This is a genomic window from Paenibacillus sp. BR1-192, from assembly GCF_029542445.1.
GTDB classification, from domain to species: Bacteria; Bacillota; Bacilli; order Paenibacillales; family Paenibacillaceae; genus Paenibacillus_AQ; species Paenibacillus_AQ lautus_A.
On sequence record NZ_CP120718.1, the window covers coordinates 5420289 to 5535631 of the forward strand.

Here is a 115343-nt window from a genome sequence, read left to right on the forward strand (position 1 = left end):
GGTCATGTAATCGAATCCATCCATTTTCGTGAAAGGAGGCTTGGGATGAAAATTCATCATGCGATACCCTGGAGCGACAATCTGTATTTGTTCGATTATCGAAGGGTGCATACCGAACCCGTCGAGTATTTTCATTACCATGAAGGGCTGGAAATCCTGTACATTCACGATGGCGCCGGCCGATATATCGTCGATAATCAAACGTACTCCCTGAAGCCCTGGACCTTGGTATTGATTAAACCATTTCAAATTCACCATATCAAAGTCGTCGTCCCGCCGAATTATGTTCGCAGCCTGCTGAAAATCAAAGCCTCGGTTATCGATCACTTCCTTACCGCGCTCCCGCAGCTGACAGCGCTTGTTTCTCAATTGATGGAACATCCATGGTCCCGTCAGGTATTTCATTTGTCCTCCAAGGATGCTTTAACCTTAGAACATCAATTTCTGCAATTGCACGACATGCTGGCCAGCGTTCCGCCCAAGGTTCAGAAGGAAGTGGTCGCCTTGTTTTTATTTCATTTCTTCACCTATTTCAACAGCCGCATTTATTCGCCGGCTCATAACGGAATCTTGGATCCTCATCCCGGCGCTGGTTCCATCGAGCCTGTCGGCGCCATGGTGAAATGGATTGGCAGGCATTTCAGCCTCCCCTTCACGATTAATGAAATGGCGGAGGAACTTCATTTCTCCCCAAGCTATTTGTCCAAGCTGTTCAAAGACCAGATCGGCATGACGATCATCGAATATACGAACAACAAGCGTTTGGAGGAAGCAAGAACCCTTCTCGGCCTGCCGTCCCTGACAATAGAGGAAATCAGCAAAAAGACCGGATTCAACTACCCCTCGTATTTTATCGCTTTGTTCAAAAGAAAGTACGGCATGACGCCTCTTCAATATCGATTGCAAATGAAATCGTGATATTTTCGAGCAGCAATGTGGTATTTGGATTGAACTATAATTAAAGCGCTTTAACAAGAGTCCGATCCAATAGCGAGGTGATGGGTGTTGCGCGGGAACAACGTAAGGCAGCGTTTGCGGATGCATGGCCCGAGTGTCGAAATTAGCGAGGAGGTTTTGTTATGATGATCAAGCTATTCTTCAAGTTTGGCGTGGTAACCCTGATGTGTTTCATGCTTGTATTCGCCTTATACCCTGGTCATACGGTAAAAGCGGCTACCAAAACGGTACCGGCCGGCGACGTCGCCGCGCTGAGGAGTTATTTGGCCGGCGCGAATCCCGGCGACATTATCGAAGTATCCGGGACCTACTCGGTGTCGGACGGAACCATAGCGACCTCCAGGAATGGATCGTCAGGCAATTACATCACGATTCGCGGCACGGGCGGCGGAGCTACGTTTCAATTCACGGCCTCGGCGGGAAATGCCGCCGTCCATATCAAGAACAGCTATTACAAGCTGGAGAACGTGACGATTAACTCCAATGCCAAATCGAACAAAGGCCTTCTCATTGAAGCCTCGCATGGCTACGTTACGAATGTGACGGTCAAAAACACGACGGCTGAAGCGTTCAAGATTCGAAAAAACAGCCAGTACTGGCTCATCTCGAACAGCTCCGCCCAAAGCGCGGGGCAAGGCGGGAAATTCGGCGAGGGCTTCTATGTGGGGGATGCCGATCAGAACTGGACCACGCTGCCGAATCCGGATCGAAGCGGTTATATCACGTTCCTGAACTGCAGTGCGATCCAGACCAAAAACGACGGCTTTGATTTTAAGGAAGGAACCCACCATATCAAAGTGATCGGCAGCACGATTGACTTTCAGAATACGGTGCCGGAATCGACCGTGGGCAACAACGGAATATTCATGCGGGCCAATAACGTGCAGATCATCAATACCACGGTCAAAAACAATGCAGCCACGGGCCAGGCGTTCCGAACAAGCAAGACCACGGCCTCGGACGGAGTGCCCTATGGCAGCAATCTGGAGCTTAAGAACGTAACCGTTTCGAATATCGCCGGAGCGATGATCTATACGAACTATGCATCGAACAAATTATATACCGACTATACGATGACCGGCGTTGCTGGAGGACTTTACGCTTCCGGCTCCCAAACGGCGACATCAACCAATCCGTCCTCCTTTGTGGAGATGACGTGGAGCGGCGAAGGCGGAGATACTTACGATTTCTGATAAAAGGCTGGCTGGCCACCCAAAGGTTCTTCCTTAGGCGGCCTGCTGCATAAATGAATTTCCTAAGTTTAGACGCATAACCTCTCTCAGCTCTCATCGTCGGAGTTGCAATATGGACAAATCAACAGCGCTTCTTGGATCGTCTCGGCTACGATATCTGCTGCGGATTGGCCCGAAGTGAGCCCTCTTGTGCCTTGCCCTGCCCATAAGGACATATATTCCGGATTGCTTTGGCGATTGGCGGCATTTCGTATGTCGCGGGTTACCGTATTCTGCGTAGGAAAAGGCAGCGGCTCTACGCCGCTTGCATCCCATTGCTTAATGAAGGCATTGCGGATGCCTCTCGCCGGCCGCCCCGAGAACGCTTTGGTAATGACCGTGCTCTCTTCCGTGCTGCGAAGCAGCGCTTGCTGGTAAACCTCATGCGCACCCGATTCGGCCGCCGTCAGAAAGCGCGTCCCCATCTGAACGGCTTGGGCGCCAAGAACAAGCGAGGCCACCAGTCCGCGTCCATCCATGACGCCCCCGGCGGCAATGACGGGAATCTTGACCCGGTCCACGATCTGCGGCACCAAAGCAAACGTTCCGATTTGGGCCCCCATCGGGTGCTCCGAAATATCAAACGTGCCCCGATGCCCCCCTGCTTCGCTGCCTTGGGCAACGACGGCGTCGCAGCCTGCTTGCTCGGCCAGGATAGCTTCGCGCACCGTGGTTGCCATCGCAACCACAAGCAGTTTAGCTTCTTTCGCTTGCCGCATAAAGGGCTCATCCGGAATACCGAATGCCGTGCTGATAACGGGCACCTTCTCTTCGAGCAAAACCGCGAATTGCTGCTCAAACCAATCGGGCGTTGTTACGTGTTCCGACCCCGCATGGGAAATGCCAAGGTCGCCGCGCATCCGGTTTAACTCCTGTTGAACATCTTCGATTCGCTCCTGGCGATCCGAGGCCCGGGACGCAAAAAGGTTGACGGCAAAAGGTTGATCCGTCCGCTTGCGGATTTCCTGGATGCTATGGCGAATGGCGGCCGGCTCCATGTAAGCCGCACCCAGCGTACCGAGCCCGCCTGCGTTGGATACGGCGGCGACCAGCTCAACGGTTGTCGGCCCCCCGGCCATTCCAGCCAATATAAGCGGATAGCGGATGCCAAACCGTTCGCACAGCTCGGTCTGCAGTTGAATGTTCATGATATCATCTACCTCCTTTAACGCTACAGATATTATCCTATTAAAGGAGAGAAACTTTCAAATAAAAGAAAAACGACGATCGACGTACCCTCTCGAAGACAGACCGGACCGCATATAGTAAATGTTTTTTTATAAAGGCCAACCAGAAGATTCTGGCTAACCTGAATCATAAGAAAGCCGCTAAGCACATGAAAAGTGTTTAGCGGCTTTTGCGGGTGCGTTCGTCCGGGGAGACCTATTTCCCTGATGGTTACCCTTCTAGGAAATTTTCACCAAACTGTAGTTTTTCTTGCCCTTGCGAATGATGATAAACCGGCCGCCAATCGCCTGGTCGGCTGTCACCTCGTGGCCCAAATCGCTGACGCGTTCGCCGTTCATCGAGATCGCGCCTTTGGTGATATCCTCGCGCGCTTGCCGCTTGGAAGGCTCGATGCCCAGATCCACGAGCCAGTCCACGATATTCTTCGTTTCCGGCGTTGCTTCGAACGTCGGCATCTCCTTGAAGCCCTGCTCGATCTCATCGGCCGTGAGCGATTTAATATCGCCGCTGAACAGAGCCGCCGTGATGCGCTTGGCCTGCTCCAGCATCTCCTCGCCGTGCACGAATCTCGTCATTTCCTCGGCCAGCGTTTTTTGCGCTTCGCGTTTATGCGGCTCGCTCTGCACCTTTTCGGCCAGCTCGTCAATTTGCTCCTTGGTCAGGAAGGTGAAGTATTTCAAGTATTTGACGACGTCGCGGTCGTCGGTGTTCGCCCAGAACTGGTAGAACTCGAACGGCGTCGTTTTGTTCGGGTCAAGCCAGATCGCGCCGCCGGCCGTTTTGCCGAACTTCGTGCCGTCGGCCTTCAGCATGAGCGGTATGGTCAGGCCGAAGGCTTTGGCTTCGGGTCCTTCCTTCTTCCGGATCAAATCCAGTCCGCTTGTAATGTTGCCCCATTGGTCCGATCCGCCGATTTGCAGCTGCACGTCCTCATGCTGGTACAGATGCAGGTAATCGACCGACTGTAGGATTTGGTATGAGAATTCCGTAAACGAAATCCCGCTGTCAAGCCGGCTCGCAACCACGTCCTTCGCCAGCATCGAGTTAATGCTGAAGTTCTTCCCGTAATCGCGCAGGAATTCGATAATGTTGATCTTATGCGTCCAGTCGTAGTTGTTGACCATGCGGATTTGATTGTCGCCCTCCGTCACGAAGAGCTTTTTCATTTGTCCGGTGAGCGCGTCCACGTTAGCTTGAACCTGCTCCAGCGTCTGGAGGGAGCGCTCGGTTTGACGTCCGCTTGGATCCCCGATGGTGCCGGTCGCGCCCCCGATCAGAATGACCGGACGATGGCCGGCAAGCTGGAAGCGTTTGAGCATGATGAAGGGAATCAGGTGACCGATATGCATGCTGTCGCCCGTAGGATCCACGCCGCAGTACAGCGAAATCGACTTTTCATTCGTAAGCTCCCGGAGGCCTTCGGCATCCGTCTGTTGGTTGATCGCATCGCGCCATTCCAGTTCGTCGATAATATTCACAGCGTTAACACTCCTTCAATACATGATTTTTCCTTATAACGAAGCGCCCATCCGTTGAAAAACAAAAAATCGCCCCTTGTCTGTTACAGACATAGGGACGATTATTAACCGTGTTACCACCCAGATTGCACGAATGGTCTGCAGCGCTTGCCGCGCGCCATTCATGCCGCTCATTAGACGAGGTATCGTTCGCCGTTTCCGCTCGGCATTACCCGAGATACTCCAGAGTGTAATTCGCTGCGTTGGTATGTACCGGGTTCCATCGCCCCCCGGCTTTCTAGAACAGGGACCAAGCTGCTACTGGGCTCTTTCAACGTATGTCGCTTATAAGATTACAGACAGTATAGTGAATTAATAAATCGATGTCAACTCCGTTTTGGACGGACGTCCCGCTTACCCCGGCAGCATGGGTGAATACCGCCGGAGGTGTCCCCAGAATATTAGGTGCGGCGCATATATGCACGAACCGTGATCGGAGCAAAGATCGCCACGATGATCGCGGCGCCGACCAAGGATATCGTCAGATCCCAGCCCACGGTTCCGGAGTTCGTCAGATCCCGGACAGCCGTCACCAGATGCGATATCGGGTTGATGTTCACGAACCACTGCAGCCAGCCCGGCATCGTATCTACCGGCACGAAGGCGTTGGAGAGAAACGTGAGCGGAAACAGCACGATCATCGATATCCCCTGCACGCCGGAGGCGGATCTTGCAATCACGCCGAAGAACGCGAATATCCAGCTGATGGCCCATGAGCATACAATGACGATCAGCGCGGCAAGAGCAACGTAACCCAGGCCCCCGCCCGGGCGGTAACCCATGACGTATCCCATCGAAAAGGTAAGCACCGTTGCAATGGTATAACGAACGGTATCTGCCAGCAGGGCGCCTGCAAGCGGAGCAATTCGCGCAATCGGCAGCGACTTGAATCGGTCGAATACGCCTTTATCCATATCCTCGCGCAGCTGAACGCCCGTGACGACGGAGGTCGTAATCACGGTTTGAACGAGGATGTCGGGAATGATGACAGGCAAATAACTGGCCACGTCGCCGGAGATGGCGCCGCCAAAAATATAGGTGAACATCAGCGTGAAAATAATGGGCTGGAACGTAACGTCAAACAGCTGCTCGGGCGTGCGCCGGAGCTTCAGCAGACCCCGGTAGGCCATCGTGAACGAGTTGCGTACCGTCTGACCGAAACTCGTGCGGTTTTTAAGCCGGCGTTCCGTCCCCGATTTCATGATCGTGCTGCTCATACTCTTGTCACCTCTCTATCGTTGGATTCATTAGACGATGGGGCATCGTCTTCCTTCACGCCGTGGCCGGTGATCGTCAGGAACACCTCATCCAGGGTCGGCTTCTGCACGCTCATCTCGGACAAGCCGATGCCTGCCGTGCGCAGCTCGATCAACAGGTCTGTAACAAGACCCGCATTAGCCATCGGCGCCGTTATCTTTCCGGCTTCCGGCGATATGTTGGCATGAACGCCTAGCACCTGTTCCACGGTGTGGCGGGCGCGGCCCATATCCACTGCATCCTGGACGGTCAAGTGCAGCGAGGAAGTCCCTACCGACATCTTCAGTTCATCCGCCGTCCCCTCGGCCACGACCCGCCCGTAATCAATAACGGCGATCCGGTCTGCCAGTTGGTCCGCCTCCTCCAGATACTGCGTGGTCAGCAGCACCGTTGAGCCGGTCTTTACCAATCGGCGGATCGTATCCCACATCTGGGAACGCGTCCTTGGATCCAGCCCCGTCGTCGGTTCATCCAGGAAGATGAGCGGCGGCTGGGCAATGAGGCTTGCCGCCAGATCCAACCTTCTCCGCATGCCGCCGGAGAAATGTTTGAGCGGCCGTTTGGCGGCTTCCGACAACCCGAATTCCTCAAGCAGCTCACCCGCCTTTTGCCGTGCCTCCGTGCGTCCCAGCCCCAACAAGCGGGAGAAAATGATCAGATTCTCCGTAGCGCTGAGCGATTCATCCACCGAGGCGTACTGGCCGGTGACCCCGATCAACTGACGGACAATCTGCGATTCCGTCAGCACATCGTGCCCGAAGATTCGGGCCGAACCCGCATCCGGCTTTAGCAAGGTGGCCAGCATTCGGATGGTCGTCGTCTTGCCTGCGCCGTTCGGTCCCAACACGCCATAAATCGTACCGGCGCGCACGTTCAAATCCACGCCGTCCACGGCGCGGTTATCGCCAAACGTTTTGACCAGCCCGTAAGCCTCGACAGCCAAGTCGCCAGGGCTGTATTCCATGTTCCTTCTGTTTGCATGCTCCATTATGACTCCTCCTATTCGCTTAACAGATGATGTTTGGATCGTAACACCCCTACTTAAACGGAATGTAAACCGGGAGAAGAATAGGCTCGAAAAATAAACCTCCTACCATCAGAGTCGGGGATCGGCAGTACACAACGCCCCTGCCGTCCCTAAACAAAAAAAGTGACAGCGCAGAAAAAATCACTGCACTGCCACCACGGTATGTCTTATCAGAAAGCGAAAATCCCCGTTAAAGCTCTTCCTCATCCTGATCCATCGTATATTTCACCTGCATGATGATATTCTGTTCGTGATCGCCAAACTGGCGGCCGAACAGATTCAGCCCTCCCTGATTCACGGCATCGGGCTTGATGCCGATGCGCAGCCGCAGTTTGGGGCTTGCAGCAATATTCAGCTGATCCAAAGTAACGCTCGATATCTTCTCCATATCCAGCGTCGTTTTCTCATCATCCACGCGCCATATTTTCAGAAACCCGTATTGCGTTGCCCAATCGTACCACCAGTTCGGGTTCAGCTTGCCGCGGCGATCCCCGAAATCGCCGGGGCTTGTCCACATGCCGATCTCCACGCCATTGACCCACACCGAAATATTCGAAGGCCAGTTATGATCATAATTGGGGGCCTCTGAGCACATCTCCATGGACAGTTCCAGCGATTCGATTCGTGCTCCTGCCGGAATATCCATCGGCATCAAGTATTCCAGGTATCCCTTGCGAAGCCAGATGATCTGGGCATTCACGTGCTTGGGATGGTAAAAGCTCGCCGGCTCGTCTTCCTTGATGATGTACCCGTCCGCATTGGCCATTCCGCAGGTAGGCGCCACTTCGCAATCGCTGTAATGGCCGATCGGCATATCGACTTCATAGACATGCGTGACTCCTTTAGGAACCGAATTCTTCAAATTCAACGCAATATGGATATCATCATAATTCCGGCTGCACACCTTCATGGCCCCGCGCGAAGCCGGAAGCAATTCCGTATTGATTAACTCGGCCGCTTCCAGCACTTTGATGTTGCTCGCCACCGTCGAAACGGGAAGTTTGAGTTTCTCGGCGATTTCGATGATATTCAGGTTCTTGGAATTCAAGAGCCTCAGAATATCCACCCGAGAACGCGTTGACAAGGCATGAGCTACCGTGACCAGTCTTTCCGGGTCGTTAAAACCAAGTTCCAGCACAAATCCGCTCTCCTTTAAACATATTCATTACCTTTCATCTTATCTCTTAATGAAATGAAAAACAATCATGCTTGCAAGGGCTTACATCCGCGATTCCCCTGCATCTTGCCATCGTTTATAAGCCTGGATGCGGCGAAGAACACCAGTCCCTTCCTAGCCAGAAATGGCTTCCGGGAGAACCGGAAGCCATCCATGATCGAGCTTGCAGCACTTCATTTTTCGGTTGACTAAGCCATCCGCTGCGTCCTAATTCGCCGGCTTGATGTCGAAGAAGTCGATTTCTCCGTATCCTTCGCCTTTTGAAAAACGTATCGTGTTTACGCCGGCCTTTAACTGAACCCGCGCCGTGGACAAGCCCCATTTCTCCCACCCTTTATTCGTAATATGGAATTTGTCGGCCGTTCCGGCATTCACGCTGAGCATAAGATGGGACCAATTCCCTCCGGCCGTTCCGTTTGCCGTGCGGGCCAGCAAAATGTAGTCGCCTGCGGACGGGGCATGCACCGAAAATTCCACGTAACTCTCCGGCGTATCGATATGCCCTGCTTTCATACCTCCCGAGCCGTTAGGGCTTTGGGATGCATAGGCGACGCCGCCGAACGTTCCCTCCTCGCCTTCATATCGGGTGTGCGCCGCTTCGCCGGAAGGCAGCGCTATCGGAGCATTCGGATTCGCCGGCACGCCGAGGTTCGGAGTATGGTCGGCGTGCCATGTGAATTTCTGCGCTCGGACCTCACGGTTCCATCCCGCGTTGTTATATTTGGCGACATGGTAAAGCATCCAGTCTTCCGTTCCGTCGGGTGACTTGGTAAACGAATGGTGGCCCGGGCCGTACAGCCCGTTGCCGGACTTGAAGATAGGCTGGCTGCGTTTGGTCCATGAAGCCGGATCCAGCAAATCGCTGGTTGTGCTTGCCGTGATCAGGCCGAGGCAATAATCATTGGTCCAGCTTCCGCTTGCCGAGTACACCAGGCTGATGACGCCGCCGCGTACAATCACCTGGGGTCCTTCGTTTACATGCGGGGAATGATTCGTTTCCCAGCTGTGCGTAGGCCTCGCAATTTCGACGCGGCTTGAATCAATCGTCCAAGGGTTGCTCATATGGGCGATGTACAGATTCTGCCGCACATTGGTGTCCCCTTCCCAGCCGGACCAGATAAAATACAGCTGACCGTTAACCTGCAGCACCGTGCCGTCAATCGCCCATTTGTTTGTCGGGTCCGTTATCTGGCCTTTGTACTGCCAGGTTCCCTGCGTCGGGTCCGCCGACGTGTTCTCCATGACATACATACGGTGGTTGACGTTATCCCCGTCATCCTTGGCATAGTAGATGTACCAGGCGCCATTGATGTAATGCAATTCGGGAGCCCAGATCCCGCAGCAGCCCGTTTCCACGACCCTCGTCGGAGCCGCGTCCACCGTGGTAAGTTGGGCGGACTTCCATATCGTCACGTTGCCTCCGGTCGTTTTCGTGAAGTAGTAAAAGCCGTCCGTGTGTTTATACACCCAAGGATCCGCTCCATCCTGCATGACCACGTTGTAAAAGTTGTTCTGAAGCGTGGCCGCATGCGTCGCCTGACCCATCGGAAGAATAAGAAATGCGCATATCGTGAGCAATAATTTATTCCGGTAATTCACCTTCATCCTTTCGTCACGTTCCTTTCGGATAATGTGCAATCATACACCAAACATGGTACAAGCCTACTTCAAGATACCGGTCATAATGGCCCTTAATCCTCTATTGCGGCTTTGCGGGCGTTAATGCGGCGGATCACTTCAGGATCGAATTTCGATCGTCTGTCATAGGTGTACAATCCGTTCACTTCCTGCTCCACGTCGTACAATTGGGTATAACAGAACCCGAACATCATGGGATGGTCCAGCAGCACGTTCGTTAAGCCCGCATAACGCTCCAGAAACGCTTCCTCGGATGTCGGTCTGTCGCCGTACCCCCAAGACTTCTCGTCTTTCTGATCCGGATTCCACCAAATGCCGCCGTATTCGCTGATAAAATAAGGCTGGCCGCCATACTGCTGCCGATTCGGGAAGCTGTTGTATACCTCTCCACCGTTCTTCATCGGCTCATATCGCTGCTTGAACGTTTCGGGATTTTGGTCATAATCGTGGATATCGAAAATATCGGTCACCACATGGAAGTTGCCGCTCGTATCAATCACGGGGCGCGTCGGGTCCATTTTCTTCGTGACCTCGTATACAATGCGCAGCACATCGTTATTTTGCTTGGCGCCGTCCCGGTCCCACGTCTCGTTGAACGGGCACCAGCCGATGAGGGCCGGATGATTGAAATCGCGTTCCATGCCTTCGAGCCATTCCGGCAGGAAATGGGACAATCCCTCGGAAGTGGTAATGTCCAGCCCCCAATTCGCATGTTCCCCCCATACCAGATACCCTAACCGGTCCGCCCAATACAGAAAGCGCGGTTCGAATATCTTCTCGTGAAGCCTGGCGCCGTTAAAGCCCAGTCCCATGGAAATTTCGATGTCTTTGCGGAGATCCTCATCGCTTGGAGCCGTATAGACTCCATCCGGATAGAAGCCTTGGTCCAGCACAAGGCGCTGAAATACGGATTTGCCGTTGATGCGGAAAGCCATGCCGTCCAGCATGACGGTTCGGAGGCCGAAATATGATTGGACAGTATCGCTCGCCTGGCCATCTCCTTGCAGTGATAATTCCAGATCGTACAGCCTGGCCTGACCCGTTTCCCACAAATGGACCTCCGACAGTGGAATGGTGAGTTTGACGGACGGCCCGGATACGACAGCACTTGCATTCCCTACCGCATTCCCCTCATACAAGGCGGATGCGGTCAGTTTATGGCCTGCTGCGTTCCCGTCGATTTTAATCTCGAGGTGGGCACAGCCATTATCCGGGTCACCCACCAGCTTCATGTCGGACATATAAGCCTGCGGCACTTGCTCCAGCCATACCGTTTGCCAAATCCCCGTCGTACGGGTGTAATCGCAGCCATGCGAATAGAAGCGTCCGCTTTGCTTTCCGCGCGGCTGGCGTCCGGAACGGACATCGTCTTCCGCGCAGACGGTAACGATATTCCCGCCCGGCTTCACATGCGATGTGATATCAAAACTGAAAGGCGTATATCCCCCGCGATGCGTTCCTACGGATACTCCGTTTACCCAGACTTCGGTTTCATAATCCACCGCCCCGAAGTGAAGCAGAATTCTGCCATTCCAATCCTTGGGGACCTCGAACTCACGCTTATACCAGACCGCTGCCATGAAATCCTTATACTCAACGCCGGACAGCTTGCTTTCGGGACAGAATGGAACGGTGATCGTTCCGGACAGCTCATGTCCAGGTTCATGGAGTCCGCGCTCCTTCCCGCTCCGGCCATGGTCGATTTCGAATTGCCATGAACCGTTCAGATTGATCCATTGCGGCCTTACCCATTGCGGGCGAGGGTATTCGGGACGCGGTAGTGTTAATTGAGTCATGTCGAACTCCTTTTTATTATGTTTAATTGGGCTTTAGCCCCGGCTTTCCTTGACGTACAGCCGGCTGGTCTCTTCCCAGATTTCGTTCGGCTCGAGACTGAAGCACCCGATTTCTTCGGAAAGCATATCCATATTGGGGGCATTGACCAGGTTGATCTGCGGCTCAGGGCAAAAGAATCCCTCGGTCGCTTGGTTGTTCCAGATCATCCATTGCTTGTAGGAAGTGCCCACGTCATAAACCAGAGTGACCTTCCCGGCCTCATCGGTAAGCTCCATCCGGTTCCTTCCGTTCTGGGGCACGGCGGTATAGTGATTGTCCATGCTTTCGAAGAACGGATAAACGCCTGCGCCTTGCATGGCCCGTTCATTCGCGGACAGTTCCTGATGGGAGCCAGTGGGGAGCATTCGCCCATCCAGCTCCCATCGCTTCCCGACGGTCAGCTTTAAGCGGTAATCCCGGGCGTCGCCCCCCTCGGCAAACGGCGCGTTAACGGATGTATGAAACGCCAGCAAACACGGCATGGCTTCCGTGCCCATATTGGTGATCAATACCCGCTGAGACAATCCCTGATCGCTTAAGCCGTAGCGAAGCTGAATGCGGAACCGGAACGGAAAGTGTTCGAATATCGGATGCTGTTCATCCACGCGGACGGACACGGTCACATAAGCTTCCTGCCCGGTATGCCCGTATTCGTCCACCTCCCATGGAATGTTGTACAGAAATCCATGCAGGTGATGTCCCGTCGCCTCTTCATTGACCGGAAGCTGAAGAATTTTGCCGTTCCACCGGAACCGGCCATCTTGATACCGGTTCGGGGGAAACAACACCGGAATGCCGTGAATCATCGGCCTTGCTTTGAATGCCGGCATTTCCTCCGGCGTCGGCTCATGCAGAAACCGGTAGCCCTTTTCGATGTCCCGAAACGCTATCAAATTACCGCCGATATCCGGGAGCATGACCGCTTCATAAGCTCCTGCCCGCAGAAACACGGCTTTCTCGTTATGGTATACGCCTTCATAGGCATTCGTCCCGCCCATTTTATGTGCCTCCTATTGTCCCGTCATGATTTTGCGAATGGTTTCGAGCGGCGCCTTCGGCTTACGGTCATACGTAAGCAGGCCGTTGATTTCCTGCTCGACGTCCGTCAGCTGCGTGTAGCAGTATCCCTGGATCACCGGGGAAGAGAACATCGGATCCACCACGGCTTTGAGCCGGATCAGATAATCCTCCTCGTTCTCGGCTCCGGAATACCCCCAGCCCTCCCATTCGCTCTTCTTGAAGGCAATGCCGCCAAACTCCGATACGAGAATGGGTTGGCCGTCATAGGAAGCGCCGCCGACGAATATTCTTCGGTTCGCCGGCATGGCTTCCACCGCGGACGCGGCTGTTGCATACCGTTCTTCCAGCACTTCCTGGCGGCTCTCATAATCGTGAATGGTGACCAAGTCCGTGGTCATATGCTCCCATCCGTCGTTATATACAACCGGTCTGCTATCGTCTAACGACTTCGTTAGATGGTACATGGCGAGCCCATGCTGCTGCTGGCGCTTATCCATCTGCACATTGGGAACACCCCAGCTTTCATTCAGCGGGACCCAGGTGATGATGCAAGGATGGTTATAATCCCGCTCGATGATCTCCTGCCATTCCGCCGTGAAACGGCGAACATACGACTCGGAATATTCGTAAGCGTTGGCCGCCTCGCTCCATAACAGCAGGCCGAGCTTGTCGCACCAGTACAGGAATCTGGGGTCCTCCGTTTTCTGATGCTTTCTCACGCCGTTGAATCCCATTTCCTTCGCCAGCTCCACGTCGCGCTTCAAAGCCTCATCCGACGGCGCCGTCAGGATTCCCTCGGGAAAATAACCTTGATCCAGCACCAGCCGCTGGAAATACGGGCGATTATTCAGGCACAGTTTGCCGTTCTCGATCGATACCTTCCGCATCCCGAAATAGCTGGATACCTGGTCAACGACGTCTCCATCCTGAACAAGGCGGAATTCGATGGTATATAAATTCGGATGCTCCGGACTCCACAGGCGTCCCAGGCCATGGTCCGTAAAATCGCTGAGGCCGATGGTCCGCAGCTGCTCCGCGCTGCGAATGGCATATTGATCTTCGGCAACACACTCGCCCTGATAGGATACGGTGATCTGCAGCTTGAGATCCTCCGTCGCCTTGTAGCCTTCAAGGAAGGTCCGGATGCGAATTTCGTTGCGGTCGATATCAGGCGTCATCATCGTTTTGCCCAAGTGTACCGGGGATACCGGCTCCAACCACACGCTTTGCCAGATGCCGGTCGTACGGGTGTAGAAGATGCTTGCCGAGTGCTCAAGCCAGTATTGTTTGCCTCGCGGCAGGGTGACGTCGCGGCTGAAATCTTCCGCCCGCAGCACGAGCGTGTTGCTTCCTTTCACGAGCGAAGCCGTAATGTCGGCCTGGAATGGCGTATGCCCGCCTTCATGCATGGCTACCAAGTGCCCGTTTACCCATACTTTGGCCAAATAATCCACGGCGCCGAAATGAAGCACGATCCTCTTTCCGTTCCAGTCCTGCGGAATTTCGAACGTTCTGCGGTACCACACGATATCATGAAAGGAAGGGTCGTCGATGCCGCTCAGCTTGCTTTGAAACGTAAAGGGAACGTTGATCTTCCTCGTAAAGGAAGCCTGCGCTTCCGAATGATACCACCCTGCATCCTCGCCGATGGCTTCATCGTCAAAACTGAAATCCCATTCTCCATTGAGGGTTAACCACTCTTGGCGCTGAAACTGGGGTCTCGGATATTCGCTGCGAACCGTTTGTGCCTTGCTAACTTCTGTCGTCAAGATGCTGCTCACTCCTAATGATTCAGTCTCTCTATCTGCTTGTTTGAACGCCTAGCCTTTGATCGAACCGACATAAACGCCTTTCACGAAATACTTTTGCAGGAACGGATACACCAACAATATAGGCACCGTCGAAACCACGATCGCGCAATATTTAACCAGCTCCCGGAACGCGGTCGAACTCTGGGCGCTGTTAATGACGACACCGCCCGCGCTGCCGATCGTGGTGGCCGTTGAATCGTTGGCGACCAGGATTTCCTTCATTAACAGCTGTAACGGGAACAATTCCCTATCCTTCAGCAGGACCATCGCGTTAAACCAGGAGTTCCAATTCCCGACCAAATAGTACAGGAAGATTACGGCCAGCGTCGCCTTCGACAGCGGCAGGATCACCGTGATCAGGATGTTGGCCTGGCTTGCGCCGTCGATCAGTGCCGCTTCTTCCAGCTCTCTCGGAATCGATTGGAATCCGGTCCTTAGAATGATGATGTTCCATGTGCTTAAAGCGGTCGGAAGAATCATGGCCCACAAATTGTTGTACAAGCCGATGTCCTTCATTAACAGGAACCAGGGAATCAGCCCTCCGCCAAAGAACATCGTGATCGTAATCATGACCATGATGTAATTCTTGAAATACAAGTCCCGCCTGGACAGCACGTAAGCGCCCAATATCGTCATGACCATATTGACCAAGGTGCCCAGTCCAACGTAAATGATCGTATTCATATATCCCCTGAGCAGGCTGTTGTCCTTAAAGACCAGCTTGTAACCGTCGAGCGTGAATCCCAGCGGTTTGAACAATACCCCTCGATGAGCCACCAAAGCGCCGGGATCGCTGACGGAGGCGAACAAGATATGCAATATGGGATAAAAGCACACCAACGTTAAAGCGGTTAACAGCGTATAGTTCGTAAAGTCGAATACGCGGTCCCCGATGCTTTTATGCTTCCTGCTTCGTTTCACTTTGAGTTGCTTGATTTCCTCCATAACCTTCCCTCTCTCTTACCATAAGCTGGATTCAGATCTGCGCTTCACGATGGTATTCGTCATCCATAACAGCCCGAAATTGACGATGGAGCTTACTAAGCCGACGGCAGTGGAATAACTCAGGCTCGCTTCCCTCAAGCCCCTTCGGTAAACATAGGAAGCGATGACATCCGCCGTATCGTAGATCAAAGGATTGTAGAGCAGGATGATTTTCTCGTAGCCGGAAGCCATCAATCCGCCGATCGCAAAGATAAACAGAATGATGATGACCGGGCTGATCTGAGGCAGCGTAATGTACCACATTTTTTTCACCCTGCCGACCCCGTCGATATCGGCCGCTTCATATAACGAAGGATCGATGGAGCTCATCGCAGCCAGGTAAATGATGCTATCCCAGCCGATGCTCTGCCAGATTCCGGAAAAGGTATAAATCGGCCGGAACAAATTGGAGTATCCGAGAAGGGACGAATAGTCTTTACCCGTTATGAAGGAAAGCAGCTGCGTAACGACTCCCTCATTGGACGTAAAGATGTGAATGATCCCGCACACGACCACCAGTGAAATAAAATGCGGCATGTACGTGATGGTTTGCACGGTCCGCTTGAACTTGGAAGAACGGACTTCATTCAGCAGCAAGGCCAGGATGATCGGTGCCGTAAATCCAAAGACGATTCCCCATACATTCAGCAGGAGCGTATTCTTGACGACCCTCCAAAAATAGGGTCCTGAGAAAAAATCGATGAAATGCTTGAAGCCCACCCAATCGCTGTCCGCGAAGCCCAGCAAAGGCTTGAAATCCTTGAATGCGATCATGACGCCCCACATCGGCCCGTAGCAGAAGATCAAGAACCACGCCACGACGGGAAGGGCCATCAGATAAACGAACCAGTTCTTTTTCAGGTCCTTTTGAATCAAGCGCTTGGTGTTCTTAGGCTCCGAGGGTGTCCGGACATGGTCTATTCCCCTGTTTTTTCGTAAAATCTCCATGAATCAACCACCTGTTCTTATTATGAAAACTATCGTTGGTTATACCGATCCAAGGCTGCCTGATGGAGACTCAAAAATTCGTCCAGCCCCATGCTTTGCGCTTCCTTCAAAAATTTATCGTAAGCATCGACCGGCAATTCGCCCATGATGATCTTCGCGAAATATTCTCCGCGCAGCGTGGACAACTGGTTCCCAAGCTCGGCTTCACGCGAGGCCTCTTCCTTCGTAAACGTGATCGGCGGCATCGCCATGCTGGTGTCCATGTTCTCCGTCCAGTCCTGGCGAATATCTCCGGAATAGCTGCCTTTCGCCGTGATCAACGGATTGGCATTGTGCTCGTCGCGGATATTCGGCCAACTATGCCAGCGGTATTTCCAAAGCGTGACGTCTACCGGCTGACCGTCCGGATCATTGTACATATAACTGTTTTCCGGATAATAAGGCATTCCTTGCTCATCCACCAAGTGCACGGTGCCGTACTCCCCGAAGTTGATCAGCTCCCAGCCTTTCTTGGAATAGTTGAAATCCAGCCATGCCATAGCGGCTTCGACATTTTTGCTCTGGGTAGTGATGGCTGCACTGGTTCCGGTTCTTTTGAAGTTTTTGTAGGTGGTCGCGGATTTGTCCCCTTCATTCAGAACAGGATTCAGCGCCCCCACGAAATCAATGTCGTTCTGCACTTTCCAATAACTCCACATTGTATCCGGGGAATCCATCATCACGGCCGTATCGTCGGAAATCGCGCTGGCCATCCGTTGATTGAAATCGGCGGTAGCCCAGTCCCGATTCAGCAGGCCTTCCTTGTTCCACTTTTGCATCGTTGCGAGATATTCCTTGGCTTTCGGCTGTGCCGGCCCCCAAGCGGCCTTGCCGTTCTCGTCCATGAAGGTCCAATCCCAGACGCCATATGCGCCATTAATAATACCGGTAAAAATTTGGCCGTACGTCGAGCCGTAATTCAGCGGCGCCTTATATCCGACTTCTTTGCTTTTTTTCAGGAACTCATACCATTCGTCTATCGTGTTCGGGACTGGAAGTCCCGTCTTATCCAGCGCCTCCTGCTTGATCAGCATGCCGAACCAGGTCCATTCGGAATACGGCGCGATGCCGTAGAAGCCCAGCAGCCTGCCGTCGTCGGTCACGGTCGTTTTTCTTCTCGTTTCGTCCGAATTCCGCCATGCCGTATAATTCGGAGCGTGCTTTTCCATCAGGTCGGTGAGATCGAGGTAAGCGCCATCGTTGACCCCTGCTTCGAAGCCTCCCGGATAACGGCCCGGGTCAATAATGATGTCCGGCAGCTCGCCGGAGGAGATCATCAAGGTAAATGCATCGGCTTCCTGTCCGACCGGCGGCGTAATGAAGTTTACTTTGATGCCGGTGAGCTTCTCCACCTGCTTCTGAACCAAGTGATTATTCATATCCGGGATGTTGGAGTTGGCAGGCATCCAAACATCCAGCACCACATCGCCCTTGACCGGATATGCGGAATAATCGCTTGGAATGACTTCGTCAAATACATCTCCGAGGTATGTATCATTCAGCGTGCCGTTGACCTCATCGATTTGCTCCTGCGTCGGTGCTTTATTTCCGCGTATATCACCGCTGATATCCTCGAACGTCACCTCATTCTTCTCTACTTCTTCCTCTTGGGTTACGGTGTTGTCAGGCTTGTCATTTGCCTTGCCGCTGCAAGCGGTTACCGTCGAAATAATCAGGATGGATATGAATAACAAAGTGAAAAAACGCTTCATCGTTCCGTTCATGCTTAACCTCCCATGATATGAATAATTGCGAGCACCCCGCCGCTGCGCTCTAGAGGATCCATATGCCGTCGTTATTCAGGGGGCGTCCGGTTTTAAGGCTTTTATCTGTCTTTTTTAATCCTTCGAAGCTAGTGTCTCCTTGTGTCAAGGCATCTTCATGTCTTTGAAAGCCTTTGTCTCTTCTAATTGGCAAAATCCCGTTTCTGCTCCATCAGCTTCGCTTCATGTTCAACGCTTCATGTCTTTTCAGGCTGATGCATGACAAGGGTCATTCGCGGTCTAAGCACCTCCGCCCTGACACGATCCTCTTCATCATGGCCATTGGATATGGCTCCCCTTTCACATGTGAAATTGATGAGATTGACAGCTGTTGCACATCCATTTAATACAATTATTCTGTATCTTTAACCGAAGTATAAGCATACAACCTCATTCTGTCAACGCTTTCATACACAATTTTCGTAACTAAATTTGTGAATTATCCAAAAAAATATTTTGATAATGAGAATAACGGGAATAATGAGATGCACAAAAACTCCTTTTGAATTAAGGGGTTTTCATGAAATTCCGTTATTTTCATATATTTTCGCGGTTCTCGCCATACATGTGCATCTCTTCGTAATAAACCCCCATTCATTACAGATATATTGTAATAAATGGGGGTTTATATAGATCAAATACTATGGTTATTCGCTTACACCAGCCTGGTTACCACTCGCTCTCAACCATGTTTACACTGCGATCCCTTGCATGTTCGGGAGGTTGTGAATCCGCATACATTATTCTCCGGACGGTTTGGCCAAGGCATCCGACTCGCCGGCCGGCACGCCGAAATCCGGAGTTCCATCCGGCTTCCAGCCGAATTTCTGGATGCGGGTCGACCGCAAGGCCGTCTCGACGCCAGGCGCGGGCAGCGCATGGTAAACGATCCAATCCTCCTTGCCATCCGGCGATTGCGTGAAGCTATTGTGACCGGTCGCGTACACTCCGTTTTCCACGCTTTTGCAAAATACGGGCTGCATCGATTTGGTCCAGGATTCCGGATCCATCGGATCCCCGTTTTCTTCCATCGTGAGCATGCCCAGCGAATAATCCTCCGACCAAGTGGTGCTGGCCGAGTACACCATAAAGATGCGGCCGTTCCGCCGAAGAATGACCGGTCCTTCGTTAATCGCCATTCCGCCTTGTTTTTCCCAGGACAGGGTCGGAGCCGTGATCAATACATGGTCCCCCGTCAATGTCCAAGGGTTCGACATGCGCATGATGTAGATCGCGGACCCGTAATCCGGGAAATGGCCATATCCGGCATACAGGAAATAATGCTGGTTGCCTGCGGTCATGACCGTGCCGTCCAAGCCGGGGACGGGGGTCGGCAGCGCGCCTTTCCAAGCCCATTGTCCCTCCATCGGATCAGCCTCGGCGTTCTCCAGCACGCATATTTGGCGGGACTCATCCCCTCCTCCGTCATTCGCCGTGAAATAGATGTACCATTTGTTGTCCAAACGATGAATTTCCGGCGCCCATAGGTTATGGCTGTACCTTCCCCCGGGTTCCGGAGTCCAGATCGTTTTCTTCCGTCCTTCCGCAAGGCCGGTTAAGGTTGCGGATTGCGTCAGTTCCAGATGATCGCGTTTCGTCGACATAAAGTAATAATAGCCGTCCGTATGCTTCCATACCCAAGGATCGGCTGCCTGCTCTACGATCGGATTGTTGAATGTTGGTCCATTCACCATCTTCGAATCCCCCTTATCCCTAGACATTCCTGGTTTTGATCAACACTACGGCAATTCAACCCTTGACTCCCTTGAGCTCCCCACACCTCCCGCAAAAAGTTAAACCCAATCTTACTGATGTCTTTCAGCCTTGTCTATACGCAAATTTACGAGGTTTATCGCGTTAGATTATGTGACATCGGGAAGTGGGAGAAATATGAATGGGGAGCATCTAAGCATCTATAGCCATCTTGGAAACAGCCGCGGTATTTCGATCTGTTTGATGGAAATTCGGGAGGTGCTGCACAATCAAAAAAGCTGACCCTAAAGGATCAGCTTTATCTTTTTCTTGATATCGATCTCGCCAAACGAAACCCGAGATCCTCAATCCGAAACGTCGGGTGGCTGCGGCGGCGGCACGTCGCTCCGCAGCCTCTGGCTTCTTCGGCCCAGCTCCCTCCGCGGAATACTCTGTAGGAGCCGTATACGTTCGGATCGTAAAGATCCCAGCACCACTCCCATACGTTTCCGAGCATATCGTAAAGCCCCCACGCATTCGGCCGCTTTTTGCCCACCTCATGCAGGACGCCTCCGGAATTCCCTTCATACCAAGCGATGTCGTCAAGCTCTCCGTAACGGTAGCCAAGACTCCCGGCTTTGCACGCGTATTGCCATTCCGCTTCCGTGGGAAGGCGGTATCCGTCTGCCTCCTTGTCACAAACGACGGATTCACCGTCATCCGTTACCGAATAACATTCGTTCAGGCCTTCGCGCCGAGATAACATATTACAAAAGAGAATCGCTTCATGCCATGATATATTCACGACTGGGGACTCCAACAAATCATCGCATCCGGATGTCTTTGGCATGATTGAGAAATATAACGCCTTCGTTACAGGAACCGATGCAAGCTGAAATGCAGGCACTTCCACCGTCCACGAGGACTTTATACGGTCGTCCCTTAATTGAACTGCGCCTGCTGGAATGTTCACCATTGAAACCCCTTTTGGATCAAACCCAGATACCGGCAACGATCTTCCTCCCGTATTCGCTACTTAGTTATTCCATTTGCTTAAACGTTCGATCCCCTCTTGTTCACTGGGCAAGAAAAAGAAATCATGGCCCTTATTGCATTCGTAAATAAAATCTTGAAGGCTTTGGCTTGGATAAACCGAAAAGTCTCCAATGATCGCAATTTTCACCTGATAATTGATAAACTTCTGGAGAATGTCGCCTGCAAGCCGAGTCTTCAAATCGAAGAAAGACTCGCTTATCAACGATTGATCCATCACAATGCGGCGGCTGTCCGTTTCATAGTGCACGGTGGCCATGAGATCCAAGGCCGACTGGACATCCTTAATCAATACCTCGCTGCCGCTAACGACAGCAATCGTTCCTCCATCGGTTTCAACTTTCGCGATATTCATCAAACTCCTCCTCTTTTGATAAGTCTTCTTACATAATCCTCACATATGTACCGGTTATCCTCGTCCTTGTCGGGCGGAACCTTCGCTACTCTAAAGAAGCTCAGGCCAATAACCATCGCCATCAGGCCATAGGCGGCACTGTTGGAATCTTCAACCGACATCTGCCCCGTCCGGTTACCGTATTCCATAATCTTGGCGATGCCTTGGAGATCGCGTTCGTAGCTCTTGGATGCAACTTCCTGCAAATGACGGTCCAGCATGGCCTTTGAAAAAAACTGCACAAAGAGCTTGCCTTGATCCTCATAGGGGATAAACATCTTATCGACTCCGTCAAGCTGCGAAACATTCAGCTTCTGATCCGTGTCCTCGCTGTACGGAGGGAGCATATGCTGCAGGACAACCTCCATCATTTCCTCCGCTGACATGGCAGGCTCAATGCCTGATTCGATCTTTAGCCCATAGTAGGCTAGGAACGACTTGAAGGCTTCGGTCGTCAAATGATCCTTATTCTTGAAATAATAAGTGACCACTCCCTTGGAGCAGTTCGCATACTCGGCAACCTTATCCAGCGTCATCCCTTCAATTCCATGCAAGCTGATGCAGGTTAACGTGGCGTTAATGACGTCTGCCCTGCGCTTTTGTTCCATTCCCAATTTGGGCATCGCTTCTCACCTGACATCTTGATTTTATTTATACTGAACAGTCGGAATAAAAAAAGTGTACACAATGTTGATTCACGCTGTCAATGAACATTTATTTGGCTGGCTGCATGGGGCAAAACCTGAGCTTCTCCTACGATCTCTCGCCAGCTGCTGTATCAATCAAAGCAATAACATTCTGGTTGAAGGATATTACGCACGAGGCGGAACGCCCGCATCTTTTTAGAGAGGAGCATCTGTAGAGAGCCTGTATAGCTATTGTAGAGAATTTGTAGAGCATGCTTTGTTATTCTGATATCCGCTTGTCAAAATATGTCCTTCCATGTCAAGAAGGCAGCCTTGGTGCAGGTTCGCTTGAGATGAAGGTACAGGACATCAACAAAATACAAAAAGAAGGAGGATGATCATTTTCATGAAAAAATCCGGAAAATTCGGATCCTTGTTTATGGTGATCTGTATGCTCGTTGCCACGTTTCAGCCTTTGACGGCACCGGCCTCTGCGGCGGCGGCACCCGAGGACAAATGGGTCACCTATAAACTTGATAATTTCAGCAATTCCAAGCAAGTCGATTTATTCTCGCTGAACGGCCAAGCCAAAGTGATGCAAGACAGTAAAGGACGCGATATCCTGCGTCTGACCGAGGCACAAGGAAACCAGTTCGGTACGGCTTTTAACAAAAAACTGATCGCCGCGGGCAACAACTATTCCTTCAGCACTTTTTTCAAGTTCCGCTTGAACGGAGACAATCGTACCAACTCTCCTGCCGACGGCATTACCTTCACCATTCAGGCTCAATCCAACAGTGCGGGCGAAGTCGGTGTGGGCATTGGTTACGGCGGGATCAAACCCAGCTTTGCGGTGAAGTATGATACATACAAGAACCCGAGCCCGGTTAACGATCCATCCGCTAACTACATCGGACTTGCAAAAAACGGTAGTGTGAACAATACCAATCCGGATTGGTATACAACGAACCTCAACGGCATTACGCTGTCTGGAGGAGAGGATCTATACTCCTGGATCGACTACGACGGACAGACCAAGGTTGTTAAGGTTTACCTGAGCAAGGATGCTGTACGTCCGACAACTCCCGTTCTGGAAACAAGCAACATTGATCTGGACGAAATCTTTGCCGGATATCCCGGCGTTTATGCGGGATTCACCTCCGCCACCGGCGGCTCGATGGAAACCCACGATATTCTCGGATGGTATTTCACGAACGAATTCGAGCCGATCGATACGGCAAATACAGGCTATGTCTACAAACAAGCTCCAACCGATGTCAGAATTGAAGTCGTTCCAACCTCTGAGCCTGGAAAGTATGAAGTGATAGGAACCGCGCTTGATGTAAACGGCGATCCCGTGGAGGGAGCCCCGATTACCTTCTATTCCGAGGAAGGAGTATGGACTTCTCCATCCCAATCGACTAATAGCCAGGGACAAGCTACGGCCATTCTGGATTTTGGCGATAATCCTCCATCGGGAGAGATAAAGGTTGTGACGGTAGGTGGAGCTTACGCTACGGTACCGAAGGCTCCGGTCCTTTCATCAGGTAATACACCTGCAACAGCTAATGAGCTGTCGTGGAACACTGTAACAGGAGCTACTTATTATAGTCTTTATAAGGACGGTGTCCTGCTCGACACGAATATTCAGGTTCCCTCGTATACCTTAACGGGGGCAGATCTGGATGAGATCTCACAATACACTGTAACTGCAGTTATATCTGGACCGGCCGGTACGATCGAGACCCTTCCATCTAATCCAGTTACTTTAGGGCTCTACTTTGATCTGCCAGAATACAAACTCAATACGAGTCCTCTTGCACAAAACTACACGCATCCTACGGTGGTTACGTCTGTTTATGAGACCGGTAGTAGAGACGTTACCCTGGAGGTAACGGAGTTTACCGTTAAAAATCCACTCGTAGCTACGATAAGTGAAGACGGTTTACTGACGGCAATAGGTGCGGGCACCACCGTAATCGAGGCCGTATATAACGGTAAGACCACTCAATCCATTGTTAAAGTAAGCATCGATGCTCCGGCGTTAACGACTGGGCAAGTGAATGCGACCAATGCCGAATTATTGTGGAACGCCGTCCCTGGCGCTCAAACGTACAATATCTATGATGCCAACGGACAGCTGATCGCCGACGGAGTGACAGGCACTAGCTATGTGTTGTCCGGCCTGAAGCCGGAAACGAAGCAAAGCTATGTCGTCAAAGCCGTCAGCAACGGCATTGAATCCCCTGCTTCGCCGCCCGTGGAAGTAACCACGCCGGCCTCCGGCCTGCGCGATCTGTTGATCGATCCGGCAAGCGTCACGCTGCAAACCGGTGATCAGCATACGCCTAAGGTAACGGCGGTTTCCTTGGATGAAAGCATTCAGGATGTAACAGGCAAAGCCACATATACATCTTCCGATGATAAGGTGGCCACGGTCGATGCCAATGGCGTCATTACCGCCGTAGCACCAGGCACGGCCATCATCACGGCTACGCATGACGGAAAATCCGTCACGCAAACCGTCCATGTTCATGATCAGGCATTATCTTACAACCTGGATGTAACGGTGACCCCTGAAGGCGTATTGGCTGACGGGAAGTCTCCGGTCACGGTTACCGCTAAGGCAACCGATTCCAAGGGCAACCCGGTTCCTGGAGTACCCGTGGTCATCACATATGATTCCGGTAAAACTAAGACGGTGACCACCAATGAAGAAGGGATTGCCGTATGGACATACGAACCTGCGGTTTTAACGGACACGACGCCGTTATACGACATCGTGGTCGCAGAAATACAAGATCCTGCCACAGGCACAAACGTTCAAGCAAGCAAGGGCGTACATTACTTCCCTGCCGCCATTGACGGCATCGTTGTGGATCAAATCACCGGCAAACCGGTAGCAGGCGCAAAAATTACCGTGGAATCCGATTTCAACAACGACGGAATACCTGATTTCTCGGCTGAGGTTACGACCGGCGAGGACGGCTCATACCAGATTCCGGTTCCGCGCGGAAACTATACCTACGAGCTGAATATCGAAACTCCGGTTCAAATCGGAGGGCGTGACGTCACGCTGACGCAAACCAAAGAGGTTACGATCGGCACTGTACAACCTGGCCAAACGATCAAACCTTCGAACCTGCTGAGAGGTCAATTATTCGTTGCTTCCGCCAGCGGAGCATCCAACCCTGATACCATCGGGGATGTCCTCGGCAGCGGAAAAGCCGTTGCACTGCTTCAAGGCTTGAACGGCAGCAGCTTTAAGCAGCCGCTCAACGTAGCCAATGACGGAACGTTCTCGCTGGATCAAGTCCCGCCGGGGAAATACCAAATATCCTACCAGCTTGAACTGGCGGACGGTACGGTATTGGCAGGTCCCGCTTCCATCTTGGACGTGGATATGACCCAAGACGGACAAACCGCGATCGTATATTCCCTGATAGATCCTTACGGCATCATCACGGATGCATCGACAGGAAAAGTGATTAGCGGCGCAGACGTTCAATTGTATTGGGCTGACACTGAGCTGAACCGTCAGAAAGGACGGGTGCCGAATACACTCGTATCCTTGCCTGCACTGGCTGGGTTTGCGCCTAACCAAAATGCCAATCCGCAAATTTCCGACGCGGCTGGCGAATATGCATGGATGGTATATCCGGAAGGCGATTATTACATCGTCGCGAAACGAAGCGGCTATTACACTTATGACACTCGGGTTTCCAAACCGAATGCCCCGGCCGTTAACGGTTCCGACAGTTATATCAAAGACGGGATCATCCATGTGGGACAGAGCATTATCGCATTTGACTTTGCTATGCAGCCAGTGCCGTCATCAGGTAATGGCGGGGATTCTTCTGGGTCTTCTTCCCCATCACCGCAGCCGCAGGGCGATGTGACATTGAACCTGTCCACGGACAAGAAGCAAGTCCAAGAAGGCACGCAGTCGACCATTACCGTCGATTACGCTAACCGTACCAACGCGGCATTACGTGATGCATCGGTTCAAGTCACCCTTCCTGAAGGCGCCGAAGTCGTGAATGCTCACGGCGGAAAGGTTGATGGCAGAACCGTAACCTGGAATGTGGCTCATCTCCCTGCCGGAAGCACCGGCAGCTTCAAACTGGACATCAAGTGGGGATTGATTGCAGCCAAAGAGATTCAATATGAAATCATCGGACAGCTTACGGCAGGTAGCAGCAAAAAATCCAATAGCGTCCATGTTCAAGTATTCTCTGACCGGTTCGGCGATCTCCAGCATCAGCGTTATATTCTCGGGTTCCCTAACGGTAAATTCCAACCGTCCAATACCTTGACCCGGGCCGAGCTCGCTGCAATCGTTGCTCGTCTTTCGGAGAAAACCACAGGCAACGCGAACTCAAGCTTTAACGATATTCGAAAAGGACATTGGGCGACCGATTACATTCGAATCGCGGTATCCCAAGGATACTTCAACGGTTACGCAGACCATACGTTCCGTCCGGATGCACCAGTCACTCGCGGAGAACTGGCTGCGGTGCTGGCCCGTTTCCTGGACTTGGACACATCGGCTTCCGTAAATCGCCATTTTACGGACATCGAAGGAAGCTGGGCTGCCGAATCCATTGAGGCATTATATCGCAACAATTTGCTGTCCGGTTATCCTGGAAACACGTTCCGGCCTAACAACCGCATAACGCGTGTCGAAGCCGTCACGTTGATCAACAAAGCGTTATACCGTGGACCTTTGACGGGATTGGAGCCGCTCTTCCCTGATGTAGCAGAAACCCACTGGGGCTTCGGCGATGTTCAGGAAGCAACGGTTTCTCACCAGTCCACTCGTAATTCAGACGGCGTTGAGGTTTGGGTTTCCACGCTTAAGGATAACGTGAAGTAATACTCTCCCTCATAGGGAGGATGCTGTCGATCATCGAAGCATCCAACCGCTCACCCCCGGTCTTATTCCAGACCGGGGGTTTTCCTTGTTCCAGATACATGTAGGCATGCATTCAGCCAACTTAAAAATAGCGACAGGGTTATCCAGGGGGATTTTCCTTATCTTCCCTATGCTTAAATCCGACCCGTGCTATAATGGATTCACTATTTAAAGCATATGGAACAGGGGCGACTTTTTCATGCAATCTCCTAAAACGGTACTGATTATTGAAGATGAGCGGGATATCTCGCGCATTGTGAACGATTATTTGCGTGTCCAGGGATTCAGCACGTTCATCACGGAGAATGCGAGGGACGGATTGCAGGGAGTCCGTAACCGGCAGCCGGATTTTATCATTCTTGATTTGACGCTGCCAGACGCTGACGGAATTGAAGTATGCCGTGAGCTTCGTACATTGACTTCTGCGCCCATACTTATTTTAAGCGCTCGCAGCAGCGACACGGACAAAGTGCTTGCCTTGGGTTTCGGCGCCGATGATTATATGACCAAGCCCTTCTCGCTCAGTGAGCTGGTCGCCCGGGTTCAGGCGCATTTGCGCAGAATGGCCGACCCGAAACTCCAGGCAACAACACAGCTGCTGTTGCGATACGGCACGTTATCGATTGATAAAGGCGCCCGCAAGGTCATGGCCGGACAGCGGGAAATTGCTTTATCCGCGAAGGAATTCGACCTGCTCTATTTTCTCGCATCCAACCCGAACCAAGTGTTTACCAAAACGCAGCTGCTGGATCAGGTGTGGGGGTACTCCGCCTATGTCGAGGATAATACGATCACGGTCTACGTTCGGCGGCTCCGCGAGAAGCTGGAACGCAGCGGAATCAAATCCGCTTATATCACGACGGTTTGGGGCGTCGGTTATAAATTCGACCCCGATGAAACGGAGTAGCATTTTTATGCACTGGAAACCATGGTATGCAAGAAGGCTCTGGACGGCTTGCCTGTCTCTTCTTGTAATTTTGCTGTCCGTCATTTGGCTCGCTTGGCCCTCGAACCAGCCTGCTTCGTCCTCTATCGTCAACCACATTCGCTTGCAGACCAATACGATCGTCCATACGTTGGAGAACGCGTTTGCCGAACTGCTCCCTCCCGATGCTCCGATTCGCGAGAAATTAACCGGCTGGAGTCAAGAAACACGGATCGGCCTTAAGGTCGTGCTCCCTGACGGAACGATGATATATGACAGCGATGATTCATCGGTACGCCGTATTCATCCTCGCTTTGAACTGGACTATACGCTGCGTATGTCCGACGGCGACCCGCCCGATTACCACCTGGCATTTCCGCTGCTGGATGCCGGAACCAACGCCTTCGCAGGCTATGCGCAGTTTACGGTCCCTGCATCTGCAGCGACCGCGGCCATCCCTTCTTCCGGCTTGCTTCTCGTTGTGCCATGGACCTTGCTTTCCTTGGCACTCCTGACGCTGCTTTATGTACTCTTCTCCACCGGACGCCGGGTGCAGCGGGATCTGGTTGAGCCTGTTGCCGGGCTCAAGCCCTATGCGGAAGCCATCCTGAAGGGCGATTACGAGCAGCGCGCCGAATGGACAAGCAATAACGAGGTCGGCGAACTCTATGCCGTATTTGATCTCATGCGTGAAGAAATTCGCAATTTACATATGCAGCAAGCCTCGCACAGCCAGTCGCACAAGGAACTCATTTCCAATCTGTCCCATGATTTAAAAACCCCGCTGGCGACCATCAAAGCCTACATCGATGCGATTCGTGAAGGCATCTGCCCCGATCTGCCGAGTGTGATGGCTTACCTGGAGGTGGTGCATGCCAATACAAGCAAGATGGCTGTGCTTGTAGACGATTTGCTGCTGCACGCGCTGCGTGATCTGGACCAAATTGCGGTGCGTCCGCTGGAACAGTACAGTTCTTCGACGATTGAACCTGTGTTGCGAACCATGGCGCACTACATACGTACGATGGGGGTGCGCTGCGTGGAGCCTTCTTCCATTCCGAACGTGCTTGTTATCATCGATGCTGTGCGTTTCGAGCAGGTCATCGCCAATCTCGTCACGAATGCCCTGAAGCATACCCAACCCGGGGATACGATTACGCTCGCCGTTGAGGAGTTGGCCGAATCATCCAGTTTGCGGATCATAATTTCCGATACGGGCAGCGGTATTTCCCCGCAGGACATGCCCTTTATTTTTGAACGGTATTACCAAGGCAGTGTCCCGGACCGCAAGAAACTGGCCGAGCGGCAAGGGGTTGGACTCGGTTTGTCGATTTGCAAATATATTATGGAAGCGCATGGCGGCACGATCACGTTTCACAGCAAGCAGCAGCAGGGAACGACCTTCTGCTTGACTCTGCCGCTAAGCTGACCCCTGTCATACTTTATTAATAATTTGATAAGGAATGCGCAAGAATCGTCCTCTATAATTTGGAAGCACGAGAAGAGAGGAGACCCTGTCATGCCTACAACCAAAACCATCATCCTGCAAGCTTCCAACTTATGCAAAACCTATACCACCGGCAAGGAGCAGTATCATGCCGTGCGCAATGTCGATCTGTCGATATATGCCGGCGACTTTACTGTGATCATGGGAGATTCCGGGTCGGGAAAGTCGACCTTGCTTTACTTGCTTAGCGGACTCGACGCCGTGACTGCCGGTGAAGTCCACCTTCAGGGACAGCGCCTCGATCAGCTTTCGGCTAAGGAGCTTGCGCGTTTTCGAGCAGATCAGATCGGTTTTATCTATCAAAACAGCAACCTCGTGCCGGATTTGACGCTGTTCGATAACGTCGCTCTTCCTGGTTATATCGCCAATCGGGACAAAGAAGCCGTAAAACAAAGGGCCAACGACCTGATGACAAGCCTGCATCTCGAAAAACAAGGCACCCGGCTGCCTTCCCAGGTGTCCGGAGGCCAGCAGCAGCGGGCCGCCATCGCCAGGGCGCTCATCAACAATCCGGATATGATTTTTGCCGATGAACCCACCGGCAGCCTCAACTACGAACAAGGTGTTACGGTGCTCGATATCCTGAGCCGGATGAATGCGGAAGGCCAATCGATTGTCATGGTCACGCACGATATGAAGGCGGCCTGCCGCGGCAATCGCCTGATCTACATTCGCGATGGCAAGATCGGCGGCACGCTGGATATGGGACCCTACGTCCCGGAGTTAGCCTCCGAGCGGGAAGCAATGATCTTTGCTTATGTCACCGGGAGGAGGTAGTCCAAGATGCGTGCCATATTGACGCTGTGCTGGGGGAACATTCGCAAACGAAAATTGCAAAACGCGCTGATCGCATTGCTCATTGCGCTATCTGCTCTATTAGTCGGCACCGCTTTCACGGTCTTGATGAATACGGAAAACGTATTCGAAGAGCGCCATGCGGCTGCTCAAGGTGCCCATGAAATCATAAATATGACCCGCGGGCTGCATGATGAACGCATGGTTGCCGATTGGTGGTCAACCCAGGAGGGGGTGACCGCCTCCAGCCTTATTCCTTACAAGCCTTGGACCGGCTTGGTCTATAACGGGCAAGAACTGCCCAATCTTTATCTGTATATGATCGATACGCCTCCGATGCCGCATGGGGTCAATCATCCGCTCCCCGGCGCCGGACCGGCTCAACTGACCGTTCCGGAAGCCGGAACCGTCTGGGTGCCCACCTCGCTCGCCTACAAATACGACATGGAAGTCGGCGATGAATTGGTGTTCACCGCCGGGGCTGCCCCGGTACAATTCACGATCGGCGCTATCGTTATTGACCTGTCACATGGCGGCCCCTTCACCACCACTGCCCGCATCTGGATGAACGAAGCGGACTACCTTTCGACCATGGGCGGCTTGTCCACGCCGGAGCAGTACCTGGTGTCGCTTCGCTATGCGCATCCCGAACAAAGCGGGGAGTACTGGCAGCGCTTTGAGGAGGCGCTCGGATCGCCGTTTTTGGAAGAACGCGTTTCGTTTGCCGAGCTGTCCGCCTTTTACTTTATCATGAACAAAGTGATCGGCTTCGTCATGAGTTTCCTCGGACTGGTCATGATTGCTGTCGCCTTGCTTACGATCGGCTTTACGATCACGGACACGATCCTGGCCAATTACCGCACGATCGGCATTCTCAAATCCATCGGCATGACCTCCGAACGCATCATCGTCACCTATATGCTGCAGTACGGCTTGATTACCGTTATCGCCTTGATCCCTGCCCTGATCGGCAGTCGACTGCTGTCGGATATCATCATTAAGAATTCCTTATCCTTCCTCAAATCCGAGGCGGCGCCAGTGTCCGTGCAGGCGCTGGGGGTCGCAATCTGGACCGGCATCGGCATGCTGATCATCATCCTCTTGTGCGTTGTCCTCTATGCAGCCAAAACGCGCCATATCGAGCCGATTCAGGCGATCCGCTATGGCATGTCGGAGTCTTCGCATACCCATGCCCATGGACATGGAACCGGCACAAGGCTGCTGGACCGATGGTCCGTACCCGCCGTCATCGGATGGAAGCATGTGACCGGCAACAAAAAAGGGGCGGCGCTGGTCTTTCTATTGATGAGCATTACCGCGGCGGTGCTCGTCTTTGGCACCCTGCTGGTAACGAGCGTCTATCGCATCAGCGAAACCTCGGCCCAGTGGGGCTACGACGATGCGGATATCGCCATCATGGTGATCAACGCTGACGGAATGGATCGTACAGAATTGCAATCTTATATCGAGAAGGATCCCCGGGTCCTCAGCCTGAACTGGTCCGGCTCGGCTATTGGAGTTGTTGCGCAAGCAGATGGCACTCAACCGACGTTCAGCCTCCCGCTGACCGTGGTGGAAGGCAGCATGGACGAGATGGGATTGGCCTCGCTGACAGGCCGGAACCCCGTGCTGCCTAACGAAATCACGATCGGAGTCAACATTGCACGCAAATTGAATAAAGATATTGGCGATGCCGTTACGATCTACATCGAAGGAAAACCGCATCAGCTGCTGATCACCGGCACGTTTCAGTCCATTTCCAACCTGTCGAATATCGCTCGGATCACATCGGACCTTGTCGGGCACATCAATCCGGACGCCGGGTTTGTTCAACTTCGGAACCAAGCGGATAGCGATGAGTTCGTGCGACAGCTGAATCAACGCTATGGTCCGGTGATCCAGGCCCTCAAGCAGGAAGTGCTCCTGGATTCCGTATTCAAGGAGGCCACGGCCGTGCTGCTCATTCCGATGAGTTTGCTGGCCCTTCTGTTCCTCACCGTCACTTGCCTGATCGTCTATAGTACTTGCCGCCTGCATATTCGCAAGGAAACGAAAACTTACGGCATTTACGCTTCGCTCGGCCTGACGGCATCAGACATCCGCCGCGCGTTGACAAGCGGCATTGCCGGAGTGGCTGCCCTCGGTACGCTGGTTGGCATGGTATGCGGAGTCTACGCGCTGCCAGCCGTACTGCGCGGCTTGCTGTCTGCCTACGGCATCGTCAAGGTGCCGCTGGTCATGGAGTGGCCGCTGGCGATTGTCCTGACACTGATCGCTCTTGCCATTGCCGTCAGCGGCTGCTGGTTGGCTTCGCGAGCCCTTGACCGCACCTCCTTGCGAGTGCTGGTGACGGATTCTTGAGGAAAGTCAACGAGAACGGGGCTGCGGCAGACTAATGAGCCATTTACCAAACGAGGCGAAAGCTATCTGTTTCGCTGTTGAACGAGAAAAAGATGGCCTCCGTTTTTCGGAGGTCATCTTTTTTAGCTTCTTGGCTTTGTTCCATATTTTACTTACCGGACAAATAGAGGCCGAGCTCTGACAACAGCGCGCTTCCCACGTACGTGCCCGTGAACACGAACACCGCAACGATCGCCACGCGCCAGGAGGTTTTGCGAAGATCAACCAGCCTGTCGGCTACGGAAATGCCGGCGAACGCCAAAATCGGAGTGGTGATGGACAAAAAGTTGACGTTGGCAATGGCGTCCACAAACACATCCGAAATCAGGCAGCAGATCAGCGAAACGATCGATACCCAGCCGAGAACCGGGAATTCCTGCAGGAATTTCAGCGGAACCTTTTTCATCAGCGTCGAGATCAGAACGCCGATGAAGGAAAAAAGCCAAAGCACGGATAAGCCGGCTATCGTCCCTATCGTAATATGGCCTTCGCCGTTTTTGATGAACTTCATTTGCTCCGTAAATAAAATAAGACCGACGCTAAGCAGCAGGACGAGGGCATATTTTGCGTATTTATTCAAACCGGTGCTCATTTCTTTTCACCTCTGACCATTAATTTGTACATAAACCGCTGCAGCGGAACCGCGAGAAATACCATCGTATACGTTCCGAGAAAGCTGGTAAGCAGCTGGCTCGCAGCAGCGTATCCGTTAATGGTCTCCGTCATCTCAGGAGAATGGGCGATTAACGCGGAAGAAGAGCCTGTCATCATGCTGGCGGAACCGACCCCGGAGGACATCGCCAGCGCTTCGATCGAGAAGCCGGCGGCAACCATGACCGGCGCCAGAATGCTGAAGAACAGCGTGCCGAATAGGGTACCGATAATATAGAGGGACAGTACCCCGCGGCCTTCGTCGGAGTCGAGCGTATACTTCTCGGAGATGTAAGCGAGTTCCCCTTCCCTTCCAAGTCCAAGCGTAGCGCCGATGGCTTCCCTTCTCAGGCCGAGCAGGATGGCGATGGGAAGTCCGAGCAGAATCGTCCCCAGGTTGCCGATTTCCTGTATGATGAATACCCAGCCTACTTTTAAGATTTCTTCTAATCTAGGAGCAACGTCGGCGCCGTATCTCGCCATGAGCGGCAGCATAATAAAGATCAGATACTTGCTGGAGAAACCGACGTTTTCCTTGCTGTAAATTTTCTTCATCAAGCCTTTCCGGAATATCGACAAGCCGAGCACCATCGTGATCAAAATGGCGAATACGAGTGGAAGCAGGCTTATTTTCACGGAGCCGACCCGGATGGACTGAATGCCGATAAATTCGGCAACCGCTATAACAATGAGCACGAATGCAAGCAAATAGAGATACTGTAGTTTTAACTTCATGCCATGATGTCCTCTTTTCTGTTTTTCTGTTTCTTAATGGGAGCCAACGATCGAAGCAAGGAGCTGCTCGTATTCGGCGAATGTGCGGCGGTACAGCTTCGAACGGTCGATGCGTCCGCTCATGCGCTCCAGCACCTGCGTTATAAATCTCGGGAACACTTCATAAATAAATTCCGGATCGATATCCTTGAAATCGTCGCCGTGGATCGTTCCCGTAAAGCCGCTGTAGCCGATTTGAATGCAGGGCATCATGAAGGCTAAATCCCCAATGTCTCCTGCAGCGCTGATGGCGTTGTTGTTCCAAATACGGGCGATCTCCTCGTTATCCTGGAACGCCTCCAGCACGAACTCGGACAAATACCGGTCCTGAACGAACGGCAAATATCCCATCTGCGTCTTAATCTCGACCTCGCCTTGAAGGGCCAGCGCGCTGCCCCTGGCCGCATCGTCCATCTTGGAGGCCGCTTCCTTCATGTAGTCCACCGACTGGGTGCGCAGATCGCTGCCAACCGTAATCCGATTGGGAATGACGTTTGTCGACATGTCGGACTCCAGGACGATCGGGTTCATGCGGACCTTCTCGCTGTCCTTCATCTGCTGCCTGCTGAGGCCTAACGCCACATTGAACAGGGTCGACATGCTGTAGGCATTTTTGGCGGAGAAGGGATCAAAACCGGCGTGGGTTGCTTTTCCGGTAAACGTGTAATGCTTATATAAGAATCCGGCCAGGTCGCAGTTGATTTCGATCGTGCGCTCGGCAAACTCTCCTCCCATGGCGTGTACGCACAGCCCGATGTCGATATCGTCGAACACGCCGAGTTTCATCGCTTCGGGTTTTCCTCCGTAATAGGAGATCTTGCCGCTTCCGAGCAGCTCGTCCCTGTAAGCGAGATCCAAATACTCCTCGGCGGGAATAAAAATAAACGTTAGACTATAATCCAAAGCGTCGTACGCCTTGGACTCGAAATAATGCTTGTATAAAGCCAGGGCAATCGCCACCTGCGTATAATGACCGCAATTGTGTGCCGCACCCGTTGCCTCGTCCGATCGCCAATGGGTTGGAGCATATACCGCATCAAGCTCCGCGATAAACGCGATGTTCAGCGGCTTGCCGCCGCCAAGCGTTGTCCGAAGGCCGGTTGTGCTGAATGATTGCAGCTCGATATCCGGATTAACCTTTTTCAGAAAATCCACTACCGTTTGATTGGTTTTAAATTCCTTGTAGCCAAGCTCAGGGTTATCGAATATGGTCTGTCCTACACCTGCAATTTCTTCGTACTGTTCTTTAAAACTCATAGCTGCCTCCCTCTTGATGAAAATAATCCTAATGTTAGTTTAGTTTTCTTAATTGTGTCAATAAAAATCACGTTATATTATTTTCCTATAGAAGTGATTATATTTACATATAACGCTCTAGTTTTCCCTTTGTTTAATCGCTGCAGATGAACGAAAGAAAAAAGAATCCGGATTAAGCCCGGATTCTTTTTTCTAGTTTTGTGCACTTTTCTCATTAATAAACTTCATAGTTTTGCCCGGTTTGAGCCCCTTCCACACTCTTTTTATACGCAAGCGCTACACGTGCGGCCGGCACGGCTTCAAAGCCCGGGAAAAACTCGCCGTATTTATCTAAGGACTCCACTAAAACATTAGGGCTTACGCTGTTTATGCGAATTCCCCTTGGCATTTCAATGGCTGCGGATTTAACGAAAGCCTTGACACCGCCGTTTGCCATGGCCGCCGATGCGCCCTGAGGAATGGGATCATCCATCATAATTCCGGTTGTTAAGGTAAAGCTTCCTCCGTCATTCATATAATCCAGTCCTAGAAGGACTAGATTAATTTGGCCCTTAAGTTTGCTTTCAATGCCAATCTCATTTAGCTCCGGCGTCAATTCTGCAATAGGACCAAAATGCGCACCGCCTGTTGCGCTGATGACCGCATCCACTTTTCCGATTTTTTTATACATGTCTTTAATGCTTTTGACGGAAGTAATATCCACTTGGGCATCGAAGCCGTTTCGCCCAGCATGTACGATTTCGTGATTTTTTTCTAATTCTTTAGCGACTGCTCGTCCGATCGTGCCGCTTGCGCCAATGATTACTACCTTCATGTGCAGCCTCCTTATTCCTATGAGATTTCAATTATATTATACCCCTGGTTTTGCTTGAAGACATTGAAAGATCTCTTGGAGAACGGACTTGAAATATTATAATAAAAAACCATGTTCTGTAAATGTCCGTCCTAACAAGTCTTTCGAACCTAACGTTTGTTGACTATAGTATCAAGTTTGTTATCTGGAAGCAGCGTTTCCTCCTCTTATACAATGAAATCAACAAGTGCACGACAAGCGAGATTACACCGTAAGGAGTGACAGACATGAGCTCTCAAGCCGAACCCAAAAAACGAAAGCGCTTACGAATGCGATGGCACAAGCAGGATACGGAATTGACCCTCTTGGCGCTGCCAACCACGATCTGGTACATCCTGTTTAGTTTCTTACCGATGTTCGGGATCATTATCGCCTTCAAAAATTTCAAGATTAGCGGCGGGTTCTTGAGCAACGTGTTCAACAGCCCTTGGATCGGGCTCAAAAACTTCGAATTTCTGTTCAAGTCGAATGACGCCTGGATCATTATTCGAAACACGATAGGATACAATATTGTGTTTATTGTGCTGGGGATCGTTCTGCCCGTCCTGTTCGCGATCATGATCGGCCTCCTCCACAGCCGCAAAGCCAGCAAAGTTTATCAGACGATGATGTTCCTCCCCTATTTCCTGTCGTGGGTCGTCGTATCCGCCGTAGGCTGGGCGTTCCTGAGCTTCGATAAAGGGATCGTCAATCAAATGCTCGTCTCGATGGGCAGCGATCCCATTAACTGGTATATGGAGCCGAAGTATTGGCCGTTTTTTCTGATTCTCTTGAATGTCTGGAAGGGCCTGGGCTATGGCATGGTCATCTATCTGGCGACCATCACGAGCATAGACAGCACCTATTATGAAGCAGCCGTCATCGATGGCGCGTCCATTTGGCAGCAGACAAGATTCATTACGCTGCCCATGCTCAAGCTGGTGATCGTCATGATGTTCATACTGGCGGTAGGGCGCATATTTTACACCGATTTCGGTTTGTTCTATCAGGTCACGCGAGACTCCAATTCGCTGTTCAACGTGGCGACCACGATCGATGTCATGGTGTATAAACAACTGAAAACGGCCACCGTGGGCATGGCATCCGCAGCCGCTTTCGTACAGTCTGTTCTGGGATGCGCTACGATTCTGGCCGCTAACTGGATCGTTCGCCGAATCGATCCCGATAGCGCGATGATGTAAGGAGGCAAGAAGATGACATCGAAATCTACTTATCAGACAGGCCTTGAGAAGTTTAACCGCACGAACAAAGCCGTCAATCTTTTGTTCAACCTGATCTTCATTCTGTTGGCGCTGCTCTGCGTCATACCTGTAATCGTTGTCCTGTCCATCTCCTTCTCCAGCGAGGAGTCCATCCGCGAGACCGGATATCATCTGCTGCCGGTTGCCATGTCGGCCGAGGCTTACGTCTACATCATCAAGCAGGGAACGATGATTCTGCGGGCCCTCGGCGTATCAGCCCTCGTTACCGTGGTCGGTACCGTGCTCGGGGTGCTGCTGACCGCCTCCATGGGTTACGTTCTCTCTCGTCCCAACTATAAGCTGAGGGGATTTCTGACCTGGGTGGTATTCATACCGATGGTATTCAACGGCGGCTTGGTATCCAGCTACTTCATCAACACGAATTTGCTGGGACTGAAAGATAGCATCTGGGCGCTGATTCTCCCGCTCGCCGTTTCATCGTTCAACGTCATCATATGCAAAACCTTTTTCAAAAGCACGATTCCCGACGGGCTGATCGAATCAGCCGAAATCGACGGCGCGAGCCAGCTGCGAATCTTCTTCTCCATCATCATGCCGATCTCGCTGCCGGTCATCGCCACCATCGGACTGTTTCTCTGCTTTGCTTACTGGAACGACTGGTTCCAATCGATGCTGTATATCGACAACCAGAACCTCTATTCCCTGCAAGCGCTGCTCAACAGCCTAATGAGCAATGTGGACGCACTCGCGAAGAATGCTGCGAGTATGGGCGTAAGCTATGCCATGCTCGTCGCAACGATGCCGAAGGAATCCGCCCGCATGGCGGTCGCCATTCTCATCGTGCTGCCTGTAGCATTCGCCTACCCTTTCTTCCAGAAGTATTTTATTTCCGGATTGACGGTCGGCGCCGTGAAGGGCTAATGACGAAATAAACCAAGACAAGCTTGGTTTATGATAAATATCCGCTGTACACACTTAGGTAATTCAACTTCAAAAAGGGGGAAATGAAATGAAAAGAGCATTAAAGTTCATCTCTACGCTGTGCGTGCTGACGCTTATGTTGACTGCTTTGGCAGCCTGCGGCGGCTCGAAGCCTGCACCTGCGACAGACGGATCCCAAGCGACGCCGGACACATCCAATGACACCGAAACGTCAAGCAAGGATGTACCGACGTTGACCTGGTGGACCATCGGCGGCCAAGTGCCTAACAATTTCAGCAAAGCGGTGGATGCCATGAATGCCTACACGGCCGAGAAGATTGGCGTGAAGGTCGACATCAAGGTAGCCAGCTGGGGCGAATGGGACACCAAAATGAATACCATCGTGAATACCGGCGAGCCATTCGACATCATGTTCACGAACAGCGGTAAATACAGCAAGCAAGTGGCTATGGGCGCGTTTGCCGATATTACGGATCTGGTTCAGAGCGAAACGCCGGACTTATACAAATTGATTCCCGAGAAGGTATGGGAAGGCACAAAGATCGGCGGCAAATATTATTCCGTTCCGACTTACAAGGATTCCGCGCTGACGCAGTACTGGGTATTCGATGATAAGTACGTGCAAAAGTACAATATCGACATCAACAATATCAAAACATTGCAGGACCTGGATAAGCCGCTTCATGACATGAAGGCCGGCGAAGGCAAAAGCTTCTATCCGCTGCCAATGACGCAAGGCGAAGGCTTGAACGGCTTCTTTAACGACTATGACGATTTAACCCTGGGCTTCCCTCCGATCGGCGTCAAAGCGGACGACGCATCGCGCACGGTTGTCTCCGTGCTGGAACAGCCTGATGTTGTGGCTAATCTGAAGCTGCTGCATCAATGGTACCAGGATGGCATCATCAACCCGGATGCGCCGACGAAGACGGAGAACGACAAAGGCAGACCGTTCTTTGCGGCCCAGGCATTCCCGGGAGCCGAGATCAGCTGGCAGATCAATGACGCCATCGAGAAGTACGATATGGTTCAGCATTACGGGCCGATCTATACCACCAGTACGATTCAAGGCTCGCTGAACGCGATTTCGGCGAATTCCAAGTATAAGAAGGAAGCCTTGAAATACCTCGAGTTGGTGAATACGGATCCTAAACTTCGCAATATGCTGGCATTCGGCGAGTTGGGCGTGGATTACAACAACGTCGATGGCGAAAAAGTGATTGAGCGTACATCCGATACTTGGCCGCTTGCGGCTTACACGCAAGGCACGTTCTTTAATCTGGCGGTTACGAAAGGCGCTCCTGAAGATCAATGGGAGCAGGTTAAAAAGCTGAACGATGCAGCGACCTCCTCCACCGTCCTCGGCTTTGCGCTGGACATCACCGATCTTCAGACCGAAGTGGCGAACTGCCAGGCCGTGTGGGATAAATACAAATATGAAATCATTACAGGAGCATCCGATCCGGAGAAAGTGATACCGAAGGTCACCGCTGAATTAAAGTCGGCCGGCATGGATACGATCATGCAAGCCGCCCAAGAGCAAATCAATAATTATTTCAAGTAAATTCCTGCATCCCTTATTAGGACACTTTTAAGGGATGCTTTTTCCATCCTATCTATGAAGCTTGGCGTGAATCGTGTTACATTGAGATTAAGCTGCGCATATTTAAAGCGACCTGCTGCAATTGAGGTGTCGTATGGGCTCATTTTTACAAATCAAAATCTATCGCCACAAGTTTATTGCCTATGTCATCTTCGTCGTGGTCATCGGTCTGACGCTTGGTACGCTGACCAGTGCCATGCTGCTGAATCAATGGGTGGGCAATGCCCGCATCGAGGCGGCTAATGCCTTTGCGCGCGTGGAGAATGAGCTGCAGTATGATGCTGACCGAATCGAGGCTTACATGCAGCGCATCTACTCCAATCCCGGACTGATGGACGATGCTCGCAGCTTTCTAAGCAGCAGCGCGGAAGGCTATTTAACCAGCAGGCTGCAGAACAGCCATTTCTCCCAGCCGCTGGTTTCATTTCCCGAGGATGTGAAGACCTATCTGTACAGCTGGGCGCAGGGCGAAATCACGCAGATTAGCCTGCATACCGGCCATTACGGCAATGTCGTACGTTTTAATGAGCACGGGATAACAAGCTTTACCTTCGGGCTGCCGAATACGGACGAGGCGTTCCGCGATACGATTATGAAGGGCTTCGTCTATCGCAAGAAATTGTCGAATCCAACGCCGGGCGCTCAGGAGTTCGGGGAAATGCGCTTTTTGGTCAGCAGCGAACAAATCTTTAAATCCATTCGTAATTTCCGGTTTGGCAATGCCGCCGCGGTCAGTGCTACCGGCGAAACCTACCTCATCGGCAATGGGCAGGACCAGGACTTGGAGGAGCTGTCCCGACTGGCCGAGGCAGACGGCCGCAGCCATGGTTTTATATCGAGGGGTGTACGGAAGCATATCTTATTCGTTTCCTTTCCGTCCACCAAGTTTAATTTCAAATTTATTAGCATCATTGATTTATCCATGCTGATTCGTCAGCATGCCGGGATGCTGGTCGCCATCTTTCTGATCGTATTGACGGCCATGGTCAGCGTGCTTCTTCTCATCGCATACAATATGCGGGACGATGCCCTCTTCCTCCGCCGCATCATTCAATCGATCGGACGGGTGAAAATGGCCAATTTTACGCCGAACCGCCCCGCCCGGTACCGTCGCAACGAATACGGCATGATCGCCCGGGAATTGGACGATATGATTCAGCAGCTGGACAAGCATATCCGCAATGAGTATCTGCTCAAGATCAAGCAGCAGGAAACCGAAATGAAAGCGCTTCAACACCAAATCAACCCTCATTTTTTATACAATACGCTGGAGGTTATCCGCTCCACGGCGCTAGTGAATCAGGACCGAGACACCGCCGACGCCATTGCTACGTTAGGCACGCTCTATCGTGAAATCGTCAAAAAGGAAAATATCATCTCGATTGCTAGCGAGCTGGAATTGCTGCAGAAGTACTTGGAGATTATGGAGTTCAAGTATCCCGAGCGTTTTTATTATCAAATCAATGTCGAGCCGGCGCTGCACTCGATCCCTACCGTGAAATTCTGGATGCAGCCCCTGGCTGAGAATTTTTTCATTCATGGCTTTAACGCGAATCATGAGTTTAATCTGTACGTCGTCAACGGCTTTGAAGCGGATGATGGTTATGTGCTGGAATTCGTGGACAACGGAAGCGGGATTCCGCCGGAACGTTTGGATATCGTTCGCAGCACGCTGTCCAACCATGATGAAACTTCTTCCCATAGTATCGGACTGCGCAACGTATATACGCGCCTTCATTTCTTTTATGGAAACGGCCTTTCGATCGAGATTGAGAATAATGAGGAAGCTGGAGTCAAGATTTCCGTGCGGATTTCAAAAGAGGTGATTGAACATGTACAAACTGATGATTGTGGATGACGAACCTCAGATTTTGGAGGGAATGAAGCGAATCCTGGATTGGAAGCAATACGGATTTGGACGGATCGAAACCTGTGAATCCACGGGTGAAGCGATGTCCAAGGTGGTGGACCTGCTGCCGGACGTCGCGATTTTCGATGTCTGCATCGGCAAGGAGCTTGGATATGAAGCGATCCAGAGACTCAACGAATTTCAAATCCCTACGAAATACATCATCATGAGCGGCTACAGCGAATTCAAATATGCTCAGGAAGCCATTCGGTGCGGCGTCAAAGACTATCTGCTCAAGCCGGTCGAACGTGCCAAGCTGCAGCAAGTGATCGAGAAGATCATCGTCGAGGATCTGGGCGGTTCGATAGGTGACCGAAACGGCGAAAGCTTGAACCAGGATCCGGTGCTTGGCGTTAGCTATGACAGCTTATCCAAGCTGGTGAACCGGATTCTGCTGATGATCAGGACGGAGTATGCTCAGAACATCACCTTGAAATCCGTGGCGGAGCGTTTCCAGATGAACAGCACCTACCTCGGACAATTGTTTCTCAAAGAAACCGCGATGAAGTTTTCCGAATACCTGATGGCTTACCGCATGCTTCTGGCACAGGAGAGAATTCAATCGACGGATGAGAAAATTTCCTATATCGCGTTTTCCGTGGGCTACAACAATCTCAATTATTTTTATACGCATTTTCACGGATTTTTCGGGAAATCTCCTTCTGAACTGCGGGGATAAGGGTAACGCATACGTGGCGGAAAGGAGGACATCGATGGTTAAATACGCTAGACGCTTACGGTCTTTAATGATGATCAGCCTGCTGCTGCTGTTCACATTCTATACAACCGGCTGCTTCGGACAGCCTGGCTTTGACGACGAACCGCATGTCGGCGACACGGTCAACCTGATCTATTATACGATTGGTGAGCCCGACAAGGATCTTCGCCTCGTCAATGATAAAATCAATGAAATCATGGCTCGCAAGATCGGCGTGACGATCACCTATATCAAGGTAAGCTGGCAGGAGTATGAAGATCGGCTGAACACGCTGATATCCGCCGGAAGCCCGTTCGACATTGCTTTTGCGCCCGACTATGCAACCACCGCGATGCGCGGAGCCTGGCTGAGGCTTGATGACCACCTGGCCGGCCTGGGCAAGGATATGTACGAAGCCATCAATCCCACCTTTTGGCAGGGGGTCCGCATGAACGACGGCAGCATTTACGGCGTCCCTACCAATAAGGAGTTAGCCGTACGCGATCAGTGGATGTACCCCGCCTCGATCGTGGACAAACACCATATCGACATCACCAAGTACAATACGCTGGAATCGCTTGAGCCTCTCCTCCGGATGATTCAGCAGAAAGAGCCGGATTACATCCCTATGGAGTTGGATCGGGATTCCCATAATTTCTTCGCTCTCTACGGATACGAATACATCATGAACCATAAAGTGCCCTTGATGATCAAATCGCTCGACCCGGACGCACCGGTGGTGAATATCTTCGAAACCAAGGAGGCCCGGCAGGTTCTCGATACACTGCGGCATTATTATAAGCAAGGCTTCATCAATAAGGACGCGGCGCTGCGCGAGCCGGGAGGGCTCAAACGAGGCGCCAAGGTGTTCTGGAAGTCCTCCGGCGGGGGGCCGCTCTCGGAGACGACTTGGAGCAAGGATCGCGGTTATAAGATTGTAGCGAATCCCGTAACCCCCAGCACCGTTACTACGGAATCCGTCCGGGGAGGCATCATGACCGTTAATGCCAATACCAAGCATCCCGTAGAATGCATTAAGTTTCTGAATTTGCTCAATACGGACCCCGAAGTACGGAATTTATTCAATTATGGGATCGAAGGCATCCACTACACATTGGACGAACAGGGGCAGGTCGTTCCGAAAACAGACAAAGACAGTCATGGCGAACCGATCCCGGATGCGCCCGCAAGCAGCTATTCAGGCGTGCAGTACACGCAGGGGAATTGGTTTATCCTGAAAACCATGGGCGGCGATAACCCGGACCCCCTCGACAAATGGGAGCAATTCCGTCAATACAACGCCGGAGTCGTCAATTCCACCGTGCTTGGATTTACGCCGGATCTATCCGCGCTGACCGCTCAAACCGATAACATCGAGATGGTCTGGCATAAATATTATCCAAGCCTCATGACGGGCTCCGTGGATGTCGATGCGATCCTCCCCAAGTTTAACGAGGAGCTGAAGCAAGCAGGCATGGATGACGTGATACGAGAGGTGCAGAAGCAGCTGGATGCTTGGCGCAGCGGCAGGAAGTAACTGCTTGCCCCGGGCTTCCCTGATTGGCTCGGCCTTGGCCCAATGAACCCCATTCAAAAGAGACCCTAAAGCGGATAGCTTCAGAGTCTCTCTCGCTTGTTCACTTGGCCCGTAACGGGGAGCACATTTAAGATATTCCCTACTCCCACTTTTCATAGGCTGCGTGCAAATGGACCCCGGACAGGAGGCCTTTTTGCAGCTGCGGATTCGGAACGATCCGGTTATACTTCATAATTTTCTGGTTGATGGCCTCCACCTCGGCCTCGGGAACCGCATTCGGTTCCGGACGGTCCAAAAGACGCTTGATGTCGGCGGCGATCTCTTTTCTCAGCTCCACCCATGCCGGCTGGTAATTCGCGTTCTTCATGATACTGGTTAGCACATCGCCGTCTTCGATCTTGATCGGCTTTCCCTTCAACGGCAAATCGTCAAAGCCGCCTTCTCTGGCAAACTTGTCGATGGCCGATTCCAGGAGCCCGCTGCTGGTCGACATCGGGCGTTGTTCTTTTTCTTTTTGCTGATTTTCTTCAGCAGCAGAAGCCATTTCTTTAGCGTCATTGTTCAAATCCATATCGGACACCTCCGGTTTTACATATCAGGGAAATAAATCCGTTTCTCAAATGACATGTCAAAGAATTTGTACTTCCCGTTCTCGTCCTGCTTAATATGCAGCGCAAAGTCCTTCTTCATCGAACGCGTCAACCGAAATTATCCAAAATATAACATACATCACATGGTTTTAACAGTCGCTTTCGGTATCAAATTCGATGATGCGGGACGAGGCATATGGCGGATTCATACCACGGTTGTGCTGATCATGCTTACAACGAAGGCATGAAACAACGCTCGGCCCATCCATATTGGTGAGCCGAGCGTTGTTTGGCATTCTGCTATTTCATGAACCATGTTCAACCAATTCAAGAGAATGGTTCAAAGTTCCACCATCGCCTTAATGACCTTGGCGGAAGGACGGAGCCAGCCCTGAAATTCTTGGATCAAATCGTCAAACCGGCATCGATGGGTGATGTACGGATCTACATCAATGCCGCCTTCCGAGATCCGCTGCATCACATCATGGAAATCATCCCTGGTCGCGTTACGGCTACCCATCAGCGTCAATTCCCGCTTATGGAATTCGGGATCCCGAAATGAAATGTCCCCCTGAATCAGGCCTACATACACCAAGGTCCCCCCGTGTGCAACCATGTTAAAAGCGTTGGTCATGGAGGGTTGGTTTCCCGTTGCGTCCAAAACGATGGAGGGAAATTCTCCATCCGTTAGCGCCGAAAGATCGGACAGTTCATCACCAACCTGGATGGCATGATCCACCTTCGCCCAGGTTTTGCAGAAGGCCAACCGATCGGCGTTCATATCCATGGCGATAACGGTTGCCCCCAGCGCTTTGGCAAAAACCATGATCCCGAGTCCTATCGGACCTGCTCCGATGACTAAAACCGTATCCTTCGGGGTCACATTCGCTCGTTTAACGCCATGCGCGCCAATGGCAAGCGGTTCTACCAAGGCAGCCTGATCCAAGGTCAGCCCTTCCGCCCGCATCAAATGGCGAGTCGGAACGGAGATGCGCTCGCGCATGCCGCCGTCGATATGCACACCCATCACCTTCAACGATCTGCAACAGTTTGTTTTGCCTCTAAGGCAAGGCATACATTCCCCGCAGTGAATGTAAGGAATGACGCAGACGGTGTCTCCGGCCTTCAATCCCTCTTCGTTAGCTCCGACTTTTTCAATGATACCGGATAGCTCATGGCCGAGAATACGCGGGTACGTAAAAAAGGGCTGATTTCCGCGAAAGGCATGCAGATCCGTACCGCAAATCCCGATCCGCTTGATGTTGACGATGGCTTCTCCTTCGATCAATGGAGGCTCGGGCAAATCCTCCCGGTATTGAAATTTCCCGATCTCTTGACATACGATACCCTTCATCCCAGCTGCCTCCTCTTCATCATCGGATGCCTTCATTGTATTCCGGGCGTCCACTTGTCCAAGTCCGCCCTTGTATGGGCTCCAAAATCTTCAATACTTCCGCTAAGAGGGTCTGATCCAGCGGCTCTTCGCTCCAAGCGGCATTACGTTGTATATTGTCGGGATTGGCCGTACTGACCAGCGTCGTCGGAATCTGTTCATTCGAAGTCGAGAATTGCACGGCTAGCTTCGCGATATCCGTTCCGGCTTTAGCGCAATACTCGGCCGCACGTCTGCAGGCTTCCCTGATTTCCGTTGAAGCCGGATGCCAAGACGGCGCTCCTCGGGAACCGAGAAGGCCCATGGATAAGGGAGAGGCGTTAATTAGCCCAATTCCCTCCTCGTCAAGCAGCGGCAGCAAACCGGTAAGCGTCTGATCGTTCAAAGAATAATGGCAGTAAGAAATGATGGCGTCCACTTCGATTTGGGGCAGCAATTTTTCGAACAGCTGCAGAGGCAGACCGCAAATCCCTCCAAAACGAATTTTCCCCTTTTCCTTTAAAAGCTGGAGTGCAGGAAGGGCTTCCTCCATTACAACGGATGCGGGAACGAACTCAATATCATGCAAAAAGAGAATGTCCACATAATCGGTTTGGAGTCGCTTCAAGCTCTCATCGATACTGGCGATAATCCGCTTGGACGTGAAATCAAAATCATTCTCGCCATAGCGGCCTGCTTTCGTAGACAGGATGAATTGGTCCCGGGGTAATTGTCGGATCGCTTCGCCCAGCACGGTTTCCGCCTTCGTCAATCCGTAATAAGGGGATACATCGATCAAATTGATGCCCGCATCCATGGCTGCGTGCACGGTACGGATTCCCTCGTTGTCGTCGGTTTCCCGAAAAACAGAGCCTAGGGAAGACGCTCCGAAGCCTAATACCGAAACATCCAGACCGGTTCGGCCTAACTTACGGTATTTCATGATGAACACCATCCTTATCCAACTTATAGAACGCCTTGGCGTTCAGACCGAACAAACGCGCATGTTCCCGTTCTCCCCAATGCTTCGGCAGCGCTTCTGCCAATACGTCAACCACTTGGTCATATTCTGCCGATAGCAGGCACACGGGCCAATCGCTGCCGAACATGATCCGATCGGGACCGAACATCGCGACCACTTTATGTACATACCCATTAAAGTCTTCCTGGCTCCACCGGCGATGCTCCGCCTCGGTGACCATACCGGATAGCTTGCAGTAGATGCGCGGGAAACGGGCGATTCGCTTCATGATGCTCTCCCAAGGTTCCATCTGTCCGCTTCGGATTGGCGGCTTGCCCAGATGATCGATGACGCCGCGGATGCCGGGGACCATCTCAATCAGCTTCAACAGCGTCTCCAGCTGATGACTCCGGACAAGAAGATCGATCGGAACGTCTTCCTTGACATATTCATTCAATGCTTGGATAAAAGCCGGCTCCAGGATCACATTGGCTTCCGGCATATCCTGAATCATGATGCGAAAGCCGATAAATTTCGGATGTTTCCGAAATCGCTCATAATGCCGGCGGTGCTCCGGATCGAACAGGTCGACCCATCCTACCACTCCGACAATAGAAGCATCGCGATCCGCCAACGATAACAGATAGTCCGTCTCTTCCAAGGTCGGTGCCGCCTGAACCGTTATGCTGCCGTCCAATTGATGCGAATCCAAATGCGGCTTAAGATCGGAGGGCATGAAATTTCGGTGAAGCTCCGGAACCTCCGGCGTGATCCATTCATAGTCCCCTCGCTCAATCAGCCAATAATGCTGGTGGGCATCCAATCTCATATACATCCCTGCCTTTTAGGTGATATGTTCGCTATCTTTATTGTACGTTCATAATCTGTGCACAAAAATAGCCAAGGATTGCATTTTTATAACCTATTTTGATATTGTTGTCCTTAATAGAGGATAAGGAGTGGTGAATCATGACTCCCCTGCGTAAACCCTTTCAAGGGGACCCCCTGTTTCCGATGGAAATGGTTTATCGGACTATAAAAAGCCCCCAATTGGAGCTGCCTCATCACTTGCATGATCTTTACGAATTGGTTTATGTGTACCAGGGAAAAGGCACTTTTTTTATTGAGAACAAGCTGATGGAGAAAAAAGAAGGCGACCTTTTCATCATACCCGGTAACACGATTCACAGCTCTTTCCCTGACCCGGACCAGCCCATTGTTTCGAGTGCTTTATTCTTTGCGCCTTCGCTTGTACTCGGCGCGAACGGAAGCGATTTGCAATACTCCGTCCTCAGCTGTTTTGAATATGCTCAAAAAACAGGCTCCTATCGTCATCAATTACCCGAGTCGAACCAAGCCTATATCGAGGACATGCTGAAAGGAATCTCGGAAGAAATCCGGCTTGCCCAGCTAGGATTCCGCGAGGCGCTCGTGCTTCAGCTGCGCTCCTTGCTGCTGCATATCAATCGCTATATCAGCACCCTGTCCGCAGAACAGACGGCCCACTCCCAGATCGGCCCGGCCTGGCTGATGGATTCCATCCAATGGATTCACGAACACCTAGATCAGCCTATCGGACTAGCCGGTCTGTCGGCACAAGCTGCGGTGGACCCCGCCCATTTCTCCCGCATGTTCAAGAAATACACCGGTTTGCATGTGACGGGTTACATGCATGCTAAACGGATTGCCCGTGCCAAAGAGCTCCTGCGAAACCATGAGGAGTCTGTCGGGCAAATCGCTGAAATCTGCGGGTATGCCACGCTGACGCACTTTCATCGCAATTTCAAAAAATTGACGGGCATGACCCCGGGAGCATACAGGAAGCAGGCTGCTTCCCATCGTTAAGACACGCCAGCAAGCACTTGCGATCATCGCAAGTGCTTGCTGCTTTACCTGAAACGAACGAATTCAAGAATTTCGACCGTTGACAATGGCTCCCTCTACGATTACATTGAATATAGTTAAGGACTTAACTATATAGGAGGCATGATCACTTTGAATGACCTTCAGCAATACGTGCTGGATTTGCCGCTGCCTGCCCTTGCTTTTTTCTCATTGGTGGAGACAACGGCAAAGCTGGTCGACGTATCCGAAAGTTATTGGAAGTCGCAAGGGCTGAACGGAGCCAGAATACGGATTCTAGTTGAGCTTATGAAAGAAGGAGGTACGATGCTTCCTTCCAAGCTGGCACAAAAAATCGGTGTAACCAAACCCAATATCAGTCTGCTGCTTACCCCCTTGGAGCATGAAGGCTTGATTCGCCGGGATTCCCATCCCGGGGACGGTCGAAAGTCGGTCATCACCATTACAAGCGAAGGTCAGCGTCTATTGATTCACAACCTGCCCGCGAACAGGCAGCGGATATCCGAAAAAATGAAAGCGCTGACTGAACATGAATTAAAACAGCTCCTGGGCCTTCTGCAAAAATTAAAGGAAGCGTAACCGTGTTCTTACGTCGACTTAGTTAAGCACTTAACCAAATAAGGAGAGGATGACATTTTGTCTACCATTATTACTGGAGCCAGCGGCCGGCTCGGCCGGCTCATTATCCAAGAGCTTCTACATCATGTTCAGCCTGATCAAATCGTTGCTTGCGTCCGCCAGATGGACTCTGCGGCAGCATTGGAGGAGCAGGGAATTGCGGTCCGCTTCTGCGACTACGACGACCCCGCCTCCCTGAAGGAGGCATTCGCCGGCGCTTCGCGCCTGTTGTTCATTTCTAGCCCCCACCCCGATGACACCGTTCGTTTGCGGCAGCATGCCCATGTGGTTGAAGCTGCAAAAAAAGCGAACGTCAGCCATATTTTATACACCGGTTTCGCCTTTCCTGAACATAGCGATATGTCGATGACCCACTTGCATTTGGCTACCGAGCATGCCATTCGCACAACCGGAATTCCTTATACTTTTCTTCGCAGCGGTTTGTATATGGACTTTATTGAAGCGCTGGATTTGCAAGCAGCCATGTCGACAGGCAATCTTCGCGTCCATCCGGGATCGTGGCAGTTCAACGCGGTTACGCGCACCGATCTGGCGGCCGCCATAGCGGGGGTATTATCCGGTGAGGGCCATTCGAACAAGACTTATGAGCTTGTTGCGCCATCCGTTTGGACCTTCAATGATTTGGTCTCCGCTCTTTCCGAGCTAACGGGCACACCGATATCCCTATGTCCTACCAATGAGGTGCAGCATTGGATATTTAGCTTTTTAAGAAAAATCGATACGGCTTCCACTTCTGGCGATCTTGAGAATTTAATATGCCGCCCGGTAACAGCGCTGAAAGAAAGCCTCCAAACTTATATCGGAGCAAGCAGATCCAACTAACGATTCACTATTCCTGCTTCATTTCAGTACTGTGCAGATGGCGTATTCAATATAATCTAGAAAGAGACACGGGAATACGAGGCTTCTTCTATTTCAAGGCAGGAGGCAGGAATATGCCGATACGTCCGCCAATACTACAGAGAGGCGATACCGTTGGAATCGTTACCTTGGGCAGCCCGCTCGCTGCCAGCATCATTGATGCACGGATCGAATATTTGAGAGCAATGGGGTTCAATATCGTATTGGGTCAATATGTATATGCGCAAAACGGGTTTCTGGCCGGCACGGACGAACAGCGGGCATCCGATTTAATGATGATGTTCCAAAACGAGCAGGTTAAAATGATACTGCCTACCAGAGGCGGCACAGGCGTAGCCGGAATCCTCCCGTACCTGGATTATCAGGTTATCCGGAATCACCCGAAAATCTTGACTGGCTACAGCGATATCACGGTTTTATTAAACGCCCTGCATCAACTGGTCGATTTAATTACATTCCATAGTCTATTGCTTATTGACTTCAAACCCGAAACGCCAGCCTATAATTTCGATCAGTTTTTTGCGGCAACGTCCCTGTATTCATTAACGCGCCCCATCCTGAACCCGCCTGGTATGCCCCTGATCGGCCGGGTTCAGGGCAACGTTACGGGGCCGCTTGTAGGCGGTAATTTAACGTCATTCGTTGATACGCTGGGGACTCCCTTCGAAATCGATACACGGGGGAAAATCATCGTTCTTGAAGAAACGCATGAACCTACCAATACCGTCTACAGATACTTCAACGATTTGAAGCTCGCCGGAAAATTTCGTGACTGCATCGGCATCATCATGGGGGAATGTACAGGCTGTCAGACGGCTTACGGCAAAGCCTATGAGGATGTCATCAACGAGTTCATCGTGCCTCTCGGCAAGCCGTTGATCACGAACCTTGCCACGGGCCATGGTGTGTATAAAGCAGCTCTGCCGATTGGCGCAACCGTTAATCTCGATTCCATCCGTAATGCCATAACGGTGGTCGAACCCACGGTCAGCGTATAAAGTTCGTTTCCTAATGCCAGATGAATCAGCTGGAGCGGCTCCTGGCGGCGTAGCCTAAACATGATTGGAGGATATGGCGATGACTACTTTTCCAACGATCCCGGCAAGCCAATTGGTGCAGCGTCTGGAGCATCCGGGACGTAAAATCCGCCTGGTGCTGGATACCGACGCGTTCAATGAAATCGACGATCAGTTTGCGATCGCTTACGCGCTGAAATCCGCGGACAACATGACCTTAGAGACATTATATGCAGCGCCTTTCTTCAATGAGCTATCTTCAGGTCCTGCGGACGGAATGGAAAAAAGCTACCAGGAAATATGGAACATCCGCCGCATTCTGGGACGTGAAGACATCCCTGTCTATCGCGGCTCCACGGGTTACCTTCCTGCTTCCGACCAGCCGGTCGAAAGCGAAGCCGCGCGCAATCTCGTTGAGCGGGCCATGGCAAGCGATCCTGCCGATCCTTTGTATGTCGTTGCGATCGGTGCCATCACGAATGTTGCATCCGCCCTGCTCATGGAACCCCGGATCCTCGAACGGATCGTGCTGGTATGGTTAGGCGGGCATGCCCTGCATTGGAGCGATACGAAGGAGTTTAACCTTTTTCAGGATTTGCACGCATCCAGGCTGGTCTTGGACTGCGGCGTTCCGCTCATTCTCGTTCCTTGCCTCGGCGTGGCATCTCATTTGCAAACCTCCTTATCCGAACTGCGGGACTTCGTCAAAGGCCAAGGGGAGATCGGGGATTATTTATTCGAAACATATTTAAGTTGTTCCGACGATCATTTTGCTTATTCCCGGGTCATCTGGGACATTGGCGTCATTGCCTGGCTCAACAACCCGGAATGGTGTCCGAGCGCTCTGGTTCACAGTCCGCGCATATCCGAGGATTTCCGATGGATGCATGATCCGTTCCGGCACATGATTCGCTCCGTTCATTTCATTCGGCGTGACGAGGTGTTCCGGGATCTTTTCTTGAGGATTGCCCGATAGACATGGATAACTTATAAAAACGCCCTCATAAAGGATACATCCCCAAAAAACAGCCCCTTCTACTTGATATAGAAGGGGCTGCCGGCGCTCTTAGGAAGCTATATGCAAAACACATACAAATACCGATGATTTGGATTGACAACCGTTTGGGTTATCACCACTCCGCGATGCTTCCATCCGTATGCCGCCAAACGGGGTTTCTCCAATTGTGTCCGATATCGGCCATTTTTCGCACATGGTCTTCGTTGATTTCAATTCCCAAGCCAGGACCCTCCGGTATTTTCACGTAACCGTTCTCATACTCGAACACAAGATTATCCACAATGTAATCGAGTAAATCGCTCCCCTGATTATAATGAATGCCAAGGCTCTGTTCTTGAATAAATGCATTGTGGCAAGTCGCATCGACTTGAAGGCAAGAAGCCAACGCAATCGGTCCTAATGGACAATGCGGAGCTGCCGCCACATCAAACGCTTCAGCCATGGAGATGATTTTTTTGCATTCCGTAATACCGCCTGCATGGGATAGATCCGGCTGAATAATATCAACATATCCATCCATCAATATACGTTTAAACTCCCATTTGGAGAACATTCGTTCACCGGTTGCAATAGGAATGGCTACATGATTAGCGATGTCGCGCAGCGCTTCATTATTTTCGGGCAAAACCGGTTCTTCAATAAACATCGGGCGAAAAGGCTCCAGCTCTTTGGCTAAGATTTTGGCCATTGGCTTATGCACGCGACCGTGAAAATCAATGCCGATTCCAACATACGGACCCACCGCGTCCCTGACAGCTGCAATGCGTTCAATGACCTGGTCTATTTTCTCATAGGAATCGACATATTGAAGTTCTTCCGTACCGTTCATTTTTACGGCTGTAAATCCTCGGGAGACCACTTCTTTCGCCGATTTCCCGACATCTGAAGGACGATCTCCCCCAATCCATGAATAGACCTTGATGGACTCCCTTGCTTTTCCCCCAAGCAATTGATGAACGGGCGCGTTATAATATTTCCCTTTGATGTCCCATAAGGCTTGATCAATGCCCGAAATCGCACTCATTAAGATGGGGCCGCCCCGATAAAAGCCTGATCGATACATGAGATTCCAATGGTCCTCTATTCTTAATGGGTCTTTCCCTATTAAATTCTCCATTAACTCTTCTACTGCGGTTCCTACCGTTCTCGCCTTTCCTTCAATGACAGGTTCGCCCCAGCCGATAATGCCTTCATCCGTCTCCATCTTTAAAAACAACCAGCGGGGCGGTACCAGGAATAATTCGTAACCCGTAATTTTCATTATGAATCCACTCCTTAATCCTCGTTAGATTGTACAGCTGAAACAAATTGTCTCGCTTTTTCTGTTAATTGCACGAAATACTCATCTGTTATCTCCAGCTGCGTATTCACGAGTGCGCTTCCAATGCCACAACCAATAGCGCCCGCTTTCATAAATTCCTGAATATTGTTTAAACCTATGCCGCCAGTTGGCAGCAACGGAATTTGCGGAAGCGGTCCGCGTATATCTTTAATGAAGCTTGGTCCCAACGTCGCAGGAAACACTTTGATAATATCGCCGCCATTTTCATAGGCTGATAGAATTTCAGTCGGAGTAAAGGCACCCGGGATGCTTACTGCTCCGTATCGTTTTGCCATTTGTATCGTTTCTATGTCAACCGTAGGAGACAGAATGAATTTGGCGCCTGCTAAGATAGCGGCTCGCGCAGTTTCAGAGTCCAGAACGGTACCCGCCCCCACCACCACTCGATCTCCAAGTTCAACGGTTATCTCTTCAATGGCAGACAATGCGTTTGGTGAATTCATGGTGATTTCTAGAATGTTCACCCCGCCTTCGTGCAGCGCCTTTGCCATGTTCAAAACGTCTTTTGAATTGGCGCCGCGGATAATCGCTATTATTTTGTTATCTAGAATGCTGGACATGGTATTCATGAAGTTTATGCTCCCTCCTTACATTTAACGCGTAGCATCTTCTGTACCCACCCGGCCTACAGGACCCGCTGCATGTCCACTTAAAAAAGCCGGATTCATTCCTGTTATATAAACGTATTTCGTATTCGCGATAAAAGAACTGATAATAGAATGATAAAATTTGCAAGAAAAGAAGGCAGCCGATCGCCCTGACCAGCTGTCTTCTCTAGTTAATTATGTTGCAAGAACAAGCACACAATATTAGGCTTATTCCTTACGTATGAATCACTTCACGTAAAATGTGGCGTCCTTCTGATCCAATTCAGTCGTGATCGGCGAGATCTCCAACATGCCGTCCCGGTGCCTGATATATGTTCCGGATATGTTATAAGACTCGAAGGAGGCCGCCCATGGACTTGAAAATCCGGTACGCAACTTCCATGTCGCATCCTGTTTAAACAGAGAGGACTCATTATTGGACTCCAGCCAAATCTTGCCGTCGCGATGTCTGAGATATTGACCTGGAAAGGACACCGATTCGATGGAGACGGCGGATGGATCGGCCAGTCCAGGAACCATTCTCCATTGCGATTCACCGCTGTACTGCCCCCCGTCAATCTTCCCTCGGCCATCATGATAACGAACAAAACTGTTTGCGATGTTAAAGCTCTCGAACTGATTGACCGGAATTTCCGCATCCACCCGCACCGCTTTCCAATTCTGCGTATCCAAACCATTGGCCGTCCATTGAATGACCTTGGTACCAGCCGGAGCGCCGGCACCCGCATTGTCCAGCATCAATCCGCTGCGCTCGTTCATGCTGGTGTAGTATCCGTTGCCCTTGTGCGTAAATTTCCACCTCTGAGTATCCAATTCATTATTCGTCCACATGATCACGTTTGTACCCGGTGTCGTGGCTCCGTTGGGATTATCCAGGATCAGGCTGTTGTTTACATTCATTGCCCGGAAGAAGCCGCCGTTTCTGTAATCCAACCGCCACCACTGGGTATCTGCCCCGAGATCGTTCCACTGGATGACGTTTGTCCCGGCCGGCGAACCGCCGCCGGCATTATCCAGAAGAAGCTGGTTATTCTGATTGACCAGCTTATAGGTCCCCCCGGAAACAAGGGAGAATTCCTTGTCCACCTGGGCTGCATTGGCTCGGATTTCATTCCGGCTCCCTACTTTTACGGTATTGACCTCCAGGAGCAATGACGGGCCTAGCGGCAGCAGCGTTCCGCTCCAGGCAGCCGGTGTGCTCTGATTAGTCCCTTTTACGGTCAGCGGGGCGTCCATTTGCGTCCAGGTCGCTCCGTAATCGGCGCTCGTAAACATTTTGTTAGCGGAAGAAACCACATCCGTCATGCCCCGAACGTAAAAGCGGCCATTCGCGGTTCCATCATCGATGTAAGCAACCTCCGGTGTCTGGGATGCGCGATATATTCCTGTTCCTACAACCTCGCCAAGATCCGTCGGACTTCCCCAATTGATGCCATCAGGTGAGGTTTTGAACCGGACCGCAAAGTTAGGGGCTGCCCCCAGCATCTCGAAAAACATGAAATAGCTTCCGTTCTTCGCTTGTATTACCCGCGGCATCCCCGGACGCCAATTCCAATCTGCCTGATTACCCACAATGATGCTGTAATTTCCCCAGGTCAGTCCACCGTCACTGGAAATCTCCTGCGCGATTGCCTGGTTATACCCCGGTTTCCGCTCATCCGAGTAATAGCAGATCAACCGGCCATCGGCCGTGATCGCAAACTCCGGCTCCCATGTACGCTTTGTCCCCTCGGTTCCCCTTGCAGCCAGGTTGCTGTGAAACTGCCAAGTGGCGCCGTTGTCCGTGCTTCTCCAGATATGAATCGTATACGGTGCCGAGTTGTCCCAATCCGTGGATGCAAACAATAAGGTTCCTGCCGGATTATCCCCAACCTGCTGAGGCAGTACATACAGCGTTGTCATGCCTTGCTGATTCCGGTTCAGTCCGTAATCATTCGGATCAATTTCACTGAATAAGGACCAGGTTGCCCCGTTGTCCGTGCTCTTGTAAAAGGGAAAGGGCTGCATGCCGCTCCATCCTGCGTTGCCGGGAAACCGCGGGGTGAAGGTGGTCAGAATATCTCCATTATCAAGCTTGACCGCCCTTACATAATAAGGCTCCGGTTCAGCCGGATTACTATAAACAACCGTTCCGATAGCAGCCGCCTGCGCCGTTGGCGCGGCTAAGGTTGACATGAACAGCATAACGATGACTGCAAGCAGCCCAAAACGTTTCAGCCTAGTATTCATCTCGATCCCTCCATAATAGATAATAGATAATGGATCATTTCATATGCAAACCTGTTTAAAGGCGTTCATTGATTACTCCCTCGATGGCACGGGCAGATGATGCGCATCGCTCCAAGGAACCCCGAAATCAGGCGTACCATCAAGTTTCCAGCCGAATTTCTGTATGCGCGTCGAGCGGATGCTCGCATCGGCGTCGGCTGAAGGAAGCGCATGGAAGACGATCCAGTCCTCTTGATCATCCGGAGACCTCGTAAAGCTGTTGTGGCCGGTCGCATAGACTCCGTTCTCTATACTTTTGCGAAATACAGGCTCCAACGACTTTTGCCATGAAGCCGGATCCATCGGATCGGCATCTTCATCCATCGTCAACATTCCCAGGGCATAATCCTCGGACCAGGTCGTGCTGGCGGAATAAACCAGAAAAATGCGGCCGTTCCTATGCAGCGTGACGGGACCTTCATTAATGGCCATTCCGCCTTGTTTTTCCCACGTAAGCGTTGGAGCCGTTAGCAAGCGGTGTTCCCCGGTCAATGTCCAAGGATTAGCCATTTGCGCAATATAAATAGCAGATCCGTATTCGGGAAAATGTCCGTATCCGGCATATAGAAAATAAAGCCGATTCCGTACCGTCATCACGGTGCCGTCCAAGCCCGGAACGGGAGTCTTCATCGCCCCTTTCCAAACCCATTCGCCTTCGAGCGGATCGCTATGTTCGTTCTCCAGCACGCATAGCCCCCGCGATTCGTCTCCTCCGCCATCGTTAGCCGTATAGTAGATGTACCATTTGTCATTCAGATCGTGTATTTCCGGTGCCCACAAGTTATAGCTGTAGGGACCTCCCGGTTCCGGAGACCATATGGTCTTCCTTCGGCCCTCTGCAAGTCCGGTCAAGGTGGAGGATCGGGTAAGTTCCAGGCGACCCGGCTGCGTGGACATAAAGTAATAATAGCCATCCGTGTGCTTCAGCACCCAAGGATCGGCTGCGTTTGCTACGATTGGATTGCTAAACGTCGTTGTGCGATTTGGCATGCTCTCTCTCCTTTTATCCCTTCATTCCAGTCAAGGTAAAGCCTTCAGCGAAGTCCCCCCTTCGGTTTATTTCTTACTTCCATCTTTCAATTATCAGGGACGAATTCTGGGCAAACAATTATGAAAACGCTTTAGTATATATGCAAAATAAAGCAATACCGAATCGTTTTCGACGGTCGAAAAAAGAAGAGGACCGCCCTGACGGACGGTCCTCATAAACGATTCGATTCATGGATTCTGCTTACGCCATTCAAGCGGTGTGGCTCCATTCGATTTCGTAAAGAACTCATAAAACCGACTGGAAGAGGTAAAGCCCACCTCGGCGGAGATCGATTCGATCGCCTTATCGGTTTGTCGCAACAGCCGTTTAGCCTCCATCAAACGAAGGTTGATGATATACTGCTTTGGCGAGACGCCGAAGGATTCCGAGAACTTCCTGCGGAGATTGCTTTCGGAAATAAAATGGCGAGCTGCGAGCTCGTTAACCGTAATTTGTGTATGATAGCTGCTATGAATTTCTTTTAATATCGCTTCCAATACGACTTGATCGGTACCTGCCGTCGGCATCGACGTTTCCCTGTTACGCTGGAATATCAGCAAGGTTGTCTCAAAGGCAATCCGCATCATGTTGTAGGCATCGATGTCTTGCCTCCTGGAATTCCATTCTTTCTCCAGCTGAAAAAAACTGATTTCCGCCCACCGCATATCATCTTCGTGAAGATGGGCGCTCCGGATCCGATGTGGTTTGGACTCTATTTCATGAAAGAGGTATTGGCAATGGACCGGAAGCCTATCGTGGAAGAAATGAACGGATATCCCCTGCCAAGGCCTCGTACAAACGAAGCCGTGATGAAGCCGGGCAGGTATCAGGATAAGATCGCCGGCAGCTACCTTGATATTCTGTTCAGAAGAGCTGTAGTACCCTTCCCCATCCAATACCAGCGTCAGCTCATCGTATTCATGGGCATGTGACTGGAAGAGGCCCTCTCCCTGCTCGGCCTGAAAGGTGTGGGGCTTAAAGCGCTCCATACTGATCACAAAGCTCTTTTCACTGTTTTCCATGTTCCATCCTCTTTCTATGAGGCTTCTAATAGGCAGTCCTTCTCTATTCATTCTATGAAGTCCTCCGAACCTGGTCAATACATATCGAGGTACCCTGGTTGTTCTGACATGGCTTGGTGTGAAACATTGAAATGAATAAGACTAAAAACCCTTGATGATTCATCAAGGGTTTTCTTCTTGCGGAGCCGCGAACGAAATCGCTTCGCTATGAAATTCTCGAAGACGAATCAGCAGGGAATCTTAGCGCTGCAAAATGCCTCCAGCTCCTGACGAACGGCTTGGGGCGTGTCCAGGCGAAGAATGCGTTCCGCCAGATCGCGGCATTCATCTCGCTCCAATCCTTCGAGCCTTTCCTTGATCGGGCTGAGTCTGCCAGCCTCCATGCTCCATTCGTCAAGTCCCAGACCGAGCAAGAGCGGCGCGGCCAACGGGTCGCCCGCCATGCTGCCGCACATGCCGGTCCATTTACCGGCCTTATGGGAAGCATCGATCACCGTTCGGATGAGCTGAAGCACGGCGGGATGGAAATAATCGTACAGGTGCGCTACGTGTTCGTTCATGCGATCCGCGGCAACCGTGTACTGAACGAGATCATTCGTACCGATGCTGAAGAAATCGACTTCGTCCGCGAAAAGTCCTGCCAACACGGCCGTGGAGGGAATCTCGACCATAATGCCGACTTCCATCTTCTCGTCGAACGGTACGCCCTCCTCCCTCAATTCACCCTGCACTTCCGCCAGGATGGATCTCGCCTGCCTCCATTCTTGCAAACCGGAGATCATCGGGAACATGACCTTCACGGTACCGAAGGCGCTGGCCCGCAGCACGGCCCGCAGCTGCGTGCGCAGCAGCTCCTGGCGGACAAGCCCTACCCGTATTGCACGGTAACCCAGGAAGGGATTCGTTTCCTTTGGCAGCTGCAGGTACGGAAGCTCCTTATCTCCGCCGATGTCCATCGTGCGGATGATCACGGGGCGGCCCTCCATCTGCCGGGCCGCTTCCTGGTACGCACGGAACTGCTCCTCCTCGCCCGGCATGGCCGTGGCGTTCATGAACAGGAACTCCGTGCGGAACAGACCCACGCCGTCCGCGCCCTGCCGGACGGCGGCCTCGGCTTCCGCGGCGCTGCCGATGTTCGCCGCGAGCTCCACGCGCGTACCGTCGGCGGTCACCGCCGGACGGTCAATGTATTCCTCGAGCGATTGCCTGCGCTCGAGGTCCTGCTGCATGCGGAGCCGATGCTGCTCGGCCTCCGCCGCTTCCGGCCGGGCGAGGCACAGCCCGGCTGATCCGTCGAGGACGAGCAGATCGCCGTCCTCGATGCCGTCGATCCCGTCTCCCGCGCCGACGACAGCGGCAATGCCGAGCGACCGCGCGAGAATCGCAGTATGCGAGGTTGCTCCTCCGGTACGGGTGATAAAGCCGACCACCAAGGCAGGGTCCAGCTGCACCGTATCCGAAGGCGTCAAATCGTCGGCAACGAGAATCACCGGCTCGGTGATTCCGGCAAGTCCCTGCGATTGCCCAGGCGACAGACAGGCGAGAAGACGGCCGCCGATATCGCGGATGTCGGTCGCGCGCTCTTTCATATAATCATTGCTCATGCCTTCAAACATGGAAGCGACTTGGTTGACAACCTCGGCAACGGCCCTTGGGGCCGTCTCCAATTTCTCCTGGATCCGCGCCTCCATCTTCGGGTAGAAAGCCGGATCGTCCAGCAGCTTTCGGTGTCCCGCAAGAATGCCGGCTTGCTCTTCGCCTACCGCTTCCTTCGCTTTCTCAATCAGCTTCTCCATTTGCTCGGCGCAGCCCGCTTTGGCTTCGCGAAGCTTATGAAGCTCGTCTTGGACCGCAGCCGAGGTATCGGGAATATAATTCCCTTCGGGACTGCTTTGGCCGCTGGCCCCCGCCGAAGATTTGTAGATATAGGCCTTTGCAATCCGGATACCCTCCGACACGCCGATTCCTTGAATATCCAGCCTATTCATCAGGCTTCACCAAACTTGCTTTCGACGAGCTGTATCAGGGCTTCGACGACTTCTTGCTCACCGTCTCCGTTGGCTTCGATGGTCACGACGGCTCCTTGTTCAACGCCGAGCGTCATCAGCTCCAGCATGCTCTTGCCGTCCGCCGAGCGTCCTTCGTTTGTCTTCAGACGAACCTCTGCTCCAAATTGTCCTGCTTTTTCCGAAAATAGCTGAGCCGGACGTACATGAAAGCCCTGCTCATTCTGTATGGTTACCGTTTGTGCGAACATGTCTTTCCTCCTCATCCTGTAACCGCCAGCCCGGGGCTGTTACTTACTGAAACGTAAAGTTGCGGTTTCTCTGTTGTTTCCTGCCGTTCATCCGTTCGACTCTTGTCAGGCCAGTAAGGTTATCCGGCCTTTATACGCCTCGACCAGCGCTTGGTTATGCTCATCGGAGCCGTCGATATTTCCGCTAAGAAATACAGGGGGGTTAAAGCCTTGCTCAATCATAATCTCAATGGATTCGGCGAACAGGGCGTTCAAAATCAAGGCTCCGATCACTGTCGAGCTCGGGGTAAAGGGGACCTGAAGGCCGGGATGGCTCAATACCGCATCGCCCTTGACCGAGAAATTGTCGATCACCAGATCCACGGCATCCGCGAGATGCTTGCCGCTGCTGTGCCGGGACGGCATGCTTTTGGAATATTCCAGTGAGGTAATGCCTACGGTGAAGGCCCCCTTCTCCTTCGCCATCAAAGCGACATCCACGGGAACCGGATTGCGGCCCGAGGTGGACAGGACGAATACGACCTCTCCCTTGCGGATGTCCTGCTTGCTCATGAATTCGACGGCAAGATCGTTTTGTCTTTCCAGCTCGGACGAACGTACCGCGCCTTCATGCAGCATCAGCTTCTCTATGAGAATCGGACGGATCGGTACGAGTCCGCCTGCCCGGTAGAAGACTTCCTCGGTCAATATATGCGAATGCCCGCAGCCGAACAGATGAATAATGCCGCCCTGCTGAATACAGGCCGCCACCTTTTCCGCCGCTTCACGTATCGACTTGGCCTGCTCCGCTCGTACTTTGTCAAACAACCCGCCAATCACATCAAAATAGGTGTCCATCATCATCGCTTTCACCTCGTGGTTCCTGTATTTGTATAGATTTCTGTTATTCTTCCGCGAGTGAACGGGTTCATATCGCTTTTTTCGCCCGGAGTACCATGTCGGCCATGACTTCCAGGCTTCGCTCGATAATCCGCTCTCCCTTCTCCCTCGTTGCCAACGTTGCATCCCCAAGCACCGCGGAAGCCGTCATTTCCTCCCAGGGTGTAGGCGTGAAGTCCGCTTCAATCGGGATCTGCGGAGCGCCGTCGATCGCCTTGCTCATGTCCACGTATTCGCCCGCAAGATACAGCATGTAGGAGGTCTCGATTTCATCGGCATGCATGTAGCTGCCGTGAGCGGCCGAAGCCTCGCGTACCTCCGCCGCGATTTCCTTCGTGCCTGGATAAAAGAAGTAGAACACCTTCAATTCGGGTACCCGTTCGTATAAAATTCTCGCCGCTTCCTTCAGCGCAACCGCATTGCCGAGATGGCCGTTGACCATGATGAAGATGCGGAATCCCTGATGATATATACTCTCGCCGATATCGGCAAGCAGCCGGATGAGCGCTTCGTTCGACACGTTGATGCTTCCCGGAAAATTGCGCAGGCTCCACACTTGACCATAAGGAAGGGTCGGCAGAACGAAGCTGTCCGTCCGTTCCGCCAATTTGTCCGCGAGCCTGGACGCAAGCAGGTTATCCGTGCCCAGCGGCAGATGGGGGCCATGCGCTTCAACGGCCCCGATTGGAAGTATGGCCGCGCCGAGTTTGCGGATTTTCTCCTCCACCTCAACCGAATTCTCGAGTTCGAATTTCATGACGCTAAGCACCCCTTACTTTTTGAATGAGAAGCAGTCGGCCGGATTGCTTACGAAAAATTTCTCCACCAGCTTCCGGCCGTCAAAGCCGCTGCGATTCGCCTCGTCTACAAAGCGCGGCACCCATTTGGAAATAATGTACTCCAGCCCGAGACCGTAATCGTAATGCTTGTAGTAGGTTTTACGGGCGGTATCTCCGCTGATGAGAATCTGATCCTCATAGCCTTTTCGGACAAGCTCCAGAATCAGCGAGATGCGGGTGCTTTCCGGCGCATACTTGATTTTGCCGATACCGTCAAAGCTCATGTAGGCTCCGGTTGCGGCGATTTGCTCATGGTAATACGGGTCGGGGTTCCGGTCCATATGCCCTAAACTCAAGTAGGATAGATCCACGCCTTCGCTTTTTAGGAGTTCGATTTGCTCCAGCGCCATGGTGCCGACTTCCGTATGGGAGTGGATGGGGGCTTTTGTCTCGTGATGAGCGCGGGCTACAGCGCGCAGCGTCTTCTCCTCCAGCGGCGTGATGCGGTTATAGCCTGTCCCGAACTTAACCTGGCCTGCTTTGAATGGCGTGCCTTCCAGCCCTTCTTCCACCTCCCGGATGACGAAATCCGCCAGCTCGTTGATGCTTTTGGCCTCGATCCACTGCGCATAACTCTCATAATCGCCGATCAGCGGCTTCAGCTCCTCTTTGATTTTGGCATCCCACAGGAAGCTTTTATTGAAGCCCGCCGTTCCTACAATGCGAATGCCGGTTTCAAGCGCGATTTCCTGCACCGCTTGAACATCCCGTCCATAATCGACGGCTGTAGCATCCACGATGGAGCATCCGCCGTGTTGTTTGAAATCCAGAACGTCGCGCTTGGACTTCTCTTTATCATCCAGCAGCAAATCGTCCACTCCCCGTTCCTGCCAGTAGGCCGGACGGCATACGATATGTTCATGGGAATACGTAAAGCCCAATTCCTCTTTGCTGATATCTCCATGCAAGGTACGGATAAAGCCCATATCGTTTCTCCTCCACTCTCTATAAAATAAGAACCTGACCGTTTCATAAAAGTGCATGTTCAAAAAAGCCGGCTTCTCTCAACGCCTTAGACCGCTTTCTGATCTATCTCGTGATCCAAAGCCGACTTTTTTGTTTAACCTCTAAAAGAACAGTTTCGCCAGGAAGTGCAGAATCGGTCCGATGATGAACATGTCGGAATCGGCAGCCCACATGGCCGTATCCGGCACCGTCGAGGCGATAAAGAAGCGGACCATCAGGAACTGACCCCAAGCGACTACGGTTGACGTGATGAAGCCGCCGATCACGGCACCGCGGACACCGCCTGTCGAGTTCCCGAACACCCCTGCCGTAGCGCCGTGGAAGAATAGAACGATCATCGTCGGCACGAAGATGTAAGAAACGGTGTTGCCCAGTACGAGCAGCCAGATAATCGCGCCACCGAAAGCTCCCAGGAAGCCAAGCACTACCGCATTCGGCGCGTAAGGGTATACGACTGGCGCATCCAGTGCCGGTTTGGCGCCTGGCACGAGTTTGGTAGCAATCCCGTTGAAGGCCGGCACCAGCTCGCCGACAAACATCCGGACCCCCATCAGAACGATGGCGATTCCGCCTGCGAACGTGAACGATTGGATAATGGAATAGATGATAAAGTTCTGGTCACCCGATTGTTTCATCAGTTCTGCCGCAGCCGGCGTGCCCTTCGTCGAGAGAATAATGGCCCCGATCAGAAATAACACGCCCATGCTGAGCGCCGTGATGACGTTGGAATCGCGAAGAAATTCGAAGCCTTTCGGTACTTTGATTTTCTCGGAATCGTTGTTTTTGTTGCCGAGCAATTTGCCGAACAAGGCAGCCAATAGCGCAACCGAAGCCGACGTGTGTCCAAGCGCAATGTTATCGTTGCCCGTGATTTTACGCAGGAACGGCTGAACCAGCGCCGGCTGGAACGTCCAGTACACCCCAAGAACCACGGCGATCATCAGTACCAGCTTCCAGATCGGAATTCCGCTGGACGCATGGACGATGACGCCCGCAAAAACGGTCGACGTCCAGAACATCATGTGCCCGGTCAGATAAATAAATTTAAACCGGGTAAAGCGTGCCAGCAGAACGTTGATCAGAAAGCCGATGAGCATGGCAAGCGTAACGGCGCTGCCGAATTTGGAATTGAATGCCTCCTGCCCCATAAAGGTACCGAGGGATCCGCTTTCCAATCCGAAGACTTCTTTCCACATCGGCTCGAATACGTTCAAGGCTTTTACGATAACGTCGGAGCCTGCGCCGATGATGAGGAAGCCGATGATCGCTTTAAAGGTGCCGCTTACGAGCTGACTCGTTGATTTCTTCTGCAGCAGCAGGCCGATCAGAACGATAAACCCGAGCAGAATGGCCGGCGTTCCAAAAATGTTGGTAGCGATCCAAAAAAGTACGTCCATAAGCCCTCTTCCTTTCTAATGGTTTACAGCACTTCTTCCAGCTTCTGTTTGATCTCGTCGTTGTCAAAATAGTTGTTGACGATAACGACCTTGGCTTCATGCCCTTGCAGGCTTTGTGCCAGCTCGTTGCTTGTAATGATATAATCGGCTGCGGTTCCCGATGCCGTCGAAACGTCCGTGTGCTCCACGTCGGCGTTTACTCCCATGCCGTTCAGCACATTCTCCACATTCATTCTCAGAATCAAGCTGGTTCCTTGTCCTAAACCGCATACGCATAAAATTTTCATTGTTCGTTCCCCCTAATTAGTTGTTGCATTGACTCTACATCAGATGCCTGCTTGAATAGCTCCACGTTGCCCGGATTGCTGAGCAATGTCGTCAGCTTGCGCAGCATGGCGATGTGCTCCGAGCTTGATGAGCCGCCGAGCGCGAATACAAGCTGGACCGGGTCATTGGCGGCATGGCCAAAAACGACGGGTGTCTTCAATCGAAGCAGCGAGACGGAGGCTTCCCTCACCCCGTCCTCCGCACGGGCATGCGGTAGGGCGATGTGCGGCGCAAGAACAAAGTACGGCCCTTTGTCACGATACGATTCCACCATGGCATCGGCATAACGTTCTTCCGCCGCTCCGGCATTCGCCAGCAGCGCCCCTGCCAAACGGATCGCTTCTTCCGCCGTCTCGGCCTCAACATCCAAGGCAATTAGTGACGGTTCCAAAAATTTCATTCTCATCTCTCCCAAATCCGGTATTCTGTTCGGTGCTAAGGACCGGTTTGTAATTGTTGAAGTATCTGTTCTTTCGTCCTGGCCTCTTTCAGTCGGATCAGGTTTTCCTTATCTCTCAGCAGGAGCGTCAGCTCCGACAGTGCTTTCAGGTGGGATTCGCCGTCAATCGCCGCCAGGACCAGAATGATCTGCACCTGGTGGCGCGCTTCCTCCGAGAAGGCGACGGGCTGCTCCAGCCGGAGCAGACTGATCCCAAGCCGCCGGACTCCATCCTGCGGCTTGCCGTGCGCGATGGCGATGCCAGGTGCTACGACAATGTAAGGGCCGAGCGCTTCCACTTTGGAGATCATCGCATCAATGTAAGCCTCTTCGATGCGTCCATCCTTCAGCAGCGGTTCGGAGGCTTCGCGTATGGCGCTCCGCCAATCTGCCGCTTCTCTGTTCATCCGAATCATTTGCCCGGTGAGCAGATCCGTCAGAGATGGCTTGCGAGCCTCGCTGAGCCAAGTTTTCCCTAAGGACATGTAGCGGTTAAGCTCCTCCGCAAGTCCGGCTTCATCCCTTACCGCCGCGTATTTATGGACGATGTCCAGCAGCGCTTGTACCGTGTTGGCCTGGGTTCTTGATTTGCGTCCGGAAACCATGTTGATCTGGTTCAGCAAATGCTCCTTATCCTTATCGCTCAGAATCGGATTCACCAGGAGAACGGGCACTTTGCTGTCCGGGAGCGGTACCGTCGAGAATATAAAATCGACATCTTCTTCGCGAAACGACTCATAATCGCGGAGCGACAATACGGCTGTGATGTCCACTGCCGAGAACAGGTTCTCCAGCTGCGATTTCAGCATCCGCGATGCGGAAATGCCGTTCACGCAGACGATGGCGGCCTGCCGCCTTACGGCCGGCTTCGTATTCTCTCTGCGCAGCCAACCGCCGAAGTGCATGGCGAGGTATCCGATCTCGTGATCGTCAAGTTTACGTCCAACCAACTGCTCGAACGGTGCGGCGGAACGGCGGGTAAGCTCGAATACTTCCCCGTACTTGGAACGGATATTTTCGAGCAGCGGATTTTCCAGGCTGAGACCATACAAGATCCGGTAATAAGCCGGTTTCAAGTGGACCAGCAGATTCTCCTCCATGGCTTCCCGGTTCGGCAGAAATACGCAGGCATACCGTTGAAAATGGTCGGTCATCTCCGTCGTCACGTTCCGAAGCTGCTTCAGCACTTCTTCGGAACCCGTCATCTGTTCCATCCGATTGACTCTCGCCCCCAGCAGATGCATCGCGAAGTAGCAGACTTCATCATCCGGAACGGAAACGCCGAACATTTGCCCGAGACCTTCCGCAATACGCGCGGCAGCTTCATACTCTGGCGTCCTCCGCAGAACGCTTCGTTCATCATCGTCGATCGAGACCCATTGCGCGGTTTGAATCCGTCTTACATACAACAGGAAGCGGGCGGTCAGATGAAACAGCATCTCATCCGTCAAATCTACGCCCAGCGTGATCTCGCTATCCGAGATCAGGCGATAGACTTGCTCCAAACCTCCCTCTTCCATAGGCGGAAACAGGAGTGGGGCGAGATCGGGAATTCCCGATTCCGGGTTCAGGTTGAATGCCTGTTCCCAGCCCGCATGACCGAAAATCTGCCCGAAGTAATGGCTCAGTGTCTTCCGCTTGTCCCGCTCCTCCCCGTGTACGCCGTACCCCCGCTTACGGTCGTAGGTTACCTTGAGTTTTACGGACTTCATCTCCGAGCGGACCATGTTCAAATCCTTGAGCACGGTGCCGCGGCTAACCTGGAGAAGTTCGGTCAGATGGTGAACGAAGAGCGGACTCTCCGCCGACAGCAGGTAGAGCGACATCCAGGCCAGCCTTTCGCGCGGAGACAAATAATACTGCTGTGCATGGGGCTTTTCATTCAACTGCGGAAGCCCCGCCCGGCTTTCTTCAGGCAAATAGTAGCCTGCTGTCCTGACATATTGGACCGATGGAAGTTGAACCGCTTTCAACCAGTCGTTTATTTTGTCCATATCATAGTAAACGGTTCGTCTGGAGATGCCGAGCTTCTGCATCAGTTCTTCCAGCGATACATAATCGGCTGCCTCATGGAGCAGCGTCAACATCTTGGTACTGCGTTCATCCAGAATACGGCATCAACTCCTTTGCCGTTAGTTTCGTGCTTTTTGCAATTTGATTATACCTATAGGCAATTGTTCAAGGACAGTTCAATTCATGGAGCCCGATTTGTGCAAAAATGTACTCTAGTGAAATGGGCAAAAAAAAACAGGCCCCATGGCCTGTATAAGATATGGTTCAACTTCGCGACTGCCCTGGTCATCGTGACTTGGCAAAAATCGCATCCTTTCATTCGGCACGGTCAGTTTTCACGAACCGGTCATCATCGGTGTTTGCGGATCGATCCCCACAGAATCTAACTAATTCGCCGGCGTCATGATTGGCAAGGTGACGATGAAGGTCGTTCCTTGGCCAGGTTCGCTTTCCACTCGGATATCGCCTTGATGAAGCGATACGATCTGCTTAACAATGGCGAGTCCCATGCCGCTGCCCTCATATTTACGACTGCGGGAACGGTCTGTTTTAAAGAAACGTTCGAATATGCGCTTCTGATCCTCAAGGGAAATCCCTATGCCCGTATCGGATATTCGGACGGTCACGTTATTCATGTCTTGTTTGATGCTGACGTTAATCACGCCGCCATCCTTTGAGAATTTGATGCTGTTGCCAATGATGTTCGTCCATACCTGGTTTAATTGATCATGATCGGCCGTAACTTTAACGGGCTGCAAATCAAGCTCAAACTGAATGCTGCGGGCAGCCCATTGCGGCTGGAGCGCCACGATGACCCGTCTGATCTGTTCATCCAGGCTGAGCGTGCTGAGCCCCAGCTGCTGTGACTGGGATTCAAGCAAACTCAGCTTGAGCAGGCTGTCGCTCATTTTGGACATTCGCTTCGCTTCAGCGATGATAATATCCAGATAACGTCTTCGCTCGTCATCCGAGAGATTTACCTGCTTCAGCGCTTGAGCATACCCGGAAATCGAGGTGAGCGGCGATTGCACCTCGTGCGACACGTTCGTTACGAATTCCCTGCGCAGCTGCTCCAACTGCTGGAGCTCGTGCATCATGTCTTCAAAGCTGCGAGCCAGCGTACCCAGCTCGCTTGTTTGCTTAATATTCAGCTTGACGCTGAAATCTCCGGCTGCAATGCGTCGGGTCGCTTTTGTCAGCTTTTTGATCGGCCTTACCAAGTAGATGGAGGCAATCAGGATCAATAAGCTCCCTGTAATCAACGAACTGGTAGCAAAGATCGATCCCCATTTGACGACAAAAGAGGCAGAAGGAGGGGCGAGCATTTCCAGGAACATCGCTTTCGTTCCCGTTTCCGTTTTCAACGGCAGCCCTAAAAGCACCGTAGCAATGCCTTTCTGCGTGTCTTGAACAACGCCTCCTTCGATTACTTGCTGTAGTTTATCCATCGTTACTTCAGCAGGCTTGTGTCCGTTAAGCTTGCCGTAAGCCTGGAACTGGCCCGCCGCTTCGTAGATGCGGATATAATAGGAATCGAGCTGCTTCATTTCACTAACGAACAAGTCGGCTTCGCGTAACGGCAGTGTCTTGTATATCCGGACGACGTCTTGACCGAAGTGGCGTAAGTTGATTTGCGCGTTCTCGTTCAATTGTTCCTTGAACATCCAAGTAGACATAAAAAACGAAAGGATCGTGCCCCCGATGACGGACACTAGAAACGTCAGGACTACTCGAATATATAAGGATCTGATCATTCATAGACCTCGAGCCGGTACCCCAGCCCGCGCACCGTTTCGATCCGGAAATCCGGCGTCGTTGCGAACCTTTCGCGAAGACGTTTAATATGCACATCCACCGTTCGATCATCTCCTGCGTAGTCGATTCCCCAAATCTGATCGATCAGCTGCTCGCGTGTATAGACTTGTCCGGGTGTCCCAGCGAGCTTGTACAGCAATTCGAACTCTTTGAGCGGCAGCGTGAACGTCTCCGGCCCGTTGCTCACCTTATAGGTCTGCCTGTCGAGAATGACGTTGCCGAACTGGATCGTCTGTGTGGAGCCGATCCGATATCGTTTCAGCAATGCCTTAACGCGGACAGTCAACTCCAACGGATCGAATGGTTTCGTTAAATAATCGTCCGTCCCAAGCTCGAAACCCTTCACTTTTTCCCAGGTTTCGCCTCTCGCCGTCAGCATAAGCAGTGGCAAATCCGGATTGGCTCTTCGAAGCTCCTTGCATAACGTCCAGCCATCCATCATCGGCATCATAATATCAAGCACGACAAGATCGACGGGTGTCGAGCCATAGACGCTGAGCGCTTCCTTGCCGTCAGCCGCCTCGACTGTGGTGAATCCGTCATTGCGTAGAAATAAACAGACGAGTTCGCGAATGTTCGCGTCGTCGTCAGCAACCAGTATAGTAGGCATAGGTTCCCTCTTTCTTTCATTTCCATCCCATATTGTGTAATAACTATATACTATTCTATATACAAGGGTTATGGGGATTGGTTCAAATGGTGCGGCAATTGTGCGTCTAATTTGCATTCTAGCCTACGCTAAAAAAGGCCGCGCATTCCGCGGCTTTTTGTTCGTCCAATCCCTTGTCTTCAGCCCTTATTCTTAGCCAGCAAATGAAATCTCGAGCCTCGAACCGGCCGCATCATCTCCAGTCTTTTCCGTTGAATGGGAAAGCTATCGAGTGATGCTTAACCAAGTTTAATCAAGGAAGATGAACTGCCAGTGACATCAATATGAACGGAACATGAACAAACCATGTGCATAGCTCCCCTCTACGGCATACCAAAAAAGTCGGCCAATTCAGGCCGACTTTTTCTACCAATTCGTTTTCCGATGTTTTTGGTTGGCATCCGATCCGCTGCAGGACGATTTCAAAACACGCATTCCGTGGCGATCGACGGACGCTTAAGCAATTCCCAACCAGTCTTGGCGGATATAAAAGAGGCAAGCTCCAAGCCCATTCGGTAATGCGTCTGATAGCCGGGATGATATCGGCCGCCCCATCCTTCCACCTCGGGATGAATCAACCCCAGATCAACCACGAATACCTTCCTGTTTCCGCTTTGATTGAAATAAGACACCACCTTGTTCACACTGGCAAGATAGTTGTTATTCATGGTTCCAACACAACAAAAGACGTAGGGATCGTTATACTTATCCAAGATAACCTGGATGAATTCAATATAAGCGGCAATATACGCCTCATCATCAATTGGCGTCGAATAATCGTTCTGGCCCAAATTAATGACGACTCCATCAGGAGTATACCGGGAAAAGTCCCATGGCGCGGTCCCTTTGCCGAGCGACCCTGAAAAATGTTCCGGCAATCCTTGCTTGTTCCCTACCGCATCCTGCCAAACGCCGATCCCGCAAATGGCCATCGTATGATATTCCGCATTCAACATTCTGGCGCTGATTCCGACATAGGACATGTATCCGTCGTCAAGATGCGGGGCTTCAGCGAGCACATGCGGATGGCCGATCCCTGCTCCATCCGTGATGGAATCCCCGAAGTACTCAAGCCGGAGTGGTTTTGCCGCGGGCGGGGCAAGGAAGCTTCCGCCGTCGGGCAGCGAAAACTGATGAAATGCTATACTTCCGGTCAGGATCCCCGTTCGCTTGTGGATCTCTAAAGTGTGTTCACCCTCCGGCAGTCCCTGTTCGATTATGTATTGATGAACCCCCTTCTTCAAGTTGATCCAATTACGAGCGACACCGTCCACTACAATTTCAACGTAATCCTGGCCATCGGAATCCTCAGCCGTCATCGAGACGGCCGTACCTCGGAAGGCAAGAAAAACCGCGCTGTTGACCCAGGCGCATTTCGGCTTCTCTCTCTCGGTCAGATCAAATCTCCCCATCAGCCTGGCAAATTCGGCAAAGCTAAACTCCAACATAATCCCTCCTTTCAGCTTTTGTATTGATATCAAAATTGAACTAGCGAATAATAAAGTATACTTTATTTCATCAATAAATCTATATTTATATTATCAATCCATAGGCATAGAGTCAATTAAAAGCAATTTCCCTACTATAATATATACATTAAAAGTAACGCCAGTTTATAAGCTTGATTTCAATAGATTAATAAAGTATACTTTTATACAATCATTTAACATGCCAAACTTATCATCAGTTTGTAAAAAGAGGAGAATGATTGTGAACGAGCCGAAGTACATGACGGTTAAACAAGCGCTGCTGCATCAGATTCAAGTCGGCAAGCTTCGACCCGGCGATAAACTGCCGAATGAAGAAGACCTGATGAAACAATTTCATGTAAGCGGAATAACGATTCGAAAAGCGATGACGGAGCTGGCAAACGAAGGCGCAATCACCCGAATCAAAAGAAAAGGCTCTTTTGTAAACGGAGCTCAAGCCGCGGACCATTCGAGTCACTTGATCGCGTTTATCTTATCGGCAGAGGACAATTACGATGTATCGTATATGAAAATCATCAAAGGCGCGCAGCAAGTGGCCGCCGAATTCAATTACTCCTTAATCGTGGAATGGAGCAATGAAAATTTGGCCGTTGAACAATCATCCATTCAGAAAATGCTGGACCGGAAAGTCGACGGCTTCTTGATTTATCCGTTCGATCCGATCCAGAGCAAGGATAACTACCTAATCATCGAACAAAACAACATCCCCTATCTGTTGGTAGACCGGTACAATGTGGATCATCCCAGCTATTTTTCCGGAAGCAACAACTACGACGGGGCGATCCTGGCCACCCGGGAGCTGATGCGTCTGAAGCACACCAAAATAAAGTTTGCAAGCTATCACTTCTTTCTTCACTCCGAGCAGGAGCGGTTCGCCGGCTACTGCAGTGCCATGCGTCAGGCAGGATTTCCGGTAACCGACGATAACTTGCTGACCCGCGTGGACTATGACGTACTAGCCGACAGTATTTTGAAGCGGGATGTTACCGCTTTGTTTTGCTGCAATGACAAACTTGCCATAGAAATGATCGAGAAGCTGACCGACCGCCGCGTTAGAATTCCGCAGGATGTTTCCATTATGGGATTCGACGATTGGGACCATTCCAGCAACCTATCGATCGGACTGTCTACCGTCCGGCAAGATTTCGAGGAAATCGGCAGAAACGCTGCGAATTTACTTCACCAGGTTATTCTAGGCAAAACTCATGGACGTAACACGAAAATATTGTCGGGTGTTTCTTTGGTGATCCGGGAGTCTACTTGCGAGAACCCTTATGCCTAACGTTGTCAGCTCAAATAGATCAATGAAAGGAAGGAATGCGTTATGAAATTCGACTTTTCGACTTCCAGTCTGAGACACGGGCTCTTTCATCAAGAGCCGGATGGCATCTCTTGTTTTCTTCCCGGCAGTGCGATAACCGTGCGCTTTCATGGACGGGAAATAACGGCCGAGATCGAGGATGTCAACGGAGAGGGGAAAAGCTGGCTTAACGTCTATATCGACGATCTTCCGGTAAGGGTGATGAGAATCGATCCGGATAACCGGCTGTACCAGCTTGCGGATGACCTTGAAGACGCGCCCCATACCTTAACGCTGCAGAAGCGTACGGAAGCGGCATTCGGCAGCATTAAATTTACCGATTTGACGACGGAGAACGGAGCTTTTCTGAGCCCGCCAGCCCCTCTTCCCCATCGTCTGCTCGTCATCGGCGATTCGATCACCTGCGGCTTCGGCAACGAAGCGCAGATTCCCTGCGACTGCGATGCTTCTCGCGAAAATATCGCGCTTGCTTACAGCTCGCTGACCGGTCAACTTCTGAATGCCGAAACATTGATTGTGGGCGCATCCGGTACGGGATGCTATCAGAATTTCGGCGGTGGCAAGGAAGGCCGCATGTCGGATTATTTCATGAAAACCATCTGTCCTGATCTCGATCAAGAAGCCATGGACCCGTTTCATCCTGAGTTCGTTGTCGTAAATCTCGGGACCAATGATTGGTCCGCGCCCATCGAGCCTGCGGATTACCTTGAACAATATCGCAAAATGACGGGTTTTATTCGCAATAGATATCCGTCCGTCCCATTGTTCTGCGCAATCGGTCCGATGACCCTCGGCCCCGCCCCCCATTTGAAGGCTCTCGTCAAAAGCCTTAACGAAGAAGGCGACAACAATATTCATTTCGTCGAATTCCCGCTCATTAAACGGCCGGAAGACGGCATGGGAGGCTGCGGACACCCCTCCGTCAAGAAGCATCGGCAAATGGCCGAACACTTGGCTGCGACGATCCGTCAGGTTTGTTCCCTGTCCCCTCCTTCCCCGGCAGCTGCTAGAACATAACGAAAAGGACCGCTCCGTATAGGAAGCGGTCCTTTTTTTCGTATCGCCGTTCTCAATGGACAGGGAACCCTTTTATTTTGCCAAGAAGGCGTCTACCTGATTCTGTAGTTCAGTCTGGATTTGCTTCAGCACCGCTTCGCCTTCCGTTTTGAATCTGGCGAAGTATTCGTCCGGATCAAGCGCGCCGTTAAATAATCCGCTATAATATTTGGCCTGAATGGTCGCGAACTGGGCCACTTCGTTCTTCACCGGCGTCGGATCGAAAGTGAAGCCGGTCATGATATCCTTCGTGAAGTTGTCGGCTTGCGTAATGAATTGACTATACTCTCGGGTCTCTTCGTCGATACCGGCCCACTCCCGCTCTAACGTTGGATTCAACATGAGCTGGAACGAGACAATGCCGCCATCGTTGTTCAACGTGTCGTATTGATGCTCGCCGACCGCTTTCCAGTTCACGCCTTCGATGCCGTGCTCCAACAAATCATAATTCTCCTGCCGGTTGGCCCAATCGAGGAACATCATCGCACGGTCTTTATGTTTGCTCGTCTTCACAATACAGATGAAATTATCCATTTTGTAATTGGATAGGTTCTTTCCAGGCGTCAGATCGAATAGACGGACGGCTTCCAGCTCTCCATCGGGCACGACCTGCTTCAACTGGTCGTTGTACGTTTTGGGAATGCCAAAGGCCATTTGGGGCGTGGCCGCAACTTTGTTCTGGAGCTGCATGTCTCCCGGGCTGCTTTTATTCGTCAAAACGTCCTGCGACATGACTTTGTCAACGAACAGCTGGCGGACATCCTGGATGCCGGACCAGATCTTTGGTTCCTGGGTTTCAAAGAAGTTATAGACCTTTCCATCGTTGCCCTTGTAATACAGCATCAAGCTGGCGCCAGCAAAATTCGTTGGACGAATGTTGACGCCGGTATCGTCCCGGATCAGCCAGTTGACCCAGCTGTAGGTGACGTCGTCAGCGCCCGCGAGGAGCGGCGTGATGCCGGAGTTACTGTCACGAACGGCGTAGAGATAAGCTTTTAGATCTTCATACGTCTTTACGGGCGGCAAGTTTAACTGCTCCCTCAGGTCCTTTCGTATGAAAATCGATCTCTGTTGGGTATAGGCGCTTCCCAAGGGAACACCGTAGATGTTACCGTTAATTTTGTTCGCGTCCCACATTTGTTGCGGCCTCGTCTTTTTCACATTAGGGCCGTATTGGTCCAGCAGTTCGCTTAATTCTTCGTAATAGCCCTGGGAAGCCATCGTGTCCAAATGCAGCCACGGGGCATCAAACATCAAATCCACGCTCTCTCCCGAAGCCAGCATGACGTTGGTCTTCTGATTTAGATCGGCAAAGTCGACAAATGTAAATTTAACCTGCGTATTGATTTCGGCTTTTAATCGCTTGTTGACTTCGGTCAGCACCTCGTCATAGTTAGCTCCCTTTGCCCCCGGAATGACAACCTCCAAAGTGACCGGTTCAAGGGACGGATCGCCGGTTTCCCCTGCATCGCCCGGCGCGGAGGCATCCCCGCCGGATCCGGAGCATCCGGACAAAGCGATGGCTAGTCCGAGCAGCGCCGTCGCCAAGAATTTACGTTTTGATTTGGCCATGTAAATGACTCCCTTCAAATAAATCTTACAATACGTGTTCAAAAAGCCAGGTTATCAGGAACCTCTTATACTTAACCTTTCACCGAGCCGAGGGTCAGACCTTTGACGAAATATTTCTGAACCATCGGATAGACGAGTATAATCGGGCCGATCGTCAGGCAAACCGTTGCCAACTTGACCCCTTCCGCCGGCGGCAGCGTCAGCACATTCCCGTGATTGAGCGACGTGAGCTGCATCTGCGACATGAGCTGCCGAAGAAGCAGCTGCAGCGGGTACATATCGCTGTTGTCGATAAACAGAAGCGACAGCCACCAATCGTTCCAATATTGCAGCGCGTAGAACAAGCTGATCGTCGCAATAACCGGCGTTGAGATCGGCCGGATAATTTTGAAGAAGATCGTCCACTCTCCGGCGCCGTCCATGTTAGCCGATTCGTTCAGCTCATAAGGCAGCGAGCGATAGAACGAGACTAAGATAAACGCAAAGAACGGATTCATGACGTAAGGGAGCACAAGCGCCCACAACGTATCTTTCAGATGCAGCCATTGAACGACCAGAAGATAGAAGCCGACGAGCCCCGAGCCGAAGACCATCGGCACGTAGGTCATGAACGAGAGGAAGCCGCCGTACCGGTTCTTCGGATGGGCCAGCACGTATGCAAACAACGCGGTGACAACGAGGCCGATTACGGTTCCGATGGCTGTTACCGCAATGGTGACGCCATAGCTGGTAAACATTTGCTTGCCCTGGAGGAGGAAACGATACGACTCCAGCGTAAATTCATCCGGCCATACGGAGTATCCGTTCACCGCCAAGCTTCGGGTGCTGGAGAACGAATTGATGACCATCAGCCAAAAAGGAAACAAACAAACCAGCGCAAATAGAATCAAAAACAGCCCGAACAAGAACACCGCCATTTTATCGGAGAATCCGTTTGTCCGTCGGACTCGTGGGGGCGGGATCAGAGCAACCGGACGATTCATTCGGAATTCACCTCCCTTTGAATTTCGCTAAATTAATGCGGTGAGTTCAAAAAATCAGTTCAAGATTCGATGTCGAGTCCACTTTCATGACTCGCTTCGTCTTGGAAAGATGACCTTTTGAGCAACCTCTTAAAATAATCTGGAGTCTTTATCGATTCTCCGAACCAGCGCATTAAACGAAACGACGGCGATAAGCCCCATAATGGACTGATAGAACACGATAGCCGATGACATGCTGAAATTACCAAGCTGCCTTAACGCCCGATAGGAATATGTATCGATGACATCGGTCGTCGGAAATAGAATCCCGTTGTCCCCGATAATTCCGTAGATCATGCCGAAATCCCCGTAGAAAATCCGTCCGACTCCCAAGAGGACGAGAATGATGATTTGCGGCTTCAGCAAAGGCAGCGTAATGTATTTCATCTGCTGCAGCCTCGTGGCTCCGTCCAGGCGGGCGCTCTCATAATAGTCGGAGGAGAAACCGGTTATGGCAGCGAGCAGAATAATCGAGTAGTAACCGGCACTCTTCCAGATTCGCGTTATGGTTAGAATAATCGGCCACACCCACGGGGTCTGGTACCAATCGACGGCTTGAAGTCCGCTCATGCTCAGCACGCGGTTAATCAGACCGTCCGTATTGTTGAATAGAATGAATGTCATATACCCAACGACGACCCAGGAAATGAAATAAGGAAGGAAGACGACGGATTGGATCGTACGTTTAAACCATTTCAAGCGAATCTCGTTCAAGAACAGCGCAATGAGAAGCGCAAAGACCATTTCGAAAATAATGAACAGCGCATTTAAATAAACCGTATTGACCGTAACTTGAATCCAATCCCGATTGGAGAAAAAGAAGCGGAAGTTGTCCAGCCCCACCCAATCACTGCCCCATATGCCTTTGCTGATCTGAAAGTCCTTGAACGCTAGCAGATGTCCGGACAGAGGAATATAGGAGAAGACAACGAGAAAGATGATTCCCGGTATCGCCATCGTATACAAGCCCCGGTTCTTTACAAGATCCCTGAACATTCTCAAATTATAGTATCCCTCCATTCGAGCTGGTCGGAAGAGCCCTGACCTGCTGGCCTCTTACTTTGATGGAGATCACTACATTCAGCATAGTCCGCATATTGCAGACGGCCTTTCCGGTCTTCACGCTGCTTTGCAGGCTCTGAAGGAGAGAAATATTGAGTTTCAATATACTCATGTCCACCAAGTAATCGGACAAGGCGATTTTGTCCTTACAATGAGTGAAGGTCTGTTTGATGGTCAACATACCGCTTTCTACGATTTGTTCCGCGTAGAGGATGGAAAGATCGCTGAGCATTGGGACGTAATCGAGGCCATACTGCCGGCAGAAAAACGAAAAAATTCGAACAGTAGATTTTGAAATTTGTGTAGCTAAATCGCAAGGCATCGCCGAAATGTAAGTGCGGTGATGTCTTGCGCTTCACGAATGTACTTGAGCAATCCATTTTGTAATCAAAAAGATACAGAAGCGTTGCTGCAGCAACGCTCTTTTTGTTCATTGCCATGAAGTGATCGTGTGATGCAGCCATATTATATGGTGGACTTAAAGAGACAAGGAGTAGTGGATCATGAAAATGCTGACACAAAAAATGATGTGGCTGGGCATGGTGCTCGTCCTGATCGTGTTGACCGTATTCGGGTTAGCGATGATGGGATCGGTGCTTGGATCGAAGCCAAAGGAGGTTCCGGTGGCCCTTGTTATCCTTGACAAGCCGGCGGAGCTGCCGACTGGAGAAACGTTTGCGATAGGGGAAATGATCCGGGAAAAGTTGCTGTCGAGCCCGGCAATGCCGTTTGTCTGGCATGTCGTGGATTCCGAGGAAAAGGCTCGGGATGGACTGGATAAACGCGAATATTACGGAGCGATGGTGATTCCTGCGAATCTGAGCAGCGGTTTACTCTCGTTAGCGACTCACTCGCCGATTCACCCTAATGTGAGAATCATCTCCAACGAGGGTATGAACACCCAAGCCTCGATGGTCGTAAGACAGGCAATGGGGCAAGCGATGAACATGATCAATGGGGAACTGTTGCAGCAGCTGCTTGGGCAGACCGGACCAGCAAACGGAGCAAATTCCCATGGAGACGGCTAAAGCTTTAATGACACCGGTGAACGTTCAGGAGGAAGTCGTGCATCCACCGGGAGTGAATAATGCGGCGGGAAATGCGCCGGGTTTGTTTACCCAGATTATATGGATCGGCAGCATGGTGACCGGAGTCGTCTTGCTCCTGGCTAGCCAGAAGGCGGTCGCCGCGGGTTCAAGGAGATGGACAGTCAGCGCGCTGCAAGCTATCGCGGGGCTTGCGATCGTCGGCATAGCCTCATGCTTCACCATATGGATGGCTTCGTCGTGGTACGGCATGGAGCTCGCGAACGCGGGGGAGACGTGGTTGTTCTTATGGTTGGCTGGATCGGCGTTCTTCTTGTTGCAATCTTCCTTGCTGAATTGGATCGGATTCCGTGCAATACCGCTGCTCGTACTGCTGATGTTCTTCTCGGTGCCGCTCCTGAACATGGCTCCGGAGTTCTTGTCGCAGACGACGCGAGATTGGATCTATTCGTGGACTCCACTGCGGTTCGCGGCAGGAGGGCTACGGGAAGTCATGTACTTCGGCGGACTGGACGCCGCTCACTCAAACGCCTTGATTTTGTGGGTCGTCGCCGGTGGATTTTTGGTCTTGCTGCTCTCTTCCGGATTTAAGGCAAATCGAGCGACAGATGCCGCCCCTACTTCTGTTACAGGCGATACAATAAAGTAAGAACAATCAACGATGCGTTGTACTTCCTTTTTTTACGCTCATGTAATAATTGAATTTTCTGGGAAATATTAAAAAGTTATAAAAATCAGAACCACCCGTCCAACGGGTGGTTTGCACTTGGGGTATAACCCCCTGTTGCCAAACTGCGCCTAAAGACGCTAGCCTGACCTCAAATCTGTTCAGGCTCAGTGTTATTTGTCACTTCCACTTACCAGTTAAACTGGTTTATTTCTTTTTGCTACTTTTACCACCGAATGGATCTTCATACTCTTTTACACTCAGCTTATCTATTGCTTGATCATGTGCTTCTTGCTCGCGAATATACTTAGCGACGGTTGCTTCATTTAATCCTACTGTGCTTACATAATAGCCTTCCGCCCAAAATTTTCGATTCCCGTACTTATACTTTAATTGGGCATGCTTCTCAAAGATCATTAGCGCACTTTTTCCCTTCAGATATCCCATGAATGTTGATACAGCTATTTTAGGAGGTATTGCTACCAGCATGTGCACATGATCTGGCATCATATGACCTTCTATGATTTCCACTCCCTTATATTTACATAGACGCTTGAAGATCTCGATCAAGTCTCTTCTCACTTGATTATATATTTCTTTACGTCTATACTTCGGGGTGAACACGATGTGATATTTGCACATCCACTTCGTGTGAGCTAAGCTATAATTCTTGTTTGCCATTAAGACCATTCCTTCCGTTGAACCTGAACATCTCAATGTTATCGGAATGGTCTTATTGGTGTAACCCTTGATTCCTCCACCCGCATAGCAGGTGGTTTTATGTTTCGCACGCTTCGCGTGCTCAACTGGCTAAAGCCTAAACAAAAAAACCCTTGATTTCTCAAGGGTTTCTCTTCGTATGGAGCCTAGGGGGATCGAACCCCTGACCTCATCGCTGCCAGCGATGCGCTCTCCCAGCTGAGCTAAGGCCCCGTAAGCGACTTCTATATCATATAAAAAATCAGCAGGCATGTCAACACTTTTTCAGAACTTTTTTGATAATGCGCAGTGCCTTTCTTCCTTCTCTATATAATGTCACTTATCGATGTTGAGAATTTGGCGCCATGAGAGCGCCGGAAGAGCACCAGGGTCGTTTAAGAACCGTGGCGCTCTTACAGCTCCTGCACGTCCGTATCCTTGGACAGCAGGCTTTTCAGTTCCTTCATGAACATATTGATATCCTTGAACTGCCGGTATACGGACGCAAACCGAACGTAAGCCACCTCGTCGACCGGATATAACCGTTCCATCAGAAGCTCCCCGATCTGGCGGCTCTCCACTTCCGCCGCCGCGGTATTGCGCAGCGCCTTCTCGACATCCGATACGATCATATCCAGCTGGTCCACGGATACCGGACGCTTCTCGCATGCCCTTATCAAACCGCGGAGCACCTTCTCCCGGCTGAACTCTTCGCGGCTCCCATCCTTTTTCACGACGATCAGCGGCGTTTCCTCCACCATTTCAAAGGTTGTGAATCTCTTGCTGCACTGCTCGCATTCCCTGCGGCGGCGGATGGATTTATTCTCGTTGGCAGGCCTGGAATCCAGCACTTTCGTTCCGGCATAACTGCAATATGGACACTTCATAAGTTGTCTTCACTTCCTTTGTATTCAGCGTGATTCGCCCTTAATGGGCGTCAGAAAAATTTACCAGCAAAACTTTTGTCTTTTATGTTATGAAAATGCGAGACCCGAGACATAATACTTTTACCAACCCAAGGAGGTGAACTTAACATGGCACAAAGCAACAACAACTCCAACAACCTGGTTGTTCCTCGCGCAAACGCTGCTCTTGAGCAACTGAAGTACGAGGTAGCTCAAGAACTTGGTATCTCCATTCCACAAGACGGATACCAAGGTAACATGACTTCCTATGAGAACGGTTCGATCGGGGGATACATCACAAAGCGTCTTGTAACCCTGGCCGAGCAACAATTGGCTGGTCAATTCTCCGGTCAATAATTGATTCTTCCTTAAAAAAAGGAGTGTTGGCGGCTCGAAGTAAGAGCCTGTCCAGCGCTCTTTTTTTCTTTAGAAGCCGCCCTTATACACATCCGTATATTGATTATAATAATAAATCACGCGCTGTACATAATGCCGGGTTTCCCCGATGGGTATACTCTTCACGTTCTCATAGGTTCCGTCCCACATGCCCTTGTTGATCCAATTCTTGACGTTCCCCGGGCCCGCGTTATAAGCGGCGATGGCGGCAATCGGATTGCCGTCCATTTCCTTGTGCAGATTCTGAATGTACCAGGTGCCCAGCTGGATGTTCGCATCCACTTCATTCTTTACGCTCAGCAGGTTCACCGACGGGAGCTTGGCCATTTCCATCGCCCAGTTCGCCGTATCCGGCATCAGCTGCATAATGCCCAGCGCCCCCTTCTTGGATTCCTTGCCCGGCTTGAAATTCGTTTCCACCCGGATGATCGAGGCCACCAGAAACGGATCGACCTCATAATAAGCGGCATGTTTGCGGATCTCATCCTTATAATGGATCGGATACAGCAGGGTCATCCAATTGGAACTTAGGAACAGCAGCGCTACAAAAGAAACGAACAGCAGGAGCAGCACCCTTTTTTTACGAAGCCACTTCATAACTGAACCAACCTGTTCCACAGGTAGTCCACCTGCTGCTGCGTTTCGGCCAACGTGCCGCTGTTATCGATCAGGATATCCGCTCGAAGCTTCTTCTCCTCAATGTCCATCTGGCTGCTAAGACGCGCCTCTGCCGCTTCCCGGGTAAGAGCGTCCCGCTCCATCAAACGCGCAAGCTGCAGCTCGCGCGGGACATAGACAACAGCGATCTGCTTCAGATAAGGATAGGCTTCCCTTGCCTCCAGCAGCAATGGAATATCCGCTACCACGAGCCGGTCGGGATGCTGCCGTTCATACGCCTCCGTCCGTTCCCGTATTTCCTGCCGGATTGCCGGATGCGTAATCTCATTCAATGCCGCTCTCTGCTCCGGATGATGGAAAATCATCTCCCCGAGCTTCTTTCGATTCAACGTACCGTCTTCAAACAGGATCGCTTGTCCAAAATGTTCGGTCACTTTACCCAGCACCGGATGACCCGGGAGCATCACTTCCCGGGCGATGATATCCGCATCGACGAGAAGCGCTCCCTTCATGGCCAACATGGAGGACACGGTGCTTTTGCCTGTTGCAATTCCTCCGGTTAAACCGATATTCATGACTTCACCTCATAACAGCTTCATTATACCCATGACAACTAATAAAAAAGCAGGCAAATACGAGATAAAACGCATGCCTCCCTTGGCCGCAAAACGGAGGCCGACCCGCATGCCCAGCACCAGAAATATCCCGCTGAACAAGGAAACCACGGCTGCGGTGCCTAGCGGCGAGAAACCCAGCATCGCTGCGCCGAGCCCGGCTCCGAACGCATCGAGCGACAGCGCGATCCCCAGCCACATCGCCTCCCATGGTGAGATGCTGCCGGAGTCGTCCAGATCCGCTTTCGTCGGGCTGCGGAGAATTTGAATGACGACGCCGATCTTCGGTATTTCAAGGGAGAATACCGCTCGCTGAAGCTGCTCTTGGCCTGCCGTGGTAACTTCACGACGCGGTGTCCCTTGATGAATGGCTCCCGGCGTTTCCGTAAGCGATGCGGAAGAATCCACGGCGGATGCCGGCTGCACTTCAGGCTCGCTGCTTCTCCGAACCTGCTGATATAAAGACCATAGGCCCAGCAGCATCAAAATGGCAGCTCCGATCACGGATGCCGCAGACGGGGATAAGAACCGCTGCAGCAGCGCGCCTGCCTGCATGGAGACGCCAAGCACCAAACCGGAACACAGCGAGATGATCAATACAGACAGCAGCGGTATCCTTGTTTTGCGCAGACCGTATGTAACCCCTGCCCCAAATCCGTCCAGGCTTAACGCCATGGCCAGCAGGGCAGACGAGAAAATATGACTGAGCACCCTTTTCCCTCCTCCAAAGCTCCACATCAAGCTGCTCATTCATGAAGAAGAGCTGCCGATGCGCTCCACATATGTTCCACATTATATGTGTGGGAGCAGGAATGGGTGCACGCCTATTCAATTACTTCTTGACCGGCTGACACTTCGGGCAGTAATGGGTCCCCCGTCCGCCGACCACGATCTTATGAATCGGGCCGCCGCACGCATGGCATGGCTTGTCCTTCCGACCGTAAATCTGATGGCTGTTCTGGAACATCCCCATCTCGCCCTGCCCGTTGACATAGGACTTGATGGAAGATCCGCCCGCGTCGACGGCTTCGGACAACGTATCCACGATCGCATGATACAATCGCTTAAGCTCGGCATCCTTCAGGCTGTTCGCGTTCCGCTCCGGATGAATCTTGGCCCGGAACAAGGCCTCATCAACATATATATTGCCGATGCCGACCACATATGCCTGATTCAGCAGCACCGCCTTGATCTTCGTTTTCTTGGTGCCGATGACTGTCTTGAAGGTTCCGAACGTAAACGTGTCATCCAGCGGCTCATAACCAAGCTTGGCAAGGGGAGCATGCTGGAACTCTTCCCCCGGCGCAAATAGATGCATCGTTCCGAATTGGCGCACGTCCTTGTACCGCAGCTCCGTCCCGTCCGAGAAATGGAAGATGACATGGGTATGTTTCTCCACCGGCTCCTCGGCTCGGTACACCCCGTAACGCCCCTCCATCCGAAGATGCGAAACGAGCACCAGACCGTCCAGCAAGATCCGCAAAAACTTCCCGCGTCGCTCCACACCTTCCACGGTATGGCCCTTTAACATAAAAGCAAATGCCTCGATATCGTCAGGACGCTGGATAATCCGCGGCAGGTTCACGGATACATGATCTATATGCTTACCTTTAATCAATTGGTTCAGTGTTCGTTTCACGGTTTCTACTTCCGGCAATTCCGGCATAATGACTTCACCTCATCCCCCATTATACCGGAAGTTGGGACAGAGCGGGACCATGGTTTTGTGGAAAGGTATGGTGCATAACCGCCTCCCTCTTCACCCCATGATCCCCCTTAATGAACCCTATCCGCCAGCACACCGTGCAGCTTTTACTTTGCCTCGTACCAGTTCTCGCCATAGCTGACTTCCGATTTCAGCGGCACGGACAGCTTCAGCGCCTGACTCATCACGTCCGGCACCAATTCCTTCATGACCTCCAGCTCATCCTCCGGTACCTCGAACACCAATTCATCGTGCACCTGGAGCAGCATGCGGCTCTTCAATTGGCGCTCATGGAGCGCCTTGTCCATATGGACCATGGCCAGCTTGATGATGTCCGCGGCCGTTCCCTGAATCGGCGTATTCATCGCCGTCCGCTCTGCAAAAGAGCGCAGGTTGAAGTTGCTGGCGTTAATCTCCGGCAGATACCGTCTGCGTTCGAGCAAGGTCTTCACATACCCGTCTTGCTTCGCCTGCTTGACGATCACGTCCATATAGCGCCGCACGCCCTGGAACACCTCGAAATACTGGTCGATAAACGCTGCCGCTTCCTTCCGCGTAATGTTCAGGTTCTGGGACAGGCCATAGTCGCTGATCCCATACACGATGCCGAAGTTAACCGCCTTGGCGGACCGGCGCATATTGGAGTCCACCTCATCCATGCCGACTCCAAACACGTCCATCGCCGTCTTGGTGTGGATGTCCATGTCGTGGACGAAGGCTTCCTTCAGCCGTTCGTCGTCCGAGATATGCGCAAGCACGCGAAGCTCGATTTGGGAGTAGTCCGCCGCCAGAATGCTCCAGCCCGGTTCCGACGGAACGAAAACCTTGCGCAGCTTGCGCCCTTCCTCCAGACGGATCGGAATGTTCTGCAAATTCGGGTATTGGCTGCTCAGACGCCCCGTAGCGGCAATGGTCTGACGATAGTAGGTATGCACTTTGCCGGTTACGGATGAAATCTCCTTCAGCAGTCCTTCCACGTAAGTGGATTGCAGCTTGGCCAATGTACGGTACTGCAAAATCAAGCGGACGATATCGTGATAAGGCGCCAGCTTTTCGAGCACCTCGGCATCGGTGGAATAACCGGTTTTGGTCTTCTTGATGACCGGCAGCTCCAGCTTCACAAACAGGATTTCGCCAAGCTGTTTAGGCGAATTGAGATTGAATTCCGTTCCGGCGATCTCGTAGATCTCCTGAACGAGCTTCGCGATCTGCCCTTCGAACTCGCGTCCGAGCTCCTTCAAATCCTCCGCATTCACGGCAATTCCCTGCTTCTCCATATCGGCCAGAATGCGCGAAAGCGGCATCTCCAGATCATGGAACAGCGGGAGCATTTCATTCGCGGCCAGTTCCTTCTCCTGAATGGGAACCAGTTCGGATACGGCCAGGCATTTTCTGGCCATGTGCTCGCTGAGCTTCTCCACATCGGGAACCTTGTACTTGGCCCCTTTACCGAACACGTCCTCATCGGCTTGAAGATAGGCCAGTCCGTACTTGGAGGCCAGCCCGCTAAGGGTTTGATTCGATTCCGTAGGATCCAGCAGGTAGGCTGCCAAGTGAACGTCGAATGCCGCGCCGGCAAAAGCGATGCCCTGCCAATGCAGCGCCAGGTCAATACGGTGCAGGTCATACCCGCGTTTTGGGATCTCGCTATCGGCAAGCCAAGCACGGACAGGCTCCGCCTCTTCCGACTTCAGCACGTCAAACGGAAGGAAGTACTGCCGCTCCTCCGTCGCGAGCGCCAGCCCGATCACGTCCGCATGATGGGGGTTATCCCCATGCGTTTCCACATGGAGCACGGTCACCTGTGCCAAATGATCCGCAACCTCGGCAATTCCCGTCGCGTCCACAAGGGTCACGTCGATCTTCGCTTCGGGCTTCGACTCCGCCGCATCACCAGCGGCACCGCTTGTGCTCAGGTTCAACCGTTCAATAAGCGATTTAAACTCGAGCTTCGCCAGTGCGGGACCAGCCGTCTCTTCATTCAGGCCCGTAAATGCCATTTCATCCAGCGACTGTTCCAGCGGCACTTCGCGGAAGATCGTAGCCAGCTTCTTGCTCAGTATGGCGGAATCCGCATGCTCCTCGATCTTCTCTTTCATCTTGCCCTTCAGCTCATCGGTCCGGGACACCACCGCTTCAACGGATCCGAATTCATGAAGCAGCTTCAGCGCAGTCTTCTCCCCTACTCCCGGTACGCCGGGAATATTATCGGAAGCATCGCCCATCAATCCCTTAAGGTCGATAATCTGATCAGGCGTCAGGTTATACCGCTCCTTAATCTGTTCCGGTCCGTAATACTCGATTTCGGTGACGCCTTTGCGGACCATCGCGATCGTGGTATGCTCCGAAGCCAGCTGCAGCATGTCCTTGTCCCCGGAGACGACCATCACCTTGCGGCCGGCTTCGTCAGCCTGGCGGGTAATCGTACCGATAATGTCGTCGGCCTCATAACCGCCGATTTCGAATTGGGAGACGCCCAGGCCTTTCAGCAGCTCCTTCAGCAGCGGGAATTGTCCTGAGAGCTCCGGCGGGGTCTTTTGTCGGCCGCCCTTGTACTCCTGAAAATCCGCATGGCGGAACGTTTCCTTGCCGGCATCGAATGCCACCATCATATGCGTCGGTTTATGCTCCTCGATCAAGCGAAGCAGCATCGTCGTAAAGCCGTAAACCGCATTCGTCTGTTGTCCGCTGGCATTGGTCAGCGGCGGCATCGCAAAGAATGCCCGGTAAATGATATTATTTCCATCAATCAGAATCAGCTTGTCCATAGAACACCTCGCACCAATATTACTTCCTTTCCACATGATAACATAGGTTAACCCCAAATCCGAACAATCCGTTCGATTAACGGTGAATTCCTGTATTCCCGCAAAATAGCCCCACAAAGTGGAGCCTGTGCTTCGATGCTTATTCCAAATACTTTGCGGGGGCCCCAAAACATATAAACGCGATGAAAGAATGGCCTCGCTTCGCTGGAGTTTTCTAAATGCTCGCACAAAAAAACCAGCTAATACTTGTCAAGCATTATAACTTGGTTAAATAATAGAATACTGATATACTTTTCTAAACAGCACAAATAACCTTCAGTGGCGTGAAGGTTATGGGAAAATATGGTTTTTAGGCTTTGTAGGGTTCGCTTTTACTTAGGATGGCATAAATGTGATGGAGAAGCTTGTTGGCGCAAGCGATCACGACCACCTTGTAGGGCTTGCCCTCTTTTCTTTTTTTGTCGTAGTAATCACTGATCCTGCGGTTTGCACGTCTGCGAATCCCGCACTGTACGGCAAGATAGAGTGCTCGCCGTAGTCTTTTTGAGCCTCGTTTCGTGATCCGGTTGCTTGTAGCCGTGAATTTTCCTGAGCTGTAAATCCCCGGATCTAATCCTGCGTAGGCTACAAGTTGCTTCGCATCCTTGAACTGGCTTGCATCGCCCAGCTCTGCCACGATGGCTGCCGCAAGTTTGTTCCCTACACCCGGGATACTTTTGACCAATTCCACTTCAGGCAACTCCCCAGCCAGTTCTTCCATCTGCTTTTCCAAATGATTTAACTGTTTATCGAATTCCAACAGCAGGGAGACCATGCTAGTCAACGCTATGCTCTGGGATCGACTCCTCTCTTGTGTTTTCCAGCCCAACACGAGTTCTTTCAACCGTTTTGTTTTCTCCGTAATCCATCCTTTGGAGTGGGATTTACCTACACATTCAAGGATCAGATCCCCCACATCTTCGACCTTGTTCTCCAAACATCGCTCTAGCACTTTTAATGATGTGGTCGCATACAGATTATGAAATAATCCGATGAAGTCCGGAAACACCTGCTCAAGCAAAGCTCTGCTGTTTAACTTGGCCTGTACGTACATCGCGGTTACAAACTCATGTTGCCTCGTTAAGTGTTGAAGCTCGGTGTAGGTTTCCTCCCACTCTCGATGCGCTTTAACGTCCCCTCGGTAGTACATCTCAGCCAAATGCCATGCATCTGCTGCATCTGTTTTCACCTTGCGAAGTTGCGTACCTTTCGATCGTTTCGCTTGCAGAGGGTTAACGATGTAATGAGTCCATCCACTACGTTTAAGATACCCTACCAGACTTCGATGGTAATGTCCGGTCGCCTCAAGGACAACAACGGGCTCGACGCCACTTTTATGTTTGAGTGTTCCTAACAGTTCCCCTAGCCGTTCAAAACCTTCCGGCCCATGATGAAGCTTCTCCATCCTCCCGAAGGGTTTTTCGCGACCGATAAAGGCCTGGATAACGCTAACCCCTTTGGCCACGTCTATTCCTACTACTGGCTGCATAATAACCTCCTTGATTCGATACCGGCATTCCCACATGGTCTCCAACCCCATAGCTTCGCTTGTGATGCGAGGTCTAAAGCCTCTACCAGCTCAAACATAGTCGTTGGACGGTAGTGAGAGAACCGTTTTTTTGACGGGATCTGCGTCCCTAAGCCACCTTCGTTCTCCCGGCTACCACCATCGTATAATGCCTACAAAAATAGGCCAACCAGAAATCTGGTTGACCTAATAATACGAAACGCCGGCTTTCGCCAGCGTTTGACTAACATTTTGCTATTGATTGAGGTCGGGACGATGACCCGTTACGAGGTACACCGTGCTCTCGCCGATGTTGGTTGCATGGTCGGCGATCCGTTCGATGTAACGTCCCACCATGATCAGCAGCATCGCTTGATTGGCCGAATCCGGATCGGATGTCAGATGCGAATACAGGTCCTGCAGAATGACGCTGTACAAGTGATCGATCTGATCATCATCCTGTGCCATTTTATAAGCCAGATCCGTATTTTCCGTCAGATAGGATTCGATGGATTCCGAAACCATCGCACGCACCATATCCGACATCCGCGGAAGATCCACCAGAGGCTTGATCAGTTTCTGGCCTTGCAGACGGATCGTAACTTTAGCGACATCCCGCGCCAAGTCTCCCATACGCTCCAAATCGCTTGCAATCCGGAAAGCAACCAATATTCGGCGCAAATCCTTTGCCACAGGCTGCTGGGTCACGATCAGGCGGGAGCCGATGTCCATGATTTGCTCTTCCATGTTGTTTAACTGCACATCGTTTTTGATAACCGCCTGCGCTTTCTCCGCATCCAAGGTCTGGAGGGACTCCACGCTGTTTGCCAGCGCCTCCTCCATATGCTTGCCCATATCCTGCAACAAACTTCTCAGCTCATCAAGCTGCTGATCAAACTCAATTCTCCGGATCATGTATGATGCTCCTCCTATCTACTTTTAAGAAAGATCATTGTCGTAATAACGGCCTTAACCGAAACGGCCTGAGATATAATCCTCGGTACGTGCATCCGACGGCGTCGAGAACAGCGTATCCGTGTTTGCGGATTCAACCACTTCGCCATTCAGGAAAAATACCGTCTGCCCGGATACGCGTGCAGCCTGATGCATGTTGTGCGTAACCATGACGATGGTGTATTTGCTCTTCAGCTCCTGTACCAGCTCTTCGATCTTCAGCGTCGAGATCGGGTCCAGCGCGGACGTGGCTTCATCCATGAGCAGGATATCCGGCTGTACGGCAAGGGCCCGGGCAATGCACAGGCGCTGCTGCTGACCGCCGGACAGGCTCAGCGCAGAACGCTTAAGATAATCTTTGACTTCGTCCCACAGCACAGCCTGCTTCAAGCTTTGCTCCACGATTTGGTCAAGCTCCGCTTTATTGCGGATGCCGTGCAGGCGCGGCCCGTAAGCGATGTTGTCATAGATCGATTTAGGGAACGGATTCGGCTGCTGGAACACCATCCCTACCTGCTTGCGCAAGGCCTCGACGTGGACCTCCTCGCTGTAGATTTCCGTCCCGCCGATTTGCACGCTGCCTTCGATTCGGGTGGAAGGGATCATGTCGTTCATCCGATTCAGCGTACGCAGCAGCGTTGACTTGCCGCAGCCCGACGGTCCGATGAATGCCGTCACCGTTTTCTCCGGAATGTCCAGATCGACGTTTTTAAGCGCATGGTACGTATCGTAGTATAAATTCAATTTTTTTATCTGTATGATGGATTCCATATCTTATTCATGTCTCCTTTTTCACGATTAGATCTGCTATGCGTCTCTTAGATGTTCTTCGAATACTTGTTCCGAATCCACACGGCTGCGATGTTCATGATGAACAGCATGATGAGCAGCAGGATGATACCCGAAGCTGCCAGCTCGTGGAATGCCTCACTTGGTCTGGATACCCAGTTAAAGATCTGGATCGGCATGACAGTAAACGAATCGAGCAGATTTTCCGGCAAGAAGGCCACGTACGTTAAAGCACCAATCATGATAAGCGGTGCGGTTTCGCCGATCGCACGAGACAAGGCCAGGATAACCCCGGTCATAATTCCAGGAATCGCTGACGGCAGCACGGCGCTGGATACCGTTTGCCACTTCGTTGCGCCCAGCGCGTATGACGCGTCACGCCGGTTCTTAGGCACGGCGCGAAGCGCCTCCTGCGCCGCAACGATGATAATCGGCAGCACGAGCAGCGTCATCGTTAGTACCCCGGACAACAGGCTGCGTCCAAGATTCATGCCGCGCACGAAAATCGCCAGCCCCAGGATACCGTATATAATAGAAGGAACCCCTGCAAGCGTACTGATATTCAGCTGAATGAGCCGAACCCAGCGGCTGCGGCCCGCATACTCTTCGAGAAAGATGGCCGCGCCCACGCCCAGTACGAAGGACAGTGGAGCCATGAGCAAAAGCAAATAAATCGTGCCGACAATCGGCGATTTCAGTCCTGCTTTATCCGCGATGCGCGACGGAAAGTTGGTGAACAGATCAGGCGAGAGCCGATGAACGCCATCCATCACGATCGTCACGATCAAAGCCATCAAAACAAGAATACCGATGCTGGTACAAGCCAGGAAAATCATATGCAGCGTCTGGTCACTACGGCGTCTCCGGTTGATTCCTTTGCTGTCCCCCAGATTCAATTGTTCCATCTAGTATTCCTCCCTGAAGCGGCGAGCGACCCACTGCGCCAATATATTAAGCAAGAAGGTGATGACAAACAAGGTCAAACCTACTGCAAAAATCGTACCGTATTCAATCGTTCCTCGCGGAACGTCTCCCATGCTTACCTGAACGATATACGAAGTCATCGTCTGAATGCTTTCCAGCGGATTCAGCGTCAGCTGCGGCGTGGCGCCTGCAGCTACCGTCACGATCATCGTTTCGCCGATCGCGCGCGAGAATGCCAATACGAATGAGGACACGACCCCGGACAGAGCGGCTGGAAGCACGATCTTCAGCGCAACCTCGAATCGGGTAGCACCCAGCGCGTATGCCCCATGACGAAGACTCTTGGGAACAGCACGCATCGCGTCTTCGCTTAAAGACGAAATCATCGGCAGGACCATGATGCCGACCACGAGCCCCGCGCTAAGCGCATTGAATATCCCCATATCGGGAAAAATCTTTTGAAGGAATGGCGTTACGGTTTCAAGCGCAAAATATCCGTAAACAATCGTTGGTACACCAGCCAACACTTCAAGCACTGGCTTTACAACCCCCCGAACCCGGGCAGGAGCGTATTCATTGAGATAAATAGCGCATGCCAAGCCGATAGGCACTGCGAAAATGATCGCAATGCCTGTAATCAGCAATGTGCCGCCCAGCAGGGGCAGCACGCCGAATTCTTTTGGAGGGAGAATCGGACTCCATGTCGTTCCGGTCAAGAAGGACCATACCGGCACTTCCTTGAAGAAGATCACGGATTCCTGTAGAAGCGTATATACGATACCGATGGTGGTAAACACCGAAAGCATGGCACACAAGCCGAGCAGGATTGGAATGATTTTGTCTGAGATGCGCGTTTTGCTTCGACGGAATGTCATGCTTTTAGTGTTTGCCGCCACGGGTGAAGTTTTGTTCATTCTCCTCTTCCCTTTCTATGGGTTGCCCGAAGGATCCCCTTCGGGCATGAAATCTTTATTATTTTGCCAACTTGTCTTTTTCTTCTTGATACTGTTCGTCTTGAAGCGGTACGAAACCGACTTCGCCAGCAAGACTAGCGGCATTATCAAGGTAGAAGGTCATGAATGCACTCACTTCCGGGCGCTCAAGCTCTTTATCGTTTACGTAGAGCAGCAGCGGACGGGACAATGGAGCATAACTGTTATCCTTGATCGTTTCCATGCTTGGAGCTACGGTAGCTGTACCGTTATCGATCGGAACCAGCTTTAACTTGTCTTGGTTCTCTTCATAGAAGGAGAATCCGAAGTATCCGATGGAGTTTTTGTCGCCAGCAACTCCTTGTACGACTGCGTTGGTATCGGCACTGAACGTGATTTGGCTGTCGTTTCTACTTGCTTGTGCTTCACCGTTAATCGCTTCTGTGAAGTAGTCGAATGTACCGTGGTCTGTACCAGGAGAGTAAATTTTGATTTCCTCAGCCGGCCATCCTTCGCGAACGTCAGCCCATGTTTTTACGGTGCTGTTCGGCTCGTAAATTTTCTTCAGCTCATCTACTGTCAATTTATCTACGAATTCATTGCTCGGGTTAACAACAACGGATAGTCCGTCATAAGCTACCAGAACCTCATGATAGGAAATGCCCTTGGATTTTGCTTCTTCAGCTTCACTGTCTTTAATTGGACGGGATGCATTGGAGATTGGAATCTCTCCATTGTTAAAGCGTTTGAAACCGCCACCTGTTCCGCCTGTTCCGATCGGAATGCGGACATCCGGGTTAGCTGCGCCGAACTCTTCGGCAATGGCTTCGGTCAATGGATGCAATGTACTGGAACCGTCAATTTCAATCGTTCCCGACAAAGCTGTTGTTGTACTTCCTTCATTTTGCTGTGCTGAACCGTTGTCTGTATTTTCTCCGGAAGCACCGCCGGAAGTTGTTCCTCCGCCGCATGCCGCCAAAAGCGTGCTCAGCATCAATACCAGTACGAGAATACCTGCTGGTTTACGACCCCTTCTTTTAAACAAACGAATCCACTCCTTCAAAATGGTTGTTGTCTCTAACTTCCTACTTACAATATTGATAATAATCCCGTAATGTAATAACAGTTTCTGAGAAATGTAAACGCAATGTAAAATATTTTGATAAAACTAGATTCATAGGCTCGGCTTTTCTTCTAACGATCCGTTTAATCCTGCGAGCTCATCCTTCACCCGCTCCACGCGCCTAACGGTTTCCTCCGCCAGTTGATAAACCTGATTCCCCGACTTCTGAACCTTCTCGACGGCGGTCTCCATTTCGTTAAACATATCGGCGCCTTCCGTTACATACCCCTCACAGGACTGGATTTCCTTCAGCGAAGATACGGCGCCAACGGCTGTATCTCCCGCCAGCCGCTGGATGTGCTCCAGCAGTTGGGCGATATCCCCTGACAGCTTACGCGTTTGTTTGGCCAGCGACTGCACCTCTGCCGCGACCACTTGAAATCCCCGCCCATGCTCTCCGGCATGCGCAGCTTCAATCGAAGCATTCATTGCCAGCAAACTGCTTTGATTGGCCAGCTCGGTAATCATGCCGGTTATCGAGGAAATGCGGCTGGCATCCGCAGCGAGCTCGGCGGCCTGCGCTTCACGCTTCGTCATATCCTCCACAAGGCCAAGATAAGAGGTTCGGACATGGTCAAGCTTCTTCTTACCCGTCTGGGACCATTCCCTCATCCGTATACATTCCGCATTCGTTCTGGCTGCCGCCGCTCGAACCTCGGTCAACGAGGATTGGATGTTCCCGGTATGCCGGAAGCTTTCCTGAAGAATCAGCTCCCGCTTCTCTTCCGCTTCCGTTTGGAGACCGCTTGACAGACTCATTAAATCCCGTACGGTAAGCACGCCCAGCAGGCGGTCAGCCTCCGTCATCAGGACGCAATCATAAAATTTCGAATCCGGGCGCTGCAAGGCCAATTGCAGCAGTGTTCCTACCTTCTCGGTCACATCGACCTTCATCGGTTGATGGTCCCCAAACTGGAAGGCCGGCCTGGAATAATACAGGTCAACGGCAAACCGGCCCATCATTCGCCGGTAAAAAACATCCCGCATGATCAGCCCCGACGGCCTGTCTGCCTCATCGCAATAAATAACGCAAGGGATATGCTGATCCTTCGTAAAAACATTCAGCACGTCGAGGCAGGTTTCGGATTTTCGGATAATAGGGACCTTTCTTATGTACTGCCGATATAATGCGCCTGCTTCAGGTTTGCTTGCTGATTGGCCATCCATTGCCGCCTCTACTTCCGCTTCGGTTCTCTCTGTCTGATTCGGTTGGCATTGAAGCAGTGTCATGCGCCCTCACCCCTTGATTGATCTGGTCCTTTAGACGCATCTTAACGGACAAGTGTTATGGGAATATTCCGGAATGATTAAGGGAGTGTAAACGAAGGAGGGATGTTGGCAAGAATATGAGGCATTGGACATGCTTAGGTCCTGCCCAAAGACCCAAAAAAAATACTCCGCATCATTTCAAATCGAATGATGGGAGCCTTTAATGGGATTTACCACAAGTTTATAACCAACTCCGCGGATGGAGTCGATGTGTACGGACTCAGGATCAAGTTCAAGCTTCTTGCGCAGGGAGCTCACGTGAACGTCGACGGTTCGCTGTCCGCCGATATAATCGAAGCCCCAGACCACGTTCATCAGATCGTCCCTTGTTAACACCACGCCCGGTTTCTTGGCCAGATAGAGAAGCACCTCGAATTCTTTCGGACGGAGATTAATGCTCTGACCGCCAAGCCGCACCTCGTATTTCTCAGGATAGATTTCCAGCTGTCCAAGCGAAATGACGTTGCCTTGATTGTCCGTCGTCTTTACCTCGTCAGCATGGCCGGACACCCGGCGCATGACGGCCGATACGCGAGCCAGCAGCTCGGACACGCCAAACGGCTTGGTAATATAGTCATCCGCCCCCATTTTCAAACCTTGAACAACTTCCTCTTCGGCGTTCTTCGCGGTCAAAATGATGATCGGCGTCGTAATTCCGTTACTGCGTAGTTTCTCTAAGATCTGAAAGCCGTTCATGCCAGGCAGCATAACATCCAGCAGGATCAAATCGTATTCATGTTGTGACGCTTTCTCGTAACCTGCCGTACCGTGTTCCTCTACTTCGACTTGAAAGCCTTCCTGCGTCAAATTGTAAGACAACAGCCGCGAAAGTGTCGGCTCATCTTCGATGACAAGCATGCGTTGCGTCAATGGTACCCCCGCCCTTATCTTGTTAATTGGACTGCTCATGCAAGTATATCAACAGAATGTTAACGGAGTGTTAACTCCCTGTATCGTGGGTTTCCTGCAGGATCGGAAGCTCGATGATGAAGGAGCTTCCGATGCCCAGCTCGCTTTCCACCTTGATGGTTCCGTGGTGAAGATCCACCAGATGCTTAACGATCGATAGGCCGAGCCCCGTTCCGCCGGACCCGCGCGAACGCGCTTTATCCACCCGGTAAAATCGTTCAAAAATGCGGGGTAGATCCTTCTTCGGAATGCCAATCCCGGAATCCTTGACCACGAATTCCACGAAATCATCGGCACTCCCGTTATTATGCTTTTCACGCGCCGTTAATTTTACTCGTCCGCCTTCCTGCGTGTAACTGATGGCATTCGAAAGAAGATTCATAAATATCTGGCGAAGCTTATCCTCATCGCCTTCCATAAACAGCTCCTCCGGAACGTCGAGCTCCAGGCCGATCCGCTTCTTCTCCGCTACCGTGCGCATCATTTCGGATATCGTATCGAAGAACGCCGACAGATGAATCGGCGAGTAATCCATCTGAATCCGCTTCGATTCGATCTTGGACAGCTCCAGAATGTCACCGATCAGACGGTTCAGCCGTTCGGATTCGTCATAGATGATCTGGAGGAAGGAACGTGACGTCTTCTCGTCGGTAACTCCGCCGCCGAGCAGCGTTTCGGCAAACCCTTTCACCGCAGCCAGCGGGGTCTTCAGCTCATGAGACACATTGGCAACGAATTCGCTTCGCATGCGTTCGAGCCTGCGGATATCGCTAACGTCCTGCAGCAGGAAGAGCATGCCGCGCCGATAAGGCTCCTGCTCTTCCTCTTGCATCATCGTCACTCCGTCAATGCGGATAATCGATTCCACCGGATAATAAACGTTGCGTTCCTCATGGAAGTCCGCTTGGCTTCCAAGGCCTTCCTCCATCAGTTTGGTCAATTCATAATGCTGCTTCAGCTCGCGGTACGATTTCCCGGTAATCACCTCGGCGTTAATGCCGAGCATTTTCTCAGCGGCCCGGTTTACAAGGATGATTTGGCCGGCTCCGCTAACCAAGACGATGCCCCCTGTCATATTGTTGAGGACGCTCTGCAGCAAGTCTTCGTTATCCCGTATCGTCCGCAGCTGGGTTTGAAGGCTGTCTGCCATTCCATTGATGGCTTGCGCCAATTGACCGATCTCGTCCTTACGGTGAATCTTCACTCTCGCATCGTATTCCAGACGCGAGATCCGTCTAGCTACGCGCGTAATCTTCTCAAGCGGCGACGTCAACCCTTGAGCGACGCGGTAGCTCACCAAGGCAGCAATCAGAAATAACACCAGCAGGCCGATCCCCATGACGGTCCAGCCTTGCTTGACTCCCTGATCGACTTCCTTCAGGCTGACGGACAACCGAACGAATCCATCGAAATTCTCCCCGGCCTTGACCGGGAGAGCGACATACAGCATATCCTGCTGAAGCGTATCGCTGCGGCGAATGGTACTCCCGCGGCCTTCTTTGACCGCTTGAAGCATCTCCTCGCGATAAGCATGATTATCCATGGTCAACGGGTCGCTTTCCGAATCCCCGATCACCCTGCCGTCCTTCAGTATGAACGTCACTCTCGCATCGGACAGCTCCTCCAGCTGCAAGGACCTGTCGGTATAATACGAAACGGCTTCCGCGCCGTCCGTATCCGGGAACTCCATCATGGTCTGCAGGAGCCGAATCTCCCGGGCCATATTATCCTCCAGCAGCTGGATATGGGACTGTTTGAACACCGTCACCATAGCCAGGCCTGCCGCAAGCATGGATAACCCGATTAAAGTAAGCATAATCAGAGTCAAACGGTTGCGATACTGCTTCATGGTCTCTCCTCTTTCTGCTTCATGATCATTTGGGATAACTTATCGCCCGTGTCCGTCTTCGGTGGAACAGTGCGTGAATGACCGTTGCGGCCGGCTGTTGAAACATAATACCCAGCACGACCGGAATGGACGCCTGGGGCGAAAAATACGATGTCGCAAGCACCATCCCGAGGGATATATTCCTCATGCCGGACGCGTAGGTAAATGTAATTTGCATGTCCTGTGTCCGTCCCGGCATCGCATAGGAACCAAAGTAGCCGAGTAAATAACAGATCACGATCAGGGCAACGACAACCGGGATGACCACCAGCATTTCCTCCTTCATGCCTGCGGCATGGGGAGCGATAGCAGCCGCGTTCAGCATCACCACAAGCATGAAAAACAGCTTCGATATCGGCTGCGTCACGGGAGCCGACCACTCCTTGATCCGTCCTTTGGATACCTCATACAGCATCACCCCGATCAGAGTGGGCAATACCACCATAGTCAGCAAATCAAGTATCAGCTCGGACGCATTCCATGCAACCAGTGCATCTCCGATAAACATATCCATCAGAGCCGGCACGACCAAGGGACTGAGTATGGTGTCCAGCACCACCACCGCCAAGATGAACGGAACGCTGCCGCCGGAGCTTCCGACCCACATCACCGAGGATATCCCGAGCGGAATGATCGCGAACAGCAGCAAGCCTATCGTATAGTCCGAGTCCGCGCCGAATACGGCCGAGCCCAATCCATAGGCGAGCACCGGTGCGGCCGCATGGGCGAGAAACAGCGTCAGCATGACGGCAAACGGGCGTTTCAGCACCCCTTGCAGATGGCGGATGCCGCAGCCAAGCGCCATGACCAGCGTAATATAACCGAATAGATAAGGAATCCAGTGAACAAGGTCCAGCAGCACGTCCGAGAGCAGCCAGCCTAGCACCAGCGACCCGGGAATCAAGAGAAAGGTGTACTTTTCAAACCAAGATGCAAAGGCCAGCCCAAAACTTCTCAACAGTTTCCTCCTATGACTGAATTGACGTATTTGACTTTCATCATAAACCGGGGCGATCCGAACCGCAACGAAAATTCGAAATAAGGCTCCCTGCTTGCGCTCAACAAAAAAGCACCGACCGGCACGTGATGGCCAATCGATGCTTACTCATCGTGATTTGAATCAGGAGAACACCGGCTCTTTAAACATCGCCAGCTTCTGTGCGGAATCCTTGCTCACATCGGCATGCAGACTGTTTCCGTGCGAATCCATGGTAACGATGGCGGCAAAGCCGTCGACCTCCAAATGCCACATCGCTTCCGGAATGCCGAACTCCATGAAATCCACGCCGTTTACTTTTTTGATGCATCTCGCATAATACTGGGCAGCCCCGCCGATGGCATTCAGATACACGCCGCCATGCTCCTGCAAGGCTTGAAGCGTCTTCGGCCCCATGCCGCCTTTTCCGATAACCGCGCGAATGCCGAATTTTTTCAAAATATCGCCTTGGTACGGTTCTTCCCGAATGCTGGTCGTCGGGCCTGCCGCCTTGACATGCCATCCCTCTTCATCCTGCATCATAACCGGACCGCAGTGATAAATCACGGCTCCGTTCAGATCGATAGGGGCATCGTGATCCATCAGGTATTTATGAAGCGCATCCCGTCCGGTATGCATCTCGCCTCGGATCACCACCACATCCCCGACGCGCAGGGAACGGATCTGCTCCTCGCTGATCGGCGTCTGAAGCACTACTTCACGTCCTTGGGAATCACTTGGCGCTGATTCTTCGACTCGGGACGCTGCCGTTTCGGAGTTTGCATTCATCTGCACCTCGCTGCCTGCTTCATACAGCCAATCCGCGATCTCCCCGGTTTCCGGCTCAATCCGTACGCCCTGACGGCGGAACGCCCAGCAGTTATAGGCCACCGATACAAAAAAGCTTGCCGGCAGGCGGTTCATCGCACCGACCTTGCAGCCGAGCAGCGTGACTTCTCCGCCAAAGCCCATCGTGCCGATCCCCAGCTTGTTTGCATTTTCCAATATGTAATCTTCGAGCTTCGCCAGATCCTCATTCGGATTCACATCCTCCACATGCCGGAACAGCTGATGCTTCGCAAGCTCGTATCCGGTCGTGCGGTCGCCTCCGATACCTACGCCGATAAATCCGGCGCTGCAGCCCTGCCCCTGGGCTTGATACACGGCATGCATGATGCACTTGCGGATTCCGTCCAGGTCACGTCCCGCTTTTCCCAATCCTTCAAGCTCTGCGGGAAGGCTGTACTGGATGTTTTTGTTCTCGCAGCCGCCCCCTTTCAGGATGAGACGGACGTCCACCTTATCCTGCTCCCATTGCTCGAAATGGATGACGGGCGAACCAGGTCCGAGATTATCCCCGCTGTTGGCGCCTGTCAACGAATCCACCGAGTTGGGACGCAGCTTGCCATCCTTCGTGGCGCGAACCACCGCCGCATAGATCGCCTTCTTCATTTCGATGTGATTCGCACCCACGGGTGTATGCACGATAAACGTCGGCATGCCCGTATCCTGGCAGATCGGCGATACTTCCTGCTCGGCCATCTCGATATTTTGAGCGATCGTTGCCAGTGCCAGCCCCGCTCGCGTTGCCGCATCCTCGGACGCTCGTCCACGGTTGACTGCTCTTCGCACGTCTCCGGGCAAATTCGTGGAGGTTTCTACAATCAGTCGATACATGCTCTCTTCAAATAACTTCATAGCGTCAGTAAACCCTCTCTTTCATGACCCAATCCTCATAGCAAAAAAGAATCATTATAAACTGCCAATATTGTTATCATATCATATCATTCCGCACATGAAAGGGTTTACTTAAAAAAATGAAAGAGACGAGAAAATGTGTTGAATTGCCGGTCATAATGACCATACCAATCTATGAATCTTTCATATATTGGTTAAGGAAAGGAGGTGATTGCTATGATGAGAAAAGTTACAGTCTCCCAGGTTGTTTTTCCAAGACTTGCCCTGTTCAGAAATGAGTTTTACAGAGGACGGCGATTTGTGGTGCGTGGAAATGTAGGGATCCGGAATCTCGAGAGAGCTTTTGGCGACATTGAAAGCTTAAGATTCTTCTCCCCCAACGCTAACGCAACCCTGGTCCTGTTCTCGGAGCCGAATTTCAGGGGCAGATTCAGAGTATTCCGCGGCAGCACCAACATCGGCGATCTTGACGATATCATCGGCGGTGAAGAGCCAGAGTCCATTATTAGTTCGAACCGCCGTTTGACGCTGGCTCAAATCCGGGCGATCCGCGATACCGGACGGCTTCCAAACGGGTTTAGAACCATCTGATTCTCCGTATGCCTGTAATCTCACCTAACCCTCTCCCATGATAAAAGAGCGGACATCCGGGCTGAAGCCCATGATGTCCGCTCTATTCTGTCATCGAGTATGTTTATTAGGCGCAAAAGGAATCAACGCTTTAACCGTTAATCACTTCGCCGCCGTTCACATGAATCACTTGACCGCTCACGTAGGAGGAGTCCGTTGATGCCAGATATACATAAGCAGGAGCCAATTCTTCCGGTTGACCCGGACGTTTCATCGGCTGGGTCGCCCCAAACTCGGCTACCTGATCCGCCGGGAACGTCGAAGGAATCAGCGGCGTCCAGATGGGTCCCGGCGCAACGGCATTTACCCGGATTCCTTGACCGACCACGTTCATCGACAAGGAACGCGTAAAGGCCACGATGGCACCCTTGGTTGATGCATAATCCAGCAGCTGCGGGCTTCCCCGGTAAGCCGTGATGGAGGTCGTGTTAATAATGGAGCTTCCCTTGGACAGATGCGGCATCGCCGCCTGCGTCAAATAGAACATCCCGAAAATATTCGTGCGGAATGTCCGCTCCAATTGTTCTTTTGTAATGTCCTCGATCTTCTTCTGCGGATGCTGTTCGGCTGCGTTGTTGACAAGAATATCGAGCTTCCCAAGCTTCTCTACGGTTTCGGTGACTGCATCGCGGCAAAACGCATCGTCGCCGACGTCGCCGGCGATCAGCAGGCATTTACGCCCTTCCTGCTCTACCTGTCGCTTGGTCTCTTCCGCATCCTTGTGCTCGTTCAGATACACAATGGATACATCCGCGCCCTCCTTGGCATAGTAGACCGCAACCGCACGGCCGATCCCGCTGTCGCCCCCGGTAATCAGCGCTACCTTTCCTTTTAGCTTACCGGCTGCTTTGTACTCGTTACTTTCAAACTCCGGCTTCGGGTGCATCTCCGATTCGGTTCCGGGTCTGTGATCCTGATGCTGGGGCGGCAATGTCTGCTTCTGTTGATCTTGTGGCATATGAACATTTCTCCTTTCAGGTCAGTATCTCAAACTACCTCTCATAGGATGCGTTCGACGCGGCTTCTTATTCTCATAAAAAGCCCTTCGCTATTGTTTTTACCCATAATGAACGGGATCAAACGTAAGCACGGTGCTTTTCCCGTAACAAAATCCCCCTCTTGACGGGGCCTTGCGCTCAAAGTCCAGTCCGCCGTTTTGCGGGAACCCCCGGAATATCTAATTGCTGTAATATCAAAAAAACCGCCCGAATCAACGGACGGCTTCTCTTCGTATGTAGCTGTTCTTAGATGATATGATTGAATACCATGAAGAAGATCATAACCAGAAGCAGCAAGGCGAGCAATGCGCTAAGCGTGCCGAGCTTGCTTGTTTCTTCCTTCACTTCACGCTTCTCGCGGATGCCTGCAAGCGCATTCTTGAGCGGCTTGCTCATAATGCCTCCAATCGCAAACATCGCCAGCAGCAACACCGTTACAATGATCATCCAAGGAACCGAATACTCGCCCTGGGACATCATGTATCCGCCAGTCAACAGCTGAATGACCAAGCCGTACTGCGCAAAACGGTTCGCAACCCGAATCGTATTCACGGCTCCTTCTTGAGCGCCCAGAGACAGCTTCTGAATACCGCCGACAACAAACGGCAGGATCAAGTAAAACCCTAGCGCCGCCGTACCGACCATATGCAGAAAAAATGTCACGTTCCACATAAACAATTCCTCCAAAGTCGTTAGTGTGATTTATGTTACATCGAATTCATCGTCTCCTATTATACTGGACAGATCATCCAAAGAAAAGCAATCCCGCCCCGAATCACGGGACGGGATTGCATTATTAGACGATTTTGTGAATCCTGATTCAAATTACAGGTTCACGACCGAAGTCACGTTGCGCACGGATTCCGCCGACTTATCCAGCGCCGCCTTCTCTTCGGCGGTCAGCTCAAGCTCGAAAATGCGCTCGATGCCGTCTCCGCCGAGAATGGCCGGCACGCCCATGAACAGGTTGTCATAACCGTACTCGCCTTCCAGAAGGGCAATAACCGGAATAATCCGTTTCTTGTCCTTCAGAATCGCTTCCGTCATTTGGACCAAGGAAGCAGCAGGCGCGTAGTAGGCGCTGCCGTTCCCCAGCAAATTGACGATTTCGCCGCCCCCGACCCGGGTGCGCTGCACGATCGCTTCAATGCGTTCAGCCGGAATCAGCGTGTCGATCGGAATGCCGCCCACACTGGAGTAACGAACGAGAGGAACCATGTCATCGCCATGGCCGCCCAGAACGAAACCGCGGACATCCTCAACGGATACGTTCAGCTCTTGCGCGATAAAGGTGCAATAGCGTGCCGTATCCAATACGCCGGATTGACCGATGACGCGGTTCTTGGGAAATCCGAGCGTGTTGTACGCCACATAGGTCATGGCATCCACCGGGTTGCTCAGGATGATGACCGTGGAGTTCGGTGCATGAGTCTTCACGTTCTCGCATACGGACTTCACGATTCCTGCATTGGTGTTGACGAGGTCATCGCGGCTCATGCCCGGCTTGCGGGCTACGCCTGCTGTAATGATTACGATATCGGAATCAGCTGCATCTTCATAGTTGGATGTACCGACTATGTTGCTGTCAAATCCCTGGACGGGACTTGCTTCGAGCATATCCAGCGCTTTACCTTTGGTAGGGTTCTCGAGCTGCGGGATATCCAGCAGCACCACATCACCCAGTTCTTTTTGAGCCAGCATCAGGGCGGTAGTCGCACCTGTGAAGCCAGCACCTACTACCGTAATCTTTTTACGAGTAATTGCCACGATGAATCTCCTCCTTACAGGTTTTTAATGATTTCGTCTGCGAACTCGGAGCATTTCACTTCAGTAGCGCCTTCCATCAGGCGGGCGAAGTCGTAAGTCACGGTTTTGTTGTTGATGGACGTTTCCATGCCTTTGTAGATCAGGTCAGCCGCTTCCTGCCATCCGAGGTGCTCAAGCAGCATAACGCCGGAGAGGATAACGGAACCAGGGTTAACTACGTCCTTGTCTGCATATTTCGGAGCCGTACCATGAGTCGCTTCGAAAATCGCATGTCCTGTTACGTAGTTGATGTTAGCGCCCGGAGCGATACCGATACCGCCAACTTGCGCAGCCAGAGCGTCAGACAGGTAGTCGCCGTTCAGGTTCAATGTCGCAATGACGTCAAAGTCGGTTGGGCGAGTCAGAACCTGCTGCAGCGCGATGTCGGCAATCGCATCCTTAACGATGATTTTGCCGGCTTCTTCAGCCGCTTTTTGAGCAGCGTTAGCTGCATCTACGCCGTCCTTGTCCTTGATGATATCGTACTGGGCCCAAGTGAACACTTTATCGCCGAATTCAGCTTCAGCCACTTCGTAACCCCAGTTTTTGAAGGCACCTTCCGTAAATTTCATGATGTTGCCTTTGTGAACGAGCGTTACGGATTTGCGGCCATGCTTGATCGCATATTCAACCGCTGCGCGTACAAGACGCTTGGAACCTTCGGAGGACACCGGTTTGATGCCGATACCGGAAGTTTCCGGGAAGCGGATTTTGTTTGCTCCCATTTCGTCTTGAAGGAACTTGATCACTTTCTTCACTTCGTCGGAGCCTTCTTTGTATTCGATGCCTGCATAGATGTCTTCCGTGTTCTCGCGGAAAATAACCATGTCGACCAGCTCAGGACGTTTTACCGGAGACGGTACGCCGTTGAAATAACGGACAGGACGCAAGCAGGTATACAGATCCAGTTCTTGGCGAAGGGCAACGTTCAGGGAACGGATACCGCCGCCGATTGGCGTTGTAAGAGGTCCTTTAATTGCAACGATGTACTCGCGAATCGCTTCAAGCGTATCGTTCGGGAGCCACTCACCGTATGTATTGTATGCCTTCTCACCGGCAAATACTTCATACCAGGCAATTTTCTTGGAACCGTTGTACGCTTTTTCTACAGCTGCATCCAGGACGCGCTTGGAAGCTTTCCAGATGTCACGGCCTGTGCCGTCGCCTTCAATAAAAGGAATAACAGGGTTGTTAGGCACCTGCAGGGTTCCGTTATCAATCGTGATTTTCTCGCCTTCAGTCGGCAATGCGAATTTTTCCAATTTCATGAGTATGAGTTCCTCCTTCGAATATGGTTCTTTTCTCTAGCCATTTCAATGCGATACTGTGTGCAATAGGCATAGAGAAATCCGCCACCCGCGATTCACTCGCGTTTAAGCGGTCCTCTAGCCTATTGTACATGATTGCTAGCCACTTAGCGAAGTTCTATCGGCACATATTTTTGATCGGTCATCCCCGTATACTCTGCGCGCGGGCGGATAATACGGTTGCCTTCATACTGCTCAAGAATATGCGCGGTCCATCCGGATACGCGGCTGATCGCGAAAATCGGCGTGAACAATTCGTGCTCAATGCCAAGCTGCGTATAGACGGAGGCGGAATAGAAATCGACGTTCGGCTTCAGGCCTTTTTGGTTGGTAACCGTTTCGTCGATCAGCACCGACATATCGTACAGCGTGGTATCGCCTTTCATTTCGCCAAGCTCGCGGGACATTTTTTGGAGATGTTTCGCGCGCGGATCGCCGTTTTTGTATACGCGGTGTCCAAAGCCCATAATTTTTTCACGGTTGTCCAGCTTCTCTTGAATGTACGCCTGAGCCCGATCAATCGAACCGACTTCGTTCAGCATCTTCATGACGGCTTCGTTCGCGCCGCCGTGCAGAGGGCCTTTCAGCGCGCCAATGGCGGAAGTAACACCGGAATAAATGTCGGACAGCGTGGCTACGGTCACGCGGGCCGCAAACGTGGATGCGTTAAGCTCGTGGTCCGCATGCAATACGAGCGCCTGATCCAGTGCCTTAATGGAAGTCTGGTCAGGATCCTCGCCTCTGAGCATATACAGGAAGTTTTCCGCGATGGAGGCGCCTGCTTTCGGAGCCACCGGCTCTTTGCCCTGACGAACGCGGGCAATGGCAGCGATGATCGTCGGAAGCTGAGCTTGAAGTTTAACCGCTTTCTTCTCGTTCGCTTCACGGCTCATATCGTCGCCTTCGGCGTCGTACAGAGCGAGCGCGGATACAGCCGAACGAAGCGCAGCCATCGTATTGCCGTCCTTCGGATACAGTTTGATCTGCTGGATAAGCTCATCCGGAATGGCGGCATAGTTGCTCAAATCTTGTTGAAGCGCCTTTAACTCTTCTACATTCGGAAGCTTTCCGAACCAGAGCAGGTAGGCTACTTCTTCAAAACTTGCATGTTCTGCGAGATCGTCAATATCATATCCACGGTAAGTCAGAACGCCATCGACGATCGAACTAATCGCGGAGGTGGTAGCTACAATGCCTTCCAAACCCTTGGTAGCTGTCATGCAACATCTCTCCTTTATGATCGGGATAAACTGAACTATTTTGACAATCATGAAAACATTTTCATGAAGTCAGATGAAAAAGAAAAACGCGCAAAAAAATTGCTATGGTCCTAGTCGCAAACCTTCTCATATCATACTGGATTTTGTCTGATATGTGAACATGAGCAGCGACATTCGCCGCATCAAATTGTTTTATCGATACCATAAACATTTTTTTGAAATCACTTACAATTCCATTATACCTGTGATAATTCTCATTGTCGAATCATGAAGACGACCATTTTTGAACTCTTTATCCTTATATTGAAACTCCCTGCATACGTATAGAATGAGCCTTTCTGCTCGTCCCTCCAAGTCAGCTGCAAAGGAGTGTGATTCATTGGAACGATTGATGCTTAAACGTTTGGGCCGGGGAGTGTGGGTGCTGTCTTCCATCTTCGTGATCGCCTATTTGATATATGTACTGCTGCCGCTGCTTTATCCCTTCCTTCTGGCCTGGATCATCGCCTATGCGATGAACCCTTGCGTTAACCTGCTCCAGCGGAGTCTGAGAATGCCGCGCTGGATCGCCGTCACGTTGTCCCTGCTCCTGTATTTCGGCGCTGCCCTGTTGATTCTCACCGCGGCCGTCAGCAGGCTGGTCAAGGAACTGATTGCCCTGTCCCAGTCCTTTAATCTCCACATTGACGCCTGGGTGGAATGGCTAACGGCCTGGACGCAGAATGAGAGCTTCCAGAATATCGTCAATGAGATCAGCCGTTTCTATCAGAACAACCCGAATTATCACGATACCATCAACCAAAACATCACCCGTACGACGCAGACGATTGGCACGGCCGTGACCGACCTCGTTACCGGTATTTTTAACGGTATCCTGCAAATTATTTATTATTTGCCGAATTTGGGGACGATTTTCATTGTCGTGCTGCTGTCCACGTTCTTTCTCAGCAACAGCTGGGAACGTCATAACCGCGCGCTGCTCCGTCTCCTGCCCGACGTCATTCGTAAACCGATGAACTATATCTTCTCGGATCTGAAAAAAGCGCTGTTCGGATTTGCCAGAGCCCAGCTGATTCTCATATCCATTACGGCCGTCATCGTCACGATCACGCTCTATGCGCTCGGCGTGGATTCCGCCTTCTCCATCGGGCTTCTGATCGGCTTGGTGGATCTACTCCCGTACCTGGGTGTGGGCATCGTCCTGATTCCGTGGTCGCTGTATGCTTTTATGTCCGACGACCTGACACTCGGCATCGGGCTGACGGTCCTGTACAGCATCATTCTGGTCGTCCGTCAGATCATGGAGCCCAAGGTGCTGGCCAGCAGCGTCGGGCTGGATCCGCTTGCCGCCCTGCTGGGCATGTTCGTCGGGCTTAAGCTGTTCGGGATTTTGGGACTGATCATCGGTCCCGTGTCGCTTGTCATCCTGGACGCTTTTCATCGGGCCCATGTGTTCAAGGACCTGAGGAATTACATTATCGGGGGCAGGTTCAGGTAGCCCACGTCAAGAGACGGCTTGATTTATTTTATCATTGGGCTAATGTGAACATCGTAATCTGGAAAGATTTAAATAGGCTGCTCCCTTGCATAAAATAGACCGGCCCCTTTCCGGGACCGGTCTTATGGTAATGTCTGCTTGTATTATCTGCGAAAGATCGTAATCTTGCCGTTTTTCATATTTTTCTTCATCCATTTCAACAGCAAAATCCGATACAGCGGGCGGGTCAACGGAAATATCAACGTAAAGCCGATCATGTCAGTTACAAAGCCCGGCAGAATGAGAAGTACTCCACCCGCAAATATACATAGGCCGTCCGCCATGGAAGCACCCGGAACCATGCCTGTATTCATTCTCTGCTTGGCGTCTTCCATCGCTTTGCGGCCTTCGAATCTCATCATGGCCACGCCGACGGCAGAGGTCAGCAGTGTCAAAAGCAATGTATTCATGCCGCCTACGCGGTCCGCAACAAACTGAAAGCCGAATATCTCAATAGTAGGCACAAAAATAATCGCTGCCAGCATCCATTTGAACATGAAGCTACTCCTTCCTCCCCAAAAGGGTATCCTTCAATGCATCATACAGCTTTGGCGCGCATTTATCCAGTCGGGCCGGCTTCCACTCCCGGTTCAGCCATACATGCCGGGTCGCTCCTGCCGTTAACAAGGCACCGGGGAGCTCGGACTCGGTATGCCAACCCCTCGCTCCCAAATCCGCCTGCTCCTGCTCACTCAGCAGACGGACCTCGTATTCATAGTGTATTCGCAGCGGGGAGAAAGCAGTCATTCTTGTAAATATTGTCACGAGATCATCATATCGCGCCGGCCGGCGGTACTTGATGTCTAGATCCACTACAGGGAGCAGGACGCCTTCTTCTTCCATTCCCCGATACGTAAATCCCATTTCACGGATCATTTCGGTACGCCCGATCTCAAACCAGTTTAAATAGTTCGCATGATACACGACACCCATTTGATCGCTTTCCTGGTAACGCACCCGAAAGGATGTCCAGAACCAGCGGCTTCGCGTCGGTACGGATGGACTAGCCAACGTCTTCTTCCCCCTCATGTATGCAAAAAGCAATGGCCGACAAGAAACGTCGTCCATTGCTTATATGCAGCTATATTCAGAATCCAGCGGATTCTTGATGATGAATCTACTTCTGCTGTGGAATTTGGTCCACTTTCAGCAGGTTCGTGGAACCGGAACGCCCCAGCGGCACGCCCGCCGTAATCACAACAAGGTCGCCTTCTTTCACGAGTCCGGATTTCACGCCGCCTTGCAGCGCATAATCAAACATCTCGTCCGTAGAAGAAGCCTGCTCGCCTTTAACCGGCGTTACGCCCCAAGTCAGTGCCAAACGTCTCAGCGTTCTTTCTTGGGTCGTTACGGCGACGATAGGAGCCTGTGGACGGTATTTGGATACCATGCGAGCTGTTTGACCAGATTCGGTAGACGAAATGATCGCTTTGGCATTCAGGTCGAGTGCCGAAATCGCAACCGATTGGCTGATCGCTTCGGTTACGCTGGTTTCTTGTGCAATGCGCTGCTTCAAGAACAATTCACGATAGTTCAGTGCGGATTCCGCTTTTTCCGCGATGCGGGACATCGTCAATACGGATTCCACCGGGTATTTACCTGCAGCCGTTTCGCCGGAGAGCATGATGGCATCGGTTCCGTCGAAAATCGCATTGGCAACGTCACTTGCTTCCGCACGGGTAGGACGCGGGTTGCGCTGCATGGAATCCAGCATTTGCGTAGCCGTAATGACCGGTTTGCCGGCCAGGTTACATTTTTCGATCATGCGTTTTTGAACCAACGGAACTTCCTCAGCCGGAATTTCAACGCCGAGGTCGCCACGGGCTACCATCAAGCCGTCGGATACTTCCAGGATTTCATCCAGATTGTCAACGCCCTGCTGGTTCTCGATTTTGGAGATGATTTGGATGTGCTCGCCATTGTGCTTCTTCAGCAATTCGCGAATTTCCAGCACGTCACTTGCTTTACGAACGAAGGAAGCGGCAATAAAATCGATGCCCTGCTCGATCCCGAAAATGATATCGTTGGCGTCTTTTTCCGTAATACCTGGGAGGGAAATCGCGACTCCCGGCACGTTAACACCTTTTTTGCTCTTAATGGTTCCGCCATTAACGATGCGGCATCTGATTTCGGTGCCTTGAATCTCCACCACGGTCAGACCGATCAGACCGTCGTCGATCAGGATCGTCGATCCGACTTGAACGTCTTGAGGCAACTCTTTATAAGTAATGGACAAACGATTCTTATCACCAAGGATTTCCTCGGTAGTAAGGGTGATATATTCATCTTGTACAAGCTCAATCGGTTCCACTTCAAGTTTGCCTGTACGGATCTCCGGTCCTTTGGTATCAAGCAGGATCGCTACCGTTTTGTTCAACTCTTCGCAAGCTTGGCGGATGTTCTTGATCCGGTTGCCATGCTCCTCGAAGTCGCCGTGGGAGAAGTTCAGACGAGCCACGTTCATGCCGGCCATAATGAGCTTCTTGGTGTTTTCCAACGATTCACTGGAAGGACCGATGGTACATACAATTTTTGTTTTGCGCATTTGGGTTTCCTCCGTTTATTAAAGGGTTCTCTATATCTCTTTTTCCAACAACTAAATCTACTACAAAAAGTCTCATTTGTATAGGAACTTTGTCATATCGTCACATACTCATCAGACTTTTAGAGGATAACGTCTTCCGGTTCCGCCTTCGCAAAGTCGAATTCGCCGATCTTGCGGAATTTGCGGTACCGGTCTTCCTTCAGCTCGCAGGCATCCATCACGGACAGCTCCTTCAGCTGGCTGATCAGGGCGCTCCGAATGGCAGCGGCCGTCTCCTCGTAGTTACGGTGCGCACCGCCCTTAGGCTCAGGAATGATCTCCTCGATGACTTCCATTTCAAGCAGGTCCTTGGCGGTGATCTTCATCGCTTCCGCGGCCTGGTCCGCCTTGGACGCATCCTTCCATAGAATGGATGCCGCGCCGTTCGGCGAGATGGCGGAATAGATGGCGTGCTCCAGCATCAGCACGCGATTGCCTACAGCCATCGCAAGAGCACCGCCGCTTCCACCTTCGCCGATGACCACACAAACAACAGGCACCCCAAGAGACGACATATCCCGCAAATTGCGAGCGATCGCCTCGGACTGACCTCTTTCTTCTGCTGTATTACCCGGATATGCGCCTTTTGTATCAATAAACGTGATAATGGGACGCTTGAACTTGTTCGCCTGCTGCATAAGCCGCAGGGCTTTTCGGAAGCCTTCCGGATGCGGACTTCCGAAGAAACGGGCGATGTTGTCCTTCGTGTCTTTGCCGCGCTGCTGGCCGACCACCGTGACCGGAACGCCGTCAAGTTTGGCCAAGCCGCCGACGACGGCAAGGTCGTCCCCGTAGAGACGGTCTCCATGCAGCTCGATGAAATCCGTAAAGATCAGCTGGATCAGATCAAGCGACGTCGGCCGCTGCTGATGACGGGCCAGATGCATTTTCTGGGAAGGCGAAATCGAGGAATAAATTTCTTCCTCCAAACGACTATATCGTTCTTCCAGGCGGGCGATTTCATCCGTGAAATCAATCCCTTTTTCCTGTCCGAATTGTTTCAGTTCATCTATCTTCTTGCGCATTTCGGCAAGTGGCATTTCAAAAGGCAATTCGCCTGACATCAGAATCCCCCTTTCACGGTATGCATCTCCAGCAGCTTACCAAGCATGGAGCGCATATCTTTCCGATGAATAACCATGTCAAGCTGACCATGCGCCAAATTGAACTCCGCTGTCTGGAAATCGTCCGGCAGCTTCTGGCGAATGGTCTGTTCAATAACGATACGGCCCGCAAAGCCGAATACGGCTCCCGGCTCGGCGATGTTGATATCGCCAAGCGTCGCGAAGCTGGCGGACACGCCGCCGGTCGTCGGATCCGTGATCACTGAAATGTAGAGCCCGCCGAGTTCATTGAACCTGGACAGGGCCGCGCTTGTTTTGGCCATCTGCATCAAACTGAGAATGCTCTCCTGCATCCGGGCGCCGCCGGAAGTGGAGAAAATAATGAGCGGTAAACGCTTGTCCGTCGCAAACTCGATCGCACGGGTGATTTTTTCCCCAACGACGGAGCCCATGCTTCCCGTGAAGAAGTCAAAACTCATCACGGCCACCACAACGGGCTGGCCCAGAATGGAGCCTTGGCCGGTAATCACCGCATCATGCAGTCCGGATTTCATCTTCTGCTGCTCCAGCTTGGCCGCATATCCCGGAAACTTGAGCGGGTCCACCGAGATCATCTCCGCGTCAAACTCTTCAAAGCCTGTCTCATCCAGCGTCATGGCAATCCGCTCAACCGCGTTCAGGCGCATATGATGCCCGCACTCCTGACACACCTTCAGATTCTTCTCAAGCTCTTTGCTGTATTGAATGGTGCCGCACTTGGCACACTTATTCATCAGACCTTCCGGAATTTCCCGTTTCGGGCGTTCGCCTTCCTGAGGCTGCCCTGCCGTCCCAAGTCGTTCCGATGGGATCGTTGCGTATTTTCTTTTTTTCTGAAACAAGTCTTTAAACACAACTACACCTCTCCAGCCGTAAATTTGAATGGCCGCCGCAATAGCACATCGCCGATCCGTACGCTAAGCTTCGCTATGTAACCCAGATGAAACTAGGGGTGCAATATCGAATTCAACACTTCCTGTACTTCCTCAAGCTCTCCGGAGGGTACCAAAATCTCAAACTGCTGTTTGGAAAGATTCACAGGACGGCTTTGAACCAAAAACCCTTCTTCCGTTAGCCTGGTCTTGATCATTTCCGCCACCTTTGCAGTTGGCGCAATATAGATAACCGTCCACATGCCTTTCAGATCCCCCTAATCTCGTCCCACAGGCATATCCTGAGCCGATATAATGGATAATGATAACATACTTCAGTTTTTACCTCAACAAAGAGAGCAGGGGGCTGAAAGCCAAATCCTTACCCTTATGCAGCGATTCGACAACACTCGCGCAAATCAGTCAGATCCCGCGGTATAATGGGCCGCATCGGGATTGTTATGCGCGATTCGCGAGGAAGCGGCGGCGGCAATGCCTGCAACGAGATCATCCAGAAACACATGAATCCCGTCCGTTTTTTCATTTAATATCTCAATCACGCCAATTTTTTCTTTATCCAGGTAGCCGAAGCTCGTCAGTCCAATCATGCCGTATATGCTCGTGACACCGAGCGCCATGGTCTCATCCACACCGTACAACGGTTCGTCCTGCTCCATAATTGATTGCAGCGGCTCCGGCAGCAGTTTCTTCTCCGCCAGCTCATCCAGCGCAATGCCCGTATACAGGGTATACTGCACTTCGCGCTTCCCGAGCACGGCCCGCACGCTTTCCTCGCACTGCTCGATGGTTAGCGTCGGATGGTAGCGCTGTTGAAGCTTCAACACAATATCCGCGATGGAGTTTACGCTGACTCCTCTGCGGCTGAGCATGCTCTCTGCCAAGTCGATTGACACCACAAATCCCCCCGCGTCTTTGGCCGTTGCTCTGTCACTACGGTCATCGCCGTGAAGTGCTTTCTTCAGGCGAATACTCGGCCAACATTCCTGTAGTGTCCTAATTGTATGCGGGAGGGATGGGAAACGTTCTTAAATTTTCATGTCACTTCACTTTAACGGTGTCTTTGCCCAGCATGCTCTCCATTTCGGCAATGAGCTCTTGCGAAGGCTCGATCCGATAGGCATCGCTGAGCGCAAGCACCTTCTGGCTTCGTTCATAAAACAACACCGTTGCGACAGGCCCCGGATGCCGCTGCAGAAGCTCTTTCAGCTTGACCAGCATCTCCGATCGCTCCGCATCGGCCGTTATTTTCACAAACACGCGCTGCTCTGCTTTAGGATTCGATGCGCCTGCTCGAGATTCCTTCCCGGACGTTCGGTTCATGCCCGAAACTTCCTTTCCGAGCGGAGGCAGGTCTTGGCCTTTCGTGGCGGCAAGCGGCTGCGCTGCATTCAGAACGGCCTTTGGTTCGCCGGCCGAAGCCGCCTGCTTGCCGGTTGCGCCCGACGCGGCGCTCCGGCCTGCTCCCTCGGCCCTGCCTCTGCCGCCCTGCGTTCCCCGGACCTTGCCCCGCCGAACGAGCTGGCCCAGGGTCTGCGCTTCAAGCGGAGCGATTTCTTCGGCCAGCAGCTTGAAGCCTTCGTCCTGCAGCTGGACCTTCGCCCGGATCGCGAGCAGGGCGCCTTTTTCAATCAGATGCGCGCTGCGCTTCCACACTTCCGGAAAGAGAACGACCTCGCAGCGCTCGATTTGATCCTCGCACTCCATGAAGGCCATCGCTTTTCCCTGTTTCGTCGTAATGGTCTTCAGCGAGACCACCATGCCGGCAACCGTAGCCATCGACTCATCCTCCGCTTCATGCAGATCCATGAGCCGATCCGCTCCGGACTCCGTCAGCGTCTCTTCAAAGCCGTCCAGCGGATGACCGGACAAATACATGCCCAGCAGCTCGCGTTCGAATTCGAGCTGCTGACTTGCGGTATAAGGCGGGATGTCCGGATATTCAATGTCCCAATTCGCGGTTTCCACGAAGTCGAAGAGCTGAATCTGAAGATCATCCCGCTCCTTTCTCCACTTCACGGCCGCTTCCACCGTTTCGTCCAGCATGGCGACCAGCTGGGAGCGGTGCCCCTGCAAGGAATCGAAGGCGCCCGCCTGGATCAGGGACTCGATCACACGCTTGTTGCATACGCGGAGGTCGACGCGGCGGCAGAAATCAAGCAGGCTTTCAAACGGCTTATCGCGCCGGATCTCGACGATATTCTCCACCGCTTGCGTGCCGACGTTCTTGATGGCGGCAAGCCCGAATCGGATCCCGCCGCCGGCCGGAGAATCGGCCTGTTTATCGCTGCCCTCGGCAGCAGAACGGCTCATGACCGGCGTAAAATACGTCCCGCTTTCGTTGACGTCCGGCGGCATGACCTCGATATCGATGCGCCGCGCCTCCAGCACGTATTCGGCTACCTTCCGATGGCTGCCCATGACGGCTGTCAGCATGGAAGCCATGAACGGAACCGGATAGTGCGCCTTAAGATAAGCCGTCTGGAAGGCCAGCACGCCGTAAGCGGCAGCATGCGCGCGCGGGAATCCGTAGTTGGCAAACCGGACGATCATGTCGTACACACGGTTGGCCTCATCCTCGGTATAGCCCAGCTTCAGGCTCCCTGAAACGAAGTGGCTGCGCTCGCGGTCCAGCACCTCGCGTTTCTTCTTCGATACCGCTCTGCGCAGCAGATCCGCTTCCCCGAGCGAGAAGCCCGCCATTGTCGAAGCGATCTGCATAATCTGCTCCTGGTAAACGATAATGCCGTACGTATCGCCCAGAATCGGGATCAGGTCCGGATGGGGGTACTCCGGCTCGATCCGGCCGTGCTTGGCCTGAATGAACTTCGGAATAAATTCCATGGGACCCGGGCGGTACAGGGCATTCACCGATACGATATCCTCAAACACCGAAGGTTTCAGATCCTTCAGCACCCGCCGTATCCCGGCGGATTCGAGCTGAAATACGCCCGCGGTCTCCCCTCGGCCCAGCATTTCGTAAGTCGCTTGGTCGTCATCCGGCACTTGTTCGAAATCAAGC

101 protein-coding genes, 1 tRNA gene and 1 other annotated feature (1 of these 103 only partly in view) are annotated in these 115343 nt (G+C 51.9%); of the genes, 26 read left to right on the forward strand and 76 right to left on the reverse strand.

Annotated features, from left to right (window positions below; all coding sequences use genetic code 11):
- The first annotated feature begins 45 nt into the window (after positions 1 to 45).
- Positions 46 to 918, forward strand: coding sequence for an AraC family transcriptional regulator (locus P0X86_RS24425; RefSeq protein WP_277746684.1), 873 nt, complete (start codon positions 46 to 48; stop codon positions 916 to 918).
- A 161-nt stretch (positions 919 to 1079) separates the two neighbouring features.
- Positions 1080 to 2150, forward strand: coding sequence for a hypothetical protein (locus tag P0X86_RS24430; RefSeq protein WP_277746685.1), 1071 nt, complete (start codon positions 1080 to 1082; stop codon positions 2148 to 2150).
- A gap of 86 nt (positions 2151 to 2236) precedes the next feature.
- On the opposite strand, the gene P0X86_RS24435 is transcribed toward P0X86_RS24430, so the two are convergent.
- The 16 genes from P0X86_RS24435 to P0X86_RS24510 all read right to left on the reverse strand — a co-directional run bounded on the left by P0X86_RS24435 (position 2237) and on the right by P0X86_RS24510 (position 22156).
- A complete protein-coding gene (locus P0X86_RS24435; RefSeq protein WP_277746686.1) occupies positions 2237 to 3337 on the reverse strand; it encodes an NAD(P)H-dependent flavin oxidoreductase in 1101 nt (366 codons plus the stop codon).
- Positions 3338 to 3595: 258 nt separating this feature from the next.
- On the reverse strand, positions 3596 to 4855 hold the full coding sequence (gene tyrS, locus P0X86_RS24440) for a tyrosine--tRNA ligase (RefSeq protein ID WP_277746687.1): 1260 nt from the start codon (positions 4853 to 4855) through the stop codon (positions 3596 to 3598).
- A gap of 90 nt (positions 4856 to 4945) precedes the next feature.
- Positions 4946 to 5178, reverse strand: a binding site (T-box leader).
- A gap of 117 nt (positions 5179 to 5295) precedes the next feature.
- Positions 5296 to 6111, reverse strand: a complete 816-nt coding sequence (tetB(58), locus tag P0X86_RS24445; RefSeq protein ID WP_277746688.1) for a tetracycline efflux ABC transporter Tet(58) subunit B — start codon at positions 6109 to 6111, stop codon at positions 5296 to 5298.
- Positions 6108 to 7139 carry a tetracycline efflux ABC transporter Tet(58) subunit A gene (tetA(58), locus tag P0X86_RS24450; RefSeq protein ID WP_277746689.1) on the reverse strand — a complete coding sequence of 344 codons (1032 nt, stop codon included), beginning with the start codon at positions 7137 to 7139 and terminating at the stop codon, positions 6108 to 6110. Before tetA(58) ends, tetB(58) begins: the two co-directional genes overlap by 4 nt.
- Positions 7140 to 7368: 229 nt before the next feature.
- A complete protein-coding gene (locus P0X86_RS24455; RefSeq protein ID WP_096776185.1) occupies positions 7369 to 8316 on the reverse strand; it encodes an ArsR/SmtB family transcription factor in 948 nt (315 codons plus the stop codon).
- Between the two features lie 246 nt (positions 8317 to 8562).
- Entirely contained in the window at positions 8563 to 9960 is a 1398-nt protein-coding gene (locus P0X86_RS24460; protein WP_277746690.1) for a family 43 glycosylhydrolase, read from the reverse strand.
- A gap of 86 nt (positions 9961 to 10046) precedes the next feature.
- A complete protein-coding gene (locus P0X86_RS24465; protein WP_277746691.1) occupies positions 10047 to 11789 on the reverse strand; it encodes a glycoside hydrolase family 2 protein in 1743 nt (580 codons plus the stop codon).
- Positions 11790 to 11822: 33 nt separating this feature from the next.
- A complete protein-coding gene (locus P0X86_RS24470; protein ID WP_213579478.1) occupies positions 11823 to 12827 on the reverse strand; it encodes an aldose 1-epimerase in 1005 nt (334 codons plus the stop codon).
- Between the two features lie 12 nt (positions 12828 to 12839).
- Entirely contained in the window at positions 12840 to 14618 is a 1779-nt protein-coding gene (locus P0X86_RS24475; protein WP_277746692.1) for a glycoside hydrolase family 2 protein, read from the reverse strand.
- 51 nt (positions 14619 to 14669) lie between these two features.
- On the reverse strand, positions 14670 to 15605 hold the full coding sequence (locus tag P0X86_RS24480; RefSeq protein WP_277746693.1) for a carbohydrate ABC transporter permease: 936 nt from the start codon (positions 15603 to 15605) through the stop codon (positions 14670 to 14672).
- A 15-nt stretch (positions 15606 to 15620) separates the two neighbouring features.
- Positions 15621 to 16592 carry an ABC transporter permease gene (locus tag P0X86_RS24485; RefSeq protein WP_090909282.1) on the reverse strand — a complete coding sequence of 324 codons (972 nt, stop codon included), beginning with the start codon at positions 16590 to 16592 and terminating at the stop codon, positions 15621 to 15623.
- A 29-nt stretch (positions 16593 to 16621) separates the two neighbouring features.
- Positions 16622 to 18355 (reverse strand): extracellular solute-binding protein, encoded by a 1734-nt coding sequence (locus P0X86_RS24490; RefSeq protein ID WP_277746694.1) that lies wholly within the window; start codon positions 18353 to 18355, stop codon positions 16622 to 16624.
- 779 nt (positions 18356 to 19134) lie between these two features.
- Positions 19135 to 20088 (reverse strand): glycoside hydrolase family 43 protein, encoded by a 954-nt coding sequence (locus P0X86_RS24495; protein ID WP_277746695.1) that lies wholly within the window; start codon positions 20086 to 20088, stop codon positions 19135 to 19137.
- 317 nt (positions 20089 to 20405) lie between these two features.
- Positions 20406 to 21062: a formylglycine-generating enzyme family protein gene (locus P0X86_RS24500; RefSeq protein ID WP_277749090.1), complete on the reverse strand. Its 657-nt coding sequence runs from the start codon at positions 21060 to 21062 to the stop codon at positions 20406 to 20408.
- Between the two features lie 60 nt (positions 21063 to 21122).
- Positions 21123 to 21494 (reverse strand): DUF4180 domain-containing protein, encoded by a 372-nt coding sequence (locus P0X86_RS24505; protein WP_277746696.1) that lies wholly within the window; start codon positions 21492 to 21494, stop codon positions 21123 to 21125.
- Positions 21494 to 22156 (reverse strand): TetR/AcrR family transcriptional regulator, encoded by a 663-nt coding sequence (locus tag P0X86_RS24510; protein ID WP_277746697.1) that lies wholly within the window; start codon positions 22154 to 22156, stop codon positions 21494 to 21496. The genes P0X86_RS24505 and P0X86_RS24510 overlap by 1 nt, the downstream gene beginning before the upstream one ends.
- Positions 22157 to 22565: 409 nt before the next feature.
- Between P0X86_RS24510 and P0X86_RS24515 the strand changes: the two genes are divergently transcribed.
- The 5 genes from P0X86_RS24515 to P0X86_RS24535 all read left to right on the forward strand — a co-directional run bounded on the left by P0X86_RS24515 (position 22566) and on the right by P0X86_RS24535 (position 32662).
- Entirely contained in the window at positions 22566 to 27035 is a 4470-nt protein-coding gene (locus P0X86_RS24515) for an S-layer homology domain-containing protein (RefSeq protein ID WP_277746698.1), read from the forward strand.
- Positions 27036 to 27273: 238 nt separating this feature from the next.
- Entirely contained in the window at positions 27274 to 27981 is a 708-nt protein-coding gene (locus tag P0X86_RS24520; RefSeq protein WP_277746699.1) for a response regulator transcription factor, read from the forward strand.
- A 7-nt stretch (positions 27982 to 27988) separates the two neighbouring features.
- Positions 27989 to 29428: a HAMP domain-containing sensor histidine kinase gene (locus P0X86_RS24525; RefSeq protein ID WP_277746700.1), complete on the forward strand. Its 1440-nt coding sequence runs from the start codon at positions 27989 to 27991 to the stop codon at positions 29426 to 29428.
- Between the two features lie 90 nt (positions 29429 to 29518).
- Positions 29519 to 30283: an ABC transporter ATP-binding protein gene (locus P0X86_RS24530; protein ID WP_277746701.1), complete on the forward strand. Its 765-nt coding sequence runs from the start codon at positions 29519 to 29521 to the stop codon at positions 30281 to 30283.
- Positions 30284 to 30289: 6 nt separating this feature from the next.
- Positions 30290 to 32662 carry an ABC transporter permease gene (locus tag P0X86_RS24535; protein ID WP_213579485.1) on the forward strand — a complete coding sequence of 791 codons (2373 nt, stop codon included), beginning with the start codon at positions 30290 to 30292 and terminating at the stop codon, positions 32660 to 32662.
- 148 nt (positions 32663 to 32810) lie between these two features.
- Here the strand turns inward: P0X86_RS24535 and P0X86_RS24540 are convergent, their stop codons facing one another.
- From P0X86_RS24540 to P0X86_RS24555, 4 genes are all read right to left on the reverse strand, one after another.
- Positions 32811 to 33293, reverse strand: a complete 483-nt coding sequence (locus P0X86_RS24540) for a hypothetical protein (protein ID WP_009593297.1) — start codon at positions 33291 to 33293, stop codon at positions 32811 to 32813.
- A complete protein-coding gene (locus P0X86_RS24545) occupies positions 33290 to 34087 on the reverse strand; it encodes a DUF3100 domain-containing protein (protein WP_096776199.1) in 798 nt (265 codons plus the stop codon). The genes P0X86_RS24540 and P0X86_RS24545 overlap by 4 nt, the downstream gene beginning before the upstream one ends.
- Positions 34088 to 34120: 33 nt before the next feature.
- Positions 34121 to 35383: a M20 family metallopeptidase gene (locus P0X86_RS24550; protein WP_213579486.1), complete on the reverse strand. Its 1263-nt coding sequence runs from the start codon at positions 35381 to 35383 to the stop codon at positions 34121 to 34123.
- Between the two features lie 214 nt (positions 35384 to 35597).
- Positions 35598 to 36197 (reverse strand): short chain dehydrogenase, encoded by a 600-nt coding sequence (locus P0X86_RS24555; RefSeq protein WP_213579487.1) that lies wholly within the window; start codon positions 36195 to 36197, stop codon positions 35598 to 35600.
- A gap of 266 nt (positions 36198 to 36463) precedes the next feature.
- Between P0X86_RS24555 and P0X86_RS24560 the strand changes: the two genes are divergently transcribed.
- The 6 genes from P0X86_RS24560 (at position 36464) to P0X86_RS24585 (ending at position 44126) form a co-directional block, all read left to right on the forward strand.
- Positions 36464 to 37417, forward strand: coding sequence for an ABC transporter permease (locus tag P0X86_RS24560; RefSeq protein ID WP_119846935.1), 954 nt, complete (start codon positions 36464 to 36466; stop codon positions 37415 to 37417).
- Positions 37418 to 37429: 12 nt separating this feature from the next.
- Positions 37430 to 38359 (forward strand): carbohydrate ABC transporter permease, encoded by a 930-nt coding sequence (locus tag P0X86_RS24565; RefSeq protein WP_009593207.1) that lies wholly within the window; start codon positions 37430 to 37432, stop codon positions 38357 to 38359.
- An 88-nt stretch (positions 38360 to 38447) separates the two neighbouring features.
- On the forward strand, positions 38448 to 39944 hold the full coding sequence (locus P0X86_RS24570) for an ABC transporter substrate-binding protein (RefSeq protein WP_213579489.1): 1497 nt from the start codon (positions 38448 to 38450) through the stop codon (positions 39942 to 39944).
- A 133-nt stretch (positions 39945 to 40077) separates the two neighbouring features.
- Complete coding sequence (locus tag P0X86_RS24575) at positions 40078 to 41841, forward strand: sensor histidine kinase (RefSeq protein WP_213579490.1); 1764 nt, start codon at positions 40078 to 40080, stop codon at positions 41839 to 41841.
- Entirely contained in the window at positions 41816 to 42571 is a 756-nt protein-coding gene (locus P0X86_RS24580; protein WP_277746702.1) for a response regulator transcription factor, read from the forward strand. The genes P0X86_RS24575 and P0X86_RS24580 overlap by 26 nt, the downstream gene beginning before the upstream one ends.
- Positions 42572 to 42605: 34 nt before the next feature.
- Positions 42606 to 44126, forward strand: coding sequence for an ABC transporter substrate-binding protein (locus tag P0X86_RS24585; RefSeq protein WP_277746703.1), 1521 nt, complete (start codon positions 42606 to 42608; stop codon positions 44124 to 44126).
- A 139-nt stretch (positions 44127 to 44265) separates the two neighbouring features.
- Here P0X86_RS24585 and P0X86_RS24590 read toward each other — a convergent pair whose 3' ends face one another.
- The 4 genes from P0X86_RS24590 to P0X86_RS24605 form a co-directional block, all read right to left on the reverse strand.
- Complete coding sequence (locus tag P0X86_RS24590; protein ID WP_192570906.1) at positions 44266 to 44697, reverse strand: DnaJ family domain-containing protein; 432 nt, start codon at positions 44695 to 44697, stop codon at positions 44266 to 44268.
- 359 nt (positions 44698 to 45056) lie between these two features.
- Positions 45057 to 46070 carry a zinc-binding alcohol dehydrogenase family protein gene (locus P0X86_RS24595; RefSeq protein WP_277746704.1) on the reverse strand — a complete coding sequence of 338 codons (1014 nt, stop codon included), beginning with the start codon at positions 46068 to 46070 and terminating at the stop codon, positions 45057 to 45059.
- 19 nt (positions 46071 to 46089) lie between these two features.
- Positions 46090 to 47031: an aldo/keto reductase gene (locus P0X86_RS24600; protein WP_277746705.1), complete on the reverse strand. Its 942-nt coding sequence runs from the start codon at positions 47029 to 47031 to the stop codon at positions 46090 to 46092.
- Positions 47018 to 47878, reverse strand: coding sequence for an amidohydrolase family protein (locus tag P0X86_RS24605; protein ID WP_277746706.1), 861 nt, complete (start codon positions 47876 to 47878; stop codon positions 47018 to 47020). Before P0X86_RS24605 ends, P0X86_RS24600 begins: the two co-directional genes overlap by 14 nt.
- Positions 47879 to 48018: 140 nt before the next feature.
- Here P0X86_RS24605 and P0X86_RS24610 point away from each other — a divergent pair, with 140 nt between their 5' ends.
- From P0X86_RS24610 to P0X86_RS24630, 5 genes are all read left to right on the forward strand, one after another.
- The gene (locus P0X86_RS24610; protein ID WP_277746707.1) at positions 48019 to 48894 is read left to right on the forward strand and encodes an AraC family transcriptional regulator; all 876 of its coding nucleotides are present in this window, start codon (positions 48019 to 48021) and stop codon (positions 48892 to 48894) included.
- Between the two features lie 141 nt (positions 48895 to 49035).
- Positions 49036 to 49491 (forward strand): MarR family winged helix-turn-helix transcriptional regulator, encoded by a 456-nt coding sequence (locus P0X86_RS24615; protein WP_213579499.1) that lies wholly within the window; start codon positions 49036 to 49038, stop codon positions 49489 to 49491.
- 57 nt (positions 49492 to 49548) lie between these two features.
- Positions 49549 to 50373 (forward strand): NmrA family NAD(P)-binding protein, encoded by an 825-nt coding sequence (locus P0X86_RS24620; protein ID WP_277746708.1) that lies wholly within the window; start codon positions 49549 to 49551, stop codon positions 50371 to 50373.
- 113 nt (positions 50374 to 50486) lie between these two features.
- The gene (locus tag P0X86_RS24625) at positions 50487 to 51410 is read left to right on the forward strand and encodes a S66 peptidase family protein (RefSeq protein ID WP_277746709.1); all 924 of its coding nucleotides are present in this window, start codon (positions 50487 to 50489) and stop codon (positions 51408 to 51410) included.
- A 79-nt stretch (positions 51411 to 51489) separates the two neighbouring features.
- Positions 51490 to 52404, forward strand: a complete 915-nt coding sequence (locus tag P0X86_RS24630) for a nucleoside hydrolase (RefSeq protein ID WP_277746710.1) — start codon at positions 51490 to 51492, stop codon at positions 52402 to 52404.
- Positions 52405 to 52558: 154 nt separating this feature from the next.
- On the opposite strand, the gene dgoD is transcribed toward P0X86_RS24630, so the two are convergent.
- The 17 genes from dgoD to P0X86_RS24715 form a co-directional block, all read right to left on the reverse strand.
- Positions 52559 to 53707 carry a galactonate dehydratase gene (gene dgoD / locus P0X86_RS24635; RefSeq protein WP_009593299.1) on the reverse strand — a complete coding sequence of 383 codons (1149 nt, stop codon included), beginning with the start codon at positions 53705 to 53707 and terminating at the stop codon, positions 52559 to 52561.
- Between the two features lie 14 nt (positions 53708 to 53721).
- Positions 53722 to 54357, reverse strand: a complete 636-nt coding sequence (locus P0X86_RS24640; RefSeq protein ID WP_277746711.1) for a bifunctional 4-hydroxy-2-oxoglutarate aldolase/2-dehydro-3-deoxy-phosphogluconate aldolase — start codon at positions 54355 to 54357, stop codon at positions 53722 to 53724.
- Between the two features lie 264 nt (positions 54358 to 54621).
- Positions 54622 to 56625 (reverse strand): AbfB domain-containing protein, encoded by a 2004-nt coding sequence (locus tag P0X86_RS24645; protein ID WP_277746712.1) that lies wholly within the window; start codon positions 56623 to 56625, stop codon positions 54622 to 54624.
- A gap of 72 nt (positions 56626 to 56697) precedes the next feature.
- A complete protein-coding gene (locus P0X86_RS24650) occupies positions 56698 to 57654 on the reverse strand; it encodes a glycoside hydrolase family 43 protein (protein ID WP_277746713.1) in 957 nt (318 codons plus the stop codon).
- A gap of 228 nt (positions 57655 to 57882) precedes the next feature.
- A complete protein-coding gene (locus P0X86_RS24655; RefSeq protein WP_277746714.1) occupies positions 57883 to 58716 on the reverse strand; it encodes a helix-turn-helix domain-containing protein in 834 nt (277 codons plus the stop codon).
- Between the two features lie 227 nt (positions 58717 to 58943).
- A complete protein-coding gene (gene ptsP, locus P0X86_RS24660) occupies positions 58944 to 60704 on the reverse strand; it encodes a phosphoenolpyruvate--protein phosphotransferase (protein ID WP_277746715.1) in 1761 nt (586 codons plus the stop codon).
- Positions 60704 to 60973 carry an HPr family phosphocarrier protein gene (locus P0X86_RS24665; RefSeq protein ID WP_036659680.1) on the reverse strand — a complete coding sequence of 90 codons (270 nt, stop codon included), beginning with the start codon at positions 60971 to 60973 and terminating at the stop codon, positions 60704 to 60706. Before P0X86_RS24665 ends, ptsP begins: the two co-directional genes overlap by 1 nt.
- Before the next feature lie 105 nt (positions 60974 to 61078).
- Complete coding sequence (locus tag P0X86_RS24670; protein ID WP_036659682.1) at positions 61079 to 61813, reverse strand: SIS domain-containing protein; 735 nt, start codon at positions 61811 to 61813, stop codon at positions 61079 to 61081.
- A 67-nt stretch (positions 61814 to 61880) separates the two neighbouring features.
- A complete protein-coding gene (locus tag P0X86_RS24675; protein WP_277746716.1) occupies positions 61881 to 62609 on the reverse strand; it encodes a creatininase family protein in 729 nt (242 codons plus the stop codon).
- 15 nt (positions 62610 to 62624) lie between these two features.
- Positions 62625 to 63617 carry a phosphotriesterase family protein gene (locus P0X86_RS24680; protein WP_015736906.1) on the reverse strand — a complete coding sequence of 331 codons (993 nt, stop codon included), beginning with the start codon at positions 63615 to 63617 and terminating at the stop codon, positions 62625 to 62627.
- Positions 63618 to 63758: 141 nt separating this feature from the next.
- On the reverse strand, positions 63759 to 65054 hold the full coding sequence (locus P0X86_RS24685; RefSeq protein WP_015736907.1) for a PTS ascorbate transporter subunit IIC: 1296 nt from the start codon (positions 65052 to 65054) through the stop codon (positions 63759 to 63761).
- Between the two features lie 23 nt (positions 65055 to 65077).
- Positions 65078 to 65341 (reverse strand): PTS sugar transporter subunit IIB, encoded by a 264-nt coding sequence (locus P0X86_RS24690; protein ID WP_009593269.1) that lies wholly within the window; start codon positions 65339 to 65341, stop codon positions 65078 to 65080.
- Entirely contained in the window at positions 65338 to 65781 is a 444-nt protein-coding gene (locus tag P0X86_RS24695; protein WP_277746717.1) for a PTS sugar transporter subunit IIA, read from the reverse strand. Before P0X86_RS24695 ends, P0X86_RS24690 begins: the two co-directional genes overlap by 4 nt.
- Positions 65782 to 65816: 35 nt before the next feature.
- A complete protein-coding gene (locus P0X86_RS24700; protein WP_255250625.1) occupies positions 65817 to 67907 on the reverse strand; it encodes a BglG family transcription antiterminator in 2091 nt (696 codons plus the stop codon).
- Positions 67908 to 68219: 312 nt separating this feature from the next.
- Positions 68220 to 69587, reverse strand: coding sequence for a sensor histidine kinase (locus P0X86_RS24705; protein WP_277746718.1), 1368 nt, complete (start codon positions 69585 to 69587; stop codon positions 68220 to 68222).
- A complete protein-coding gene (locus tag P0X86_RS24710) occupies positions 69584 to 70258 on the reverse strand; it encodes a response regulator transcription factor (protein ID WP_277746719.1) in 675 nt (224 codons plus the stop codon). The genes P0X86_RS24705 and P0X86_RS24710 overlap by 4 nt, the downstream gene beginning before the upstream one ends.
- Positions 70259 to 70719: 461 nt before the next feature.
- Positions 70720 to 71745: an SGNH/GDSL hydrolase family protein gene (locus tag P0X86_RS24715; protein ID WP_277746720.1), complete on the reverse strand. Its 1026-nt coding sequence runs from the start codon at positions 71743 to 71745 to the stop codon at positions 70720 to 70722.
- Between the two features lie 256 nt (positions 71746 to 72001).
- On the opposite strand from P0X86_RS24715, the gene P0X86_RS24720 reads away from it, so the two are divergent.
- Positions 72002 to 73069, forward strand: a complete 1068-nt coding sequence (locus P0X86_RS24720; RefSeq protein WP_277746721.1) for a GntR family transcriptional regulator — start codon at positions 72002 to 72004, stop codon at positions 73067 to 73069.
- Positions 73070 to 73111: 42 nt separating this feature from the next.
- A complete protein-coding gene (locus P0X86_RS24725; RefSeq protein ID WP_277746722.1) occupies positions 73112 to 74125 on the forward strand; it encodes an SGNH/GDSL hydrolase family protein in 1014 nt (337 codons plus the stop codon).
- 72 nt (positions 74126 to 74197) lie between these two features.
- Here the strand turns inward: P0X86_RS24725 and P0X86_RS24730 are convergent, their stop codons facing one another.
- The 3 genes from P0X86_RS24730 to P0X86_RS24740 form a co-directional block, all read right to left on the reverse strand.
- Positions 74198 to 75736 (reverse strand): extracellular solute-binding protein, encoded by a 1539-nt coding sequence (locus tag P0X86_RS24730; protein WP_277746723.1) that lies wholly within the window; start codon positions 75734 to 75736, stop codon positions 74198 to 74200.
- A 71-nt stretch (positions 75737 to 75807) separates the two neighbouring features.
- Entirely contained in the window at positions 75808 to 76719 is a 912-nt protein-coding gene (locus P0X86_RS24735) for a carbohydrate ABC transporter permease (RefSeq protein ID WP_213579513.1), read from the reverse strand.
- Between the two features lie 129 nt (positions 76720 to 76848).
- Positions 76849 to 77754, reverse strand: a complete 906-nt coding sequence (locus P0X86_RS24740) for an ABC transporter permease (protein ID WP_277749091.1) — start codon at positions 77752 to 77754, stop codon at positions 76849 to 76851.
- Between the two features lie 82 nt (positions 77755 to 77836).
- Between P0X86_RS24740 and P0X86_RS24745 the strand changes: the two genes are divergently transcribed.
- From P0X86_RS24745 to P0X86_RS33205, 3 genes are all read left to right on the forward strand, one after another.
- Entirely contained in the window at positions 77837 to 78115 is a 279-nt protein-coding gene (locus P0X86_RS24745; protein ID WP_277749092.1) for a nuclear transport factor 2 family protein, read from the forward strand.
- A gap of 208 nt (positions 78116 to 78323) precedes the next feature.
- Positions 78324 to 78848, forward strand: a complete 525-nt coding sequence (locus P0X86_RS33200) for a YhgE/Pip domain-containing protein (RefSeq protein WP_347177517.1) — start codon at positions 78324 to 78326, stop codon at positions 78846 to 78848.
- Positions 78835 to 79515: a hypothetical protein gene (locus tag P0X86_RS33205; protein WP_347177518.1), complete on the forward strand. Its 681-nt coding sequence runs from the start codon at positions 78835 to 78837 to the stop codon at positions 79513 to 79515. The genes P0X86_RS33200 and P0X86_RS33205 overlap by 14 nt, the downstream gene beginning before the upstream one ends.
- Before the next feature lie 225 nt (positions 79516 to 79740).
- Here P0X86_RS33205 and tnpA read toward each other — a convergent pair whose 3' ends face one another.
- The 3 genes from tnpA to nrdR form a co-directional block, all read right to left on the reverse strand.
- Positions 79741 to 80214, reverse strand: a complete 474-nt coding sequence (gene tnpA / locus P0X86_RS24755) for an IS200/IS605 family transposase (RefSeq protein ID WP_277745902.1) — start codon at positions 80212 to 80214, stop codon at positions 79741 to 79743.
- 179 nt (positions 80215 to 80393) lie between these two features.
- Positions 80394 to 80466 (reverse strand) — tRNA-Ala (locus P0X86_RS24760).
- Positions 80467 to 80645: 179 nt separating this feature from the next.
- Entirely contained in the window at positions 80646 to 81119 is a 474-nt protein-coding gene (gene nrdR / locus P0X86_RS24765; RefSeq protein ID WP_006212015.1) for a transcriptional regulator NrdR, read from the reverse strand.
- 147 nt (positions 81120 to 81266) lie between these two features.
- Here nrdR and P0X86_RS24770 point away from each other — a divergent pair, with 147 nt between their 5' ends.
- On the forward strand, positions 81267 to 81494 hold the full coding sequence (locus P0X86_RS24770; protein WP_053492022.1) for an alpha/beta-type small acid-soluble spore protein: 228 nt from the start codon (positions 81267 to 81269) through the stop codon (positions 81492 to 81494).
- A 69-nt stretch (positions 81495 to 81563) separates the two neighbouring features.
- Here P0X86_RS24770 and P0X86_RS24775 read toward each other — a convergent pair whose 3' ends face one another.
- The 16 genes from P0X86_RS24775 to P0X86_RS24850 all read right to left on the reverse strand — a co-directional run bounded on the left by P0X86_RS24775 (position 81564) and on the right by P0X86_RS24850 (position 100246).
- Positions 81564 to 82130 carry a lytic transglycosylase domain-containing protein gene (locus P0X86_RS24775; protein ID WP_015736970.1) on the reverse strand — a complete coding sequence of 189 codons (567 nt, stop codon included), beginning with the start codon at positions 82128 to 82130 and terminating at the stop codon, positions 81564 to 81566.
- On the reverse strand, positions 82127 to 82726 hold the full coding sequence (coaE, locus tag P0X86_RS24780) for a dephospho-CoA kinase (RefSeq protein WP_277746724.1): 600 nt from the start codon (positions 82724 to 82726) through the stop codon (positions 82127 to 82129). Before coaE ends, P0X86_RS24775 begins: the two co-directional genes overlap by 4 nt.
- Before the next feature lie 9 nt (positions 82727 to 82735).
- Positions 82736 to 83476, reverse strand: a complete 741-nt coding sequence (locus P0X86_RS24785) for an MntP/YtaF family protein (RefSeq protein WP_277746725.1) — start codon at positions 83474 to 83476, stop codon at positions 82736 to 82738.
- Positions 83477 to 83597: 121 nt separating this feature from the next.
- Positions 83598 to 84431 (reverse strand): DNA-formamidopyrimidine glycosylase, encoded by an 834-nt coding sequence (gene mutM / locus P0X86_RS24790; RefSeq protein WP_213579542.1) that lies wholly within the window; start codon positions 84429 to 84431, stop codon positions 83598 to 83600.
- 146 nt (positions 84432 to 84577) lie between these two features.
- A complete protein-coding gene (gene polA, locus P0X86_RS24795; RefSeq protein WP_251498074.1) occupies positions 84578 to 87238 on the reverse strand; it encodes a DNA polymerase I in 2661 nt (886 codons plus the stop codon).
- Between the two features lie 349 nt (positions 87239 to 87587).
- Positions 87588 to 88766: an IS110 family RNA-guided transposase gene (locus P0X86_RS24800; RefSeq protein ID WP_277745938.1), complete on the reverse strand. Its 1179-nt coding sequence runs from the start codon at positions 88764 to 88766 to the stop codon at positions 87588 to 87590.
- A 273-nt stretch (positions 88767 to 89039) separates the two neighbouring features.
- A complete protein-coding gene (gene phoU / locus P0X86_RS24805) occupies positions 89040 to 89699 on the reverse strand; it encodes a phosphate signaling complex protein PhoU (RefSeq protein ID WP_277746726.1) in 660 nt (219 codons plus the stop codon).
- 54 nt (positions 89700 to 89753) lie between these two features.
- A complete protein-coding gene (gene pstB / locus P0X86_RS24810) occupies positions 89754 to 90509 on the reverse strand; it encodes a phosphate ABC transporter ATP-binding protein PstB (protein WP_009594645.1) in 756 nt (251 codons plus the stop codon).
- A gap of 47 nt (positions 90510 to 90556) precedes the next feature.
- Entirely contained in the window at positions 90557 to 91432 is an 876-nt protein-coding gene (gene pstA, locus P0X86_RS24815) for a phosphate ABC transporter permease PstA (RefSeq protein WP_096776306.1), read from the reverse strand.
- Positions 91433 to 92326, reverse strand: coding sequence for a phosphate ABC transporter permease subunit PstC (gene pstC / locus P0X86_RS24820; RefSeq protein WP_009594642.1), 894 nt, complete (start codon positions 92324 to 92326; stop codon positions 91433 to 91435).
- Between the two features lie 97 nt (positions 92327 to 92423).
- Positions 92424 to 93428, reverse strand: a complete 1005-nt coding sequence (locus P0X86_RS24825; protein ID WP_009594622.1) for a PstS family phosphate ABC transporter substrate-binding protein — start codon at positions 93426 to 93428, stop codon at positions 92424 to 92426.
- A gap of 129 nt (positions 93429 to 93557) precedes the next feature.
- Positions 93558 to 94736: a methyl-accepting chemotaxis protein gene (locus P0X86_RS24830; protein WP_277746727.1), complete on the reverse strand. Its 1179-nt coding sequence runs from the start codon at positions 94734 to 94736 to the stop codon at positions 93558 to 93560.
- 177 nt (positions 94737 to 94913) lie between these two features.
- A complete protein-coding gene (locus tag P0X86_RS24835; protein ID WP_015736978.1) occupies positions 94914 to 95645 on the reverse strand; it encodes a response regulator transcription factor in 732 nt (243 codons plus the stop codon).
- 70 nt (positions 95646 to 95715) lie between these two features.
- A complete protein-coding gene (gene pnpS, locus P0X86_RS24840; protein WP_277746728.1) occupies positions 95716 to 97533 on the reverse strand; it encodes a two-component system histidine kinase PnpS in 1818 nt (605 codons plus the stop codon).
- 25 nt (positions 97534 to 97558) lie between these two features.
- Positions 97559 to 98530, reverse strand: coding sequence for a bile acid:sodium symporter family protein (locus P0X86_RS24845; protein ID WP_277746729.1), 972 nt, complete (start codon positions 98528 to 98530; stop codon positions 97559 to 97561).
- A 162-nt stretch (positions 98531 to 98692) separates the two neighbouring features.
- Positions 98693 to 100246, reverse strand: coding sequence for a fumarate hydratase (locus tag P0X86_RS24850; protein ID WP_213579545.1), 1554 nt, complete (start codon positions 100244 to 100246; stop codon positions 98693 to 98695).
- 216 nt (positions 100247 to 100462) lie between these two features.
- Here P0X86_RS24850 and P0X86_RS24855 point away from each other — a divergent pair, with 216 nt between their 5' ends.
- The gene (locus P0X86_RS24855; RefSeq protein WP_036673584.1) at positions 100463 to 100837 is read left to right on the forward strand and encodes a hypothetical protein; all 375 of its coding nucleotides are present in this window, start codon (positions 100463 to 100465) and stop codon (positions 100835 to 100837) included.
- A 130-nt stretch (positions 100838 to 100967) separates the two neighbouring features.
- On the opposite strand, the gene P0X86_RS24860 is transcribed toward P0X86_RS24855, so the two are convergent.
- The 5 genes from P0X86_RS24860 to citZ all read right to left on the reverse strand — a co-directional run bounded on the left by P0X86_RS24860 (position 100968) and on the right by citZ (position 106207).
- Positions 100968 to 101834, reverse strand: coding sequence for an SDR family oxidoreductase (locus P0X86_RS24860; RefSeq protein ID WP_015736983.1), 867 nt, complete (start codon positions 101832 to 101834; stop codon positions 100968 to 100970).
- Between the two features lie 286 nt (positions 101835 to 102120).
- On the reverse strand, positions 102121 to 102546 hold the full coding sequence (locus P0X86_RS24865; RefSeq protein WP_009595065.1) for a hypothetical protein: 426 nt from the start codon (positions 102544 to 102546) through the stop codon (positions 102121 to 102123).
- Between the two features lie 153 nt (positions 102547 to 102699).
- Positions 102700 to 103641 (reverse strand): malate dehydrogenase, encoded by a 942-nt coding sequence (gene mdh / locus P0X86_RS24870; RefSeq protein WP_015736984.1) that lies wholly within the window; start codon positions 103639 to 103641, stop codon positions 102700 to 102702.
- A gap of 14 nt (positions 103642 to 103655) precedes the next feature.
- Positions 103656 to 104948, reverse strand: a complete 1293-nt coding sequence (gene icd / locus P0X86_RS24875; protein WP_009595069.1) for an NADP-dependent isocitrate dehydrogenase — start codon at positions 104946 to 104948, stop codon at positions 103656 to 103658.
- Positions 104949 to 105094: 146 nt separating this feature from the next.
- Positions 105095 to 106207 carry a citrate synthase gene (gene citZ / locus P0X86_RS24880; protein WP_009595070.1) on the reverse strand — a complete coding sequence of 371 codons (1113 nt, stop codon included), beginning with the start codon at positions 106205 to 106207 and terminating at the stop codon, positions 105095 to 105097.
- A 379-nt stretch (positions 106208 to 106586) separates the two neighbouring features.
- Here citZ and ytvI point away from each other — a divergent pair, with 379 nt between their 5' ends.
- Complete coding sequence (gene ytvI / locus P0X86_RS24885) at positions 106587 to 107705, forward strand: sporulation integral membrane protein YtvI (protein WP_015736985.1); 1119 nt, start codon at positions 106587 to 106589, stop codon at positions 107703 to 107705.
- A 143-nt stretch (positions 107706 to 107848) separates the two neighbouring features.
- Here ytvI and P0X86_RS24890 read toward each other — a convergent pair whose 3' ends face one another.
- The 8 genes from P0X86_RS24890 to P0X86_RS24925 all read right to left on the reverse strand — a co-directional run.
- Complete coding sequence (locus tag P0X86_RS24890) at positions 107849 to 108241, reverse strand: FxsA family protein (protein WP_096776312.1); 393 nt, start codon at positions 108239 to 108241, stop codon at positions 107849 to 107851.
- 4 nt (positions 108242 to 108245) lie between these two features.
- Positions 108246 to 108755: an acyl-CoA thioesterase gene (locus P0X86_RS24895; RefSeq protein WP_036659790.1), complete on the reverse strand. Its 510-nt coding sequence runs from the start codon at positions 108753 to 108755 to the stop codon at positions 108246 to 108248.
- A 106-nt stretch (positions 108756 to 108861) separates the two neighbouring features.
- The gene (pyk, locus tag P0X86_RS24900; RefSeq protein WP_009595064.1) at positions 108862 to 110289 is read right to left on the reverse strand and encodes a pyruvate kinase; all 1428 of its coding nucleotides are present in this window, start codon (positions 110287 to 110289) and stop codon (positions 108862 to 108864) included.
- A gap of 119 nt (positions 110290 to 110408) precedes the next feature.
- Entirely contained in the window at positions 110409 to 111392 is a 984-nt protein-coding gene (locus P0X86_RS24905; RefSeq protein ID WP_096776314.1) for an acetyl-CoA carboxylase carboxyltransferase subunit alpha, read from the reverse strand.
- On the reverse strand, positions 111392 to 112285 hold the full coding sequence (gene accD, locus P0X86_RS24910; RefSeq protein WP_009595062.1) for an acetyl-CoA carboxylase, carboxyltransferase subunit beta: 894 nt from the start codon (positions 112283 to 112285) through the stop codon (positions 111392 to 111394). The genes P0X86_RS24905 and accD overlap by 1 nt, the downstream gene beginning before the upstream one ends.
- Before the next feature lie 92 nt (positions 112286 to 112377).
- On the reverse strand, positions 112378 to 112566 hold the full coding sequence (locus P0X86_RS24915; protein ID WP_006212044.1) for a hypothetical protein: 189 nt from the start codon (positions 112564 to 112566) through the stop codon (positions 112378 to 112380).
- Between the two features lie 156 nt (positions 112567 to 112722).
- On the reverse strand, positions 112723 to 113217 hold the full coding sequence (locus tag P0X86_RS24920; protein WP_036659792.1) for a phosphatidylglycerophosphatase A family protein: 495 nt from the start codon (positions 113215 to 113217) through the stop codon (positions 112723 to 112725).
- A 145-nt stretch (positions 113218 to 113362) separates the two neighbouring features.
- Positions 113363 to 115343: the 3' portion of a DNA polymerase III subunit alpha gene (locus tag P0X86_RS24925; RefSeq protein ID WP_277746730.1), read on the reverse strand. Its footprint extends 1745 nt past the window's final position; only the last 1981 of its 3726 coding nucleotides appear in the window; the start codon falls outside the window, past its right edge — the gene reads right to left on this strand; its stop codon occupies positions 113363 to 113365.

Bases quoted from the DNA above. Each gene is read 5' to 3' on its own strand.
- P0X86_RS24425 (WP_277746684.1), top strand. From the start codon at position 46: ATGAAAATTCATCATGCGATACCCTGGAGCGACAATCTGTATTTGTTC.
- P0X86_RS24430 (WP_277746685.1), top strand. From the start codon at position 1,080: ATGATGATCAAGCTATTCTTCAAGTTTGGCGTGGTAACCCTGATGTGT.
- P0X86_RS24435 (WP_277746686.1), bottom strand. From the start codon at position 3,337: ATGAACATTCAACTGCAGACCGAGCTGTGCGAACGGTTTGGCATCCGC.
- P0X86_RS24460 (WP_277746690.1), bottom strand. From the start codon at position 9,960: ATGAAGGTGAATTACCGGAATAAATTATTGCTCACGATATGCGCATTT.
- P0X86_RS24465 (WP_277746691.1), bottom strand. From the start codon at position 11,789: ATGACTCAATTAACACTACCGCGTCCCGAATACCCTCGCCCGCAATGG.
- P0X86_RS24470 (WP_213579478.1), bottom strand. From the start codon at position 12,827: ATGGGCGGGACGAATGCCTATGAAGGCGTATACCATAACGAGAAAGCC.
- P0X86_RS24480 (WP_277746693.1), bottom strand. From the start codon at position 15,605: ATGGAGGAAATCAAGCAACTCAAAGTGAAACGAAGCAGGAAGCATAAA.
- P0X86_RS24485 (WP_090909282.1), bottom strand. From the start codon at position 16,592: ATGGAGATTTTACGAAAAAACAGGGGAATAGACCATGTCCGGACACCC.
- P0X86_RS24490 (WP_277746694.1), bottom strand. From the start codon at position 18,355: ATGAACGGAACGATGAAGCGTTTTTTCACTTTGTTATTCATATCCATC.
- P0X86_RS24495 (WP_277746695.1), bottom strand. From the start codon at position 20,088: ATGGTGAATGGACCAACATTCAACAATCCGATCGTAGAGCAGGCAGCC.
- P0X86_RS24500 (WP_277749090.1), bottom strand. From the start codon at position 21,062: ATGGTGAACATTCCAGCAGGCGCAGTTCAATTAAGGGACGACCGTATA.
- P0X86_RS24505 (WP_277746696.1), bottom strand. From the start codon at position 21,494: ATGAATATCGCGAAAGTTGAAACCGATGGAGGAACGATTGCTGTCGTT.
- P0X86_RS24510 (WP_277746697.1), bottom strand. From the start codon at position 22,156: ATGCCCAAATTGGGAATGGAACAAAAGCGCAGGGCAGACGTCATTAAC.
- P0X86_RS24515 (WP_277746698.1), top strand. From the start codon at position 22,566: ATGAAAAAATCCGGAAAATTCGGATCCTTGTTTATGGTGATCTGTATG.
- P0X86_RS24520 (WP_277746699.1), top strand. From the start codon at position 27,274: ATGCAATCTCCTAAAACGGTACTGATTATTGAAGATGAGCGGGATATC.
- P0X86_RS24525 (WP_277746700.1), top strand. From the start codon at position 27,989: ATGCACTGGAAACCATGGTATGCAAGAAGGCTCTGGACGGCTTGCCTG.
- P0X86_RS24530 (WP_277746701.1), top strand. From the start codon at position 29,519: ATGCCTACAACCAAAACCATCATCCTGCAAGCTTCCAACTTATGCAAA.
- P0X86_RS24535 (WP_213579485.1), top strand. From the start codon at position 30,290: ATGCGTGCCATATTGACGCTGTGCTGGGGGAACATTCGCAAACGAAAA.
- P0X86_RS24540 (WP_009593297.1), bottom strand. From the start codon at position 33,293: ATGAGCACCGGTTTGAATAAATACGCAAAATATGCCCTCGTCCTGCTG.
- P0X86_RS24545 (WP_096776199.1), bottom strand. From the start codon at position 34,087: ATGAAGTTAAAACTACAGTATCTCTATTTGCTTGCATTCGTGCTCATT.
- P0X86_RS24550 (WP_213579486.1), bottom strand. From the start codon at position 35,383: ATGAGTTTTAAAGAACAGTACGAAGAAATTGCAGGTGTAGGACAGACC.
- P0X86_RS24555 (WP_213579487.1), bottom strand. From the start codon at position 36,197: ATGAAGGTAGTAATCATTGGCGCAAGCGGCACGATCGGACGAGCAGTC.
- P0X86_RS24560 (WP_119846935.1), top strand. From the start codon at position 36,464: ATGAGCTCTCAAGCCGAACCCAAAAAACGAAAGCGCTTACGAATGCGA.
- P0X86_RS24565 (WP_009593207.1), top strand. From the start codon at position 37,430: ATGACATCGAAATCTACTTATCAGACAGGCCTTGAGAAGTTTAACCGC.
- P0X86_RS24570 (WP_213579489.1), top strand. From the start codon at position 38,448: ATGAAAAGAGCATTAAAGTTCATCTCTACGCTGTGCGTGCTGACGCTT.
- P0X86_RS24575 (WP_213579490.1), top strand. From the start codon at position 40,078: ATGGGCTCATTTTTACAAATCAAAATCTATCGCCACAAGTTTATTGCC.
- P0X86_RS24580 (WP_277746702.1), top strand. From the start codon at position 41,816: ATGTACAAACTGATGATTGTGGATGACGAACCTCAGATTTTGGAGGGA.
- P0X86_RS24585 (WP_277746703.1), top strand. From the start codon at position 42,606: ATGGTTAAATACGCTAGACGCTTACGGTCTTTAATGATGATCAGCCTG.
- P0X86_RS24590 (WP_192570906.1), bottom strand. From the start codon at position 44,697: ATGGATTTGAACAATGACGCTAAAGAAATGGCTTCTGCTGCTGAAGAA.
- P0X86_RS24595 (WP_277746704.1), bottom strand. From the start codon at position 46,070: ATGAAGGGTATCGTATGTCAAGAGATCGGGAAATTTCAATACCGGGAG.
- P0X86_RS24600 (WP_277746705.1), bottom strand. From the start codon at position 47,031: ATGAAATACCGTAAGTTAGGCCGAACCGGTCTGGATGTTTCGGTATTA.
- P0X86_RS24605 (WP_277746706.1), bottom strand. From the start codon at position 47,878: ATGAGATTGGATGCCCACCAGCATTATTGGCTGATTGAGCGAGGGGAC.
- P0X86_RS24610 (WP_277746707.1), top strand. From the start codon at position 48,019: ATGACTCCCCTGCGTAAACCCTTTCAAGGGGACCCCCTGTTTCCGATG.
- P0X86_RS24615 (WP_213579499.1), top strand. From the start codon at position 49,036: ATGATCACTTTGAATGACCTTCAGCAATACGTGCTGGATTTGCCGCTG.
- P0X86_RS24625 (WP_277746709.1), top strand. From the start codon at position 50,487: ATGCCGATACGTCCGCCAATACTACAGAGAGGCGATACCGTTGGAATC.
- P0X86_RS24630 (WP_277746710.1), top strand. From the start codon at position 51,490: ATGACTACTTTTCCAACGATCCCGGCAAGCCAATTGGTGCAGCGTCTG.
- dgoD (WP_009593299.1), bottom strand. From the start codon at position 53,707: ATGAAAATTACGGGTTACGAATTATTCCTGGTACCGCCCCGCTGGTTG.
- P0X86_RS24640 (WP_277746711.1), bottom strand. From the start codon at position 54,357: ATGAATACCATGTCCAGCATTCTAGATAACAAAATAATAGCGATTATC.
- P0X86_RS24645 (WP_277746712.1), bottom strand. From the start codon at position 56,625: ATGAATACTAGGCTGAAACGTTTTGGGCTGCTTGCAGTCATCGTTATG.
- P0X86_RS24650 (WP_277746713.1), bottom strand. From the start codon at position 57,654: ATGCCAAATCGCACAACGACGTTTAGCAATCCAATCGTAGCAAACGCA.
- P0X86_RS24655 (WP_277746714.1), bottom strand. From the start codon at position 58,716: ATGGAAAACAGTGAAAAGAGCTTTGTGATCAGTATGGAGCGCTTTAAG.
- ptsP (WP_277746715.1), bottom strand. From the start codon at position 60,704: ATGAATAGGCTGGATATTCAAGGAATCGGCGTGTCGGAGGGTATCCGG.
- P0X86_RS24665 (WP_036659680.1), bottom strand. From the start codon at position 60,973: ATGTTCGCACAAACGGTAACCATACAGAATGAGCAGGGCTTTCATGTA.
- P0X86_RS24670 (WP_036659682.1), bottom strand. From the start codon at position 61,813: ATGATGGACACCTATTTTGATGTGATTGGCGGGTTGTTTGACAAAGTA.
- P0X86_RS24675 (WP_277746716.1), bottom strand. From the start codon at position 62,609: ATGAAATTCGAACTCGAGAATTCGGTTGAGGTGGAGGAGAAAATCCGC.
- P0X86_RS24680 (WP_015736906.1), bottom strand. From the start codon at position 63,617: ATGGGCTTTATCCGTACCTTGCATGGAGATATCAGCAAAGAGGAATTG.
- P0X86_RS24685 (WP_015736907.1), bottom strand. From the start codon at position 65,054: ATGGACGTACTTTTTTGGATCGCTACCAACATTTTTGGAACGCCGGCC.
- P0X86_RS24690 (WP_009593269.1), bottom strand. From the start codon at position 65,341: ATGAAAATTTTATGCGTATGCGGTTTAGGACAAGGAACCAGCTTGATT.
- P0X86_RS24695 (WP_277746717.1), bottom strand. From the start codon at position 65,781: ATGAAATTTTTGGAACCGTCACTAATTGCCTTGGATGTTGAGGCCGAG.
- P0X86_RS24700 (WP_255250625.1), bottom strand. From the start codon at position 67,907: ATGTTGACGCTGCTCCATGAGGCAGCCGATTATGTATCGCTGGAAGAA.
- P0X86_RS24705 (WP_277746718.1), bottom strand. From the start codon at position 69,587: ATGATCAGATCCTTATATATTCGAGTAGTCCTGACGTTTCTAGTGTCC.
- P0X86_RS24710 (WP_277746719.1), bottom strand. From the start codon at position 70,258: ATGCCTACTATACTGGTTGCTGACGACGACGCGAACATTCGCGAACTC.
- P0X86_RS24715 (WP_277746720.1), bottom strand. From the start codon at position 71,745: ATGTTGGAGTTTAGCTTTGCCGAATTTGCCAGGCTGATGGGGAGATTT.
- P0X86_RS24720 (WP_277746721.1), top strand. From the start codon at position 72,002: ATGATTGTGAACGAGCCGAAGTACATGACGGTTAAACAAGCGCTGCTG.
- P0X86_RS24725 (WP_277746722.1), top strand. From the start codon at position 73,112: ATGAAATTCGACTTTTCGACTTCCAGTCTGAGACACGGGCTCTTTCAT.
- P0X86_RS24730 (WP_277746723.1), bottom strand. From the start codon at position 75,736: ATGGCCAAATCAAAACGTAAATTCTTGGCGACGGCGCTGCTCGGACTA.
- P0X86_RS24735 (WP_213579513.1), bottom strand. From the start codon at position 76,719: ATGAATCGTCCGGTTGCTCTGATCCCGCCCCCACGAGTCCGACGGACA.
- P0X86_RS24740 (WP_277749091.1), bottom strand. From the start codon at position 77,754: ATGTTCAGGGATCTTGTAAAGAACCGGGGCTTGTATACGATGGCGATA.
- P0X86_RS33200 (WP_347177517.1), top strand. From the start codon at position 78,324: ATGAAAATGCTGACACAAAAAATGATGTGGCTGGGCATGGTGCTCGTC.
- P0X86_RS33205 (WP_347177518.1), top strand. From the start codon at position 78,835: ATGGAGACGGCTAAAGCTTTAATGACACCGGTGAACGTTCAGGAGGAA.
- tnpA (WP_277745902.1), bottom strand. From the start codon at position 80,214: ATGGCAAACAAGAATTATAGCTTAGCTCACACGAAGTGGATGTGCAAA.
- nrdR (WP_006212015.1), bottom strand. From the start codon at position 81,119: ATGAAGTGTCCATATTGCAGTTATGCCGGAACGAAAGTGCTGGATTCC.
- P0X86_RS24770 (WP_053492022.1), top strand. From the start codon at position 81,267: ATGGCACAAAGCAACAACAACTCCAACAACCTGGTTGTTCCTCGCGCA.
- P0X86_RS24775 (WP_015736970.1), bottom strand. From the start codon at position 82,130: ATGAAGTGGCTTCGTAAAAAAAGGGTGCTGCTCCTGCTGTTCGTTTCT.
- coaE (WP_277746724.1), bottom strand. From the start codon at position 82,726: ATGAATATCGGTTTAACCGGAGGAATTGCAACAGGCAAAAGCACCGTG.
- mutM (WP_213579542.1), bottom strand. From the start codon at position 84,431: ATGCCGGAATTGCCGGAAGTAGAAACCGTGAAACGAACACTGAACCAA.
- polA (WP_251498074.1), bottom strand. From the start codon at position 87,238: ATGGACAAGCTGATTCTGATTGATGGAAATAATATCATTTACCGGGCA.
- P0X86_RS24800 (WP_277745938.1), bottom strand. From the start codon at position 88,766: ATGCAGCCAGTAGTAGGAATAGACGTGGCCAAAGGGGTTAGCGTTATC.
- phoU (WP_277746726.1), bottom strand. From the start codon at position 89,699: ATGATCCGGAGAATTGAGTTTGATCAGCAGCTTGATGAGCTGAGAAGT.
- pstB (WP_009594645.1), bottom strand. From the start codon at position 90,509: ATGGAATCCATCATACAGATAAAAAAATTGAATTTATACTACGATACG.
- pstA (WP_096776306.1), bottom strand. From the start codon at position 91,432: ATGGAACAATTGAATCTGGGGGACAGCAAAGGAATCAACCGGAGACGC.
- pstC (WP_009594642.1), bottom strand. From the start codon at position 92,326: ATGACATTCCGTCGAAGCAAAACGCGCATCTCAGACAAAATCATTCCA.
- P0X86_RS24830 (WP_277746727.1), bottom strand. From the start codon at position 94,736: ATGACACTGCTTCAATGCCAACCGAATCAGACAGAGAGAACCGAAGCG.
- pnpS (WP_277746728.1), bottom strand. From the start codon at position 97,533: ATGAAGCAGTATCGCAACCGTTTGACTCTGATTATGCTTACTTTAATC.
- P0X86_RS24850 (WP_213579545.1), bottom strand. From the start codon at position 100,246: ATGAAGTTATTTGAAGAGAGCATGTATCGACTGATTGTAGAAACCTCC.
- P0X86_RS24855 (WP_036673584.1), top strand. From the start codon at position 100,463: ATGATGAGAAAAGTTACAGTCTCCCAGGTTGTTTTTCCAAGACTTGCC.
- P0X86_RS24860 (WP_015736983.1), bottom strand. From the start codon at position 101,834: ATGCCACAAGATCAACAGAAGCAGACATTGCCGCCCCAGCATCAGGAT.
- P0X86_RS24865 (WP_009595065.1), bottom strand. From the start codon at position 102,546: ATGTGGAACGTGACATTTTTTCTGCATATGGTCGGTACGGCGGCGCTA.
- icd (WP_009595069.1), bottom strand. From the start codon at position 104,948: ATGAAATTGGAAAAATTCGCATTGCCGACTGAAGGCGAGAAAATCACG.
- citZ (WP_009595070.1), bottom strand. From the start codon at position 106,207: ATGACAGCTACCAAGGGTTTGGAAGGCATTGTAGCTACCACCTCCGCG.
- P0X86_RS24890 (WP_096776312.1), bottom strand. From the start codon at position 108,241: ATGTTCAAATGGATGCTGGCAGCGATTATTTTTGTGCCTACTATTGAG.
- pyk (WP_009595064.1), bottom strand. From the start codon at position 110,289: ATGCGCAAAACAAAAATTGTATGTACCATCGGTCCTTCCAGTGAATCG.
- P0X86_RS24905 (WP_096776314.1), bottom strand. From the start codon at position 111,392: ATGTCAGGCGAATTGCCTTTTGAAATGCCACTTGCCGAAATGCGCAAG.
- P0X86_RS24915 (WP_006212044.1), bottom strand. From the start codon at position 112,566: ATGTGGACGGTTATCTATATTGCGCCAACTGCAAAGGTGGCGGAAATG.